Genomic DNA, 93,140 nt, shown 5'->3' with positions numbered 1-93,140 from the left:
GTTGGGTTTCGTCCCTCAACCCAACCTACAATTATTAGAATTTTCTCAAAACTGACAATTAAAATATTTAACATTTTCGAGCATCAGTTGGGTTTCGTCCCTCAACCCAACCTACAATTATTAGAATTTTCTCAAAACTGACAATTAAAATATTTAACATTTTCGAGCATCAGTTGGGTTTCGTCCCTCAACCCAACCTACAATTATTAGAATCATCCCAAAACTGACAATTAAAATATTTAACATTTCCTGGCAGCAGACACATTGTAATCGTGCATATCTGCATCCCAAATACTGATGTAAATAACATCACAATCTTGGCGGACAATCATGCCTTTTAAGGAGCCTTGAGTAAAACGATAAGAACTCAAGCGACGCTGTTGCACTTTTTGCAGTCCATCCTTAATGTAATTGTCGGCTCCACCTTTTAATAATCCATCCAAAGTAGTCTGCATTACTTGAGGATCGACCGATTGAGCAAAGGATGCTTCGGTTTGGCGAAGACGACCAGAATTCCGATCGAATAAGTAGCCGAGATCGATCTGATTTGGCACTAAGTTATAGATGACAGCGCGGGTTCTCCAAGCGCCACTGACATCTGTGTCTGGGTTGCCGAGGGATGCTTGTATAGCGCTTCTTGATGTACCGACGGGAAATGCGGGAACGCTTGAAACTGGACGATTTGGATTCGGGTTATTGTTTTCGGGGATGGGTACGGCGGGAGTTCGTGCAGGTTCGGGAGTTCGTGCGGGTTCGGGTGTCGCAGATTGAACGGGTGCGGGTTCGGGAGTTTGCGCTGGTTCGGGTTCTGGCGATGTTCCAAGGGGACGATCCCTTTCAGGCGATCGCTCCGATCTTGGGCTAGGAGAGGCGGCAATAGGCGGCGGCGTCGCTTCATCCTGTCTAGTCGTTGAATTTTCAGGTGATGGAGAGGGCGATGTCTCCAGAGGACGATTTCTTTCAGGGGTTCGTTCTGTTTCTCTGGTGGTTGGTGCTGATGTTGATGCGGGAGAGGAGGCGACGGTAGGCGATGATTCCGGTGATTTGCTTAAAAGTCGGCTAAGACCGACAATAGCACCGACCAAGGTCAATCCACCCACAATGCCTATCAGCAAAGGATTCCATCGCCGTCCTTGACCGACTACTACAGGCGGAGGGTTAACTTGAGGGGTACGCGGGGAATTAATGGGCGCAGGCGAAACGTTCCTCCCACCACCTGGAGACACGGCAACGGTTGCCATATTAGAAACTCCAGCACCCCCAGCCGAAGCCACCGTTGGAGTTGCACCCGATTGCAAGGCATCGAGCATTTCTCTGGCAGTAGAATAGCGATCGCGCGGATGCGACTGAATCGCCTTATCCAAAACAGCGACAAAGCTAGGACTAATATTCGCTGCGGATTGATGCCACAAAATCTCCCCCGTTCGCGGATCGGTTGGTAAATCTTGCGGTAGTTTCCCGGTTAGTAGATAAATCGCCGTCAGCGCCAAACTATATACGTCGCTGGCGAAGACGGGTTGCCCGACTCCCTGTTCCGGAGGCATAAATCCCGGCGTGCCAATTACAATCGAGGCGGGAGAATTACCTGGATTCACCGCCGCGTTCATACTTTCCTTGACGGCACCGAAATCAATCAATACCGGCTTCCCATCCCGTTGCCGGATAATAATATTGTCCGGTTTGATATCCCGGTGAATTATGCCCTTGCTGTGGATATAATCCAAAACGGGCAGCAGACTGACAAGTATTTCCTTAACCTGATTTTCAGGCACTAACCCCTGAGTTTGCACCTTTTTCGTCAGAGTTTGCCCCTCAATGAATTCCTGCACCAGGTGAAACTGCCCAGCTTCCGAAAAGTAGGCGTACAACTTGGGAATTTGATCGCTAGCTTCACCCAACGCCTCTAAAATAGCCGCTTCCCGTTGGAAGCGATCTTGAGCCATCTGGAACATCTGGGGATTGTTTGCCATCGGCTTCAGCTGTTTAATTACGCAGCGACGCCCTGACGGCATATGAGTATCTTCTGCCAGAAAGGTGTTGCCAAATCCACCACTTCCCAGCGTCTGGATAATGCGATAGCGATTGTTCAACAGGTGTGGATTCATGGGATGTCAGGGCGATCGGGGTTGCTTGGTGCAAGGGTAATATGGGTGTTATAGAAGCGAAGCATTTGTGCAGAAATCAGCAACTAGGTCAAATTAACATAGAACCTCTCCCCTAACCCCTCCCCTCGTAGGGGAGGGGAATTTGCCCCCTTCGCTACGAGGGAAGGGGGTTGGGGGGTTAGGTTTTTGTTTATATTTATACCCATTTACTTACCAAGATGATGACCTAGAAATGTCTGCACAAATGCTTCGTCCTTACTTCAGGTCAAGTAAGCCACTTTCTTTTAATTTTGGATTAAAACGGAGTTCTTCTTGAACTCCACGGGATTTGAGCTGCTGAAAAATTTCTTCTTCAACGCGCCGTGCTACATTTTTTAACAGCTTCCCTTGCCCGACTTCATCCATCGCTGGACTTGTAAACTTAGTTTGTTCCTCAGCCGTCATTGCTAGTTTGGCATCAATCGGCTCGTTCCATGCGGCTTGTTCGGAACCATTGCCAGCGGGTACGGCACCATTTTCTTCAATCCAGGCATTGCGAATGCTTTCTAGAAGGGTACGGTTTGGGCGATCGCTAGTGTGGGCTTTTAGCCAATAGCAGCGTTCGTGTTGACGTACCAAATGTTGCTTGAGGCTGAGATTGATATCGCGGGAATAGTTGATCAGTTGCAGCACTTTCTCTCGATCAAAAATTGCGTATACGCCAATTTTTCCCTGCAATTTCTCCGGTAAATGCCCGGTTTCGTCAAGGTAAGGGATATATTCTAGGCTGGCAAGAGATGGAATGTCGTCAGAAGTCATCGGTAGTTTTTGATTTTTTTATTTGACTTTTTGATAATCTCACAGAGGTGACTAGAATGAATTTAGGAAAAAATATTGATAATGAATTTATTCCTAAATTCGGATTCAGGCTTAAATTCAGATGTTCTTCCTTTGGGTGTCATCTTACTGCCAGGAAAGCGCTAAAAAATAATTATCCTTGTCTCTACGCTTCTTAGCTCACGCTTCACCAGCCTAGTCAAGGATAATGCACCTTAACTATCTTAAAGCGTCTGGGGCGGCGAACGTTGCCGAGCTGCCAATAATTGAATGATTAAGATATAATATCAATTTTTTTAATCTGAATGAATCCTGATGCCAATGGGGATGACACAGTGGCTCTGTCTGGCAGAAGATTGTAATTATTAGAATAAATAGTAAGTATGGCTACCAGGGAGATTGGGAGAATTGAATACGCAAGGCAAATGGATCTGTGATGGTGTACCGAAAAACAATCAACAGTACCCAAGCAATCAAGCCCATCCACCCCAGGAAAATCACGGGCCAGACTGTATTGTTTGTGGCTTGCCTAGAGAGGCAATGACTCCTCAGAAAAGCCAGAAAACGGTCATTTCTAAACCGCCCGGTTCTAAGCCTTCACTTGTGCTGCCAATCCTGATTTTGGTTGGGATTCTGGCGGCACTGGCGGGGGGATTTGGCTTGTATAAACTGACACAGGGGAATAAACAACCGGCAATCGTTGCGTCTCCTGAGACTCAATCTCCCACGTCTAGCGACAATGCACCAACGACAACTGCCGATCCGCAAGCGATCGCCAGCGATACCGCTGACAATGCCGAGTTGATCAGTCAAGGCGAGAAAATCCTGTTAAAGGATGCCACAAATTCCCAAAAAACAGCCGCAGCAGTAGCGTTTGCCCAGAAAAATTGGGAGGATGCGATCGCCCAATATCAACAAGCGGTTAGCGTCAACCCCAACGATCCCGAAAGCAAAATTTACCTAAACAACGCTAAAGCCAAAAAAGCCGGGAATCCCCTGACAATGGCAGTGGTGGTTCCCATCACCCCCAGTCCAGACACGGCGAAGGAAGTTCTCCGGGGTGTGGGACAAGCGCAAGACGAGTTTAACCAATCTCCGGCGACACCCGGACGCTTGTTAGAAGTCGTGATTGCCAACGATATTGACCCGGTAAAAGCAGTTTCCCTGGCGCAAGACCTCACCAAGTCACCGAATATTTTAGGCGTTTTGGGACATGGGATAGATAAGGGTTCTCAGCAAGCGATCGCCATGTACGAACAAGCTGGGTTAACCGTCCTTTCTCCCATCAGCACTAGCATTACTCCCGGTTCTGGCGGTCAGTCTACCTTGCAAACCATCCCTCTCGCCAAGAAAGCCAACGAGTTGCTGGGTACTTATCTGCAAACCGTCGGCACCACCTTAGCAAAATACGCCGCTACAAAGTCCTCAGCGCCGTCTGTGGTGGTTTTTTACAACGCCGATAGTCCTTACAGTCAGCAATTAAAGCAGCAGTTTACCACTGCCCTGTCTAAAGTTAACGGCAAAGTCGTTAAAGAAGTAGATGTCACTGGTGCCAACTTCAATGCTGCTGCTGAGATTCAGAATGCAACTGGGGCGGGGGCGAAAATTGGTTTCTTGGCACTGAGTAAGAATAAAGTAGATCGAGCGATCGCTATTGCCAAAGCCAATCCCACTGGGGCGCAAGGGTTACAGTTAATTGGCGGAGATGAACTGTATAATCCAACTATCCTCACCTCTGGCGGCGACGCGATTAAAGGCATTGTGCTGGCAGTTCCCTGGAGTTCTCAACCCAACGATCCCTTCGCCAACCAAGCTGCCACGATTTGGAAAGGACGTGTCAGCTGGCGCACTGCTACCGCTTATGATGCGACGAAAGCCTTAACGTCTGCTTTTAGTCAAAATCCCTCTCGTTCGGGCGTATCTCAGCTGCTGAATCAGGGAGTTGCAATCGGCGGCACTGCTACCGATTTTAATGTTCTCAATGAAGTGCCGCTTGTGCAAGCTGTGCCTGGTTCTAATGGGCCACCGGGATCTAAGTATGAATTTAATCCGATTTAGAAGAGAACGAACCGCCTTAGCGTTCGCGTAGCGGCGCGGATGCGCTTAGCCATGCGCGTTAGCGCTTTAGACGCAGAGGACGCAGAGGGAAGAGAGGAGAGGAAGGAAATATTTTTGCTTTAAGTGGAGTCCGGAGTGGGCAGTTAAAGGACTGTAGTGTATAGTTTGTTTTTGCTTGTCATGAGTTGTTGTTGTTAATGACTCATGACTCATGACCAATTTACAACAGGGTTCTAAGTGAGTCGTTCTCGTCGCGGTTTGTGGTTGTATCCGTTATTCCAGATTCCGTTGATGTTGCTGGGAGCGTGTATAGTCGTGACGGCACTCATCTGGCTGTTAGGATTAGGTAGACCGCCAGTAGCAGTTGCGATCGCTCTCGATCTGAGCAGCAGCACTTACAGTACGGAATTTAACGCCCCTGGTACAGTAGTGTACCAAGAAGTAGCAGCGGTGCGGTCGTATTTGCAACAAAACGCCCAACAGTTGAGAAACAAGAACCAGATACAGGTTTTGGGATTTGGGGGAGTTGTGCGATCGCTTACGGGTGATTTTAAAACAGACAGTCAACAAGTGGACGCTGAATTAACCCAAGCATTGGCAAATCCCGATTTACCTCAACTGTTAGCAAACAATACGACAGATATTAACTTAGCGATTCAAAAAGGCACGGAAGCACTTAGCGCTATTCCACAAAAACGCTGCCGCGAATTACTTTTAGTCACCGATGGCGGTGCTAACGTATCACCAGCCATTATCACCAATGCCGTGAATCGCAAAGTTAGAATCAATACAGTCGTGGTAGGGGCAGAATCTCTAGAATTGCGAGGTGCAGCCTTGGCTACTGGCGGTATTTACCTGTCTGGCAAACAAAATAATCTAGAAATGCTCTTCATCGACACGTTTTTTACCCGTTTCAACAGTAACCTCAAATGGCTTATCCTTAGTCTAGGTGCAACTTGGATTGCCCTGATGTGGACGCTAATTTTACCCCTAGATCGGTGGCTGTTTCAAGGTTTAATCGGTCTCGATCGCTCGCTTTCTGGTCAATTATCCTTAAGCCATGCCCTATTTTGGAGCGTTTTGACACCTTTGATTGTTTGGCAGCTATTTAATTTATTGGATATCGTTGTTAGATGTTAGTTGTTAGAGGGTTTATGAAGTTCCTGGCAAATAGAATTCGCGGCTATACAAACCAAGTCCGCCTGCGCGGACTTAAGACGGATACTATATTCTAAAACCTGCTCTCGTCAGGTTTTGTTTGTGTAGCTGCAAATTGTATTCGCCCGGTTTTAAAAGAGAGCTAAATAGGAGAAAAACATTATGGCAGTAGAAGAGAAAAGCATGGTTCCCACTGTATTAGTGGGTATCGGTGGCACCGGACATGAAGTATTATCACGAGTGCGTCGCTTAGTAGAAGAAACTTATGGCAGTCTGCAAAATTTCCCCCTGATTAGCTTTTTAATTATTGATACAGATAGAGAGTACAAAGTCAATAATCCTGCCGCCGCCGGTTCTCCTTTTAAAGACAATGAAAAATATTGGGCAAGTGTTGCTGGCAGTGAAGTTAAAAAAATTATGTCGGACATGGGAAACTATCCCTGGATTGAGAGTTGGTTTCCTACAGAATTAGAGCGGAATATTGGGGCAATTGAAGTCGGTGCCGGACAAATTCGCAGTTATGGGCGATTTGCTTTTTATTGCAATTATCACAAACTTCAAAGACGTTTTAATGAGGCTGCTGATGCCGTTAAAGGACACGAAACCTTTATGCGCGATCGCTATGGCATTAAGGTAGATACAACGGGTTTAAATGTCTTTGTGACGGGTTCTCTATCGGGTGGGACTGGTAGCGGAATGCTGATTGATATCGGCTATTGCGTCCGCCATTGGTTGCGGGGACAAGCGAGTCCGATGGTGACGGCAATTGTGCCAATGCCGACGGCTTTCGCTAGTATTAATGTAGGCGATCGCGTTCTCGCTAACGGTTACGCTGCTTTGATGGAATTGAGCTATTTTTCTGACTATAGAACTGAATATATTGCCCAATTTAGCAGTGGTTTGGTAGACGAAATTCGCAGTAAATCTGCGCCTTTTGACTTTACTTATCTGGTAGGAACAAAAAACGGCGAAAGTGAATTTACTCTCGATCAAATTCGGGAGATGATTTCCCAAAATATCTTCCTTGATTTAACTTCTGATTTTGCACCTTATAAACGTTCGATTCGAGATAATATTAAAGGATCTTGGGCGCAGGCAGATCCCGGTGGACGCGGTTATCCTAAGAATTTTATGAGTTTTGGGTTATCTACGGTAGAAATTCCGATAGCTCAAATTCGCACTTCTTTATCAGATAGACTTGCCGCTGATTTTATTCGCTGGTGGCTAAATGAATCGGTACAGTTGCCGCCAAATGTATTAGAAATGGTGCAAAATGACCTAAAACGGATGCGCCTGACAGAAGCGGAACTGATTGCAGATTTATCGGCGGCTGGTGACAGGTCATATATAACCGAAATCTCCGCTTGGGTAAACTCTATCCGCAATGAAATTGCTACGGATAATAAGTTGCAATGTACCCAGCAAGGCGTAAATATTGTTGGTGCAGAAAAGGGTAAGATTCTGCAATTTTTAGACTATCTCCAGCCAAAAGTTGAAGAATATAAAGCCAATCATTTGCGGAAATTAAGCCCGGATGAGCGATTGCACGGGGACTTCTTGCAAAAGATGTACGATAACCGCAACCGCATCGTGCAACAAGGACGAAAAGCGTTAGAGGAAGAGTTTTATCGGATTATTGAGGATCGCACGAGAGGGTCAAAATTTGCCGATGCTTTCGTGACGGCGGTGCGTCAAATTTTTGAAAATGCCGCCGAAAAGTTCCGCCGCGAATCAGAAAAAGTTTGGCAACCAAAGGAAACCGAACGACAGCGAGATTACGAAAAGGCGCTGCAAGATATTACTGAATTTAAAAATAAGTTTGCCCTTACCAAGCACGCAGATATGGAAAAATCCTGCGAGTTAGCGCTAACGGGTTTAGAAGGTAGCTTGGTGGCGACAATTCAAACTCAAGCTAGATATTTAGGTTTAGAAGTTATTACCAGAATGCTAGAGCATCTGGATGAATTAAACCGCAGTTTGGCACGCTTAAATCAAAAATTGAAGCAAACCCGCGATGATTTTCAGCAAAAAGCCGATCGACAAGCGGATAGTGCTGATGCTTTGATTGTGAATGGCATTAAGCTTTATAACCGCGAAGAACTCAATGAATTATATCGAGATTTAATTGAGCAACAAGCAGGTGCCAGCGAAGGTTCTAAGAGTCGCTACGAGTTGGGAATTGATGGGATTTGTAGCAATTTGTCAGTTCAAGTTCTCGCACAAGCAAGTCCGCTGTGGAAGCGCAACCGTGCGGCGGGTGAGGTAATGCGGCTATTTGATGTGCCGAATTTGGCGGATGTGCAGGAGAATGACTTTAAAGAAATTATTGGCGATCGCGCTAAATTAGTCGTGATGAGTGCGCCGGAAAGCAGCCGATTGAAGCGGGAATTGGCAGCTTGCGATCGCTTATTCAAAGTCTTCAACAACGACGAAGCCGAAATTCGCAACCGCATTGGCACTGCCTACAGCAAATCGAAGCCGTTGATTTTACTTTCTGATGCCGTTCTCAAGCGCCAAGACGCAGGCTTTACCCCCGCACTCAATGCCAAAATTGCCCTAGTTGGCGGACGCAACAGCAGCGATCCAGCGGCAATTAAGCTCATCCCCATTCTGCGGGAGAGAGTTGGTAGCAACGAAGGCATTACACCTCTGGGAGAAGCTGAACGTCACCGGATTGTCTTTGTACAAGAAATTGGTGGTTTTTCCCTGCGCTGCATTGAGGGAATGCCGGAGTTACAGCAATCTTATCAAGATTGGAAAGGACAATCCATTCAGGCAAAACGGGCGCAACTTAAAGGCGAAAGCAAAGAACCTCCGATTCCCGTTCACATTCAAAAAGAGCCGCCGTTTTGGGATATCTTTCCCGAAAATCCAGAGATTTTCCGCCTCGTTGTACAAGCAAGGGCGTTACAAGTTTTGCGAATAGAAGAAAATCGCCTAACCAAAGAAAAAGTAATTCGTTACACCCGACAAACAGTGATTGGTTCAGAAAATGTCGATATCGCCTCTAGTTGGGAAGAAGCGGTGCAAGTGCTGCAAGTGTTAGCGTGTCGCCCCGATAAAGAAGAAATTCAGCGTCAGGTGACGGCAAAATTAACCCAAGTTGACACGGTGCAGAAAAAACAAGCGCTGTATCACCAACTTAAAGCATATCTGGATCGGCGTGCCGTCGAACTAGAAAAAGAAGGCGCAACCGATAGCCTGAATTACAAGCGCGAAGCAAGAGTCATTCAGGAGATGATTGAAGCTTATAAACTTTATTCACCGGGTACTCAACTTGTTGATTCTCTTGCAACTCAGCCGATTGCGATAGCTTCAAATCATTCTCCGACTCCAGAGACTCGCACTCACGTTTTCTGCACCAACTGTGGAAATCAGAACCCAGCGAACTCAAAGTTCTGTTCCAAGTGCGGCACTAAATTGGTGCAATTGAGCTAACATCAATTCTCATTCCCTGGCTTTGTCTGGGAATGAGAATTGATTTCTTAAACAAGACAGGACTTACGCAAAGCTTATACATATAGCGTTATTGTCGGTTCAATCCCCCTGTGGTTGCCCTCAGATGTGGTGATGTGCGGCGAGTCCTGACAAGAGTTTCAATCTATCTCCATGAGTAATGTTTAATCCTGCTAGCAGCTACGCTGGGGAAGGGTAACTTCAGTGTTAGCTAAGCTTTATTAACCCTTGTTGCAACTATTATTTCAGGCAAGTTGTTACTGCATCTTTCTATAAATGGCACAAAGACGAGTCGGTTTAAATATTTTTGCTTTGAACATAAAGTTCGGCGGCACGTTGATAATAATATGCTCGTCAGATTCTTTATATTTTTCAAATTCTGCTGGCATTCCTTTGGGAGTTGCAGTGCTGTAAGGAACGGGTTGAAAAAGTAATTCTGTGAACTCAACCGCTTTCCAGTTTGCCTGCTCGGTAATTTGCGTGAGAAAAGCTTCACCTGTTAATAAACTGAACAGAGCTTCTTTCGCTTCTGGAGCAAGCGCAAAACTACTATCAAAGTTCTCGACAATTTTAAGACCCATTTTACAAATACACGCTAATTAATCAACAACGGTCAACGCGCTGCTATTGGAAGACAAACTATGTAGACCTAAGATATTTTACCCATAGATGGAGAGTAGATGGAACGCGATCGCCCGTTGATTGATCCAAGGGATGCTTCTAGACAAACGCCGCGCTCTCTTTCTTGGCTCTGGGCGATATCCTGCTTTGGTTCTATGCATCCCTTAAGATGTTCCCAATCATTTTCACTCATGGATACTGCCATCGGGCATAATTGCCTGAGTCAGGATGGCTCCGCTCAAGTCAACATCCAACAAATCGGCTCCTCTCAGATTGGCTCGACTCAAATTAGCTGCATACAGCTTCACTCCATTCAAGTTAGCTCCGCCCAAAAAAGCTTCACTTAAATTGGCATAACTAAGGTTAGTGCCACTGAGGTCAGCTTTCCACAAGTTCGCGCCAGTTAAATTGGCTTTACTGAGGTCTGCTCGCTTTAAGTCGATTGCAGCCAAATCGGCTTGACTTAGGTTAGCTCCAATTAGGACAATTCCGCTTAGACAAGCAGTTCTTAGATTAGCTCCCATCAAGTTGAACGTAGAAATGCACAGCTTGCCTGCCTGCATTGTTACCTTGCTAAAGGTTCTTTGTCCGGTTGCGTATCGTTTGAGAAGTTCGTCGGCTTTTTTTTGAACCAACTCTGACTGTGGATTCGCTGACGATTTAGTTTTCTTAGAGATAACTTCCATATTAATACTCTGCTAGTTTAAATTGAATATATTCTTATCATCCTCCTTTAGGCATAAAACTAAGCATTGAAAATGATAAAGAATCTATAAAAATTCAGTGAAGTTTTCCATCTCTTAGAGTTAAAGGAATAATAAAAAAGTTCCTAAAAAATAAACTTATACTGCGATTTCTTAATATTGCTCTATACACCTGATTATATATATCTGTATGTAAAAAATAGATTAAGTTCAGTATTTTTTAGGAGAAAACTACAAGAAGCATTTTCAAAATTAAGTAAGACTACGTAATGTGCAATGCTAAATGTGCAATGCTAATACATTTTGTTTTTTGTTTGCAGCATATAGACTTCTTAGCCCTCCAATTTATCGGGGAGCTAGGGAGGAGCTGACAAAATTTGGGTAACCGAACGAACGAAAGACCGTAAAATCAAGGCATGATCTATCAACGCCCTCGCCCCGAAATTCCCGATTGCACTTGGAGCCGTCCCATTGGTCTCGGCTGGGACAAACCCTACACAGTTCGCTACGCTAGTAATCTCGACGATGGCCCCTGGCACGGGATGCCCTTGGGCGGCTTTGGATCTGGGTGCATCGGTCGTTCCTCGCGTGGCGACTTTAACTTGTGGCATTTGGATGGCGGAGAACACGTCTTCCGGAGTCTGCCTGCTTGCCAGTTCAGCGTCTTCGAGCAGCCAGAAGACTCACCCGCGCAAGCTTACGCGCTTTGTACAGAACCGCCTGAGGATGGGACTTTATCCCGGTGGTTGTGGTATCCGAGTCAATCAAAAAGTGCAGAGAAATCGGACTCAGCAGGCAGCACTGGAACCTATCATGCGCTGTATCCCCGCAGCTGGTTTGTCTATGAAGGGGTGTTTCAGTCTCAGTTGACGTGCGAGCAATTCTCCCCCATTTGGGCGGGTAACTATCAAGAAAGCTCTTATCCGACAGCGATCTTTCACTGGACTGCCCACAATCCTACCGATAAGCCGATCGTGATTAGTATCATGCTGACGTGGCAGAATGTCGTGGGTTGGTTTACGAATGCGATTCAATCTCCGGAAGTGCGGGTGCGGGATGATGGCAGTCCGGTTTACGAATACCAGCCGCGATGGGGGGACAGTACCGGAAATTTAAATCAGTGGATTGTGGACTTCCACCGAGTGGGGTGTCTGCTAGATCGGGTGAGGCTGCACGATGAAGTCGGAGAGGGGGAAGGACAGTGGGCGATCGCAACTGTCACTAATCCTAGTTTAGAAGTCTTCTATCACGGTCGTTGGAATCCGATTGGGGATGGCTCAGATATTTGGGATTTATTCGCTTGTAATGGTTCGTTGCCAGATCGAGAAGATGAAACTCCGGCATCACCGGGAGAACAAATCAGTTGCGCGATCGCTGTCCGGTTTACTCTGAAACCTGGGAGAACTCGCCAAATTCCCTTCATCGTCTGCTGGGATTTTCCAGTTATGGAATTCCCACAGAGTGCGGAGAAACCAAATTCTCTGGGCACTCAATACTACCGCCGCTACACCGATTTCTTTGGTCGAAACGGCAAAAATGCCTGGTCGATGGTTCGCACCGCACTCAAGCAAGATGATATGTGGAAGGATGCGATTCGGGAGTGGCAACAGCCGATTTTGCAGCGTCAAGACTTGCCCAATTGGTTCAAAATGGCGCTGTTTAATGAGCTGTACTTACTTTGCGACGGCGGCACCCTCTGGACAGCAGCTTCGGAAGATGACCCCGTGGGGCAATTTGGCGTCCTAGAGTGCTTGGACTATCGCTGGTACGAAAGTCTGGACGTGCGACTTTACGGCTCATTTGCTTTGATGATGCTCTGGCCTAAACTGGACAAAGCGGTGCTAGAAGCTTATGCACGGGCGATTTCCACCCACGACGAGACGCCCCGCATTATCGGCTATAACCAAGCCGCAGCGATTCGCAAAGCCGCCGATGCGACGCCCCACGATTTGGGTGCCCCCAACGAGCATCCGTGGGAGAAAACGAACTACACTAGCTATCAAGATTGCAACCTCTGGAAAGATTTACCCTGTGACTTTGTGTTGCAGGTTTATCGAGATTTTGTCTTAACAGGTTCCACAGATATCGAATTTTTGCGCGAGTGCTGGTTGCCGATTGTGAAGACGCTTGCCTATGTCAAGCAATTTGATATCGATGGGGATGGAATTCCCGAAAATTCGGGTGCGCCCGATCAAACGTTTGATGATTGGCAGTTGCGGGGGGTTAGCGCCTACTGCGGCGGCTTGTGGATTGCGGCATTGGAGGCAGCGATCGCCATTGGTGAAATCTTACACAAGTCTGAGTTCAATTCCGAAGAAAATACCCCTGATTATCAATTACCGATTACCAATTACCAAACCTGGCTAAAACAATCCCGACAGGTGTATCAAGAACAACTCTGGAACGGTCAATACTACCGGCTCGATAGCGAAAGCGGCTCTGATATCGTGATGGCAGATCAGCTATGCGGTCAGTTCTACGCTCGTTTATTAAAATTACCCGATCTCGTGCCGTTTGAGTGTGCCCAATCTGCTTTAAAAACTGTCTATAATTCCTGCTTCTTGAATTTCAATCGGCACCTCCCAACTTCCCAACCTGCAACCATTATCGGTGCCGTTAATGGCGTCAAACCCGATGGGACACCGGCAAATCCCGACGCAACTCATCCGCTGGAAGTTTGGACTGGCATTAACTTTGGGCTGGCGGCATTCATGATCCAGATGGGAATGAAAGAGGAAGCCTTCCAGATGACGGAAGCTGTGGTGCAGCAAATTTATGACAATGGGTTGCAATTCCGAACCCCGGAAGCTATCACCGCAGCCGGTACTTTTCGCGCCAGTCATTACCTGCGAGCAATGGCAATTTGGGCAATCTACGGGGTGATGACGCACTTTTAACGGCAGTATCCTAATACTTTTCGTTATCCCAATTTCCCTAGGTGATGCTACACATTTGATTCCCCCAACCGCCCGCTCAATTGGGGGGCGAAGAGAAGCTTAAGTGTAGCGGTAAAAATATGAAATGGGATCGTTTTTTACCACAAATCGCTACAATCTTTATTCATCCAGCTTTTCAGCTTATTTCGTCGCCCCTTCAGCCTACATTTACTAGAAAGTTATAACCAATAACTCCAGCTACGCTTTTTAACTATCCAAAATAGCTCTCACCTTCACCCTCGATTTGACTTAAAGATGAATTGAAAGCAGAGGTTTTTTTAGGTGAGGGATCGGCTGTAAATTCTGCAAAGGCATCAGCATCGGTAGTCACTTTACTACTTGTCGTAAATATCTCAGTCAAAGCCTCAGTAAAAGCCTCAACCTCCACAGGCGTGTGACTAAATTTATTCAGTTCTACTGTTGCCTCAGACTTGGCTAGAGTTGCAGCCCAACCAGGCGCAGCAACGAATGCAAAACCAGCCATCAAAGGCGTTGCGAACAGCAAGAAGCGTAGGCTGGGACGTTGTTTGGTTATCATAAAAACCTTATTTTCCTATGTCGCTACAATTTTTGAAATGAGAATTTTGACCTGCTTAAAGTTGCAGATCGAAGCAATGAACTAACAAAAGAACAATTTAATCTAGACTGTTTTTAATAACGATAAACAGTCTGTTTGTTAAATGGAGACATCCATTTAACAAGCATTTGGGTTACGCTGAAAAGACTGGCGAAAAAAGTTTTTACTGCACTCTAGCCGAAAACACAGATAGAAACTTTGTACGTAAGTATCGTAATTCCAGTTTTCTTAATTTAGTGTAAAGTTCCAGTAAATCTACTGAAATAGTTTTTAAAGATTTGATGAAGTAGAAATTGTCATCGGATGTTGGACAAAATGAAAAAATTGCCGTTCTATCTATTTGTTCTACAAGGAGTGCTGTTAGGGATAGAGCTACAGGTAGCAGCGCAGCCCCTGGTGCCTCTAAAAGCGGTGGAAAGGTTAGGCGATCGCCAACAGATGCAATCGCCCAAAGCTGCTGTTACCAAGAGTCAGCAGCTATCAGGAAGCCAGAAGTCAGACCATTTTACGAATAAATTGCCACAGATTCCTCTTGATAAGAGGAAATCAAATACGTTACCTCAAAAAAGTGAATGGGTATCAGCATCAGAAATTCCTGCTGCTGATTTCACGTCTCCGTATTCTTACGTATGGGTCATCAAAAACAGCCAAAATCAGCCAGAACAACAGCCTTTTGCCTGGATGGTCAAAGATGCCAAAAAACAGTATGGGGAAGGCAGTACGGTGCCGCTACAACCGATACTGGGGTTGCTGAAAGATACCAACCAGGCAGCGCTTCAGATGGCAGAGGCGGGTAAAGTAACTAAAAAGTCTGGGTTTGATGAAATCGTTAAAAATACGGAGAAGGTGGAAGGGTTGTTTACCCTCTACCGCAACAAGAAGACAGGCAAAATATATCTGGAAATCAAGCCAGAACAGCTAAATAAAAACTTTCTCGGCACCGTGACGATGGAATCGGGGATTGGAGAACGCGGTATTTACAGCGGAGTTCCCCTGAGTGATTTCCTGTTTTATTTTCGTCGCGTGAACGAAAATTTACACTTTGTGGTTCGCAATGTTAACTTTCGCACGCGCTCTGGTGAGCCGCAAGAGCGATCGCTCAACCGGGCGTTTAGCGATTCCGTCCTCTACTCGCTAGACATCAAAGCGACTCATCCGCAACGCAAAACCCTACTTATCGATATGGGTGACTTGCTACTCACCGATTTGCCTGGGTTAACTTCAATGTTAAAAACGTTTTTGGATACTTCCTACCGCCTCGACAGCAGCAAGTCGTATTTCGACACTGCCAAAGCCTTCCCCTTCAATATAGAAATTTCCTCAATTTACGGCTTCTCGTCTACGAGTAGCCAGGACGCAAATTTAGCGACTTTACCTGATAGCAGGGCACTCAGCTTGAAGGTACATTACAGTTTATCCCAGCTACCGGAAAACAACGGCTATATTCCGCGTCTCGCTGACGACCGCATTGGCTACTTTATCACCGCCTACAAGGACTTCTCTAGCGACAACCGCAGAGAACCTTTTGTTCGTTATATTCATCGCTGGCACTTAGAAAAACAAGATCCGAAAGCATCCCTATCACCACCCAAGAAACCAATTGTCTTCTGGATTGAGAATTCTGTCCCGGTTGAATACCGCGACGCCATCCGCGAAGGCGTTCTGATGTGGAACAAAGCCTTTGAGAAGGCGGGATTTAAGGACGCCATTGAAGTGCGGCAAATGCCGGATAATGCCACCTGGAGTCCCGCAGATGTTCGCTACAACACGATTCGCTGGATCAATTCTTTAGATGGATATTCTGCTAGAGGGCCATCGCGAGTCAATCCGCTGACTGGCGAAATCTTAGACGCCGACATCATTGTAGATGCCAACATGGTGCGATCGCTCAAGCAGAGATATCGCACCCTCGTCGAGTCAAGCGAGTCGTCGGGAACCGGGTTATTTTCCCAAATTGCGGAGAATCGCAATCTCTGCAACGGATTGGGGAGAGGAACAGAGGGACCTCAATCATCTACCCCAGATTTCTCGCAACTCCTACAAGACCACGATCTCTGCTACGGCATGGAAGCTGCCACTCAATCAGCGATGGGCGCGATCGCATTATCGCTGGTTCACAATGTCTTGCCTAGCAGCAACGAAATGAAAGAATTTGTGCATCAATATATCCGCCACCTGATTGCCCACGAAATTGGACATACTTTAGGGTTGCGACACAACTTCCACGGTAGCACTCTCCTAAAGCCGGAAGAATTGAACAACACCGACATCACGCGCCTCAAAGGAATGGTGAGTTCGGTGATGGATTACGTTCCCGTCAACTTGGCACCCCAAGGCGTGAAGCAAGGAGACTATTATCCAGCCATTGTTGGCCCTTACGACAAATGGGCGATTGAGTACGGTTATAAACCGAGTGAGGCAACGAATTCTGTGACCGAGAAGCGATTTTTAGAGCAAATTGCCTCCAAATCGCCTCAATCAGAATACGCCTATGCCACGGATGAAGACATCTTGGATCTCGATCCGGGTGCCAGTCTTTGGGATTTGAGTGGGGATGTGCTGCGCTACTCGCAGTCGCAGATGGACAACGCCCGAATGATGTGGGGGCGTTTGGATAAGCGTTACCCGTTGCAAGGTGATAGCTATGAAGAAATGCGCCTGTTGTTTAACACGATACTAAGTTACTACTTCAGTAATGCTAATTTGATGAGCCAATACATTGGTGGACAGTCATTTAGCCGCAACCACGCCGGAGATCCCAATGGGCGTTTGCCGTTTGAACCCGTGCCCCTGGAAAAACAGCGCGACGCATTGACAAAACTAGAAAAGTATGTTTTTGCAGCAGACGCTTTTGATTTTCCGCCGCAATTGCTGAATCAGTTAGCACCGTCGCGCTGGAGACACTGGGGAAATCCGATCCCGATTTTCCGACTAGATTATCCGATTCATGAAAACCTACTGTTGCAGCAAAGTCGCATATTGCGATCGCTTCTATCAGAAGATCGCCTAAATCGTCTGCGCGACATTGAACTGAAGACGAAACCAGGGGAAGCGCTGACGCTACCGGAACTCTTCGACACTCTGCAAAATAGCATCTGGACAGAGGTGCAGCAATCTGATCGCAAACCCGCGAATATTTCCAGCCTCCGCCGTTCCTTGCAACGCGAACATCTGGAAATCATGCTGGGAATGGTGTTGCGGACTGAATCGGTACCGGAAGATGCCCGAACCCTAGCATGGTACGAACTGCGCCAACTGCGGAAATCGTTGGATAGTGCGTCGAAGCAGAAGAACCTCGACACCTACACCAAAGCGCACCTTCTCGAAACACGCGATCGCATTAACAAAGCCTTAAACGCCCAGATGGAATCGAAATGAATCCACGATCAACTATAAATGGTGCAACTTTAAAGAGAAAACCTAACCCCCTTCCCCCTTCCCGATTCCGGGAAGGGGGAGAAATTTACCCCTCTCCTTGCAAGCTACGGTGTACACACATCTTTGGTTAAGTGGCAAAACGTTGATTGATCCCCCCTACCCCCCTTAAAAAGGGGGGAAATAAAGTCAAAGTCCCCCTTTTTAAGGGGGATGCAAGGGGGATCAAAACGGGACTTGCAAGTTTAAGAAGACTTGTGTGTACACCGTAGCCTTGTAGGGGAGGGTTAGGGAGAGGTCAAATCCAGGTGAAACAGCCATCCGCTATTAAATATAAACTTTTTTGGTTTTTTGGCTGGCGCATAGTATTTTTAGACTGCAAAGCGGGAATCTTAAACAGGGAGACGCTACTGCACTCAACGATGGCGTTGAAGACGATGCTCAACTTTAGCGTGCAAAATAGCTCTCTAGGTTTTGTTGAAGAGAAACCAAAGGATTTATGTGCTATCTTCAGTCCCTTTTAGATGATGTTTATAAAGTACCTGGTGAAGAGACATCAAAAGATTACAAATCGTTCGTGCCAAAGCAGATTCGGAAAATCCGGAATTTTGAAATTTGCGTGGGTAGGTTTTTTGTATATCTGGTACAGACTTTTTGCCACCATGAACAAGCTTTAGAGATGCGAAATTCGGCATTTCTACTTCCCAAACCATCATAGTTTCAACTTGAATCAGTAACCGTCAATCAGTTTAATAACAATATGAAAAGATCGCCATTTTACGTGTGTTTTCTCCTGGGACTATTGCTCGGAAATGTTTCTTCAGCTAAAGCCGCCATCACGAACGCTGAAAAACCAGTCGTAAATTCTCAGGTTTTAGCTAAAGATACAAATATAGAAAATTCAGATTTTCAATCCTTCGACGAGACGGTTAAAGACACTCAAAAACTGGAGGGATTATTTACCCTCTACCGCAATAAACAGACCGGCAAAATATATCTAGAAATTAAACCAGAACAGCTCAATAAAAACTACCTTGCCACCATAACCTTAGAATCAGGGATTGGCGAACGCGGTCTTTACAGTGGAATGCCGCTGCAAGATATGCTTTTCTACTTTCGCCGGGTTAACAACAATTTGCATTTCGCCGTCCGCAACGTCAACTTCCGCACCAGTTCCGGCAATCCAGAACAGCGATCGCTAGAACGAGCCTTTTCTGACTCCGTTCTCAGTTCCCTGAAAATTATCAGCATTCATCCGCAACGTCAAACCATTCTCGTCGATCTAGGGAACCTGCTGCTAAGCGATTTACCTGGATTAAGTTCGTATTTAAAAACTGCTTTGGAGGTTTCCTACCAGCTAGAAGAAGACAAAACCTATTTCGGCGCTGCCAAAGCTTTTCCCCTAAACATGGAGATTGAATCGATTTACGGGTTCTCCAACCCTAGTGGAGAGGACGGGGTGTACCTGCCGACGCTGCCTGACAGTCGCGCGCTTTCCCTCAAGGTACATTACAGTCTCTCCCAGCTACCGGAAAACAACGGCTATATTCCGCGCCTTGCCGACGAACGGGTTGGCTACTTCACAACGGTTTACAAGGATTTTTCCAGCAAGAGTGGCAAAGATCCGTTTGTGCGCTACATCCAGCGCTGGAATCTAGAAAAGCAAGATCCCACAGCTTCCCTGTCGCCAGCCAAAAAACCAATTGTTTTCTGGATTGAAAATACTGTCCCGGTTGAGTACCGTGACGCCATCCGCGAGGGCGTTTTGATGTGGAACGCGGCGTTTGAGAAGGCGGGATTCAAGGATGCGATTGAAGTGCAGCAGATGCCAGATAATCCCACTTGGGACCCGGCTGATGTGCGCTACAACACGATTCGCTGGTTCAATTCTTTGGATGCCGCATTTGCATTAGGACCGTCGCGGGTCAACCCATTGACTGGGGAAATCTTGGATGCTGACATTATCGTGGACGCTGACTTTGTGAATTCGTTCAAGCAGGAATATCGCAACCTGATCGAACCAAACCAGAAGGGTAACAGCAGTTTTTGTAACCGTGGCTTCTTGCCTTCTCACTCGTCTAAACAAGGTGTAGAGGCGCGTAGTGGTGCCAACGGACAGCCAAAATCTTCGTTATTAGAACAGGATGGTCACAACCATCGGTGCGAGGGAATGCAATTTGCCAATCAGATGGCAGTTGGGTCGCTGTCGCTGTCACTATTGCAGAATGTCAGTCCTAGAAGCGATCGCATGAAAGAGTATATTCATCAATTTGTGCGATCGCTGATTGCTCACGAAGTCGGACACACTCTAGGCTTAAGACACAACTTTCGTGGCAGTACCCTCCTAACACCAGAGGAATTAAATAACACCGACATCACCCGCGCCAAGGGGATGGTCAGTTCCGTCATGGACTATCTGCCACCCAACTTGGCACCCCAAGGCGTCAAGCAAGGAGATTACTATACCAGCAAAGTTGGTGCTTATGATGAGTGGGCGATTGAGTATGGCTACAAACCCAGCGGCGGGGTAATTCCCATCGCCGAACAGCGGTTTCTCGATGAGATTGCCAAAAAATCGAGTCAGCCGGAATTAGCTTATGCCTCTGATGAGGACAGCTTTGACCTCGATCCCACCGTGAACCAATATGACATGAGTCGCGATCCGCTTGGTTACTCGCGATCGCAACTAGATATCGACCGCCAGCTATGGGATCGTCTCAATAAAGGTTATCCCGGCACCGGAGAAAGTTACAGCGAAGTCAGCGATCGGTTTAATACCGCGTTCATGCACTATTTGCAAAACGTGTTCTTGATTACTAAATATATTGGCGGACAATCGTTCTACCGCGATCGCCCCGGAAACCGCAACGGACGCTTACCCTTTGAACCTGTGCCAGTCGCCAAGCAGCGCGAAGCGTTAGCAGCATTACAAAAGTATGTCTTTGCTGAAGACGCTTTTAATTTCCCTCCGGATCTACTCAATAAGTTAGCACCCTCGCGCTGGATGGATTGGAGCAACGATATTGCAATTAATCGCCTTGATTTTCCCGTTCACGATAGTATTTTCTTCCCGCAAAGCATTGTTTTGAGAGAAGTGCTATCTGGCGATCGCCTCAACCGTCTGCGCGACCTGGAACTGAAGAGTCAGCCAAATCAAGCCCTAACATTACCAGAACTATTTAACACCTTGCAGAGTGACATTTGGAGTGAGTTGCAGCCAGCAGACAACAAATCGGTGAAAATATCCAGCTTTCGTCGCGCTTTGCAGCGAGAACACTTGCAGATACTGATCGGCATGGTATTACGGACTGAGGACGTGCCAGAAGACGCTCGGACGCTTGCCTGGTCGAAATTGCGCCAATTGCGCGAAGACATCAACAACAGCCTCAGACACCGGAGTGGGAACTTGGACGAATACACCAAAGCGCACCTCCAAGAAACACGCGATCGCATCTCTAAAGCCTTAGATGCTCAGATGCAATCAAAGTGAAACAAATAAGTCGCGATCGCGACTTCAAAGATACACTCATCACACCCGTTGGGGTGTTTGAAGTGATGCAGGCGATCGCCAAAACCGAAGGTAGTCTGTCACACCCTGAAACCGTTTAGTTCTTCGACAATATGAAGCAAGAAAAGCGCTTCACGAGCGATGTTTGAGGTGTGCAGTTGCACTTCAAGCCATCAAACAGGTGCAAAAAGACAACTAGCCCAAAGCTGAACGATGGCTCAATCGGTTACATCAGTCGGAGGATGGTCAAGCATCGGTTAAACAGGTGGTGCAACCGTTGCGCTTCTATAACTTGGGATTGCAAGCTTTAACCAAAGGAGTCAGGAGCTACGAATCAAAATCCAGACATTTCCTGACTCCTAAATTCTGCTAGAAGATGTAGTTAGTTGGTGCATTCCCCTATAGTCATCTTGTAAAAAAGTAGTAAACTTGTACCATATACTTGCACGCTTCGGTTATAATAATATATATTTCCATAAAAATGCTACAATTAAAAGTTTGTCCCGTTTTACGGGTCTGAGCTATGATCGATTGTCTCAATGCGGCTCGCTATTTCATTGTGAGAGCTTACGAGGACGGTATAGAAGCTGAAATGACCAACATGAAGGTTCAAAAGCTTCTGTATTATTCACAAAGCGTACATTTGGCATTGTACGATGAGCCATTGTTTGATGAAGTAATCCAAGCATGGCGATATGGCCCTGTATGCCCTCCTGCTTACAATTTTTACAGTGAATTTGAAGCTAAGCAATTACCTATCCCAGGCAAAGCATTCTTGTTGCAGATTCCTAATGAGAAGAAAAAACTTTTAGAAGAGATGTGGGGATATTTTGGTGGGTACCATGCCTATCGACTTAGTGAGATGACACATTTGGAGTTTCCTTGGAAGAAAGCTCGAAAGGGTTTGCACAGTCAAGCAAGTTCAACTGAACCGATTCTTATTGAGGATATGAAAGCGTTAGGTTATCAGAAGCTTGATGTGATAGAGCGTGACAACCCCGCGTATGAATCTGTGATGTCCAAGATATTAGAGGATGCTTGTAACTCGGAATCCTCAACTCGCATTAACCAAGGAGAAGTGCGTGACTGGCTCAACTCCCTTCTCGATTGAAGAATCCGAAAATTTCAGGCGTTCTTTCAAAAAACTTGCAAAAGCTTATGGGGCTGATTTTATTGAGCTTGTCGCGGATACCTTGGAAGATTTAACTGAAGACCAGTATCCCATGAATTCCCGTAGTGAACCTTTACCTGGGAAAATTCAGTTACCTGAAGGATGGACGTTTCATAAGCTGGAGTTAAGGGTTTCCAAGGGCGCTTCAGGACAAATCAGATTGATGTATTTAGTCAGTACCACTGTATGCGTAATCAAACCTATATGGATTTATAGCCACGAGCAGTTTGAGAAACGCCCTGCTGACAAAGAGCTGAAGAGTGTTATCAAAGGAATTTTAGACTGTTAGCTTTCACTTTAACCAAACAGGAGTGTAGCGAAACATATTACGGACTCTTGCGATCGCACTTTTTTCCTAACCTGTATTTAGATGCGATCGCTTCTCATGGCTTTACGCTTTGTATCGTCAGTTGGTAAATTAAGCTAAACAAAGATGGAACCTACAAACCAGCAAACTCAGGGACTTTATAAACTTTGTTATCGACTTACTAACGTTATTTACCTGGGATGGCTGTATAAAAGCATTGAACTTGTCCGGTTAGATGAGCGTACTGGCAATTTATACGTACTAGCTGGAGAGAATTTGGACTTTGAGATAAAGCCAACTGGAGGATACGAGCCATGACAGCAGCTAACTACAATGCTATGAGCCTTGATGAGTTACGTCGATATGTTTTGACTCATCGAGAAGATGTTGATGCCTTTAACGTATACATCGATCGCTCAAAAGCTGCGGGACGCACGATCGGTATAGACTTAAATGACGCTCATTGGGAAGAAAATTTAACTAAGCAAATTCAACAAATGACACCTGTTGAGGGTGAATCAGATCAACGGTAGTCTTGCCTAACAAATCGTTAATTTAGCTTGTTATTAATCAACACCGTTTCAAACAAACAAGAGTGCAGCGAGAGATATTACAGAAGGAGCGATCGCTCATCTACAGTAATTTAAGATGATGAGCGATCGCTCGTAGCTAACAGAGAGCTAGGGCGATTGTTCAGAGGAGAAAATCCGGTGAGTCTGCATTCGCTTCATTATCTGAATATTGCTTCTGACTCCTGATTTTGTTCTTCTAAACTCAGCACTAACTATTTTTTGATGCCCCTGGAATTGTAATATCCACCGACGTAACATTAGGCGTGATGCTGGTTAGCGGCGGCTGAATCGCAGCAGCATTTCCGACCACCAGCGTGACAATGTTTTCTGGCTGGAGATATTTTTCGGCAACCCGTTGAATATCCTCAATCGTGGTTGCTTCCACCTCCCGGCGGTAACGGAAGATAAAATCCTTCGGGTAGCCATAATATTCATATCGCATCAACCGCGATAGAGTTTGGCTGGGATCTTGGAACTTAAAGACAAAAGAATTGAGTTCCGATTCTTTGGCGTAAGAAAGTTCTGCTGGCGTCACCGAACTTGTGCGGATGCGCTCGATTTCCGATAAGACGCCTTTAATGAAGGGTACGGTCGCATCTGAACGAGTTTGTCCCCCAGCGAGGAATACGCCTGGGTAGTCATATTGAGCGCCCCAATAACCGTACACCGTGTAAGCGAGACCTTGGCGCGATCGCACTTCGTTAAACAACCGTCCGCCAAAACCGTTTAACACTCCATTTAATACTGACAGAGCCGCAAAGTCAGGACTGTTCAATTGACCGCCCAGATGACCCATGACAATATTACTCTGCGTCAGCTGCGGCTGATTCACCAGAAACACGCCTCCCTGCTTTGCCTGTTCCGCCCCTGGTATCGGCGGGTTTTGCAGTTTGCCTTCTGGCTTCCAGTTCCCAAACTTTTCCTGAATCATCTGACGCATCGTCTTACTGTCAAAATCCCCCACGATGCCCAGAATCATATTCTGAGGATGAAAATATTTCTGGTAGAAACCAATTAAGTCATCGCGGGAAATATTGTCTAACGTTGCATATTCTACGGTGCGAGCATAGGGGCTATTGTTGCCGTAGACTAATTTCTCAAATTCGCGGGAAGCAATGTCACCAGGATCGTCATTCCGACGGGCAATTTCACCGCGCTGTTGCGTCTTGGCTAAATCTAGCTTTTCGGGTGCAAAAATCGGCTCTTCGATCACCTCAGCAAACAAACTAAATACGTCCTTCAAGTCTTCAGTGAGAGTAGTAAAGTCAGCAGTACCGACAGTGCTAACAATACTGCTCTCTACCGAAGCAGCTCGTTGTTCCAACAATTGGTTCAGTTCATCGCTTGAGTGCTTCGCGGTTCCGCCAGTCCGCATCACTTCCCCAACCAACGTAGCCAAACCTACCTCGTTTTCCGGTTCCAGACGACCGCCAGTGCGAATCATCGCCGTGCCACTCACGAGGGGAAGTTCGTGATTTTCCATCAGATACACAATCATGCCATTGTCCATCTGATAGCGCGTGTACGGGGGTACCTGAATTTCCGGCAACGGCGGAAACTTCAACTCCGTATAATGCCGCGCTGTATCCGCTACCGCTGGCATCAAAAACGTCAAAAGTAAAAAGGAGAAAGTCAAAAGAAACAGAAAATAATTTTTCTTTTGTTTTCCTTTGCCCTTCTTCCTCAAATTCTGCCTAAACCACTGCATACTCATTCCTCTTCCTTCTTCCTCTTCCTCTCAGACCTCAGACCTCAGCCCTCAGACCTCAGACCTCAGCCCTCAGACCTCAGCCCTCAGTCCTCAGTCCTTAAACCTCAGTCCTCAGTCCTCTTCCCTCAGCCCTCTTTCGGGAGAATTCGCCCAATTGTCCGGTTTTGTGGCTGGAAAGTTTCTTTCGCTACGCGCTGAATATCTGCGGGTGTCACCGTAGCGATCGCATCTAGTTGCTTAAACAGGTTCCGCCACGAGCCAGTTTTCACTTCATAGTCCACCAGCGACATCGCCATGCCCATATTAGAATCGAGCGATCGCAATAAATCAGCTCTTGCTTGGGTCTTCACGCGATCCAAATCTAGCGCCGCTACGGGTTCCGTCTTCAGCCGCTCTATTTCCTTGCTCAAAGACGCTGCCACTTCATCCACTGTATGACCGGGAGCTGTCAGCGCATAGAACAGCATCAAATTCGGATACTTATCTCCCGGAAAGCCACTAAAACCTTCCGCATTCAGAGCCACTTGCTGCTCTTCTACTAAAGACTTGTAGAGGCGAGAAGTCCGACCATCGCTCAACAATCGACCGATCAATTCATAAATCGCATGATCCGGATGATTCATCGCCGGACGGTGATAGCCTTCTAGATACCAAGGTTGGGATTGCAGCCGCAAGGTAACATCCTGCGATTTCGTTTGCCTGGGTTCCGTCGGTAATTGCTCCCGTGCCGCCGTTCTAGCTTTGTAACGTCCAAAATAAACTTGAGCCAGCCGTTTCACTTGGGCTGGGTTAACATCCCCAACGACGGCGATTGTTAGCTTGCTGGGGACGTAGTGAGTGTCAAAAAACTTCTGCACATCTTCGCGGGTAAGATTGCGGATGTCTTGGTCGTAGCCAATCACTGGACGCTTATAGGGATGCACTTGAAAGGCTGCGTCGGTAAAAGCTTCAATCATTTGACCGATGGGTGAGTTATCGGTTCGCAGCCGTCGCTCTTCCAGAATGACTTCCTTTTCTTTGTAAAATTCTCGAAACACCGGATCTAAAAACCGCTCCGACTCCAGCGACATCCACAGCTCTAACTTGTTAGAAGGAAAGCTGTAGAAATAGACCGTGGAATCTGTAGAGGTCGCCGCATTTAGACCGACGCCTCCAGCTTGCTCGACAATCTGACCCAGCTCATTTTGCTTGACATATTTCGCTGCCTCGGCTTCAACCTTGTTAAATTCTGCCTGCAACGTTGTCACTTCTGCCGGTTTCTTTGCCGCTTTTGCTGCCTGAATTTGTTCGGCTAACTCGTCCAAACGGTCTAAAAGCGGCTTTTCTGCCTTGTAGTCCTGCGTGCCAATGCGCGTGGTTCCCTTAAAAGCTAAATGCTCTAGAAAGTGAGCAACGCCCGTTTTGCCATTGGGTTCGTTGGCACCCCCCACATCGGCATAGGTGTAAAACGACACGACCGGCGCTTGGTGCCGTTCCAATACAATAAACTTGAGACCATTATCTAAGCGAAACTCTGTCACCCGCTGAATCACGCGGTCTAAGTAGGGCTGAATCGATTCAGCCGTGGCAGGTTTCACATCCGCCTTTTCAAGGGTCTGGGTACGAGCCAATGCCACATTGGGCTGCATACCCCACGCCAGCAGGATAGCCAGCAGAAAAGCTAAGATGCTTCGCCACTGACGCTGTCTTGACCGCTGAGGGCTGGTCAAATCCCGTAACAGTTGCGCTGTTGTTGGGATTGATACACAAAGGAATCGACAAAACTGACTCATACAATACTAAAGATTAAGCAGCGCTAATTCCAAGATATTGACTGTAGCGTGGATTGTGTGGTGTTAACAATCTGTGAAGGTTTAGGTGATTGATTACTCGCCTATAGCACAATTGGATTAGGGTGTTAGTGGTAATCTATTCATTTATTTCTTAATATGGGAATTTTTAACCGGAAAACAGTAGGGGCAACTAAGCAAGTTGCTCATACAGAAGACGATACCCACACCCGGATTTTACAGGCAGCACAGCGGTTGTTTGCCCGCCACGGATATGAGGGGACAACAACCCGCGATCTTGCCGCGACAGCGGGGGTTGCAGAAGGAACGTTGTTTCGTCATTTTCCTAACAAAAAGGCGATCTTGATTGAGGTGGCGACGCAAGGCTGGGTGGAAATTCTCACGGATTTGTTAACGGAATTGAGCGAAATGGGCAGCTATAAAGCTGTGGCTCAGGTGATGCATCGGCGGATGATGAATCTACGTGAAAATGCGGATATGCTGCGGGTTTGTTTTACAGAAGCGCAGTTTCATCCAGAGTTGCGCGATCGCATCCAAGCTGAAGTAATTGTCAAAATGACGGATGTGGCAGAAGCTTTCTTTCAAACTGCAATGGATAGAGGCACCTATCGCCGCATGAATCCTAGAATTGTCGCCCAAGTTTTCTTAGGGATGTTCACAATCGCCGGTTTTAGCCACGACACGCTATTGGGAGAAAATGCTTCCCCGAAAGCAATGCAAGAAATGGCAGAAGGGTTGGCTGATATTTTCCTAAACGGTGTTTTGGCGAAATAAATTTACTCTGCCAGCCAGCCAGCCAGGGGTTTAAACCCCTGGCTAATAGCTAAAGTCAGTTAAAACTGACTAGCAACCATGTTCTTTAAGTTTGTTGAAACTCACATTTTGCACCATTCTTAACTCGGCGGTTTCAACCGCGTCTACACGAGACTTTACCCGCCTTCACGGGTTTCAAAACCTTTGATTTGTCTTATAGTCCGCGCAGGTGGACTTAGTTTGTGAAGCCGCGATTACGAACATCGCCAGGGCTTATTATAACTTGGAATAAATTCCAAGGCGGCACTGAAGCAAAGCGGTAAACTGATGCAAGTGCGCGATAATTGCTAAGCTAAATCAACAATGGACGCTGAAGAACTTCTAGAAAAATACGCCAAAGGCGAACGAAAATTTCATTCTGTACAACTGAGTGGGGTAAATCTCAAAGGTGCAGACCTTAGTGAAATAAGCCTATTCCAGGGAAATTTGAATGGAGCAGACTTGAGTGATGCAACCCTGACCAAGGCTAATTTGAATAGCGCAAGCCTCAGTAGAGCATCCCTGACAGGTGCAAACTTGAGAGGGGTACAGGGAAATTCACTTAATCTAAGTTGGACAGACCTCAGCGATGCTGACTTGAGTGATGCTGACTTAACTAGCGCAAATCTTACAGGTGCAGATTTGGCTGGAGCAAACTTAACTCAGGCAAACCTAACTAATGTAAACTTGCAAAATGCAAATCTCCAGGGAGCTAAACTCCGGGGAGTAAGTCTGGATAAACTCGATTTGTCAGGCTTGAATCTCGCTGATGCGGATTTAGCTGGAGTATACCTGGGAGAGGCAAACCTTAGAAAAACCTGTTTGCGAGGAGCAAATCTAGAGAGAGCAACACTCCAAAAAGCAGATTTGATAAAGGCTAATCTGGATGGAGCCAACTTGAAGAAAGCAATCTTAACTAATGCCAATATGTATGGAGCGAACATCCAGAATGTGGACTTTAGCGGTGCGATAATGCCTGATGGAGAACGCTACAAACCGGAAGCCTCCGATACAACACCTGCTAAACAAGAAGCATCGTTACCAACACAAATACCCATGACACGCAAAGTAATTCGCACCGAGAACGCACCAGCACCAGTCGGACCGTATAATCAAGCGATCGCTGCCAGCGGTCAGATGATCTTCGTCGCCGGTCAAATTGCCATCGATCCCAGAATCGGCGATATTGTCTACACCGACGATGTAGCTAAGCAAACAGAACAGGTGATGGCTCATCTTGAAGCGATTCTCTCTGCTGCTGGGGCTAAATTTGAAAATGTGGTAAAAACCACCGTTTTTCTCAAAGATATGAATGATTTTGCTGCGGTTAACGCAGTTTATGCTAAATATTTTGACGCAGAGACAGCCCCCGCCCGTGCCTGCGTAGAAGTATCCCGTCTCCCGAAGGATGTGCTGGTAGAAATTGACTGCATTGCGGTGATTTAAGACCGACAGCGCCAAGCGCGATCGCATTGTCGGTAAGCACAGCTCGCTACTCTAACCTACGCCTGTATAGCCTGCAATCGATTGGTAGAAGGGTTTGCCTAAAAAGCACTCCCCGCGAACTGCTATGATAATAGTTATCATTATTAAAATAATCTCGGCATTCTGAGAACCTGCCATGTCATCGGAGATACTGCGCCGCATGGTGCGAATCCATGTCTGCACAGTCGCTCACTTAATCTAGAAAGAGCAATGAACAATCTTACAGCACCTAAACAAAACCTGATTCCGGATATTCCTAAACGGGGAATGCCGGTCACGATCGTTACAGGCTTTTTAGGCAGTGGTAAAACAACGCTGCTTAACCATATTTTGCATAATTGTCAAGACTTAAAGGTAGCAGTTTTAGTTAATGAGTTGGGCGATATTAATATCGATAGCCAGCTATTGATTTCCGTCGAGCAAGATATGATCGAACTAACAAATGGCTGTATTTGTTGCACCATCAACGATGGATTGCTCGATGCAGTTTATCGAGTGATGGAAAGAAGCGATCGCATCGATTACTTAATTGTCGAAACAACCGGAATCGCCGATCCATTACCCATTGCCTTAACGTTTATTAGTACAGATTTGCGCGAGCTAACCAGGCTCGATTCTATCTTGACTTTGGTGGATGTGGAGACATTTACACCAGAGCATTTTGAAAGTGATGCCGCCCTCAATCAGATTTCTTATGGTGACATCATTCTGCTAAACAAAGCAGATTTGGTTCCAGAAGCGCAAGTCAACGAATTGGAAGAATACATCCGCACAATGAAAGTAGGGGCGAGAGTTTTGCGAACCTCCTACGGACAAGTTCCTCTGCCATTAATTTTAGATGTGGGATTTTCCCAAGCGGAATCTTATCTAGCTAAAGAAGAATCCAGCCATCATCACCATCACGATCATTCCCACCACTTAGAAAATGATGGTTTCATGTCATTTTCTTTCCAAAGCGATCGCCCTTTCATTTTAGAGAAATTTCAATATCTTTTAACTGACCAATTGCCAGATGATGTTTTTCGCGCCAAAGGGTTACTCTGGTTTAAGGAGAGCAGTTTGCGTCACATCTTTCAACTGTGTGGCAAACGGATTGAGATGAAAACAGACAAGTGGACTTCTCAGAAAAGCAATCAGCTGGTATTTATTGGGCGTAACTTGAATGTAGCCCAAATTCAACAGCAGTTAAAAAACTGCCTTGAGTAAATAAAATAGGTATTGCGTCTTATGTCAACCTCAACGATTTCTGCACCTACTACTATCGGAATTGGTGGAACCGTTCGGGAATATCTCTGGTCTTGGGAAGGGCAACAATTGCCGATAGTTTATGAAACTCTAGGCAAAGGAGCTCCCATATTACTTTTGCCAGCTTTCAGCACCGTTTCCACACGCTCGGAAATGCGCGGACTGGCAGATTTATTATCATCTCAGTTTCAAGTCGTCGCCCTCGATTGGCCTGGTTTTGGGCGATCGCCTCGTCTACCTTTAAACTACCAACCCACCTTATACCAGCAATTTCTGCAAGATTTTGTCAGAAATGTTTTTGATACGCCAGTAGCCATCGTAGCTGCTGGACACGCTGCTGGTTACGCGATGCAACTAGCGCAGCAACAACCGCCCGTTTTGTCGCGGATTGTTTTAGCGGCTCCCACTTGGCGCGGGCCATTTCCGACAATGATGGGTAAACAGCAAGGGTGGTTTGCAACGCTGAGAAATGTAGTGCGATCGCCCATTTTAGGACAAGCTCTCTACAAGCTAAACACCACCGAATCCTTCATTAGCTTGATGTATCGTCGCCATGTCTATGTTGAACCTGACTCGCTGAGTCCTACCCGACTCGAACAAAAGTTGCAGACAGCACATCAACCAGGAGCGCGTTTTGCTCCCGCCGCCTTCGTCACCGGAGGTTTAGATCCGGTTAATCATCGAGACGATTTTCTCGCCTGGTTTCAGCCTTTACCGTTACCAGTGATGGTAGTCATTGGCGAACAAGCGCCGCCGAAATCAAAGGAAGAAATGGAAGCAATGGCTAATGTCCCAGGAGTGCAGACAGTCAGGCTTCCCGGTTCGTTGGGATTACATGAAGAGTACGCAGATGCTGTAGGCGCTGCTATCTTGCAATTTTTGATGGGTGAATGAGCGCGATCGCCTTGACTCAGCTTCCTATAGATAGAGCGATCGCCAATTTAGTGAGGAGTTAGAACTTTAGAGCGATCGCTTTATCTCATCAAATTGCTCCCAGCGTCAACACCCCTGACGGCATATCTACAATTCACTGCCGAGTTTTTAACCACTGACGACCGAGTAAAATTTCCGGTACTCCATCCCCAACATGGACAGGAATATCAAACTCTTGTCCATCTATCCGCACCTTTCCCACATAGATATCGAAACTTGTATCCCCCTGTGCTGTTCTCATGGTTCGGTTAGTTACATAAGTCCAATCTAGCCCTTCTAAATCCTGGTCATTAATGGCTAACCAAGCTGAGAAACCCGTATCTAACATAGCATCAACTGGTAGTTCTAATCCTTCAGTAGCAATTAAATCAATTTCAAAAAATAGCTCATCATCATCGCCCAAGTTGCCCTGGATCATATCGTTCCAGATACCCCTGTTTCATTAATCCGGAAAAGGTACAGCTTAGCATTCCGGTGCTTTTCTTGCGCCTTCTGCGTAGCAACTTCTTCATCCTTATCAATGAAATAATCTCCACTATCAGGTTCAACCGATATATACCAGTTGTAATGAGTCTCGATCAGCTCAGGCTGAACTCTTTTAAAAATTACCTCGCACCGCTGACGAAATGCTTCTCTTTCAGTTTTCCTGGCTTGCTTCTTTTCTTCTGACCACTGGATTTCCGGAAAGATTCTACCTCGACGCGCTTTTGCAGTAGGCTTTGTTTCAGTCATTGTTTTTTCCTCCTTTATCTGTTTTCTAATTATCGTTAAATTTTAGATAAAAATATATCTTGTTAAGGAAGGCGCGAAATGCTTCACGAGCAATACCGCTTTGCGCCCTCACCCTTCCTCTGGGTTGCCGCTCATAATGTAATAATGATAATCATTATTACAAAACCAGAGGAATTCATCATGGTACAAGCGCCGACAAACACCATTCCCGTCACCGTTCTCACCGGATACCTGGGTGCGGGGAAGACGACGCTCTTAAATCGCATCCTGACTCACGAACACGGGCTGAAGGTGGCGGTGATTGTCAATGAGTTCGGGGAAGTCGGGATTGATAACCAACTGATTGTCAATACCGATGAAGAAATCTTTGAGATGAACAACGGCTGCATCTGCTGTACGGTGCGCGGCGACTTGATTCGGATTATCAGCAACTTGATGAAGCGGCGGAACAAGTTTGACCATTTGGTGATTGAAACTACCGGACTCGCCGATCCTGCGCCGGTGATTCAAACATTTTTTGTGGATGAGGATATGCGCGATCGCGTCCAGTTAGACGCTGTAGTGACAGTTGTAGATGCTCTTCACATCTGGAATCACTGGGAGGCGGATGAAGCGCAGGAACAGATTGCCTTTGCCGATGTGATTTTGCTTAACAAAACTGACTTGGTGACACCAGAACAACTTGATGAGCTTGAAAAGCGGATTCGCTCAATGAATGCGATCGCAAAAATCTATCGCACCCGCAACTCCGAGCTAGATATGGAGGCACTTTTAGGAGTAAAAGCATTTGACTTAAATCGGGCGTTGGAAATTGACCCACAATTTTTAAATGAAGATGCCCACGAACACGATGAAACGGTGTATTCAATTGCTTTGGTTGAATCGAAACCACTTAACTTTGAAAAGCTCAACAATTGGATAAGTTACCTATTGCAAACTCAGGGTCAAGATATCTTTCGGATGAAAGGCATTCTCAATATTGCTGGCGAAGACCGCCGTTATGTATTCCAAGGCGTACATATGCTATTTGAGGGAAACCCTGACCGCGCCTGGAAACCCGACGAAGAACGCAAAAATGAACTCGTTTTCATCGGTCGCAATCTCAACGAATCCCAACTAAAAGAGGACTTTCAAGGATGCCTAGCGTAAAGGAACCACTGCTTAAATTGGCGAAGCAAGGAACCCTCTCCGATTACGTAACAGTTGTTGCTTGGTCGCCCGATGGCACAATAGCAGCAAGTTCCGCCGCTGGAGAAGTGATGCTTTTGCACAGTGAGGAAACCACCCTCTTACAATCAGCTAACGGTAACTCTGTAGACTGTTTAGCTTTTTCTAAAGACGGGCAATTTTTAGCAGCAGGAGGACAAGATGGAGGGGTGAATATTTGGCAATTAAATGCTGGGGAATTAATTGCAAGTTTGAAAAATGCACCCACTTGGGTTGACCAGATGGCTTGGAGTCCCAGCAGTAATTTGTTGGCTTTCAGTTTGGGGCGCTTCGTACAAGTTTGGGATGCCGATCAACGCGAAATTGCCGCAACTCTAGATTTTGCCGAATCTTCCGTTTTAAATATTAATTGGCATCCCAACGGTCAGGGGTTAACAGTTGGCGGCTATCAAGGGGTGAAAATTTGGAATCCCCAAGATTGGGACGACGATCCCTATATGATGTCGATTGATTCTGCTAGTTTAGCGATCGCTTGGTCGCCTGATGGCAAATACCTCGCCTCTGGCAATCTAGATCGCACCATCACCGTCTTAGAGTGGAACAATCCCCACCCCTGGATTATGCGAGGCTTTCCCGGTAAAATTCGCCACCTAGCTTGGTCGCAAGCACTGACAAAAACAGGTGCGCCCCTCTTAGCCAGCGCCAGCGCCGAATGTATTGTCGTCTGGGAAAAGCACCCAGATGTCTCTCGCGCTTGGGAAGGTCGAGTGATAGAAAGGCATACAGAAGTCGTACAAGCCATTACTTTTCAACCAAACACCTTCCTCCTAGCTTCAGCATCGGAAGATGGCTGCGTGTGTCTGTGGCACAGAGCCAAGAGCATAGCCCAAAACCTCTCTGGCGCACCTGACGGCTTTTCCTGCCTTGCATGGCATCCCCAAGGGCATCAACTCGCCGCCGGGGGGAACAACGGCGAAATACTAATTTGGTCGCCAAGCCAACGCGGTCAAGGATTTGGTCGCCGTTGAGCGAAACTTAGCTGACTGTTTATTGGCTATAATGCCATCAAAAACTGTCAGCTTTTAAATTATGAACAAAACTGCTCTGGCAATGCTAGCCTGCCCTGTAATTTTGGCATCAATGTTACTGTTAGCTAATGCAGCACAAGCCGCTGAAGCTTCAAATGCCATGCTGTCTGCACCAACTGCACATGCACAAGTTGTTGTAGCGGATCAACAAGTTCCCGCATCTGTGCAACCGAGTAATCCGATCAAAGACCAAATGGGTTGCAGATGCGCTGCTTGCACAAAGGCTTTGAGTCAAATGCAAGGTCAGTTTACCCTTTAGTCAGGATGCAGAGGCGGCGATGCGCTAACCCCCATCACCGCCTCCACTGTTTCATTTGTCGCAAAATCTTTGTCGAACGATTAGCTGTTCCCGCCTGAGTCAAAATTCCTTGGGAAGGACTAAACAGCAAGGCTAGTAAAAACAATCCAGAGACAACTAACACAATTGCTGGTCCAGATGGGACATTCAAGTAATAGCTAATATACAAACCGCTGACACTAGCAATTACGGCAATTATTGCACCTAATCCCATCATTAGGTGCAATTCTTTTACTAATAAATAGGCAGTAATACCAGGGCCAATTAACAGGGATACGACTAAGACAACTCCCACCGCTTGCATACTAGCAATGATAGTGAGAGTAATCGCCGCCATCAATCCACAATGAATGAAATTACCCGGCAATCCGATAGCCTGAGCGCCTAACGGATCGAAAGTATAAAATAAAAGTTCTTTATAAAAAAGCTTGACTAACAATAAAACAATAATAGTAATAATGAAAGTTCTCAGAGCATCTGCACTGGTTACGCCTAAAATATCTCCGAATAGAAAACTATTCAAATCCAATTTACTTCTCAAAAGAGTAATCAGAGTAACACCCAAAGCAAAGAAACCAGAATAAACCAAACCCAATGCGGCATCAATCTTCACTCGTGATTGAGACTGAATCCAGGCAACCACAAAAGTGCTGATAGTACCTGAAATAAAAGCACCAACGAGAATATCAACACCCAAAAAGAATGCGATCGCTAGTCCCGGTAAAACCGAATGAGCGATCGCATCCCCCAGTAATGCCATACGTTGGACAATCAAATAACTGCCCACCACAGAGCAAAGAACGCCTACCATAACCGCAGTAGCGATCGCCTGACGCATAAACTCAAAACTCAATGGTTCAATTAGCCAGTTAGCCATTAGTTATTAGTCATTGGTTATTAGGAATTCAATCAAAACTCTATTCAAGTAGCAAACCAATTCAAATTGTAGCCATAAGCTTCTTGAATATTAGCAGCAGTAAACACTTTCTGACGCGAACCAGTCGCAATTAACTGTTTATTCAATAACAAAAAATTATCATATTGACTCAAACTTTCACCCAAATCGTGACTAATAACCAAAAGAGTTTTCCCAACCGCCTTCAGTTCCGCAAAAATAGCAAAAATAACTTCTTCCGTCTTCTTATCAATCCCGACAAATGGCTCATCAAAAAAGAATAACTCAGCTTCCTGTGCAAGACTTCGTGCCAAAAATACCCGTTGCTGCTGTCCCCCCGACAACTCCCCAATCTGCTTTTTTCGCAAATCCAGCATCCCTACTCGCCGCAACGCCGCCGCCACAACTTCCTCAGATTGACAAGTGGGTTGGCGAAACCAACCTGTATGACGAGTCCGCGCCATCATCACCACATTCCAAGCCGTAATCGGATAATCCCAGTCTATTTGCGATCGCTGCGGCACATACGCCACCTGCTGCAACTGCTGTTTCAGTGAACGGGCGCGAAACTTCACTACTCCACTCCTTGCCGGAATCAAGCCCAGAATCGCCTTAAGCATCGTACTCTTACCCGCTCCATTCGGCCCAATCACTCCCACCACTTGCCCTGGTTCCAAACGGAAACTGACATTCTCTAACGCGCAAACTCCCCGGTAGTTGACAGCTAAATGCTGAACCTCTAACATGACCTGTTATACTTGATAATGATTATCATTTTTATTAAAACATCAATTCGCTAGGAATGTTACAGAACATGAAATTAAACTTGAAAATTATCGGAGTAGCGATCGTCTTTGGACTAATGGGGTGTAATTCAGCACCAGTTGACCCAATTAGCATACCGACAAATACCAACAAGAATCAGCCGCAAGTCGTAGCAACCACCGATATTCTGTGTGACTTAACACAAGAAATTGCCCAAAACACGATCGATCTCACCTGCTTAATTAATCCTGGCACCGATCCGCACCTGTATCAACCGAAACCAGAAGATCGAAAAGTCATTGAGAACGCCAAACTGATTCTCTACGCAGGCTATGATTTTGAACCAGGTTTAATTAAATTAATCCAAGCAACTAAAAATCCAGCCCTCAAAATTGCCGTGAATGAGATTGCCGTTCCCAACCCCGAACCATTTCAGGAGAATGGCGAAACCGTTCCCGATCCTCACGTTTGGCACGATGCCAAAAATGGCATCCGGATTGTGGAAACCATACGCAGCAACTTGGAAAAATTAGCCCCCAGCAATGCGGTACTTTATAACAGCAACGCCGAAAAAATAACAAGTGAACTTCGGCAGGTAGATAGTTGGATTAAAACTCAAGTTGCCACAATTCCCCCCACTCAACGCAAATTAGTTACAACTCATGATGCCCTAGGTTACTATGTCAAAGCTTACGGCTTGTCTTTTGAAGGGGCTTTGGGTGGACTGAGTACGGAAGAAAAACCCACCGCCGCACGAGTGAAAGCACTCGTTAAAGACATCAAAAACGTTGGTGTCCCCACAATTTTTGCAGAAACAACAACGAACCCCAGACTGATTGAAGCGGTAGCTAAAGAGGCGAATGTCAAAGTTTCAGACAGAGAACTATTTGCCGATAGTCTCGGTGCATCAGGAACCGAAGGCGAAAATTACCAGGGAATGCTGATTGCCAATACGCGCACCCTTGTCGAAGGATTGGGAGGAAAATATACTCCTTTAAAGGCGAAAAATTATAGTCAGCCTTAATAAATAAGGCAGGCAATCACCCTACTTAACGTAGATTTTCAAGCTAACAATTCATCTACCGCTACACTAAATCCTGTGAGTACCAATTGCGTACTTACCACATCACCAGTGTTAAACCCTAATGTCTGACTTTGAGTAATTAACAACACCCGACGACTTTCAGGAAATACCAGCCAAACTTCCTCACAACCCGATTCTAAATACTCGCTTGCTTTAGCAAACAAATCCTCGGCTGAATCGGTTGGAGAAGCGATTTCAGCAATTAGCGGCGGACTTTGTGGTAAGGCTCCTGCCTCACCAAACTGCGCTACCAATTCCGCTGTGAGATAGGATACATCAGGACGACGACCCTGCTTCAAAGTCCGACAGGGAAGTTCTACAACAACCTCTCCTCCTTGTCCAGATTGGGTAATGGAATTTCCCCAGTAAAGAACCAACTTACCCTGAACCCGACTGTGTTTTACCGTCATTCCCGTTTTCTCCACAAGTTGTCCATCTACCCACTCCATGTATTCGGGGGGGTTAGTCATAAAGTCTTCTAGAGAGAAGCTTTCGGTTACAGTAGCGATCGCCATAGTCATCTACTCGCTTTGGTCAGATACTAATATTATGACAGGCTGCACATTGCAGATACCCCCAACTTCCCGATCAAAAGAAGTTGGGGGTATCTATTGTCTAAAAATTACGAAACATTATTAACGAACCCTAACTGTTTCGCACTCCAAACGAGGTGCAGTTAATTGGGATATCATTTCATCTGGAAAATGTTTATCTATAATGTCAGGAATTTCTGTAGCGTCAATCCGAGTGTAGCGGGTTTTGTCTGGCATAACGATATTTGGACCAGCTTTGCAACGCTTCATACAGCCAGTTCCTTTAATCGTAACCTGGTTGTCCAAGCCGCGATCGCGCAAACCTTCTTCCAAAGCCTGACAAACTTTATTAGCCCCCAACTTGCAACAATCTGACTTTTTACACACCAAGATTGTCGCTTTGACGCCGGAAGGTAGAGGTAATTTTTTAGCAGGTGCAGGCGTTTCTTGAATCGCCTCTACTTGTGCAACTTCCTGAAATTGGCTGGGAGGAACACCGGGTTTAACCAGATAAGCTTTTTGTTTGACTTCGCCGCTTTTCAACTTGAGCTTGGTTTCGCCAAAAACCTCAACCCAAGTACCGGGTGTCACTGCTGAGCGAAACAGGGAAATTCGAGCTTCTTTGGCAAGCTTGATCTGACATTCACCCTCTGAAGTTGCGAGTCTCAAATATTTAATTTTATAGCCATCTTCCATGACAAAACCGAGTAACCATCCCTCAAGCCGGAATTCGGAAATGTTGTGTTTAAACTTACTCATACTTTTTTAAAACCTCTTTTAATTTTCTTTTGGATCGTTACTCGTCTGCCAGCAGCGTTCCAGATGGCTCACTAACTCGCCGCGCGGTGCGGTTAACTGCCTGACAACACTCCACAGCTGAATCGCTGCTGTAGTGCTGTAAACCTCAACCAGCAAGGGCTGGTCAACCGCACACCCACAGGCAATTCCTAACTCTCGCAAGCGGTAATAAACTTGCCACCGACACGCTCTATTCACCTCAACAACCTTGCCTGTTTCTGGTTGTGGCTCGATTGGCTCTATTGGATTCATTCGTTCCCACAGACGCGAAAAATTAGCATTGTGTGTGACTTCCCTTAACTAGCTAGCCTTTCCGATAATTCCCTGATGTAGGGAATTTTTCCAATTCCACCCTAGATACTACATATAACTCAAACGACAACAATTCTCAACTAGCTTAACTGAAAATTTAATTGTTTGAGAGAAATAGGCAAAGATACAACCGAATAACCCAGTGCTTGCTGCGGATGCGGGTCAAACTGGCTCAGACTATAGTTAGACGCCAAAATTGGTTTAGCGTGATAAACTTACTCCATTGGCAACAACCGTTGCTTATTGAGAGGAGAACACAACGATGTCCGAAACTCAGAGTGTATTGCGCTCCTTCGGTCAGGTTTATGACAATCCGGTGTTGCTGGATCGCAGTATCACCGCGCCGGTTTGTGAAGGCTTCAACATTGCTCTAGCGAGTTTTCAGGCGCTGTACCTGCAATATCAAAAGCATCATTTTGTGGTCGAAGGTTCGGAATTTTATATGCTGCACGAGTTCTTCAGCGAAAGCTACGAACAGGTGCAGGGACACGTTCATGATATTGGCGAACGTTTGGATGGACTCGGTGGCGTGCCAGTAGCTGGCTTTGCCAAGCTAGCAGAACTGTGCTGCTTCACGCCAGAAGATGAAGGGGTATTTTCTTGCCGCCTGATGGTGGAACACGACTTAGTCGCCGAGCAAGCGATGATTCAGCTAATCCGGCGTCAGGCAGGACAAGCAGAAAGTTTGGGCGATCGCGCTACCCGCTATTTGTACGAAACAATCTTGCTGAAAACCGAAGAGCGGGCTTATCATCTGGCTCACTTCCTCGCTAAAGACAGCTTGACCTTGGGTTTTGTCCAGAGTACGAATAATTAGCTGCCTCTTGAATCCAGTTGAGGTAAGCTAGATGTAGCCAAAATATGCAGGCTGCTAAAATTTTCAGCGCCTAACCTGCGGTTCTTTAAGACAGAGAGTAACACTAACTGAGCAGAGAGAAGATATCTTCTCTCTGCTTGCTTATTATGAAGTTTTAAAGGATCTTATTAAGTTGTAGGGAACAATTTATCTTAAGTTTATTGAAATTAGTTGTCAACTAGCCTAAAAGACAGATTTCTTGGCTTCCATACATCATGAGAGCCGAGGAGTTTCAGAATCTAGGGGCGGGTGTGACCTAATAACGGTAGAGACGCGATCGCCTTGTCTCTACAACCAATAGCCTCACTCAAACCACCCTATCGAGGGTCGTGGGGTTGTACCAACAAGACACTCGCCAGTTGACATAAAAGAAGTTGCACAAACCTTTAGTCATCAAATCTTAGACAAATTAGCAAAAACCACTACCAAGCACAGGGAAGAAAGCCCTTAAAATAATCTGGACTTAAAACAGTCACGCTAGGACAAACAACTATGCCCCGCCGCCAGGACATCCACAAAATTCTGTTATTAGGCTCTGGTCCGATTGTGATTGGACAAGCCTGCGAGTTTGACTATTCAGGCACTCAAGCCTGTAAGGCGCTCCGGGAGGAAGGATATGAAGTAGTGCTGGTGAACTCGAATCCAGCCAGCATTATGACCGACCCGGAAACTGCTGACCGTACCTATATTGAACCGTTGACGCCAGAAATCGTAGAAAAGGTGATCGCCAAAGAACGACCTGACGCCTTATTGCCAACGATGGGAGGTCAGACAGCTCTGAATCTAGCCGTCGCTCTTGCCAAAAATGGAGTATTGGAAAAGTACGGTGTTGAGTTAATCGGAGCCAAATTACCAGCTATTGAGAAAGCCGAAGACCGCCTACTGTTTAAGGAAGCGATGGCGAAAATTGGGGTGCCAGTTTGTCCGTCGGGAATTGCTAATACATTAGAAGAATCGAAGGCGATCGCGTCCCAAATTGGCACCTATCCCTTAATTATCCGCCCTGCTTATACCCTGGGCGGCACCGGCGGCGGTATTTCCTACAACCAGGAAGAATTTGAAGAAATGGCTCAGGGCGGTCTGGATGCCAGCCCGGTGTCGCAAATTCTCATCGAACAGTCGCTGCTGGGTTGGAAAGAGTACGAACTAGAAGTCATGCGCGATTTGGCAGATAACGTCGTGATTATCTGCTCGATTGAGAACCTTGACCCGATGGGCATCCACACCGGCGACTCGATTACCGTAGCACCCGCGCAAACGCTCACCGATAAGGAATACCAGCGGTTGCGGGATGCGTCGATTAAAATTATCCGCGAGATTGGGGTAGAAACCGGCGGCTCGAATATTCAGTTTGCGGTTAATCCCCTCACTGGCGACCTGATTGTAATTGAGATGAACCCCCGCGTTTCCCGCAGTTCTGCCTTGGCTTCTAAGGCGACGGGGTTCCCGATTGCCAAGATAGCGGCGAAGTTGGCGGTAGGCTATACCCTCGACGAAATTCCCAACGATATCACCAAGAAGACCCCGGCATCCTTTGAGCCGACAATTGACTATGTGGTGACGAAAGTACCCCGATTTGCCTTTGAGAAATTTCCCGGTTCTCAGGCCATCCTGACGACGCAGATGAAGTCGGTGGGAGAAGTAATGGCGATTGGGCGGACGTTCTGCGAGTCGTTCCAGAAAGCGTTAAGAGGCTTGGAAACGGGTCGCACTGGTTGGGGATGCGACAAGAGCGAGAAATTGCCGAGTTTGGAGCAAATTCGTTCTGGACTGCGGACGCCTCATCCAGACAGAATTTTTACCGTTCGTCATGCCATGTTGATGGGGATGACGGTAGAGGAAATCTATGAACTGACGGGAATCGATCCGTGGTTCCTAGATAAGATGCAACAACTGTTGGAAACAGAGAAGTTCCTGAAGCGAAGCAAGCTGAAAGACCTGACGAAAGAAAAGCTGTGGGACATCAAGCGGCAAGGTTTTAGCGATCGCCAGATCGCCTACGGCACCAAAACAACAGAAGATGAAGTCCGCACCTACCGGAAGAATTTGGGCGTTGTACCCGTCTACAAAACCGTGGATACCTGTGCGGCGGAATTTGAGGCGCTGACTCCTTATTACTACTCGACTTACGAGGAAGAATCGGAGGTATTGCCTTCTACTAAGCGCAAGGTGATGATTTTAGGCGGTGGTCCGAACCGGATTGGACAGGGGATTGAGTTTGACTACTGTTGTTGTCATGCGGCTTATGCCTTATCCAAAGAAGGGTTTGAGACGATTATGGTCAATTCAAACCCGGAGACAGTTTCCACCGATTATGATACGAGCGATCGCCTCTACTTTGAGCCGCTGACGAAAGAAGATGTCCTCAATATCATCGAGGTGGAACAGCCAGAAGGGATTATTGTCCAGTTTGGGGGTCAGACGCCGCTAAAATTGGCTTTGCCATTGCAGGCATATCTGCAATCCCACCCCGAAATTACCGCTAAAATTTGGGGAACCTCGCCAGATTCGATTGACACCGCCGAAGACCGAGAGCGATTTGAAAAAATCCTGCGGGAACTCGATATCAAGCAGCCAGCGAACGGAATTGCTCGAAGTTATGAAGACGCCTTAGTTGTCGCGCAGCGCATTGGCTACCCCGTCGTGGTGCGTCCTTCTTATGTATTGGGAGGACGGGCGATGGAAATTGTCTACTCTGATGAGGATTTGCAGCGCTACATGATGTATGCGGTGCTGGTGGAACCCGATCATCCCATCTTGATCGACAAGTTTCTGGAAAATGCGATTGAGGTAGATGTGGATGCGATCGCTGACCACACTGGCACGGTCGTGATTGGCGGCATCATGGAGCATATCGAACAAGCAGGCATTCACTCTGGGGATTCTGCCTGTTCCTTGCCCCATACTTCCCTATCGGAAGCGGTCTTGGATACCATTCGTACCTGGACTTTCGATCTCGCCAAATCCCTCAAGGTGATTGGGTTGATGAATATCCAGTTTGCAGTTCAAGGGGAACAAGTTTACATTCTAGAAGCCAACCCCAGAGCTTCGCGCACCATCCCTTATGTCTCCAAAGCGACTGGAGTGCCCCTAGCAGCCCTGGCGTCCCGAATTATGGCAGGTGCCACGCTGGAATCCCTCGGCTTGACAGAGGAGGTGCTGCCGCGTCACGTTGCCGTCAAGGAAGCCGTGCTGCCTTTTGAGAAATTTCCCGGTGCTGACACCCTTCTGGGGCCAGAAATGCGCTCGACGGGAGAAGTGATGGGGATTGACGTGGATTTCGGAAGAGCGTTTGCTAAGGCGGCGTTAGCAGCGGGACAGCGGTTGCCCTTATCTGGCACGGTGTTCGTCTCGATGAACGACCGGGACAAGGCGGCGGCGGTGCCGGTGGTCAGAGATTTGATTGAATTGGGCTTTCATATTGTCGCCACCGTCGGCACGCGCAAAGTGCTGCGGGAACATGGGCTAGAGGTGGATGTGGTGCTGAAACTGCATGAGGGGCGTCCTCACGTTCTGGATGCGATCAAAAATAACAAGATTCAGCTAATTATCACCACACCTTCTGGGGAAGAAGCACAGGCGGATGGACGCTTGATTCGTCGCAGCGCACTCACTTACAAAATACCCATGATCACGACGATTGCAGGTGCCAAAGCCACTGCGGCAGCGATTCGCGCCTTGCAGTCAGCTCCTTTGGAGGTGAAAGCACTGCAAGACTATATCGGCATCGGCAACTAGATGTCAGATGCCCTTAGGGAAATTCGCAATGATTCCTAGGGGATTTTACGCAAGCTTGCTTACACAAACCTGTTTTCTTGAAGAAAACGGGTTTGCGCTCTTTCAAAACTAAGCCGAAAACCGGGCAAATGCGATCGCTTCCTTACTTAAGTCGGGTTTTGAAAGAGCGAAGCATCCGCGTTCTTGCACCCTTTCACGTTCCAAATGTCAAGCTTGTCATCCCAGCAACCTGCAATAATCTGTGGCAATTTATTGGCAAATGTTATGAATTATGGGGGATAGGTATAGATTTATTGCACAAATGCTTCGCCCTCGTAAAGGCAACGGTTCGGAGTAACTTATCTAAGATTTTTTGCCAGTCACAGAAATTACTAATTAATTTAATTGTCACCAAATCATCAGATTCGCCTTCTATCTAGAAGCGTGGATTTCCAACTACTTTTTTAGGCAATTTGGTAGAAACTTGACTGGAAAGGCACATTGCTCAAAGGGAATATCGCATGACTAAGGTATCATAATTTACACGGCAACTTGGCTCGGTGTTTCCCCTAACGCGACCGAGCCGATGCGATCGCCAAATAGCCGAGTCATTGCAGCATACGCTGTGTGCTACGCAACACGATCGCTACATAGGCGATCGCACAAAGTACCTCAGATTGGTTAAAGTTAAACGCTCTTCCTCCGAGTCTGATAGATGAGTGCCCGGAACGATCCCAGCTATTTTTGCAATGCCAACAAATTGAACCTCAGACAAAAACAACCGTAAAGTTTTTTCGAGCGAGTTCCAGCAAGGAATCGATACAGGACTTACGCGCCTATACATATAGCGTTTTTTCGGGTTCAATCCCCCTGTGGTTGCCCTCAGATGTCGCGCAAGTTGCGTAAGTCCGGCGCTACTTAAGTAGAGTTAGTATAAAGAAATATAAGTATTCACTTTTATTTTACTGGTTAAACCTAAAAAATAGTTTCTAGAACCCATGCATCATCAGACATCTGGATGAGGATGAGTTTGTTGGGTTTCCGTAACTTGATGAACCCCCGAATTCACGTAAATTTTTAGTGGAGATTGCACCAGCGATCGCAGTCCAATGTTATTTTTATAATGGGTCTACTTAAGCTAATGATGTTGAGGTAAGAAATGCAATACTCCAATCCTAAAAGATTACACCTAGAGATCCTTGAAGATGAATCAACAGATAATCTAGATAAATCCTTAGAAGCAATTTTGGCTCAGCTAGAGCAAAATAACCAATTTATAACTGAATATCCGGATTTCGAGGAACTGGGGTTGAAGCATATTAGTCGTAACAAGAGGGCAGTAATAGAGAGAATGATTGCCCTCTGCCTATTCAAGTCCAAACTAAAGCCTAATGAAAGCAGGACAGAGTTTGAATGTGCCTAATGAGAAATCTCTCCAGCGACTTAGAGACTTGATCTTGCACGTTGTAGAGGCAGATACAGATAACTTCGTTGAATTAGCAGAAATTGCTGGATTAAATCCCGTTAAAGATTTCGCGGGTGCTAATCTAAGTGGCGTTGACCTACATGGTGCCGACTTGAGCGGTGCTATTTTGCTCGGTACAATGCTGCTGGGTGCCAACCTCATTGGTGCCGATCTCGCGGGTGCCAAGCTGAGTAAAGCCAACTTGAATATGGCTGATTTGAGTGGTGCCAATTTGCTCAGTGCCAATCTTAACAGAGCTGACGCCATCAAAATCTGTTTGATGGGTGCCAACTTGATTGGTGCTAACCTCAACAGTGCCAACTTGCTGTGTGCCCAACTGAATGAGGCTCAAATGATTGGAGCCGACCTTTGTCGTGCCAACTTGGTTGATGCTTCCTTGTGTAATGTCAACCTTAGTGAGGCGAACTTGAGTTATGCTATCCTGCGTCGTGCCGACCTGAGTAGTGGCACGTTGATAGGGGCAAACTTGATGGGTGCCGACTTAAGCGGCGCTGACCTGCGTCGTGCCAATTTGAGCGATGCTGATTTAGCGACTGTAAAAGTGGAAAAGGCTCGATTTGGACAGAACACAGGACTTTCAGAAACGATAAAGCGTGACTTGAAGCGGCGAGGGGCAATCTGGCTTTGATGTTCGCGCTCGTCGTTGCTCCTCCAAAATCGCTTCCCGAATGCGCCACAACTAAGTTTTATAATACTTTTCGGTTAACCTCTCTCCAAAGAGTTTGGTTTGCCTGATAGCTGGCGACTCCGCCAATCCAGAAGCAAGATTGGGCGATCGCTAGTTTACCATTGGGGCGAACGTAGTGAATGCGGAAGCGATCGCATCCCAAACGCCAAAACGCTCAAAAACACCAACCCGATTACCCCCGCCAAAGGATTCTTGTCAACACCAGTAATCCAGTCGGACACCCGACCAGAAAATTGCACCAGATTCCCCACATTAATCATGTAATATCCCCAAACCAAACCAGCGTGCAGACCAATCGAGAGTCCCAGACGCCCCTTGCTTCGGCGCTTCGCCCAAACCAGCGTTAATCCCAGCAGCAACAACCCTGGAAATCCCGGCAAAGTCCGAAAAATCTCCCTAAGCGGCTTCAGAAAATGTAGCAGCGCAAAGATAAAAGCATCTGCCAAAAGAGATACGCGGGGGCGATAATCCCGTTCCAACTCATCTAGCAGCCAGCCTCGGAATACCAATTCCTCTGCAAAACCGATACCCAGAGCGCTCGCCAACCCTTCTAAAATCAGTTTGGGTAATGGAATTGTCGCAGGCTGCCACACCAGCCAACCCAATAGCCCCTCCAGCCCAAATAGACTGAAAGTAATCAATCCGCCAATACCAAGTCCAAAGAAAAGTTCTTTGGCATTTTGCCGCGTTCCTTGTAAACCATAGCTTCGCAGCAGATGGGGTTGCTGATAGACTTTCTGACCCCACCACCGAACAAGCAGGAGAAACGCTGCAAACAACAGCCCCATCGTCAGGATGGTGACTAAGTTGGGATCTTTACTCAAGAGTAAGTAAATTGGTGCAGCTACCGGCAACCAGAGCAAGAGTAAACTCAGCACAAAACAGCCTAGCCGCGCCGGTGCCGGGTACTGGGCTAAACGGACAAAGTTTATTTTTAACAACCTCTTGCCTCTTACTTGTTGCCTGGGCGTATCTTATTCGTCTGGTTCAATGGTGCTGGTCAATCCTTGGTTATTCAAAGTTTCGCTATAGAACTCCGCATGCTCCAAGGCGCAAGTAATCACTAGAGCCAGCCCATTGGTATGAGCTTCCATCATGATACTGACAGCCTGAGGTTGCGTGATCCCAGGCACCGTCGTTATCAAAACCTGCACCACGTACTCCATTGGGTTGAAGTCATCATTATGGAGCAACACACGATAACGAGGCGCGAGTTTACGGACTGTTGAACGCTTTTCTACGGTTTCGACAGACACTGCTCTCCCCTCTTGCTTACTGATCTACGATTGATAAATGCTACTTGAACTCTCCCGTTTTCTGCCCCAGATGCGATGCGAACAGAGCTTGCGTGCTACCCTACGGAAAGCCGCTACGCACCTACGCTACCCCATCTGAGTTGGGTCGCTCAAGGCAAATGTTAAGATTATAGCTGCTTTTTTTATATTGCTCAATACTTATGCATTCTGCGGAGGCGATCGCTCGTCACTTCTGCGTCACTCCAGCATTTCCATCGCGTGTGAATACCTTCCCTAAGCGGATGCAGCGACCAAGCCCCTAGACCGAGCGAGTAAATGTCTAAGGTCATCCAGCCTTCCTGAGAAGCTAAAATAATAGAGTTAACATTACTTAACAATTTTTCCGACCATGCAGGCAACCCCAGCAGCCTCTACCGTCCCCATTCCCGGCACTTATTGGCAATGGCGGGGACAATCCATCTACTATGTACGGGCAGGACAACCGCAACTCGAACGCCCGCCCATATTATTGATTCATGGCTTTGGTGCCTCTACAGACCACTGGCGCAAGAATATTACTCAACTAAGTCAGGATTTTGAAGTTTGGGCGATCGATCTGCTGGGCTTTGGACGTTCAGCCAAGCCGGAGTGGCAGTATGGTGGCGACTTGTGGCGAGACCAACTGTATGATTTCATCACTAACGTGATTCGTCAGCCAGTTGTGTTAGCAGGAAACTCTCTAGGCGGATATTCGGGGCTTTGCGTGGCAGCCCAGCGTCCATCAGCCGCTGCTGGGTTAGTATTGCTCAATAGTGCTGGCCCGTTTACCAATCTTAAAGTGCCGACTCAACCGAACCCCATCCAAAAAGTGATGGGTGAAGTCGTTCAGTCACTTTTTCGGCAACCTTGGGCTAGTTTTCTGTTGTTCCAGTACGCGCGACAACGTTCAGTCATTCGGAATACGCTCCAGAAAGTTTATCTCGACCAGAGTGCGATCACCGATCGGTTGGTGGAAGAAATTTACCGCCCCTCCTGCGATCCGGGTGCTGCTCAAGTGTTTGCTTCTGTCTTCAGAACGCCTCAAGGCGAAAAAGTTGACGTTTTATTGAAGCAGATGCGCTGTCCCTTGTTGCTGTTGTGGGGAGAAGCAGATCCCTGGATGAATGCAAGAGATAGAGCCGAGCAATTTCGCCAATACTATCCTCAACTGACAGAGCATTTTCTGCAAGCAGGTCACTGTCCCCATGATGAGGTGCCAGAACAGGTAAATGTTCTGATGCGCTCGTGGGTATTAAACCATTAAAAATGGCTTACCAAGGATTGCCGATCATGGTGAACGCTGCCCAGTAATAGGGATGAGAGAGTTTCTTATTCCCTAACCCTGCCAATTCTGGAGGCAGCAATATATCTTCTGTGGAAGTATGCATTTTATTTCCCTCAATGCTTACTTCTCCGTTGATCATCGATATCTGTGCCCGCCGCAATGCCTCCGCTTTGATGGGGGCTTTTTTCAATTGCGTATAGAAGCTGGTCATCAGTCCCAGCGTCCCTTCATCGCTGACGTACCACAGACTTCCCATTGCCGATTTTACGCCTGCTTGCACAGCCAATCCAGCAAAGCCCATCTCTGCCTGTTCATTGCCTAACGCCGTGCGACAGGCACTCAGCACTAATAGCTCTACGGGTGGATCGTTCCAGCCCATTTGCTTTAGCTGATTCAATCGGAGCTTGGTGTCCCATAGCTGAATGTAGGATTGGCTAGGAGGGCCTAACTCAAATTCGGCATGGGTTGCTAGGTGGACAATCCCAAAGGGCTGCGAGTAGCGCTGGGACTTGAGATTCTTTAGAGTGAAGGCGTCGTTCAGGAAGGCTTTGCCTTTCCACAGCTGGGGCGTAATCATTGACAACTCCAGCGGCACTGATGGTAACGAGCTTTGTTCGGGAAACTTCTCCGCTCCCATTGCCAGGACGTGGGAATTTTTAATGTCTTTGAAGAGAGTATCAGTCAAACTAAGACTGGGCATCAGACCCGTACTGTATTTCTCCACCAGAAACTTTTGACCATCGTGGAGAGCGGCAATCGGGATGGAGCGTAACCCACTGTCTGCGAGGAAGACCATATTCTGGATGCCTCGCGCTTGTAAATCGGCTTCAACGGGTGCAATCAGCCACTTATAAAGTTTTTGGGCTGGAGCCAGGTAAGCCTGCTGTTTCCGGGGGTTAATCACTTCGGCGCGGAATTGATCGGCAACTTTGATTACTTGCGATCGCGTTGTCCCAGAAATCCGCTTGCGAATTGGTACACCATCAGAAGTCACCACCAATATTTCTAACTGGTCGCTATTGTTATGCCCTCCCCCATTGACCTTACTTAGGGAACTAGATTGCTGCACATTTTCTGGTTGATTGAACGGCTGTAGTGACTTAGTTCCGTTGAAAGCCGTCGTATCCAGTAGGCTCGGATCGAGTGCAATCGTCTGGGGCACAAAAGTTACATAGATGAGTGCCGGTTTCACCCCAGTCGCTTTCTCAATTTTTTGCAGAATATTACGAGCCTGCGCCAATGTTGTAGTCCGAGAAGCAGTGGGTTGCCCCAAATATTGCTCAAATTCACGGGTGAAGGATTCTTCTAGCACTGCAACAGATTCATCTACATTCGCCTGTGAAGACGATTCCGCATTCACCTTTTGTGATGATGAATTTTGCTTGCTCGAAGAGGTAGAAACCCGATCGTCTCCTGAGCCGGATAGGTCATCTCCCTGGCTTGTTCCGTCATCTCCTTGGCTTGCTTGATCGCTGCTAGAGCTGCCGGAGCCTGTGTTTTTGCCCGTGCCACCACCGCCCGTGCTACCGCCGCTGGTGTCACCGCCGCCCGTTTTTCCACCCGTGCCACCACCGTCCGTGCCACTGGAGGAGCCTGTGTTTTTGCCCGTGCCACCGGAAGAGCCTGTGTTTTTACCCGTGCCACCGGAAGAGCCTGTGTTTTTGCCCGTGTTCCCACCACCTGTGCCGGAGCCAGCGTCATTGCCACCCGTTCCGGAGCCGTTACTTCCACCCGTATCGGAGCCAGTGTCATTGCCACCCGTTCCGGAGCCGTCATTGCCACCCGTACCGCTGGAGCCAGCGTCATTGCCACCCGTACCGCTGGAGCCAGCGTCATTGCCACCCGTACCGCTGGAGCCAGTGTCATTGCCACCCGTTCCGGAGCCAGCGTCATTGCCACCCGTTCCGGAGCCAGCGTCATTGCCACCCGTTCCGGAAGCGTCATTGCCACCCGTTCCGGAAGCGTCATTGCCACCCGTTCCGGAAGCGTCATTGCCACCCGTTCCGGAAGCGTCATTGCCACCCGTTCCGGAAGCGTCATTGCCACCCGTTCCGGAAGCGTCATTGCCACCCGTGTCGCTGGAGCCAGTGTCATTGCCCGGAGACGGAGTTGGTGCCGGAGCTGGTGCCGGAGACGGAGCTGGTGCCGGAGACGGAGCTGGTGCCGGAGCTGGTGCTGGTGCCGGAGTAGGGAGGGGATTGGGAGTGGGACTTGGAGTAGGGAGGGGATTGGGAACGGGAGTCGGAGCCGGAGTCGGAGCCGGAGTCGGAGTCGGAGTACCTACGACGATCTTAGATCCCGGCAGATTTATAGGACTTGCGCTACCTGCTGTTAAAGTAATAGTGCCCCAAGTGCCTTGGTTGCCATTGCCATTGCCTGTATGTGTCGCATCTATATCGCCGTATGAAATGCTGCCTTGAGCGGACAACTTTACATTACCAGAATTGCCTTGACCCACAGCCGTTGTTGTGATGCCGCCGGTAGTAATGTTGCCTTGCTGTGCGGTCAAATTTATCTCACCACCATTATTTTTGCCCTTAGCATCTGTTGCGATCTTGCCAGTGTTAATGTTGCCCTGTTGTGCAGTCAGCGTTACACTACCAGCACCGCCAGTGTTGCCCTTCGCAGAAGTATTAATATTTCCAACTGTTACACTTGCTCCTGTAATGGTTAACGCTCTCCCCGAAGCTGTGATGGATTGCGTTTTCTCCATTGAAAAAGACCCGACACCACTGTTATCGGCGTCGGCAGTAAAGGTAATCGACCCACCAGAAGAAAAGTCCAGCGACACACCGTTGTCGATGGTAATATCATTAGTCGCTTGTAGTAAGACGTTACCACTCTGGTTTTCGAGTACGCTCTTGGAGATGGTGAAGTCTACCGCATCCCCCCCATCAGCAGATAAAATTTGGCCTAATAGGTCTCCTGTATTCAGAAGATCGACATTGAGTTGGTCGTCGTTCGCACCACCTGTAGCGACTATTTTGATATTCGTTGGGTCGAGGAGAATGGTGCCGTCTATGCCGTTAGTGGCACCTACATTCACCTCTCCTTTGAATGCTAAGTTTTCCTTGCCGGATACCTCGACGAAGCCGCCATTGCCTTGATTGATGCCGCCACTAGCACCGATCTTGCCATAGAAGCCGGTTACTTTGTCTGCCCAGACGATGACATGACCGCCATCGCCGTTGAGCAAACTGTCAGCATTGATCGTAGAGTCGCTGCTGATGTAGGTATGAGAGGCGTTCGGGATGGTGCCTTTCCCCTGAAAATCACCACCAATCAGTACGGTGCCGCCGCCATTGGTGCCAGAAGCGTTAACATTGGCACTAACCAGCCCCACTTTGTCGCCCAAGACTTGCACGGTGCCGCCAGTCTGACCTGAAACGTTGAGAGTGCCAGAGGCGATCGCTGTCCCTGGATCTGTGGGAATGCTAACCCCAGACCCCGTTAACACTACCTGACCGTTGCTGTTGACTGTTAGCCCAGTGGCACTCCCTGCACCGCCTCCCGTTAACAGTTGTGGTAAGGAAGCAACTGGCAATGTCCAATTTGGCGGCTGGCTACCGGCTGCTATGGGTTTAATTTCTAAGCTCAGTAGGTTCCCTGGTTGACTCAGGCGGACTATGTTCTCGCCCGGTACGGCTGTTAAGGTGATATTACCCCCAGGAGCTGTCAGGGTTCCGGTATTTACTACGCTACCGCCCACGAAAGCAATATCTTTTCCCGCGCCTACACTCAGCTGCCCTGCGTTGATAATTGCACCGGGTTGAGCGTTGGTGAAGGCAAAGGCGTTGGGTTCTCCCCCTAGGTCAGCATAATTATTGTTACCAGATGCATTGAACCAGTTGTTGCCAAAACCAATTCCTGTGGCAGTGGTGGCGGTGAAGCTTCCGTTTACGTTTAAGCTGGCGTTGGCACCCAATACAATGCCAGATGGGTTAATTAGAAACAGATTGGAATTGCCATTCGTAACTTGGAGCAGACCATTAATTATCGATGGGCTGCCGCCAGTGACGCGACCCAATATATTTTTAATATTTTGGTTAGAGAGAAAATTCGCAATTTGGTTGGCGTTGAGACCAAACTCGGAGAAACTGTGAAACAGGTTTGCCCCATTACTGGAGGTTTTGCCCCCAGTGATGTCGAAACTGTTGCCATTGGGATTGACAATGGTGTTCGTGCTGTTGGTGGGGTCCTTATCTGGAACAATTTGTGCCTGCGCGATCGCCCACTCGATGCCCCCTGGAGCGATCGCAGGCAACATCCAAAAAGCGAAGGGGAAAATTAGATATCTTATCCTTTTTCCTTTTTCTCTTTTCACTTTAAAATCTTTTGCCTTCAGCAACAGACTGATTTCACACACAGCGACTTTCATTTGCCTAATTCCTGGAAAGAAACACGTCGCTCGTTGCCACTTCTGGAACTGTCACCCCAACTCGTGTTACAGGTAGCAGGAAGCCAGATACTTGGTAAGAATGCACCGAATTTTATTTTTCTACTCTCAAATAGAAAAGTGGGGGAAGCGGCAAAAAACCAAAATTTAGCTTGACCTGTCCAGCCCCATCTCCAAGTTATCCTCAAAAAGCAGATTTTAGCCATTTTTAATACTTTTATTTTAACAAGATATGCTAACGTACTTTTCTCTCTACAGCTATATAAACTTCATAGGTGAACGCATTCCTTTTAGGAGATGGTGAAATTATTTTATTTTGTAAAATTAATTATCTGTGACGCTGTTTGAGTCTATGCCAATCGGGAATTGCCAATCATCGTCAAGACGGATGATTAGGCAAATTTTGATTTTTCACTTCGAGCAGTTCAGGCGGCAACATATATCCTTCCGGAGTATACCGCTTTGTGCCCTTAAAAGTACCCTCCCTTCAACATTGCCGCGTGCGCCGATGGTAGCCCAGGGCTTTGCTGCACCGATCCGAAAAGTCTGTCATTTATCTGAGAATTGGGCGATCGCTGAAGGACCAAAGACTCACTACCGCTTTTGCTGCCACTACATCCTGAGTTTTAGGATTTCCGCAAGAATTGGCGTTAACTGAAAAGTATTGACTCCAATCTTACTCAAATATTGCCGTTCACTGCGCTTCGCCAATCAGGGTAAATGCCGCCCAGTCTAATGGGTTTGGGTAGGTTTTTAGGGTTGTTAGCATGGCACTTCGCAGCGCAGTAGCTCTGTCTGGATTTCCCTGGAGATTTTGATAAAACTCCGTCATCAGGAATGAAGTAGGGGCATCGGGGATCGCCCACAATGACACGATAACGCTGGGAACTCCAGCGGAAATAAAAGCACGAGACAGTCCGATAACGCCATCGCCTGTAATTCGACCTCTTCCTGTGTCACAAGCACTCAAAACCACCAATTCGGCATACCGTAAAGACGAACTGCTTTGCGGTATGCCGAAAGCGGCTGGCTCTGATCGTGCGTACAGATCCAGTATTTCACCGGCTGTCAGCAAACCACTATCTTTCCCGTCTGATGCCAGGGCGAGCGCACCCGGTATCCCGATTCCCTGAAAATCATCTAATAAATAGTGTTTGCTCTGCTTCGAGAAGGTTGCCAGATTGAAGCAGTGCATCGCCTAAATTACTAAGTGCCTGTCCTTCCCCAGCGCGGTCATGAAGTTCTCGCGCGATCGCTAAATATTGTTGATGGTATTCGGCTGATAAGCGATATTTTTTTAAACCATAGTAAACTAATCCCAAATTGCCTAACGCCCGACCTTCGCCCCCGCGATCTTGAAGTTGTCGCGCTAGGCGCAAATGTTGCTCTTGGTAATTCATTGCTCTGGGATAATCTCCCTGAGCAAAATAAGCAATTCCTAGAACCCATTTGAGATATTTAAGAAGCTGCAAGCCTCTTGATCATGAGTCTGACGAAACAAAGATTGAGCTTGGTCGTGGCATTTGGTAAGGTGCGCTCAAAGTTCTTGACGAGAATTTTACATCGTTCCATCCAAGCATTCGAGCGCTCAATCACCGTTCGGCTGAGCGCTCACGTCGAAGCCACCGCGCCACTGCTGGCACAAATCCAGATTTTCCTTGGGCAGCTTTCTGTTGTTTTGAAGGTTTGGTTGAAAACTCAAACTTAATCTTCCGCATTATCTGGGGATACACCAACTCTTGCTCTTGAGTCAGATGCTCCAGGTGATAGCCATGATCGAGCAAGATTGTGATCTTGGGAATGTTCATCGGTTTTGACTGGAAATAGTCAATGTTGTGCGTCAGCATCTCAATCAGCCCAGCATCGTCCGTCACATTCGCCCTCGTGCAGTGCGTGAAGAACGGGAAGCCCAATGTATCGACAGCGAGATGTCGTTTAATCCCATTGGTTGCTTTTTAGAAGCAGAATCCCTTCGAGTCTACACTTGCATTACAGGTATTTTGCACCGCTTGCGAGTCGATGATGATCAAGGTCTTCCACTTGGCTTTTTTTTTACACCTTCGCGCACTTGTCCATGCAGAACGCCCATCAGTTGCTCAATTGCTCCAGCTTCTCGCCACTGTTTATAGTGCCAATAGACCGTTGAATAAGGTGGTAAGTATGCAGGGCAAATCTTCCCAATTGCAGCCATTCTTGAGTTGATAGAAGATGCCATCTAAGATTTCTCGCTGACTCCAGTTCATCGGAGGCGTGCGTTTCTTCTGCGGTAGTACCTCAACCAATAACGGTTCCAGAATCTCCCATTCTGCGTCGGTGAGGCTACTGGAGTATGGCATGGCATCTGAAGTAAAGTTTGGCAATCACTTTACTTCACCCCAGTAAAAGATGTCAAATGGGTTCTATAAGCTATCAGTTGAATGGCACTGATTTAACGGGAATTGAGTTTTATCGTAGGTTGAACCCTTGCATTAGCGAAACCCAACAAAAACAACGTCGGCGTTGGGTTTCGCTAATGCTGAATGCAAGTACAATCTTCTCTCCCCTTTTTCCCTCAGTCCTCCCTCCTCAGTCCTCAGCCCTCATTCCTCACTCCTCCCTCCTCAGCCCTTTTACCAAGGATTGCCAATCAACGTGAAAGCTGCCCAGTAGAAAGGATGCTCAAGGCTGTTGAATGGCACTGATTTAACGGGAATTGAGTTTTATCGTAGGTTGAACCCTTGCATTAGCGAAACCCAACAAAAACAACGTCGGCGTTGGGTTTCGCTAATGCTGAATGCAAGTACAATCTTCTCTCCCCTTTTTCCCTCAGTCCTCCCTCCTCAGTCCTCCCTCCTCAGTCCTCAGTCCTCCCTCCTCAGTCCTCAGTCCTCCCTCCTCAGTCCTCCCTCCTCAGTCCTCAGCCCTCATTCCTCACTCCTCCCTCCTCAGCCCTTTTACCAAGGATTGCCAATCAACGTGAAAGCTGCCCAGTAGAAAGGATGCTCAAGGCTTCTGTTTCCCAATCCAGCCATAGAGGGTGGTAAAGGGAAGCTGCCATTGAGGGTGCGGAGTTGACCTCCCTCTAAACGCACTTGCCCCTTAAGCATTGCCACCTGTGCCTGACGCACCGCCTCTGCCTTGATGGGGGCTTTTTTCAATTGTTCGTAGAACTCTGTCATCAACCCCAAAGTCCCTTCATCGCTGACGTACCAGAGACTTGCTAGAGATGACTTGACGCCTGCCTGCACTGATAACCCGGCAAAGCCCAACTCTGCCTGCTCATCTCCCAAGGCTGTACGACAGGCACTCAGCACCAGTAATTCTACAGGAGGGTCATTCCAGCCTAACTGCCGCAGCTGATCCAATCTCAGCTTGGTGTCCCACAGTTGAATATAGGAATTGCTCGGTTCCCCTGACTTAAATTCTCCGTGCGTGCCCAAGTGAACAATTCCGAAAGGTTCTTGCTGGCGCTGCGCCTTGAGATTCTTTAGAGTGAAGGCATCGTTGAGGAAAGATTTACCCGACCATAGAGAAGAGGCGATAATAGACAATTCCACTGGCACGGCAGGTAAGGGGTTTTGGTTGGTAAATTTGGCTGCCCCCATTGCTAGGACTTGGGATTTTTTAATATCCCGGTAACGAGTATCGGTAAGGCTAAGACTGGGCATGAGTCCGACACTATATTTTTCCACTAGGAATTTTTGACCATCGTGGAGGGCGGCGACGGGGAGACTTCGCAACCCAGTATCCATGAGGAAAACCAAATTATCAATCTTGCTAGCTTCTAAATCAGCTTTTACGGGTGCTATCAACCACTTATAGAGTTGTTGGGAGGAATTCAGGTAACGGTTTGTTTTGATCGGCTTAGTGATTTCTGAGCGAAATTCCTGGGCGACTTTGAGAACTTGATGGCGTGTTGCCCCTGTGACTCTCCTGCGAATTGGTGGCTTTTTGGCTGTCACGATGACGAGTTCAAGTTGGTCGTTATCTTGTGGGAGAGTATTGTTTGACGATTGAGCTGGAATTTGAGCTAGCTGATTTAGGGCTAATCCCTGAGAGTTGAATTGCCAAAAAATGTCTGATTCTGATGCGGGATAAGGGAATTGGCTTTTGTCTGCCGCCGTCCCTGGTGTAACTGTTTCAGGCAAAAACGCGACATAAATGAGTGCCGGTTTCACTCCAGTTGCTTTCTCAATTTCGTTAAGAATTTCACGCGCCTCATCCAAGGTTTTTAGTGGAATATCGGAACCAAGTCCCAAATATTCCTGGAATTGCCGTGTAAACTCTTGGTCGATTTGAGCAACAACCGGATCGATTTCGACTGAGGCAAGGGTTCTAGTTGCCGCTAGTTGTGTCAGAGGCATCTCCTGCGGTGGTGATAATTCCCTAGAAAGTGGCGCTGGGGACGGTGTTGGGGTGGGGATTGGAGTGGGAATGGGTGTGGGGATGGGTGTGGGGATGGGTGTGGGGATTGGCTGAGCTACATTGATGGTGAGCTGTTGCGGGGCGGAGAAGGAAACGCGATCGCTCGCACTAATTGTAAAGGCATTGAGCAAACCAATCGCGTCCCCTGGCGGTGTGTAAACTAAAACATCGCTCAAAGACAAAATGGTTCCCGGTACGATGACGGTACCATCTTGTTTGGTCAGCGTTCCCCCATTAATTGCGTCAATGCGTATTGAGGTAAAGTCGCTATTGCTATCAGTTATAACTGGATTTAAACTCGCAACAGTGAACGTAATCGACTGATTTTGTTGAGTATTCGTTAGCAGGGTATTTGCGGTCAAATTCGGTGCTTGGTTGATAAAGGTTATCCCAATGCCATCGACACTAGGATTGCCCACCTCGAAGGTATTGTTATTGGGAATTAGGGTATCGATAGATGGAATTGTTTGTGTAGGAGAAAGTAGCTCCCCATTTCCACTACTTCCACCCGTATCAATCTCTCCCGCCGTACCATTTTTACTGGCATCGCCGACGATAAATTGAAAGTTATCTGGTCCCCCATCATGCTGGATGAAAACAGAGCCTCCTTGAGTCACTCCACTGGTGAGGATGGTTGTCAGCCGGACAAGACCTGTAATTGTGTTCTTTCCTTTGACGACTCCTAGAGCAGATATTGTGACATTGCCACCGAAGAGAGAGCCATCTAGTCCATCTCCTGCTTCTTGGATAGCTTGGGTATTAATCGTCTCAAAGGTAATATTGTCATCTGTTGTTAAGCTGACTAATCCACCAGTTGCGTCAAGGATATCACCATAAGTTGCGGGGGGATTAAGAGTAGCAGAGGAATTGATGTTGCCGGTGATTATATCGTCCTTAGCTGTTAAGTTGACCGCACCCCCTGTAGCAACGATGGGGTCAATAGCAGAGGAATCAATGTCGCCGGTTTGAATACTACCTTGTGCATCTAAGGTAACTGAGCCGCCTATAGCATCTAATAAAATGTCACTACCAGCGATGAGAGTAACCACAGCAGAGGAATTAATTGCATCTGTTGTAATATTGCCTCCAGCAGTTATCTTGACGTTACCCCCTGTAGCGCCTGGGTTATCTCCAAGTGAAAATATGTCAGCTTCTGCAAAAGAATTAATTGCGCCTGTGGTGATATTACTTCCAGCTTCTAGAGTAACTGCGCCACCTGTAGATGAATTATTAGAGAAGGTAGAGGTGTCTAGATTGCCCGTAGCGATCGCGCCGTTGTTGCTGTTAAGTTGAATCTGACCACCATCGGTATTGATATTTCCAACAGTGAGACTCGCTCCAGAAATCGTTACTGCGTTTCCAAAAGTCTGGATAGTATCTCCTTGATTCATCGAAAAAGCTCCAACACCATCACCGTCAAAATCGGCAATCAAGGTAATTGATCCGTTAGCGTTCAGAGTGTTGTCAGCTAGGTCTTCAATGGTGATATTGTTAGTCGCCTGTAGAATGATGTCAGCATTCACATTTTCAAATTCTGACTCGAAGATGATCGTCGGCGTGGTGTCAGTGCTAACTACTTGACCTAAAGTGCCAGAAGGGTTGCCAGTAAAGCTATTGTTTAAGCCGTCCGTGTCATCTCCATCGTCAGTGCCATTCCTGATGATGATGTCAGTCGGGTCAAGTAGCAGAGTGCCGACTTTACCTTGTGGCGCACTTGTATCCACCGTGCCTTTGAAAGTTAAGCTTTCCTTGCCCGAAACTTCTACTAATCCGCCATTGCCGGAATTATTGCCGCCACGGGCACTAATATTGCCGTAAAATTCAGTTGCCTTGTCAGACCAAACAATCGCACGACCCCCATTGCCGTCGTTTTTGCTATCGACATTGATCGAAGAATCTGGACTGACATAAGTTCTAGAGGCATTCGGTACCGTCCCTTTACCTTGATAATCGCCGCCAATTAGTACCGTTCCGCCGCCGAGACTGCCGGAAGCGTTGATATTGGCACCCACCAAACCTACTTTGTCCCCCAGAACCTGCACTTTACCGCCAGTCTTCCCGGATGCGTCAAGGTTGCCAGCTACAATCGCAGTGCCTGTATCCGTGGGGATGGCAACACCAGATCCCGTGAGTACCACTTGACCTTTGCTATTAACGGTGAGTTTAGTAGCATTCCCAACTTTCCCGCCAGTCAGCAGCTGCGGTACGGATTGGGGATTAGGGATGGGGGATTGGGGATTAAAATTCTGAGTCGCCACCTCCAAACTAAGTAGGTTTCCAGGTTGGCTAATCCGCACGGATTTTCCGCCGGGAACCGCTGCTACGGTGATATTTCCTTCGAGTGCTGAAAGTTGCCCGGTATTGACGATAGTGCCACCGAGTAAGGTGAGATTTTTTCCCTGTCCTACTGCTAAGTTTCCAGCGTTAACAATGGCACCGGGTTGGGGAGTCGTGAAAGCAAAAGTGCTGGGATTTCCTTCTAAAGCGGCATAATTATTATTGCCAATGGCATTAAACCAATTGTTGCCAAAGCCGATACTGTTGGCGGTGGTGGCAGTGAAAGATGCAGGCACATTCAGACTAGCGTTGTTGCCAAATACAATTCCGGCTGGATTGATCAAAAATAAGTTGGAATTGCCGCCAGTTACTTGAATTAAGCCATTAATGACGGAGACATCTCCACCCACGACTCGACCGAGAATATTCTGAATGGTGGGGGTGGATAGGAAGTTAGCAGTCTCACCTTGATTGAGACCAAATTGGTTAAAGCTGTGGAAGAGATTCTCGCCTTGGCTTGATAGCTTACCGCCAGTGATGTCGAAGCGAACCGAAGGTCCTCCTTTGAGGACATCGCCATTGGTGTTGACAAGGGTGCCAGTACCATCAGCAGCCGGAATGATCGATTGTGCCAAGGCTTGTTCTAAGCTGATGGTTCCGGCAAGAGGCAAGGCTGCCATCAGTAGGCTGACTCTTCTCACTAGGGGTTTCATATTACTCTCGCTTTCAGATATTAAGAAATATTGAACAACCAATCGCAGTTCTGCTTTGTCGAAGTCACTACGTTTTTGTTTACACTGGTTGTGCCTTTTAACCAATCGCTCACTGTCACGTATTTTCCAGACAGTTATTCTACTGCTGTTATAACTTATCTGAAGCAAAATTGTCTTCAGTAATTAAACGCAGCCAAGTCTAAGGAAAAAGTTTCTGTAGAAGAATTTGATGAGACTTATGGATTAATTTAATTTTACCGTAAAAAACTGCTACAAAAGCGTCTATTCCCACTTTGGAATTTTGAAGGTTATTGTCGGCAAAAATAAAATCATAATCGTTAAAAATTATCATGCCGCCAACTTTAACAAGCGCCCAACTTAAAACGGCATCTTCAAGAACATCGCTGGCTATGTGGGAGCCATCAATGTAAACAAAATCATAAAAATCTAAAGGTAAAGAACGCAATATTTGTTGAGATTTACCTACTATTTTCCGTACCTTTTTGACTGTTACTGTCCGACTGATGTTAAAGTCAAACCGCCCCTCTATCAAGCTTATATAGTCAAAATCATATCTTTGATGAACTGCCTAATAACCGTTGTATAAGGTGATAGTAAGGATGCATTGAGAAAGTTTGGTAAACTCTCTAGCGCCCGATCATCCCCATCTAGAATAAATACTTGTTGTACGTTTTCTCTTTTTGCATCAGCCAGAGCCTGTATCAGCGTAGAAGCTGGCCCCCGATGCTCTAGTCGTCTGATTTTGCATCTATTTTTAACAGCAGCCAAATCAGGAAAATTCTTGCTTCCATCATCGTATACAACAATATCAAAATCTCCCTGAATCGAACGGATAGCCCGTTCTAAATATGGGATAGCTGGAATCGTAATATAGAACAATTATCCGTGTCATCGCTTTCAATCAGGACTCGCCGCACATCACCGCATCTGGGGGCAACCACAGGGGGATTGCCCTTACAAAACTCTATATGTATAAGCTTTGCGTAAGTCCTGTCAATTTAAGAATGCAGAACAGCCTTCATCCCAAACCAGTCGCTCAAAATTACCCTAGTCTGATTTAGGATGCTTTCGATGGCAGACTCCAGATAACTTTTGCGGTTATAGCGTCAGGACTCGCCGCACATCACCACATCTGAGGGCTTTTCCCAGGGGGATTGCCCCTAAAAAACGCTATATGTATAAGCTTTGCTTAAGTCCTGAGCGTTTCAAGAGTTGGGTAGAATCTATTGCGGTTCTAACCTTCAGTAGGGGCTTTTTGATTGCCATGCCCCTACTGATCTATTGCACCCAACCCTTGAATTGCTATATCTGTCTTAAGGAGTAGGCAAGTCATTGCTGGCATGGGGAGACTTCAGAGATTGTGAAATTTAATTGTCTCCAATAATACTTTGTTACTTTTGGCAGTAGTCTGGGATCGTTAGCCCAGAGCCTTTGCAGCACTACCGGGATGCTGTAGGCGATCGCGCATCGACAGAGCGATCGCCCCATATCTCCGAGTCTAATTGTTGTAACTAATTGGAAGATTCCGAAAATTCTATCAATTGTGCCAATTTCCGGCTGCTAACCTTTAGCAGTAGGCTCTCTGCCATTATTTCTCTCTTAAGTCTTCTTGCTTGTTTGTTAATATTTTGTTACAAATACGATAGTAACCACTCTCATGGACGCGAAACATTATGTTAGGCGGCCTTACTGGATTCACAAATAATACTGGCACTGATTGGGGAGAACGCGCCCTCAATACAGTCGCCAGCAAGACCATTCGCCACCTGTTTACCCAGAGTGAGTCTGTGGAAGTTGCTGTTCGCTGCTATCCCTCCAGCAAGCTTTTGCAGGGCAGTATTGACAGCTTCAAAATGAGCGGTCGTGGTCTCGTGATTCGCCGCGAGTTTCGCGCCGAGGAAATGTCATTTGAGACAGACGCCGTCTCGATTGACTTCAGTGGTGTCATGCAAGGTCAGATTCGCCTGAAGCAACCCACCCAGGCAGTTGTACAGGTGATGGTATCCCAAGCAGATATTAACCAATCCTTTCAGGCAGAACTGGTGCAGAAGCGCCTGCAAGATATTTCTACACCAGCTTTGACAGATTTATCTGGCGGTCAACCCGTTTCCTTTACCGAAGTAGAAGTGCAGCTGCTGCCCGAAAATCAAGTGCAAATTTTTGCAAAGGCAGATTTGGGGGAAAAAGGAGTGGTGCCGGTCAGCATGAAAGCAACCTTAGTAGTGGAACGGCGGCGTCGCATTCGTTTTAAAGATCCCAAATTTCAACCAGAGGCAGTGCCAGAAGAATCACGGGAGATTTCTCAGACCTTGACATCGGCATTTGCTGAAATTTTAGATAACATGGTCGATTTGGATCGCTTTAATCTCGACGGCGTGACGATACGGATCAATCGCCTGGAAACGCAAGGAGATCAGCTAATTTTCAGTGGGTACGCCCAAATCGAGCGGGTTCCAAATAGTCCTTGATTGTAGTCAGTAGTCATGGGTCATTAGCCAATCAAAGTTGAGAACCGCGCCACAAGGAGCGGAGATTGAACGCAGTTCGTTTATCCTTTATTCGTCAAACTAAGCGATCGCACAACTCACTCTTAACCTCTCAGCCTTACCATAACAGTAGTCTTATCTGGGAGATGTCTCGTGAGTGCGAAAACCTCACCCCCGCAGATGAAACGAGAGTTAGGGGTTTTGGGTGCCACGATGATGGGTCTGGGTTCGATCGTCGGCACGGGAGTGTTTGTCAGCATCGGCATTGCTGCCGGAATCGCAGGACCTGCGGTGATTTTAGCGATCGCTATTGGAGCGATTGTGGCAACTTGCAACGGTCTCAATAGTGCCCAGCTAGCAGCAAATCATGCCGTCAGCGGTGGCAGCTACGAATATGGCTACAAGTATCTCAATCCGAGTCTGGGTTTTACCGCAGGCTGGATGTTTCTTTTGGCAAAGACTGCCTCAGCAGCAACGGCAGCTTTGGGTTTTGCTGGCTACTTGCTGAATGCGACGGGTTTGTACGGACGGGGATTTCTGATTCCCACGGCGCTGGCTGCGGCGATTTTGATGACTCTGATTGTTTTAAGCGGGATTCGGCGCTCTAATCGTGCCAATATTGTCATCGTCTCGGTGACGCTGCTATCTTTAATTTTCTTTGTCCTTGTCTGTCTACCCCGCGCCACAGAGGTTGGCCAAGAAAATCTCACGCCGTTTTTTACAGGTTCTCCGGCGACAGTACTCCAAGCCAGTGCGTTGATGTTTGTGGCTTACACGGGTTATGGTCGGATTGCCACACTGGGCGAGGAAGCACGGGAACCCCGGAAGACGATTCCCCAAGCAATCATTATCAGCCTGGTGGTGACAATGCTGCTTTACATGGCAGTGGCAACGGTTGGCATTGGGGCGGTCGGGACAGAAATTTTGGGCAAAGCAGCCCAGGCACAGGCTGCACCCCTGGAGGTGGCAGTCCGCAGCGTTGCCGGTTCAAGGGGTGCGACGATTTTATCGATTGGTGCGATCGCGGCGATGCTGGGCGTACTATTAAACTTGATTTTGGGTTTGTCCCGCGTGCTGCTGGCGATGGGACGACGCCGGGATATGCCCAGAATTTTGGCACGGCTGAATCGGCAAGGAACGACACCAGATTTAGCGGTGGTAGTGGTAGGAATTGCGATCGCTCTTTTGGTTCTGCTTGGCAATATCAAAACAACTTGGTCGTTCAGTGCCTTTAACGTCTTGATTTACTACGCCATTACTAACCTGGCAGCATTAAAACTGCCAGAGTCAGAACGGCTCTATCCCAAATGGATAGCCTGGACAGGTCTAGGATCTTGTCTGTTCCTGGCTTTCTGGGTAGAGCCGCAAATCTGGCAAATTGGTCTGGGATTAATTGTCGCTGGACTAATCTGGCACAAAGTCAGGCAAAGAGTCAGGAAGTGAGTGAGTTTTGAGTTAATAACTCAAAACTCAAAACTTTTTTCCTATCGCCCAACGCCGATGTATTGGAAACCGGCGCTTTCAAGTTCCTTCCGGTTGAGGAAGTTACGACCATCAATCATCACCGGGTTGTTCATCAGCTTAGACATTTTGCTGTAGTCCAGGGTCTGGAATTGCTGCCAGTCTGTCACCAACACGAGGGCGTCACAGCCATCAGCCAGCCGTTCGGGATCGGTTTCTACCATCACGCCGGTTAACCCATGACGCATCCCAGTTGAAGAAACAATTGGATCGTAGGCTTTCACTTTCGCCCCCAGTCGGTTTAGTTGCTCGATGAGATTGAGTGCTGGAGCATCGCGCATATCATCGGTATCGGGTTTGAAAGTTAGACCCAGCAATCCCACAGTTTTGCCTTTGAGGATTTTTAGCGCCTGTTGCAGTTTTTCTATGGCAATCACGCGCTGGCGTTGGTTGACACTCACCGCAGCTTTCATCAACTGGGCATCGTAGCCGTAGTCGTCAGCGGTATGAATCAAAGCGGAGACATCTTTCGGGAAGCAGGAACCGCCCCAACCAATCCCAGCTTGCAAAAACTTGTTGCCAATCCGGGAATCCAAACCGATGCCCTTAGAGACCTGGGTAACGTCAGCACCAACGCGATCGCAAATATTGGCAACTTCGTTGATAAAGCTAATTTTGGTTGCTAGGAAGGCATTAGCGGCGTACTTAATCATCTCAGCGGAGTTGATGTCTGTCACCACGACGGGCACTGGCGGTAAGGATTTGTCTTCTGCCACCTGGCGCTCGACAATGGGAGCATAGAGTTCTTGCATCATGGCGATCGCTTTCGGATTGGTGCTACCCAGCACAATCCGATCTGGGTTAAAGGTGTCGTAAACCGCCGAACCTTCGCGCAAAAATTCTGGATTGCTAACCACATCAAACTGAGGGGTTGTTTCTAGTGTCAGCTCCTCGGTAGCAACGCCACCAGCTCCCACTAGGGACTTTCGGCGCTCCAGAACGCCATCGAGTACAATCATCCGCACCCAGTCCCCAGAACCAATTGGCACTGTGGATTTATTCACAATGACTTTGTAACCACCGTCAAGATGAGCGCCAATTCCACGGGCAACGGCTTCAACGTACCTGGTATCGCTTTCACCATTTGCCAAAGCGGGCGTCCCGACTGCGATGAACAAAATTTCTCCATGACCCACTCCAGCACCCAAATCTGTGGTGAACTCAAGATGCCCTGACTGGGAAGCAGATTGCATAATTTCTGACAGTCCTGGCTCATAAATAGGGGACTGTCCCGCCTTCATCAACTTGACTTTTTCTTCGTTATTGTCCACGCAGATGACATGATGCCCAATATGGGCAAGACTGGCACCCGTGACCAAGCCAACGTATCCAGTGCCAATTACGCAAACACGCATAGGGGTAAATCCTCAAAAAAATTGGAATGACAATTCTGGGGGTATCCGCTGTTGGGTAGTCCTTTGTTAAAAGTCATTGATGATTAACTTTTGACAAAGGACTCTAATTCACGAATCGCGGTGGATGCGATTCTCCGGCAGAGAAGCTAAGCTTAGCGATCGCGAAAATCTTCTATAGTCAGTTTTAACCCTTCTTGCAAGGGTATTGTCGGCTCCCAATCCAGCCAAGTCTTTGCCCGCGTGATATCCGGACGCCGACGGCGAGGATCGTCTTCTGGCAGTGGCTCAAGCTTAATCTTCGAGTCTGGATTCACCATCTTTTGTACAGCCTCAGCCAGCTCTAAAATCGTATATTCATCGGGATTCCCCAAATTAATCGGTCCCTTATGCTCGCCATTCATCAGCCGCATCAGCCCTTCCACTAGGTCAGAAACATAGCAGAAACTTCGGGTTTGCGAACCATCACCATAAACCGTTAGCGGGGAACCTCGCAGAGCTTGCACCACAAAGTTGCTAACCACTCGACCGTCATTTTCTAACATTCGAGGGCCGTAGGTGTTGAAAATTCGCGCAACTCGAATGTCCACATGATTCTGGCGATGATAGTCAAACGCCAGTGTTTCTGCAATTCGCTTGCCTTCGTCGTAGCATGAGCGAATTCCTATCGGATTGACATTACCGCGATATTCTTCTGTCTGGGGATGGATTTCAGGATCGCCGTACACTTCTGAGGTGGAAGCCAAGAGGAATCTTGCCTTCACCCGCTTTGCCAGTCCCAGCATATTCAGCGTACCCAAGACATTCGTTTTCACGGTCTTTACTGGGTTGAACTGGTAGTGTACTGGAGAGGCGGGGCAAGCTAGGTGATAAATTTGCTCCACTTCCAAGCGAATCGGTTCGGTGATGTCGTGACGGATGAGTTCAAAATATGGATGATCCAGCCACTTCAGGATGTTGCGCTTGTGTCCGGTATAGAAGTTATCCAGGCAAATGACTTCATGCCCTTGCGTCATCAGCCGGTCGATCAGATGGGAACCGATAAAACCAGCACCACCTGTGACTAAGATTCTCATTTGGCAATTGAGTTTTTTAAGAGTTGGAATCCATCTTAGACTAACCTTGCCATGCAACGGTGTCCAGATGTACCTGCATTTTGAAGAAATCTATGAAGATATCGATGAAGATATAGTAAAGATTAGCGATCGCTACCTGGCATTCATTTCTTCGCCTCAAGTTTTTTCGTTTCCTACTCTCAGCCTGGAAAATGCCCCGTGTGAGACCCCAAGCTAAGACACGCTGGATGCCCAAGCTCAGCTTGGGCATCCAGCGTGTCTCAATCAAAGCGCTACTCTTGATCCAAGCGCAACACCGCCATGAAAGCTGATTGCGGTACATCAACCGTACCAATCGACTTCATGCGCTTCTTACCTTTAGCCTGCTTCTGCAACAACTTTTTCTTCCGGGAAATATCACCGCCATAGCACTTGGCAAGCACATCTTTTCTCAAGGCAGGGATATGTTCGCTGGCGACGATTTTACTACCAATCGCAGCTTGAATCGGAATCTTGAACTGATGCCTGGGAATCAGTTCCTTCAACTTTTCTGTCAACCCACGTCCTACGTGGTAAGCCTTATCCCGATGCACAATCATCGCCAAGGCGTCAACGGCGTCATTGTTGATTAAAATATCCAGCTTGACCAAGGGATTTTCCTGATAGCCAATCAAATGATATTCCATACTGGCATAGCCGCGAGTTCTGGACTTCATTTGGTCAAAAAAGTCCGTTACCACTTCCGCCAGCGGTAACTCATAAGTCAGCGTGGTTCGCCCTTGTGTCAAATACTTCATATCTTTGAAGACACCACGCCGGTTTTGACATAACTCCATCAGAGTCCCCACGTAGACTTCTGGTGTAATCATGTCTACCTTGACATAAGGCTCCTCAATTTTTTCCCGCTCGTTCGGCGGCGGTAGGCGGCTGGGATTATCAATGTAAATTTCCTCTCCCTTATTGGTCGTCACACGATAGACCACCGAAGGAGCGGTGATAATTAAATCTAAATCGTATTCCCGCTCTAGACGCTCTTGGACAATCTCCATGTGCAGCAAGCCCAAGAAGCCGCAGCGGAAGCCAAACCCCATCGCGCTGGATGTCTCCGGTTCGTAGTACAACGCCGCATCATTTAATTTCAGTTTTTCCAGAGCTTCCCGCAAGTCTGGGTATTGGTCAGCATCGGTGGGGAACAAGCCGCAAAAGACCATCGGCTTAGCCTCGGTGTAACCGGGCAATGCCTCAGCAGCGGGGGCATTCGCTAGGGTAAGGGTGTCTCCCACGCGAGCATCTTCCACAGCTTTAATCGCCGCTGCTAGGTAGCCCACTTCACCGGCGTGCAGTTCGTTCACCTGCTTCTGAGTCGGGGAAAGGATGCCTAATTCGTCAATTTCATATTCTTTGCCAGTCGCCATCAGATGGACGCGATCGCCTTTTTTGACCGTACCATCCATCACCCGGAAGTATACAATTACACCCCTATAGCTGTCGTAGTAACTATCAAAAATTAACGCCCTCAGCGGTTGTGACACCGTATCTACCGGCGGCGGGATTAGCTCAACGATAGACTCCAGGATCTCGTCAATCCCAAGCCCTTCTTTCGCAGAAGCGAGAATTGCACCGCTACAATCTAAGCCGATAATTTCTTCAATTTCTCCCTTTACCCGCGCTGGCTCAGCTCCGGGGAGATCGATTTTATTTAAAACTGGGATAATTTCCAGATTATTCTCTAGAGCGAGATAAACATTGGCAAGCGTTTGCGCTTCCACCCCTTGGGATGCATCCACTACCAAGAGTGCGCCTTCGCAAGCGGCGAGGGAACGCGACACCTCGTAGGAAAAATCTACGTGACCGGGTGTATCAATTAGATTTAGAACGTACTGCTGACCATCCTTGGCGGTATAGTTCATTCGGGCAGCTTGCAGCTTAATCGTAATGCCGCGCTCCCGTTCTAAATCCATATTGTCCAGGAACTGTTCCTTCATCTGCCGATCTTGCACCGTGCCCGTAAACTGCAAGAGGCGATCCGCCAGAGTGGATTTTCCGTGGTCAATATGGGCAATGATGGAGAAATTCCGAATGCGAGAAACAGGTACGTCAGTCATAGCCAAACAAAAAGGCACGAACGGCAATTGAAAAGTTCAGCGGACTTCAAATATTGTAATGTTTCCGATGCCCAGGCAGTTGGGACAGCAGATATGTCCCGTCCGTCAGCCTGAGACAATTCTTTAACTTCGAGTAGGGGACTTACCGCCTTCGATGACTATACAGTAGAAAATCTGCGCTGTTTACCTAAATCAGAGACGGTATAGAAGAAAACGAGGGCTGAGGACTGAGGACTGAGGGCTGAGGACTGAGGGCTGAGGGCTGAGGAGAGAGGACTGAGGACTGAGGACTGAGGACTGAGGAGAGAGGACTGAGTAATTAGGGTACAAGCCCGTGTTTTCAAATAGGCGTAGCCCGAACAAACTCTCGCGTTCTTATTTCAAGCCGCGACTTTTAAGTCTGGGGTATATAGTCAGTCCTCAGCACTCGTTACACAGTCAGTCAGTCAAGCGAAGCGATGACAATCTAATTAATTTGACACGGGAGGGTGATGAGAACACAGCTAGAGGTATTCTTAATCTAAAGACTTAAAAACAACTCTTGTGTATTCAAGTAGAGTAGGGCACATTGAATTAAAGCCATGCAAAAACTGCCCTGATGAAAATCCTTTTAAAAAAAGGTAATTTTCTGAGGAGAGAACGACTTGTCTACGGAAAAGTGGCAACGCTTCAGGACTAGCCGCCCTCACCTCACCAGAAAACAGAGCGCTATACCAACTAGTAGTTAGCGCCCGGAGAATGTCAGAATGCATAGTAGGGATCGGAATTGCAAAATTTTGTTGCCCATTAGGATAAGAGCCGCATTCTACTCACTGCGTTGCTTGCATCAGCAGTTAGCATGGAAAGACGGCGCATCCTCTTTTGCGTTGGATTTGCTTGGAAATGTCATCACTGCACTGATATGAACGATCGGGCCATATATTCTCAGGGGTCAGCCGAAAAGGTGGAAATTTCTATACACCTTGATTCTGAACTGTTAGCGCAAATTAAGCACCTGACCAACGATCCGAGTAAGGTCATTGAGACGGCAATTCGGCAGTGGCTTAGAGGTGAACGAGATCGGGATGATGAACTGACTCGGAGCCTTGAGAGAAATCCGCCCGTGCCTCCGAGAGGGGAATGGAACGATTAATGCAAAATAAGGAACGCTCCAGTTTTAGATTTTAGCCGCAGGGCAAGATGATGTTTGAGGTTGCATCTATCACAGAAAACGGCTGGTAATGATTAGCTTCTTCTCCTTTTGCAGTTTACAGGTATACTCTGATGGCGGCTCCTGTTAATGTCTCACTGCCAACTTTCGAGTCAACTGTGTCAAGTCCAGATCAGTACCAAAAACTGCTGAGTCAGATTGCTAGGAATATCCGTCGCACGCTGGATCTGGATACCATTTGGCAGCAAACGGTTAGAGGACTGGGAGAAGCACTCAACGTCAGTCGCTGTATCATCTGCAATTACGAAAGTTCTAAGCCCAAAGTGCAAGTGGTGGCGGAGTATTGCCAGGAGACGTTTCGGTCGATGTTGGGGCAACAGCTACAGCTTTCCGAGCAGCCCTACCTAAGGCAAGCATTGGAGACGCAAGGTGAGCCAGTTGTGGTAGAACAGGCTGGGGTGAATGCGTTCGGGCAACAGTCGGTATTAGTCGTTTCCACCTGCTATCAAAACCAGCCAAATGGCGTCATCGCCTTACAGCAGTGCGATCGCACTCGGCGATGGAACGATGCCGAAGTTGAGTTAGTCAGAGAACTGGCAGATCAGGTGGGGACAGCGATCGCTCACGCCACCCTGTACAAAGAATTAGAGGAAGCCCGCGAACAAGCAGAAGAAGCTTCCCGCCTCAAGTCAGAGTTTTTGGCAAATACTTCCCACGAACTCCGTACACCGCTAAACGGCATGATTGGCTCCCTGAAGCTGATACTAGATGGTACGGTAGACGAGCCAGAAGAGCAACTGGATTTTATCCAAGATGCTTACCGTTCAGCTTTACATCTCCTAAACCTGATCAACGACATTCTCGATGTCGCCAAAATTGAAGCAGGCAAAATGGAGCTGGAATTGGGACAGGTGAAGCTGGAAGAGCTATTCGGTGATGTCGAGGAATTTACCCAGAATCAGGCGCAGCAGAAGAACCTGAGCTTATGCATTCAAATGCCATCTACCTACGATGAAATTATCCTGTATGGCAACTACCAGCGGCTGCTCCAGGTGATGTTAAACCTGATCGGGAATGCGATCAAATTTACCCACGAAGGCGGCGTCACAGTCAGTGCCGAGGTCAGTAAAAAGAAAATTAAGTTTGGGGGACAGGAATGTCCAGGCGTCGTGAAAGTCCAAGTCGCCGATACCGGGATTGGCGTCTCCCTCGACAAGCAAGACAAACTATTTCAATCTTTTAGCCAGGTGGATGGCTCTCGCACCCGACAGTACGGTGGTACCGGATTGGGATTGGCAATATCCCAAAGACTTGTAGAAGCAATGGGTGGGATCGTAAACTTCTACAGCATGGGCGAAGGACTGGGTTCAACAGTTACGTTCACCGTGCCTCTGTATCAAGAGCCGGTAATGATTTCAACGCAACAGACGGGTTCGATGGATTGTTAATGTAGGTGCTACTTTCGTGGATTGATGAAATTGGGTTGAGTTGGAGCTACCATTTGAAAGCACAAAAGGGCTGCTTGCTGGTAGTTTCAGGCTCATGTGCGATGAAATGTCGAGAAACTAAGCACGCCAACATAGCCTGCGAGGTCAAGAGGATTCTATGACTGAGCAAATTTCCGAGCAGTACCAAAAACTGTTGAACAAAATTTCTAGGAGTATCCATCGCACACTCGATCTAGAAACGATTGAAAAGCAAACGGTTGAGAGTTTGGGAAAAGCACTGGACGTAAGCCGGTGCTTTATTTGTCATAAAATTTCTACTTCCATGCAGGTAGTGGCAGAATATTCTCAAGAGCCATCGAGTTCTCTGCTGGGTCAAGAAATACAGATTGCCGATCGTCCTTACTTGAGTCAGGCGCTAGCGAGTCTAGAGCCGATTGTGGTGGAGAACATCGATCGAGAATTTCAGCGACAGTCAATCTTGGTGGTTGCCAGTAGGTATCAAGATCAACCGAACGGTCTAATTATTCTCCAGCAGTGCGTTGGCGCGTTAGCGTCTTTGGAGGAGATTTGCCCGCGTCAATGGAGCGTCCCCGAAATCGAGCTAGTGGGCGAACTTGCCGAGCAAATTGGCACAGCGATCGCTCGCGTCAACCTTTATCAACAATTGCAGCAGGCGCGCCAACTCGCAGAAACCGCTTCTTGTCTAAAAACAGAGTTTCTCTCTACTATCTCTCACGAACTTCGCACTCCCCTGAATGGGATTATCTGTAGCCTCAAGCTAATCTTAGACGACCTAGCGGAAGACCGAGCCGAGCAGCAAGAATTTATGAATGATGCTCACAGCTCAGCCCTACGTCTCATGAAGAGCGTTAATGACATTTTAGCGATCGCCAAATTTGAAGCCGATCAAAACATAAATCTGACGCTGGATGCAGTTAATTTAAACGAACTCCTGAGTGAAGTAGAACGCTTAAGAAATCCCCTAGCGCTCCAAAAGCACTTAAACTTACAAATTGAAAAACCGCAAACCTTAGATGAAATTATCCTGTACGCTAACTACCGAGGATTACTCCAAATCCTTTTAAATTTAGTTGATAATGCGATTAAATTTACTCGTGAAGGCGAGATTACGATTAATACTCAAGTCATTCAAAAAACGGTGAGGTTTGATAATCAGGAACTCCCTGGGATGGTGGTAGTCACCGTGGCTGACACGGGGATTGGGGTTCCTGAGGATAAACTAGACAGACTATTTCAATTGTTCGGTAAAGTTAATGGCTCTCACACAACCCCCTATGCAGGTACGGGACTGGGACTAACGATCTCTCAAAAGCTCGTCGAAGCAATGGGTGGGAATATTCATTTTCACAGTTACGGCGAAGGACTCGGCTCAACAGTCATGTTCACTGTACACCTGTATCAAGCTCCAGTCATGATTACCACGCCACAGATGGGTTCAATAGAGCTATTAATCTAGATGGGAGAAGCGACGCTATCGGATTTCTCTTCCAACGCCGGTTTTCAGCGAATTGTGTCGCCAGGACGTGTTAATATTCGGCAAAGATTTTTACACTAAGAAAGAAGTTGTTGAAGTAAGAATCTATGACTGAGCAAGCAAATGCTCGTGACTTGTTTCGGGCTGCCTACGAAAACCGCTACACCTGGGATGCCAATTTTCCCGGATATAGTGCTGATGTAGAACTCAAGCAAGGTGATGAAGTCTACAAAGGCAAAATTCGCATCAACAGCGACATGACTGTTGAAGTTACCGGCATCGAAGACGAAACGGTGCAAGAGAGCATCTATACTCAGCTCAGGGATATTGTTACCCACCGCAAGCGGGGGTCTTTTGACAAAGCTCACGGCAAGAACGAATTTAACCTGGGGGAAACGGACGCCACTGGCGCTACGGAAATTCTGGTTAAAGGCGATGCGATGGGGTCTAACTACAAAATCCGAGGCACTGAAATTTGCCAGGTAAGTCGGGTAATGGGTCGAATGGCCTTTGTCATTGATACCGCTGAAAGTTTAGACACCAAAGAAGGCTACGCCGCCAGTCGCTACGATGTTGTCTTCCGGAATCCTCAGACGGGTGAATTGATCAAAGAACTGCAATTTGAGGATACCTTCGAGAAAGTCGGCGATTACTACGTGATGACCAAGCAGGTAGTTCACGCGAATGAGCAAGGTCAGAAAACGACCACCGAGTTTAACTACGCGAACGTCAAGTTACTGGAACCAGCAGCGGTATAGGCTGGAGGCGTTGCGATATGCCCTCAGCGGTTCCCAGTGTCCTCGATTCTCGCGATGAGTTTTTATCTCTGCGTGAACTAGGATCAACATAGCTGCAATAGAAAAAAAGATTCGATAAGGTAAACTAACCATGTCACAAACACTGGCACTGACTTCAGAAAACGTCGAACAAGTTTTGGATGAACTGCGCCCTTACTTAATGTCCGATGGTGGTAACGTTGAGCTGGTAGACATCGACGGTCCAGTTGTGAAGCTACGCCTCCAAGGAGCCTGCGGATCTTGCCCCAGCTCGGCAATGACGCTGAGAATGGGAATTGAGCGCCGCCTACGCGAATTTATCCCCGAAATTGCCGAAGTTGAGCAAGTCCTTTAAAGGCAAAAGGTAAAAGGTAAAGGAAAAAGATTTTTTCTGATTTCTTTTGCCTTTTTAGAGGATGTTTGAAAAGTTATCTATGTGACGCTGAAATCTTGGAGATCCCCCCTAGCCCCCCTTAAAAAGGGGGGGGAATCTTCAAAGTTCCCCAATTTATCGGGGGATGCAAGGGGGATCTCTAAGCCATAGCGTTTGAAAAAGCACTTTTCAAACATCCTCTTAGTTTAGTTGAACCAGTTTTTCCAAGCCAAAGGCAAAAGAAATAGAACAGATATTTCTTTTGCCTTTTTACTTTTTACTATTTACTTTTCCTATGCCCCATCCTCTCTATATCTCTTTCATCTGGCATCAACATCAGCCTCTGTATAAAAGCCGCACAGTCAATCAGTATCGTTTGCCTTGGGTGCGGCTGCATGGGACGAAAGATTACCTAGATTTGGTGCTGCTGCTGGCTCGTTATCCGAAGCTGCATCAAACTGTTAATCTCGTGCCGTCTTTGATTTTGCAGTTAGAGGATTATGTCGCTGGCACGGCGATGGACCCATACCTAGCAGCAGCTTTGACGCCGGAACAGCAACTGAGTGATGAACAAAAAAGATTTATTATTGAGCATTTTTTTGATGCCAATCACCATACTTTAATTGACCCTCATCCTCGCTACGGAGAACTTTATCAGCAACGTCAAGAAAAGGGGGAAGAATGGTGTTGGACAAATTGGAATCCGCAAGATTACAGCGATTTGCTAGCTTGGCATAATCTGGCGTGGATTGACCCTTTGTTTTGGGACGATCCAGATATTGAGGGGTGGTTGAAGCAGGGAAGAAACTTTACCTTAAGCGATCGCCAGCGAATTTTCTCTAAACAGCGAGAAATCTTGAGTCGCATCATTCCGCAGCATCGGCAAATGCAGGAAGCGGGGCAACTGGAAGTATCGACAACGCCCTACACGCACCCGATTTTGCCCTTACTGAACGATACCAACTCTGGTCGGGTGGCGGTGCCCAAGATGACCTTGCCGAAGCAGCGCTTCCAGTGGTCAGAAGATATTCCCAGGCATTTACAAAAAGCTTGGGATATGTATAAAGATCGGTTTGGGCAAGAACCGCGTGGTTTGTGGCCTTCAGAACAATCGATTAGTCCCGAAATTTTGCCTTATATCGCCAAGCAGGGATATAAGTGGATCTGCTCGGATGAAGCCGTCTTGGGTTGGTCAATCAAGCAATTTTTCCATCGGGACGGCGCGGGGAATGTCTACGAACCAGAATTACTGTATCAACCTTATCGGCTGCAAACCGAGTCCGGCGACTTGGCGATTGTGTTTCGGGATCACCGATTATCAGATTTAATTGGCTTTACTTATGGAACGATGGAACCGCGCCGCGCCGCCGCCGACTTAGTGGGGCATTTGGAAGCGATCGCACGCACCCTGAAACACCGCCAGCAAGGGGGCGGTACAGCCCTAGAACAACCGTGGCTGGTCAACATTGCCCTTGATGGCGAAAATTGCTGGGAACACTACCATCTGGATGGTAAACCCTTCTTAGAAGCTCTTTATCAGACGCTTAGCGACCACCCAGAGCTGAAACTGGTCACGGTTTCGGAATTCCTAGACCAATTCCCTCCCAAGGCAACCATCCCCGCCGAGCAGATGCACAGCGGCTCTTGGGTCGATGGCAGCTTCACTACTTGGATTGGCGATACCGCCAAAAATCGCGCCTGGGATCTCCTAGAGGAGGCGCGGCAAGTCTTGGCTAGCCATCCAGAAGCAACCGAGGAAAACAACCCAGAAGTTTGGGAAGCTTTGTACGCCGCAGAAGGTTCCGATTGGTTCTGGTGGTTTGGCGAAGGTCATTCCTCGAACCAAGATGCCATGTTCGACCAGCTGTTCCGAGAACACCTGTGTGCGATTTATCAGGCTTTAAATGAGCCGATACCGCCGAACTTGCGCCAACCCGTAGAAGCCCACGAAGCGCGGGGAGACCACCGACCCGAAGGCTTTATTCATCCCACCATTGATGGACTGGGTGACGAACAGGACTGGGATCGCGCCGGTCGTATTGATGTGGGAGGATCGCGGGGTACAATGCACAAGAGCAGTGCCGTTCAGCGTCTTTGGTACGGGGTGGATCACCTTAACTTCTATCTGCGGTTGGACTTTCAGACCGGCATTGAACCCGGTAAAGGCTGTCCGCCAGAGTTGCATTTGCTGTGGTTTTATGCCAACAAAACGATGCACAATAGCCCAATTCCGCTGGAGAATTTACCCGATGAAGCGCCGTTGAACTATCTGTTCCACCACCATTTAGGGATTAATTTACTGACTCACACGATTGAGTTTGAGGAGGCTGGGGAAAATCTTCAGTGGCATCCTCGGTTCAGCCGCGCTCAAGTGGGTTTAAATAAGTGTTTGGAGGTGGCGGTTCCTTGGGCAGATTTGCAAATCGGACCAGATTATCCGCTGCGGATGATAGCGGTTTTGGCGGATGGCGAACGGTTCAGTAGCTATGTGCCTGAAAATGCCTTGATTCCGATTGATGTTCCTTAAGAATTAAATCGCAAAAATCCCCGACAAGCGCCGGGGATTTTTGTAAAATCTCTAATTTTTCTAACATTCAGGACTTACGCACTGAAAGCTTGAAACCTAGATCCCTCCTAACCCCCCTTAAAAAAGGGGGAACCGGAAAAGTCCCCCTTTTTAAGGGGGATTTAGGAGGATCTCTGCGTAAGTCCTAACTTTGATACCGCATCACTGTCCAAACATTTCCACTAATTAGGGTATCTAGTTGGAAAATGTGAAAACTTGACTTGAGGGGCTGTGAGATTTCTCGCCAAGGAACAATCGTAAAGCCAAGTTGGGAATAAAATCGTACCAATTTAGGCTTACATACTAAATAGAGGGGTTGGGTCGCTTCTTGAACAAGACGCTTCACTAGATACGAACCCAGGTGCTGACTGCGCCAGACAGGTTTCACAAATAAGTAATACAGCATGGAGTGCGTACTGTAGCAGTTTATTTCACCGCAAGCTATTAAACGTCCATTACATTCAATGACCCAGAACCGCGACCAATTGACGAGAGCGTAGGTAAAAATAGATAAGAAAAACAGAATAAAGGAAGCTGCCAAACAAAGAGTAACAATAAAAATACCCGAAAGGATAACAAATAAAATAATTGCGAACGGGAGATTAGAAGCAAAAAAATTTATGATTTGCGCGATCGCTAGCATGAAAAAAGTCAAGGAAATCAAAATTACGAAGTTGAAAAATAAAACTCTCAAGTTAAATTTTAAGGCTTCAGATTTGGTAAATTCCAATAATAATTGCTGAATTAACCATTTTTCCTCCGCACGGGCTGGTCGGAGAACACACCCTGGTAGCAATGAAGGAGGTAGCTCAGCCATTGGTCAATTTTGTGGCGGCAGTGAAAATCAAAGTCTGCGGCGATGAGGGCAATATTACCAGCATGGGAGCCGTTGTCATGTTTAAATTAACTGAAAATTTAGGAGCGATCGCCTAAATATCATTCATCTGTCAGTGTTGGGTGCGACACTCACCCGACGATCGACTTGATCGATCGTTATCGATGCTAACCCAAACTGCTGAATCACCCACGAATTGGTCGTCAGGTGGGTACTAATCTCCGCCACTCGGTACTGACTCATTGAGTCAGCTAAAGCCGCTGGCAACAGCAACTGATCCCCCAGGTGTACATCAACGGGTGCGCCAGTGTGATGAAAATCCAGCAACTCCTGACAAGCCATATCAGCAACTTTATCTGCTGGCAGTCCCACACGTCCCAAGGCACCAAAGCCAGCTAAGCTGTTCTCGTACTCAGCGGTGAGGAAAATTCCCGCCCCCGGTGCGACGCCCCTTTCCCGCAGAGGCTGTACAGTGGCTTTGAGATCCGCCTCATGCAACACATTCTCGGCACGGCTAGCCATTCGTTGGGGAATGTGGGAAGGGAGTTCCGTCACCACAGCAATCCCCCGCACCTGCTGCAATTGTCCGGGTTCCAGAAGGTTTATACCCCGTAAAAATTGGGTTTCCCCGCCCCTACCGCTAACGCGGAGTTCCACTTCCCCTCCGCCTTGGGGATACCACCCCCAACCGCGTAACCTCACCTCAGCTTGCACTCCCATCTGACGTAGGAGAGGCAGGTAGACTTGCTCAATGTAAGTGTAAGCAGGGCTATAGGCGACATGGGTGCCGCCACGCAGTGTCACCTGCGATTCTCCCTGCGCGATCGCTAAGGGCAGCAAAATCGTCTGCAAAACCAAAGTGACAGCACCCGCCGAACCGCCTTGCCGTGCTTCGGTGACATCAAACGTGTATTTTCCAGGTTGAATTGAATCACCAGGAATAAACTCTAAATCCGTCGATCCCAACGTATCCCCCTGTACTTTCGCCTCGCAGATAGCAGCAGCGGCACGCACAGCCGTTAGGTGTTGGGCAGCGAGTCCGGGCTTTTTGCGTCCCGCCCGAATCCGCCCAATCCGGATGGGATGACCTGTAATAGTCGCAAGGCTGAGGGAAGTGCGTAAAACCTGTCCGCCGCCTTCTCCGTAGGAGCCGTCGATGTAAATCATGAGTAAAAGGATGCTTCAAACGTATTATGAAGGAAGTGACCAGATTTTAACGGCGCGGCATGGGAACAGTTTGGGAATTAGATTTTTATTCGCGTCCAATTTTGGACGAACAACAGAAAAAGGTTTGGGAGTTATTGGTGTGCGAGAGTCCATTGGATATCCGCACCAAACCTGAGTCCCTGTTTCGTTACGCCGAGTTTTGCCCCAATAGCACGGTGAATTCGATCTGGCTGCGAACGACTTTGGAGGAAGCGATCGCTAGGGCACCTCAACCTCCTCAAAAAATCCGCTTCTTCCGCCGCCCGATGACCAAAATGATTGTGAAAGCCTGCGATGAGTTGGGCATTTCCGCTCAGCTGAGCCGCCGAACTTTTACATTGTATCGGTGGCTGCAAGATCGGATGCAGGAAGTTTATCCCCAGCAACCGGGCTACCAAGCGGTTGCCCCGAATCCCTCTGTCCAATACCAACCCCAACCGCCCCAACCTTTACCGGATGCGCTGGTTGGGCAAAAGTGGGCATTTGTAACCTTGTCAGCAGCAGCCTTTGAGGAAATGCACGAGTGGGATATTGGCTTTGGGGAAGCTTTCCCACCGATTGGATTAGGAGATTCCGCGCCTTTGCCGCCGGAGACGCCGATTCCAGGGGTGGTAATTTTCTCTTTGAGAGCAGTGCCAATGGCTGGCTGGATGTCTGGGATTGAACCGGCGTTCCTGAAATTTAATCGAGACTCACCGCCTAGATTGCTCTTAGAGACGGGTGAGAGTAATAGCTGGATTTTGGCGAATCTCAAAGATGCAAAAACTTCTGAGGAAGCAGAATCCTTTGAGGACGCCAAGCAAAAAGCGGGGATGTTGCATTTTCTAGCGATTCAGTCCGATCCGCAAGCAGAATCCTTTGCGGGTTTTTGGCTAATGCAAGAATTGCCTCTTAGTTAAATTGATCCCAAAGGAAATCTTTCGGTTTCGCAACCAGACTGGGAGAATAGAATACAAAGACACAAAAAAAGGCTCTCAGACAAGCATAAAAGTCGGAGTAAAAGCGCGGCTGTTGAGACTGTGCGACAGAAATTAGCACTTTTTACTTTTACTTTTGAGGGCGTCTTGGCGGTTCCATCAATAAATTCCACGGTTAGAATATGGGTTTTAACGATTTACCACAAGAGACGCTAGCAGAGCAGCTATTGGAGTTAGCCACTCGTTCTGGAGCCGAGGAGGCGGAGGTTTATCAAGCGCGATCGCTCTCTCGCCCGGTTTTTTTTGAAGCCAACCGACTCAAACAACTGGAAATTGCCCAATCAGAAGGGACGGCGTTACGACTGTGGAAAGAAGGGCGTCCGGGTTTAGCCGTTGCTTATGGTCCCGTGGAACCGCAGGCGCTGGTGGATCGGGCGATCGCTTTGTCGGCACTCAACGGAGTGGAAACTGTGGAATTGACTTCTGGGCGGGCATCTAAGTATCCCGATTTGGGCAAGTTTGTGCCCGTCGAGGAGCTGATATTAATGGGCAAAGAAGCGATCGCTCTCGTCCGAGATGCCTACCCAGAAGTCCTCTGCATGGCTCAATGGGAATGCGATGCAGAAACGACGCGCCTTGTCAACTCCAAAGGACTAGATTGTCGCTATACCGATACTACTCTCAGCTGTTATCTGGCAGCAGAATGGGTGCGGGGGGATGATTTCTTGAGCGTTGCCGATGGACAAACCCAGCGGGATAGCCTCGATACCACCGCGCTGGCAAACCAAATTTTGCAGCGGTTGGCTTGGGCAAAAGAAAACATTTCACCACCCATCGGTCGCGTGCCCGTGCTATTTACCGCCAAAGCAGCGGATATGCTTTGGGGAACCCTCTCAGCCGCGCTGAATGGCAAACGAACGATCGAGGGGGCTTCTCCGTGGAGCGATCGCTTGGGTGAACCCGTGACCTCAAACGCCCTCACTATTACCCAAAACCCAGATTCTGGGCCGTTTAGCTGTCCTTTTGATGATGAAGGCACGGTCACGCGGAATCTGGTATTTATCAAAGACGGCATTTTGCAGCTGTTTTATACCGACCGCACCACAGGACGCCAGCTAGGCAGTGGCACTACCGGCAACGGGTTTCGCCCCGGTTTGGGCAGCTACCCGACACCGGGTCTATTTAATTTGCTGATCGATCCAGGAACTGGGGATCTGCTGAGCTTAATGCAGGAAATGGGTGATGGACTGGTGGTAGACCAGATGCTGGGAGGGGGATCTGGGATTTCTGGGGACTTCTCGATTAACGTTGACCTGGGCTACCGGATCAAGAACGGTCAGGTGGTTGGTAGGGTAAAAGATACGATGGTGGCAGGTAACGTATACGCAGCCCTCAAGCAGCTAGTAGCATTGGGAGGCGACGCTGAGTGGAATGGTTCGGTCTATACCCCGTCTCTGATTGTAGAAGGGCTGTCTGTCACTGGCAAAGTGCTGAGTTAATATTAATTGCGAATGGCTCGCTCGAAGACTGGTTAATTGACTGATGACCAGTCTTCGATTCCCGATTAGCCATGAAGTGAGTTGAGGGCAAAATGTTGAATAACTTATGAATTATTTGAGAGTGTTAAGTTCTCAAGTTTTGTCTTTTCACTCAAAACTCAAATTTCCCAACTCCAAACTCAAAGCTTTCTTTCAACCCAGACGGCGTTTAGCGATCGCTGAAGCTTGTCTGATTGGGCTAGTATCGGGACTCGCCGCAGTTCTGTTCAAAGTAGCAGTCGGTGCTTTGGGAGCATGGCGAGTTCATGCCTCCCACTTTCTCCCCGCATGGTTCGTATTACCCGCCATTGGTTTATCCTTTGGACTCCTCTCCGGCTGCCTGGTAGAACGTCTGGCACCGGAAGCAGCAGGAAGCGGCATTCCTTTTGTCAAAGCTGCCCTTGCTCAGTTCCCCATCCCCCTGAATTTACGAGTTGCCCTCGTGAAGTTAGCCAGCAGCATTATTGCTCTGGGTTCCGGACTCACCTTGGGGCGTCAAGGACCAACCGTGCATATCGGTGCAGCCGTTGCTGCTCAACTCAGTCACTGGGTTCCCACCTCGCCCGACCATCGCCGCCAGATGATTGCCGCTGGTGCGGGTGCTGGGTTAGCCGCCGGTTTCAATGCGCCGATTGCCGGTGTGCTGTTTATTGTCGAAGAACTCCTCCAAGATTTATCCGACCTCACCTTGGGTACAGCCATTCTCGCATCCTTCATCGGTGCGGTTGTGTCGCGGCTGCTGGGGGGTCGTAGCCTTGATCTCAACCTCAACATTACCCAATCTCAGACCAGCTTTTTTGCCCAAGAGATTCCTTTTTACCTATTGTTAGGAGCTTTGGCTGGGTTGCTGGGAGCAATGTTTGGGAAAGGAATTTTCACTTCACTCGCCTTATATCGCCGCCTCAAACTTTCTTTACCGCTGCGAATCGGGCTGGCTGGATTAATTTCTGGTATCGTTACCTCCTTTCTACCCACAACATTTCGAGACAACACCGGGCTGCGAGAGTCCCTGCTGGCAGGTGGAGTGAGCTGGGAAATGGCAGCGATCGCTTTTGTGGCTCAGTACATACTCACGCTGGTCGCTTGCGGTTCTGGTGCCCCTGGCGGTTTATTCGCGCCTTCCCTGATCCTGGGGTCTGGGCTTGGCTATCTGGTCGGGTTCGTCCAGCAGGCAACCCTTAACGTGGGTTCGCCTACCACCTACGCCCTCGCTGGCATGGGGGCATTTTTCAGCGCCGTCGCCAAAGCGCCCATTACCGCCATTGTGATCGTCTTTGAAATGACAATGGACTTCAATCTGGTTCTGCCGCTGATGATTGGGTCTGTTGTTGCTTACTTGGTGTCGGAAAAAATAGTCAGGGGATCGCTCCACGATCGCCTGTTGGTTTGGAATGGGATTGAACTGGAGAAGAAGCCAACCACCGATGGACTCTTATCGACGCTAAAGGCAGCAGAGGTGATGCAGCGGCGGGTGGAAACCTTAACCAGCAATATGACCCTTGATGAAGCCGTTCAAGCCTTCTCTCGCTCCCATCATCGCGGCTTTCCGGTTGTGTACAAGGAGAAACTGGTGGGGATTGTCACCCAAACTGATCTTGCCGGAATTGTCCAACGGGGATTGCCGGGAAATGCCCCTTTGAGTAAAATCATGACGCCGAAGCCGATGACGGTAAACCCTACCGACTCCTTGGGTGATGTTCTCTATTTACTCAATCGCTATCAACTCAGTCGGTTGCCAGTGACGGAAGGGCGCAAGCTGATTGGGATTATTACCCGTGCTGATATTATTCGGGCGCAAGCAGATAAGCTGAACGGTGAATCGGTGAATATCGGCCCGCGTCCGGAGCCTTCCTACTGTGTTTATCAAACTCGTTCCCCGGCAGTGGGAAGCGGACGAATGCTCGTTACCATCGCCAACCCGCAAACCGCACCCGCATTATTGCAGATGGCAGCTGCAATTGCCCGCGATCGCAACTACGAAATCGAATGTCTTCAGGTGATCTCGGTTCCCCGCAGCAGCGCCCCAACTCAAACGCCCGTCAGCACCACGAAAAGTCGTCGGTTGCTCCGTCATGCCGAAAAACTAGGGCAAGATTGGCAAATTCCCGTCCACACTCAGATCCGGGTGTCTCATGATGTTGCTCCAGCGATTCTGGAAACCATTAAGGAGCGTCACATTAATTTGCTGTTGATGGGCTGGAAAGGCACCAGCATCACACCCGGTCGAGTTTTTGGCGATGTGGTGGACACGATCATCCGGCAGGCTCCCTGCGAGGTAGTGTTGGTGAAAATGGGCGACGAGAGTCTAGGAGTCAGGGAGAATATCGCTGCCAATTCCCCCCGGCACCCCGGCACCCTGGCACCCCGGCATCGCATCGGGACACACTCACCCACTCTGTCCCTATGCTTCAATCGCTGGCTGGTTCCGATTGCTGGTGGTCCCAACGCCCAGCAAGCTTTGCAACTCTTACCGGCTTTGATATCTCTGAGTAAGGCACCCGCAATTGAGCTAGCCCAGGTTTTCCATCCTTCCACCCTCTTGCCTGACACCGCCGTGTTAGAAAAATCAGCCCTGTTTCTCAGCCGCCAACTGAGTGCAAGTGTGACGGCGATTCCGCTTCGTTCCAGTTCTGTCTCGGATGCCGTGATCGATCTGGCGCAAGCTGACGCCTGCGATGTCGTGATATTGGGTGCTAGTCGGGAAGGGCTATTGCAGCAGGTGATGAAAGGGAATATCCCCGAAGCGATCGCGCGGGGGGTCAAAAGCACCGTGATTCTAGTCAGAAGCGCCCAGTAGGAAATTAAACAAAAAAATTGTTAATTTCTCATTTTTAATTGCCCCTCACGGATTTGCACCACAGGTCTATTCGCCATCCGCAATAAGCGTTCGTCATGCGTTGTCACCATCACTGTGGCACCGAAGGCGTTGAGTTTCTGGAGAATTCTCAGCACCGATGCCGAATTATCAGCATCAAGGTTTCCGGTGGGTTCATCTGCCAGTAGCAGCGGCGGTGTTCCGACAATTGCACGGGCAAGACTGACGCGCTGTTGCTCTCCACCAGAGAGTTCTTCAGGAAAACAGTCAGCTTTATGCTGCAACCCGACTAATTTCAGAGTTGGAGGGAGGCGGCGCTCAATTTCCTTGCGCGTGAAGCCTTGCGCCCACAGCACAAAAGCAATATTTTCCGTGACTGTCCGGCGGGGGATGAGTTTGTAGTCTTGAAAGACGACGCCGATGCGCCGCCGCAGCAAAGACAGGCGATGACCCCGCAACTGCGCGACGTTGCAGCTATCGACCATTACCTCGCCATCCGTAGGGCGTTCTTCCCCATACAGCAGCTTTAAGAGCGTTGATTTACCAGAACCAGAAGGTCCGGTGACAAACAAGAAGTCTCCTCGCTTGACTTCCAGATTCACATCCAATAACCCACGGCTGCCATTGGAATAAATTTTTGTCACTTCCCGCAATTTCACCATGACCGGCGAGGAGGCTGAGTAATTGGCGTCCCGTGCGTCACTCCGGTGATTTTTGCCAATGCCGGGATGAGCAGAAGCTGTGGTCATATATAAAGTTATCAGTGCGTATTGCTAATGGAAGACTGGCTAATCGCTCATCGTTCATGGCAACTTCCATGAACAATTAACAATTCAAAACTCATAACTTTTTACCACAGCTCGTAAGGCAAATTGTGGTAAAGCCATCATTCTTCGCCAGCGCCAGGGTTCTTGATACAGACGATAAAGCCATTCCAGGTGATTATCCCGCAACCAAGCGGGTGCCCTAGATTTAATTCCAGCCCAAATATCGAAGCTACCGCCGACACCAATCCAAATCGATTCGGGACACAGGTGCCGGTTTTGGGCAATCCATAATTCCTGACGGGGAACGCCTAAACCCACAAATATCAGACGGGGTTGGAGAGTTTGCAGGGTTGTCTTAAATTCTGGTTCTGCTTCGGGTAAGAGGTAGCCGTGTTGACTCCCAGCGATCGCAATTCCTGGCACTCGTTCCTCCCAAACCGCAGCTGCTGCTTGCGCGACTCCCGGTGCCCCACCATAGAAAAAAATTGGGCAAAGCTTTCCCATTTGCCCAGCTTCCTGTAAGAGTGACTCTGCCAACTCAATTCCCGGACAGCGCCTCAGGCGTCTACCCTTTAGCCGCAGATAAAGTACAACCCCAGCTCCATCCGGAATCACCAGTTCAGCCTGCTGGATGATCCCAGCCAGCTTGGGGTTTTGTTCTGCCTGCATCGCCATTTCGGCATTTAGCGTGACTACATGACCACCTACTTTCTCATGTAGGCACGAGATTAGCCACTTAGAATAGTCATCTAACAGATGAACTGGCACTCCCAGGACGGGAAAATGTTCGGGTTTCTCCAATAGCATCGAATTTTGATAAGGCTTCACACCAGCCATAGCAGCTCTGTCGTTTCAAGACTATGAACGCTAACTTATTCGCTGTATTGTAGAGTATTCCCGAACTCAGGTACAGAATTAGGAAACAGAAATTTTTTATATTTGCAGTGCGGATTTTTTCTTCAGCTCGTTCGCTTAAGCAAACCATCTGTGTATAACTCCAGCGGCACCAGTTCGGTTTTTCCGTTTACGTTAACCTTTGAGTAGACAATTCTCACAAAAGGAGCTTGATTTTGGTTGTAGCGATAAGACATATTAAACCGCTTCGTGAAGCTTGACTTTATTTTTTTTGGTTTCTTTTTTTTTCAATGCCTTCTCTTTAGACCTACTTCTTTTCTACACCAAGTCATCTAAAGATATAGAAGTATAGTAAATTTATTGATGAAAATTTTGCAAAAGTTTTAACTCGTCAGAATTACGGCTGTATAGTCTAAAGCCATCTAAATTAAGATTAAATCTACGGATATTGCCTGTCATTAACCCTAGGACTCAAGTCTGTAAATACACGGAAATCAGATTACTTTAAGTGAATATAGCAATCCTATTTGAGTATGAGATGCCAGCGGTTCAGATCCCCGACTTCGTAAGAGTTGTCCTAGGATCTTGCCTTCACGAATCATTTAAGACTGCTATACTTCTCGCGCATCAAGGATAGAGAAAGCCGCCGAATCATCGCAGCATCCGCGACGCCATCAATTTGTAGCACATCCAAATGGTCAGAATGTAACCAACCCCAAAAAACGATTTCCAGGCTTTACTTCAGCGATGCTAGCCAGTAAAAGAACCAGATTCCGATTAGGTTGGCAGCGAGATCGGACAAGGTTGAGGAACGAAGAGGTGAGAGGGCTTGCAGACTCTCATCTAATAGGGCAAAGATACTAATCAGAATCGGTGCCAGTGGTAAACTTATGCAATGAGACCAAATATTAATTATCCGGTTTCCTAAAGCTTTCTGACCTAAGTAACTGGCAAACCCTAATAAAATGAAATGTCCGATTGTGTCATAAAAAGGAATGGCGGAAATTTTGACGGGGACAATTCCCAAATAAGCAAAAACAATAATTGTCAGTAAAATCACGAAGTAAAGAATAAAACCCAGAATCCAGCGCCAGTTTGATTTCATGCCCATTTCTTCAGAATATTCTAGAAAGATCCACACGACACAAAAAGAGCGTTCCGGAGGTGGAAACGCTCTTTTTGTGTTAAATCAACCGACAGATTCATTTAGCCATCGCCGGTAGGGACAGAAGGTCAAATTAGATATGAGAATTTACCCGCGTAGAGATGCGATTAATCGCGTCTCTACAACCCATCAATTTTGGCTGATAAGTTAGTGCATTGAACAGCGTTAAGCGTGACGGTTGACTTCTTGTTGAAGCCAGGGATCGACCGGCTGTCCATCTTTGCGGCGCAACTCAATATGAATAGCGATCGCTTCTTTGGCTCCCGGCGACGCGGGTTTCTGATGGAAGAGAATATCATATTCGGCTGGATCGTGATTGCGCTCTCGCAGCCAATCCTGCACCTTCACTGGGGCAAAGATAGATTGCCCCTCTTGGAACATCCGGGTAATCTGCATCTGTAGCGTGTAAGGATTTAAGCGACCCATAAAGTTTTGCCTTTCTAAACAGTGATATTTATAAACTTCTAGCTCACACTAGCAGTTTTTCCGTTTTTCTGCCGATGAGTAGATAAGTCGTCATTTCTCCCTTCCCTTTCACCTGGATCGCACCCCGCTCTTTCCATTGATACTTTTCTTGTAAAAGCTGGTAAGTGGCGGCGGTAACTTGAATAGAACCGGCTACTCCGTGGGATTCCATGCGACTGGCGGTATTAACCGTATCTCCCCATAAATCGTAGATAAACTTTTTTAAACCAATAACTCCAGCGACAACAGGGCCAGTGTTAATGCCAATCCGGATGTTGAACTCTTCGCCATTTACTACATTGAATCGGTCAATTTCCTTTTGCATATCTAGCGCCATTTCGGCAATGGCTTCTGCATGATCCGTGCGAGGTATGGGTAAACCGCCAACCACCATATAGGCGTCCCCAATTGTCTTGATTTTTTCCAACCCATGTTGTTCAGCTAGTTGGTCAAAAGCTGAGAATATTTTGTTGAGCAAGTTGACCAGTTCTACAGGGGATGTATAAGCAGCCAGTTGAGTAAAACCAACGATATCGGCAAATAGAACCGTGACTTCGGCAAAGTTATCAGCAATGATAGTATGCTGTTCTTTTTTTAAACGCTCGGCGATCGCTTGGGGTAAAATGTTGTGCAGCAATCTTTCCGCTTTCTTTTGCTCTGCTTTTAGTTCTTTTAAAGATGACTCTAAAGTTTCTAACATCCAGTTAATTGTACGAGCCAGGAGCGACAATTCATCTCTGCCAGCAATTAATACGCGCATTGACAGATCGCCTTTAGTGCCAATGCTCCGAACCTCCGTACTGAGATAAGCTAGCCGAGACAGAACCAATTTTTCTAAGAGAAATAAAGTTGCCCCGGTGAACGCGATTCCCACGACCAAAGTTGATATACCCAGCGACACCACCAGATAAGTCAAGAGAAATTGGCTTTGTTGATAAAATTCTTTGGGCATATCAACTCGTAACAGCAACACGGGTTTCCCATCAATATCCCGCAGTAGGGTATATCCCACCACCCCGCCATTGCTGAGCGATCGCACTAGAATCGAAGAAGAATTATCGGACATTTTGGACAAAGCCGGACGCACCGATTTGAAGTCGGGAGGTAGCTGCGGATCGCTTGCCAAGTAAGCAGTGATAGGCAAATGGGTCAACTCGCTCAAATCCTGGATTTTTTCGGCATTCAGGTAGCGTCCTAAGATCAGCGTCCCGCGACTAGGTCCTTGTCCTTGGCTAGTCAGAATTGGCCCCGCTGCGATCGCCATTGACCCTTGTGGCAATAGAACGATGCCAACATAGTGGTTCAGTCGTTCGGGGTTCTGTAGCAGGCTTGTGTTAGCCGCTAAGTATGCCTGGATGTCCTTAGACATCGGTATTGCTTTGCGCTGCTTCAGGTTGAAGCTTTGACCAAAAACCAACTGACCGGAGGAATTGATAAATAGGATTAAGTTGGATCTGAGCGATCGCAAGGAAATATCATTGAGATTGCGATCGATATAGCGGGGGTTGCCATCCTTGATGAAGTCATAGGTGTCATCCCACATCGCCCATTGGTCGTTCAGAACGCTGAACTCACTCAGGTAGTTAGAGAAGGCATCCCGAACTCGTTGAACGTTCCGGTAAGCCTCCCGTTCCTGCAATTTGGCGAAGCCGTTCAGCAGGATGGTTGACGAGGTGACATACAAAACCCCTATCAAACTTACGACGGTAACGCCAATCGTCAGCAGTGTTTTCTCGCGTAGTTTCATGCCCCTGAATGAGCGGTCAGCGATGCAGGTACTGACACGCTACACCTAAAAGTAACTCAAACCAGAGAAAATTTGTAAGCTAAGACTGGCTCAAGGCTGAGTGTAACTAAGGCTTGAGAGTTTTCAAAGGTTTTTGGATTGTTGCGATCGCGTCCGCCATCTGGCGCTAGAAGTGCTTGTGGGAAGGCGGATGTTTGTGTTGCTTCAGTCATGAATTTCAGACTTAGAAAATAAACCGCGAAGACACACTAGCGGAGCCATGCGCGTTAGCGCTATAGAGCGCGAAGAAAAAACAAGAAGAAAAGATTTTGCAGGGTGGGCAATCCCCACCCTACGGGACTTATTGCAAACCTTCAAGAAGCTGAGTTCTAGCACTTAAGAGAGCTTCTTTCAGCTTACTGGAATCGCGTCCACCCGCTTGCGCTAAGTTCGGGCGTCCGCCGCCGCCGCCGCCGCAGATTTTGGCGATCGCGCCGATAAATTTCCCAGCTTGTAAACCTTTCTTATTGACTTCTGGGCTAAAATGTGCCACAAAACTTACTTTATCTGGTTCGGGAATTGATGCCAAGACTACGGCACCATTACCCAGTTTTTGCAGTAATCTTTCAGCGGCATTTTTTAGAGATTCTGCGTCAACATCTCCCAATTCGGCAACTAGAATTTTGAAATCTCCCACTATTTCAGCTGTGCTGAGTAATTGGTCAGATTTCGCAAAGGCGAGTTCTGCCTTTAATGCTTCTAGCTGCTTTTGGGATGCTTTTAGTTCGTTCTGGATGTTAGTAATTCTGTCGGGTAGTTCTTCGGGTTTGACTTTAAAGCGATCGCTCAATTCTTTAACCACTTTATCCCGTACATTCAAGTATTCCAAAACTGCTGGCCCTGCAACCGCTTCAATCCGTCGCACTCCAGAAGCAACACCTGCCTCTGAGACTATCTTAAATAGCCCAATTTCAGCAGTATTGTGAACGTGAGTACCGCCGCACAATTCCATCGAAACGCCGGAGACATCCAGTACTCGCACTTCATCGCCGTATTTTTCGCCAAACATGGCGATCGCGCCTTTCGCTTTGGCTTCCGCGATTGCCAGGATCTCGGTTTCGGCGGGATGCGCTTCGGCGATCCAAGTATTAATTTGATCTTCGATTTGTTGTACTTCTTCGGATGTCACGGGACGAGGACAATTGAAGTCAAATCGCAATCTATCAAAAGATACTAAAGAACCAGCTTGAGTAATCGATTCATCGACAATTTTCTTCAATGCCGCTTGCAGCAGGTGCGTTGCTGTATGATGCGCTTGAACGCGACGGCGACAAGACAAGTCAATTTGTGCAGTTACAGCATCTTCTACCCGTAGCGTACCGCGTTCGATGCGACCGAAATGGACGAAGAAATCGGATTCTTTCTTAACGTCTTCAACTCGCACCAAAACGGAATCGCCGGAGATGTAGCCGCGATCGCCGATTTGTCCGCCCGATTCTGCGTAGAATGGCGTCTTATTCAGGACAATCTGCACTTGTGTTCCTGCTTCCGCCGCTTCGACAGATTTGCCTTCTACGAGGATGACTTCTACTTGCGATTGGCTGGAGGGTTGGGTGTAACCCAGAAACTCGGTGCTGTGAATGTGTTCGGCTAGCTTATCTAGGGAACCTTGTACGGTGAGATCGATGGTTTCGTGGGCGGATTGCGATCGCGTTTGCTGTTCCTCCATCGCCGCATTGAAGCTTGACTCGTCTACGGTTAGCCCTTCTTCTTCTGCAACTTCCTGAGTGAGTTCTAGGGGGAAGCCGTAGGTGTCATAGAGAGTAAAGGCGTCTCGCCCGTCAATGTGAGTTTTACCTTCTTGCTTCACCCGCTGAATCATTTCTTCCAACAGTTTCTCGCCTCGTTCCAGTGTCTTGAGGAAGCGAGATTCTTCCCGTTGCAGTTCCGCTTTGATTTGTGCTTCTCGCACCCGGACTATAGGATAAGCGGATTCGGAAAGCGCGATCGCAGTCTCTGCCACTTTCGTTGTAAACTCACCTTCAATGCCAATCAGTCGTCCGTGACGCACCACGCGCCGAATCAAGCGCCGCAGCACATAACCGCGTCCGATATTCGATGCGCGGATTTCATCGGCAATCATGTGGACGACGGAACGGACGTGATCCCCAATCACTTTCAGAGAAACTTTTGTCTTCTCGTCGCTACTGGCGTAATCGATCCCAGCAATTTCTGCCGCAGTTTTGATAATCGGGAAAATTAAGTCTGTTTCGTAATTGTTCGGGACTTTCTGGAGGATTTGCGCCATCCGTTCCAGTCCCATACCCGTGTCGATATTCTGATTTTGCAGCGGCGTTAGGTTGCCTTCTGCATCCCGGTTGTACTGCATGAACACCAGGTTATAAAACTCGATGAACCGGGTGTCATCTTCTAAATCAATCTTGTCATCACCGCGTTCTGGGTGGAAATCATAGTAAATTTCCGAACAAGGACCGCAAGGGCCAGTTGGGCCAGATACCCAGAAGTTATCCGCTTCTCCCATGCGTTGGATTCTGGCTTCGGGAACGCCTATTTTATCCCGCCAGATCGCAAAAGCTTCGTCATCATCCTCAAAAACACTGACTACAAGCTTTTCTGGGGGTAAGCCAAAGACTTGTGTTGACAGTTCCCAACCCCAGGCGATCGCTTGTTCTTTGAAATAATCCCCAAAGCTGAAATTACCCAGCATCTCAAAAAACGTGTGGTGTCGGGCAGTCCGTCCCACATTCTCTATATCATTGGTGCGGATACATTTTTGAGAAGTCGTGGCCCGCTTGAACTGGGGCGATCGCTGTCCTAAAAATATCGGCTTAAAGGGCAGCATCCCGGCGATCGTTAGCAGTACGGTGGGATCTTCTGGCACTAAGGAAGCACTCGGCAAAATTTGATGTCCTCGCTGGGCATAGAAGTCGAGGAATTTTTGCCGAATTTCGCTACCGCTAAGGAACTGGGAGGAAGAAGACATGGGAATTTACAAGGGCTTGGTATCGGTCAACTTTATCTATTTTTACATTTGTTTATGCGTTGTTGTAGCCCTTCTCGTTCAGGGATTGCAAGGCAGGGGAATTGTTTCACTTTGCTAACGCTTATTTACCATATTTAAAGACTTGTCAAGTTTGGTAAAGTCTGGCGTTTTGCCGGTAAATGCGATGTTAATTTAATAGTGGACACCAAGAAGTTTAGAAACACAAGGAGGCTGATGAAAAACCGAATGGGAAACATAGACGCGGTGTCCCCGGTCTGTTACCCAAGTGCAGCAAGAACCAACCAAGCATAGACTGTAGTGGCACGCCCAACTGGTGCAAAGCCAAACCAAGGTCTGGGAAGACTTGACTATGCTAGAACAATAAAGGTAAAGGTGAAGCTGCCAAACTTGTCCACCCTAGTTGTTAAAGTTCGTTTTTTGATAAAACCAATCCTTTCGTTCTAACGGGCTTAGTCGCACTCGACTAAGTCCAAAACTGTTTTTAGGGGACTTTTTATCGAGGATGCGATCGCGATCGCGCCAGAATGCCGAATCCGCTTATCGCTCAGGAGGCTGATTTATCCGGCACTGTCACAACGGTAAAATGAAGGCTTCTCCAATCGCACTTAGCAAACTTAATTGACTTGAATTGAATTTATGGCACTCCAACTAAAAGTTCCGAGTATCGCCTGTAATGGCTGTGCAGAAACAATTACCGACACCATCCATACGATGGAACCCGATGCCAAGGTGGACGTGGATGTACAAGCCAAGACGGTGACAGTGGAAGCTCAGGCTTCTGAAGAGACAATCAAACAAGCAATAGTGGCGGCGGGTCACACGATTGAAGGTTATCAATAACCATTACTCCGCATTATTAGGGTTAATTTTGAGCCAGTTGGATGACGATCTAGCTGGCTTTTATGAAATGCGATCGCCTGCATCTTCTCATGTCACGCAGTGTACCCAGGCTAGGGAAAGCTGCACTGCATTAAACAGCCGCCGATCTGCTGTCCAGAATTCACATTTCAATTGCTGTGCTAAAGCTAAATAATGGGCATCATAGCTAGCTGGCAATCGCAATTGTGCGGCTAAATTCAAAGCTTGGGGAGTGTAAATTAGCATCACCATAAAGCGCGATCGCTCTGTTCTCGACCAGTGGGGATGCGATCGCGTTGCGGTAGCGCTGAAAGCGCATCGCTCACTTCACCACTGGTAACAAATAGCGATTATCTGCCAGCATAAAGAGGAATCTGCTCGCAGGTCATTCAAGCAGCTGGGTAGCAGGGCTATTTCATTCTAAAGATTGACTTCAAGTGGTTCAAGCTGAACCCACAACGACGCTGAGCTTGAGCCATGTTGTCAAAGCCTAAATCACGATACAGGTTGAGAGCTAGATTGCGGGCGACTG

At 47.6% G+C, this 93,140-nt stretch carries 79 protein-coding genes and 3 pseudogenes; 41 read left to right on the top strand and 41 right to left on the bottom strand.

The features are described 5' to 3' along the window. Positions 1-239: 239 nt before the first annotated feature. Together AC2VDX_RS18470 and AC2VDX_RS18465 are read right to left on the bottom strand one after the other, a co-directional pair. Positions 240-2,105, bottom strand: coding sequence for a protein kinase domain-containing protein (locus AC2VDX_RS18470; RefSeq protein ID WP_378184368.1), 1,866 nt, complete (start codon positions 2,103-2,105; stop codon positions 240-242). A 255-nt stretch (positions 2,106-2,360) separates the two neighbouring features. Beyond that, a complete protein-coding gene (locus AC2VDX_RS18465) occupies positions 2,361-2,903 on the bottom strand; it encodes a GIY-YIG nuclease family protein (protein WP_378184367.1) in 543 nt (180 codons plus the stop codon). Between the two features lie 426 nt (positions 2,904-3,329). On the opposite strand from AC2VDX_RS18465, the gene AC2VDX_RS18460 reads away from it, so the two are divergent. The 3 genes from AC2VDX_RS18460 to AC2VDX_RS18450 all read left to right on the top strand — a co-directional run bounded on the left by AC2VDX_RS18460 (position 3,330) and on the right by AC2VDX_RS18450 (position 9,575). Further along, positions 3,330-4,979 carry an ABC transporter substrate-binding protein gene (locus tag AC2VDX_RS18460; RefSeq protein WP_378184366.1) on the top strand — a complete coding sequence of 550 codons (1,650 nt, stop codon included), beginning with the start codon at positions 3,330-3,332 and terminating at the stop codon, positions 4,977-4,979. Between the two features lie 237 nt (positions 4,980-5,216). Beyond that, positions 5,217-6,119 (top strand): vWA domain-containing protein, encoded by a 903-nt coding sequence (locus tag AC2VDX_RS18455; RefSeq protein WP_378184365.1) that lies wholly within the window; start codon positions 5,217-5,219, stop codon positions 6,117-6,119. Positions 6,120-6,299: 180 nt separating this feature from the next. Further along, positions 6,300-9,575 (top strand): tubulin-like doman-containing protein, encoded by a 3,276-nt coding sequence (locus AC2VDX_RS18450; RefSeq protein WP_378184364.1) that lies wholly within the window; start codon positions 6,300-6,302, stop codon positions 9,573-9,575. 275 nt (positions 9,576-9,850) lie between these two features. Here the strand turns inward: AC2VDX_RS18450 and AC2VDX_RS18445 are convergent, their stop codons facing one another. Together AC2VDX_RS18445 and AC2VDX_RS18440 are read right to left on the bottom strand one after the other, a co-directional pair. Then, positions 9,851-10,174 (bottom strand): hypothetical protein, encoded by a 324-nt coding sequence (locus AC2VDX_RS18445; protein WP_378184363.1) that lies wholly within the window; start codon positions 10,172-10,174, stop codon positions 9,851-9,853. A 225-nt stretch (positions 10,175-10,399) separates the two neighbouring features. Continuing rightward, positions 10,400-10,900 (bottom strand): pentapeptide repeat-containing protein, encoded by a 501-nt coding sequence (locus AC2VDX_RS18440; RefSeq protein WP_378184361.1) that lies wholly within the window; start codon positions 10,898-10,900, stop codon positions 10,400-10,402. 434 nt (positions 10,901-11,334) lie between these two features. On the opposite strand from AC2VDX_RS18440, the gene AC2VDX_RS18435 reads away from it, so the two are divergent. Further along, complete coding sequence (locus AC2VDX_RS18435) at positions 11,335-13,815, top strand: GH116 family glycosyl hydrolase (RefSeq protein WP_378184360.1); 2,481 nt, start codon at positions 11,335-11,337, stop codon at positions 13,813-13,815. 250 nt (positions 13,816-14,065) lie between these two features. On the opposite strand, the gene AC2VDX_RS18430 is transcribed toward AC2VDX_RS18435, so the two are convergent. Next, on the bottom strand, positions 14,066-14,392 hold the full coding sequence (locus tag AC2VDX_RS18430) for a hypothetical protein (RefSeq protein WP_378184359.1): 327 nt from the start codon (positions 14,390-14,392) through the stop codon (positions 14,066-14,068). Positions 14,393-14,746: 354 nt separating this feature from the next. On the opposite strand from AC2VDX_RS18430, the gene AC2VDX_RS18425 reads away from it, so the two are divergent. Next, positions 14,747-17,809, top strand: a complete 3,063-nt coding sequence (locus tag AC2VDX_RS18425; RefSeq protein WP_378184358.1) for a zinc-dependent metalloprotease — start codon at positions 14,747-14,749, stop codon at positions 17,807-17,809. A 494-nt stretch (positions 17,810-18,303) separates the two neighbouring features. On the opposite strand, the gene AC2VDX_RS18420 is transcribed toward AC2VDX_RS18425, so the two are convergent. After that, positions 18,304-18,522, bottom strand: coding sequence for a hypothetical protein (locus AC2VDX_RS18420; RefSeq protein WP_486928219.1), 219 nt, complete (start codon positions 18,520-18,522; stop codon positions 18,304-18,306). A 44-nt stretch (positions 18,523-18,566) separates the two neighbouring features. Here AC2VDX_RS18420 and AC2VDX_RS18415 point away from each other — a divergent pair, with 44 nt between their 5' ends. The 6 genes from AC2VDX_RS18415 to AC2VDX_RS18390 all read left to right on the top strand — a co-directional run bounded on the left by AC2VDX_RS18415 (position 18,567) and on the right by AC2VDX_RS18390 (position 23,325). After that, the gene (locus tag AC2VDX_RS18415) at positions 18,567-21,296 is read left to right on the top strand and encodes a zinc-dependent metalloprotease (protein WP_378184357.1); all 2,730 of its coding nucleotides are present in this window, start codon (positions 18,567-18,569) and stop codon (positions 21,294-21,296) included. After that, positions 21,293-21,415 (top strand): hypothetical protein, encoded by a 123-nt coding sequence (locus AC2VDX_RS18410; RefSeq protein WP_378184356.1) that lies wholly within the window; start codon positions 21,293-21,295, stop codon positions 21,413-21,415. The genes AC2VDX_RS18415 and AC2VDX_RS18410 overlap by 4 nt, the downstream gene beginning before the upstream one ends. 422 nt (positions 21,416-21,837) lie before the next feature. Further along, on the top strand, positions 21,838-22,425 hold the full coding sequence (locus AC2VDX_RS18405; protein ID WP_378184355.1) for a Panacea domain-containing protein: 588 nt from the start codon (positions 21,838-21,840) through the stop codon (positions 22,423-22,425). Further along, entirely contained in the window at positions 22,397-22,774 is a 378-nt protein-coding gene (locus tag AC2VDX_RS18400) for a hypothetical protein (RefSeq protein ID WP_378184354.1), read from the top strand. Before AC2VDX_RS18405 ends, AC2VDX_RS18400 begins: the two co-directional genes overlap by 29 nt. 144 nt (positions 22,775-22,918) lie before the next feature. Continuing rightward, on the top strand, positions 22,919-23,110 hold the full coding sequence (locus tag AC2VDX_RS18395) for a DUF6888 family protein (RefSeq protein ID WP_378184353.1): 192 nt from the start codon (positions 22,919-22,921) through the stop codon (positions 23,108-23,110). Continuing rightward, on the top strand, positions 23,107-23,325 hold the full coding sequence (locus tag AC2VDX_RS18390) for a DUF6887 family protein (protein WP_378184351.1): 219 nt from the start codon (positions 23,107-23,109) through the stop codon (positions 23,323-23,325). Before AC2VDX_RS18395 ends, AC2VDX_RS18390 begins: the two co-directional genes overlap by 4 nt. Before the next feature lie 247 nt (positions 23,326-23,572). Here AC2VDX_RS18390 and AC2VDX_RS18385 read toward each other — a convergent pair whose 3' ends face one another. Both AC2VDX_RS18385 and AC2VDX_RS18380 read right to left on the bottom strand, forming a co-directional pair. Then, on the bottom strand, positions 23,573-25,078 hold the full coding sequence (locus AC2VDX_RS18385) for a M16 family metallopeptidase (RefSeq protein WP_378184349.1): 1,506 nt from the start codon (positions 25,076-25,078) through the stop codon (positions 23,573-23,575). 122 nt (positions 25,079-25,200) lie between these two features. Next, positions 25,201-26,847 (bottom strand): M16 family metallopeptidase, encoded by a 1,647-nt coding sequence (locus AC2VDX_RS18380; protein WP_378184347.1) that lies wholly within the window; start codon positions 26,845-26,847, stop codon positions 25,201-25,203. Positions 26,848-27,003: 156 nt separating this feature from the next. On the opposite strand from AC2VDX_RS18380, the gene AC2VDX_RS18375 reads away from it, so the two are divergent. From AC2VDX_RS18375 to AC2VDX_RS18360, 4 genes are all read left to right on the top strand, one after another. Next, positions 27,004-27,639, top strand: coding sequence for a TetR/AcrR family transcriptional regulator (locus AC2VDX_RS18375; RefSeq protein ID WP_378184345.1), 636 nt, complete (start codon positions 27,004-27,006; stop codon positions 27,637-27,639). A 342-nt stretch (positions 27,640-27,981) separates the two neighbouring features. Continuing rightward, positions 27,982-29,103, top strand: a complete 1,122-nt coding sequence (locus tag AC2VDX_RS18370) for a Rid family detoxifying hydrolase (protein WP_378184343.1) — start codon at positions 27,982-27,984, stop codon at positions 29,101-29,103. A 249-nt stretch (positions 29,104-29,352) separates the two neighbouring features. Next, positions 29,353-30,348, top strand: coding sequence for a CobW family GTP-binding protein (locus AC2VDX_RS18365; RefSeq protein ID WP_378184341.1), 996 nt, complete (start codon positions 29,353-29,355; stop codon positions 30,346-30,348). 21 nt (positions 30,349-30,369) lie between these two features. Next, entirely contained in the window at positions 30,370-31,281 is a 912-nt protein-coding gene (locus tag AC2VDX_RS18360; RefSeq protein WP_378184339.1) for an alpha/beta fold hydrolase, read from the top strand. A gap of 133 nt (positions 31,282-31,414) precedes the next feature. Here AC2VDX_RS18360 and AC2VDX_RS18355 read toward each other — a convergent pair whose 3' ends face one another. Together AC2VDX_RS18355 and AC2VDX_RS18350 are read right to left on the bottom strand one after the other, a co-directional pair. Continuing rightward, a complete protein-coding gene (locus tag AC2VDX_RS18355; protein WP_378184337.1) occupies positions 31,415-31,738 on the bottom strand; it encodes an aspartyl protease in 324 nt (107 codons plus the stop codon). Beyond that, entirely contained in the window at positions 31,735-32,052 is a 318-nt protein-coding gene (locus AC2VDX_RS18350) for a hypothetical protein (protein ID WP_378184335.1), read from the bottom strand. Before AC2VDX_RS18350 ends, AC2VDX_RS18355 begins: the two co-directional genes overlap by 4 nt. A gap of 180 nt (positions 32,053-32,232) precedes the next feature. Between AC2VDX_RS18350 and AC2VDX_RS18345 the strand changes: the two genes are divergently transcribed. From AC2VDX_RS18345 to AC2VDX_RS18335, 3 genes are all read left to right on the top strand, one after another. Beyond that, on the top strand, positions 32,233-33,201 hold the full coding sequence (locus AC2VDX_RS18345; RefSeq protein WP_378184372.1) for a CobW family GTP-binding protein: 969 nt from the start codon (positions 32,233-32,235) through the stop codon (positions 33,199-33,201). Continuing rightward, the gene (locus AC2VDX_RS18340; protein WP_378184333.1) at positions 33,189-34,247 is read left to right on the top strand and encodes a WD40 repeat domain-containing protein; all 1,059 of its coding nucleotides are present in this window, start codon (positions 33,189-33,191) and stop codon (positions 34,245-34,247) included. The genes AC2VDX_RS18345 and AC2VDX_RS18340 overlap by 13 nt, the downstream gene beginning before the upstream one ends. A 61-nt stretch (positions 34,248-34,308) precedes the next feature. Beyond that, on the top strand, positions 34,309-34,566 hold the full coding sequence (locus AC2VDX_RS18335) for a hypothetical protein (protein WP_378184331.1): 258 nt from the start codon (positions 34,309-34,311) through the stop codon (positions 34,564-34,566). A 34-nt stretch (positions 34,567-34,600) separates the two neighbouring features. On the opposite strand, the gene AC2VDX_RS18330 is transcribed toward AC2VDX_RS18335, so the two are convergent. Beyond that, positions 34,601-35,482 (bottom strand): metal ABC transporter permease, encoded by an 882-nt coding sequence (locus AC2VDX_RS18330; RefSeq protein WP_378184329.1) that lies wholly within the window; start codon positions 35,480-35,482, stop codon positions 34,601-34,603. Between the two features lie 44 nt (positions 35,483-35,526). Continuing rightward, positions 35,527-36,246 (bottom strand): metal ABC transporter ATP-binding protein, encoded by a 720-nt coding sequence (locus tag AC2VDX_RS18325; RefSeq protein ID WP_378184327.1) that lies wholly within the window; start codon positions 36,244-36,246, stop codon positions 35,527-35,529. 68 nt (positions 36,247-36,314) lie between these two features. On the opposite strand from AC2VDX_RS18325, the gene AC2VDX_RS18320 reads away from it, so the two are divergent. Continuing rightward, positions 36,315-37,289, top strand: a complete 975-nt coding sequence (locus tag AC2VDX_RS18320; protein WP_378184325.1) for a metal ABC transporter solute-binding protein, Zn/Mn family — start codon at positions 36,315-36,317, stop codon at positions 37,287-37,289. Positions 37,290-37,327: 38 nt separating this feature from the next. Here the strand turns inward: AC2VDX_RS18320 and AC2VDX_RS18315 are convergent, their stop codons facing one another. The 3 genes from AC2VDX_RS18315 to AC2VDX_RS18305 form a co-directional block, all read right to left on the bottom strand. Further along, positions 37,328-37,864 (bottom strand): Uma2 family endonuclease, encoded by a 537-nt coding sequence (locus AC2VDX_RS18315; RefSeq protein WP_378184323.1) that lies wholly within the window; start codon positions 37,862-37,864, stop codon positions 37,328-37,330. A 120-nt stretch (positions 37,865-37,984) separates the two neighbouring features. Further along, complete coding sequence (locus AC2VDX_RS18310; RefSeq protein WP_378184321.1) at positions 37,985-38,641, bottom strand: (2Fe-2S) ferredoxin domain-containing protein; 657 nt, start codon at positions 38,639-38,641, stop codon at positions 37,985-37,987. Positions 38,642-38,659: 18 nt separating this feature from the next. Continuing rightward, positions 38,660-38,932: an Asr1405/Asl0597 family protein gene (locus AC2VDX_RS18305; RefSeq protein ID WP_378184319.1), complete on the bottom strand. Its 273-nt coding sequence runs from the start codon at positions 38,930-38,932 to the stop codon at positions 38,660-38,662. Positions 38,933-39,254: 322 nt separating this feature from the next. Here AC2VDX_RS18305 and dpsA point away from each other — a divergent pair, with 322 nt between their 5' ends. The 6 genes from dpsA (at position 39,255) to AC2VDX_RS18275 (ending at position 45,679) form a co-directional block, all read left to right on the top strand. Continuing rightward, positions 39,255-39,809: a DNA starvation/stress protection protein DpsA gene (gene dpsA, locus AC2VDX_RS18300; RefSeq protein WP_378184317.1), complete on the top strand. Its 555-nt coding sequence runs from the start codon at positions 39,255-39,257 to the stop codon at positions 39,807-39,809. Positions 39,810-40,340: 531 nt separating this feature from the next. After that, positions 40,341-43,586 carry a carbamoyl-phosphate synthase large subunit gene (gene carB, locus AC2VDX_RS18295; RefSeq protein ID WP_378184315.1) on the top strand — a complete coding sequence of 1,082 codons (3,246 nt, stop codon included), beginning with the start codon at positions 40,341-40,343 and terminating at the stop codon, positions 43,584-43,586. Positions 43,587-43,678: 92 nt separating this feature from the next. Beyond that, the gene (locus tag AC2VDX_RS18290; RefSeq protein ID WP_378184313.1) at positions 43,679-44,005 is read left to right on the top strand and encodes a hypothetical protein; all 327 of its coding nucleotides are present in this window, start codon (positions 43,679-43,681) and stop codon (positions 44,003-44,005) included. 120 nt (positions 44,006-44,125) lie between these two features. Beyond that, positions 44,126-44,284: a hypothetical protein gene (locus AC2VDX_RS18285; RefSeq protein ID WP_378184311.1), complete on the top strand. Its 159-nt coding sequence runs from the start codon at positions 44,126-44,128 to the stop codon at positions 44,282-44,284. 440 nt (positions 44,285-44,724) lie between these two features. Continuing rightward, the gene (locus AC2VDX_RS18280) at positions 44,725-44,988 is read left to right on the top strand and encodes a hypothetical protein (protein WP_378184309.1); all 264 of its coding nucleotides are present in this window, start codon (positions 44,725-44,727) and stop codon (positions 44,986-44,988) included. Beyond that, entirely contained in the window at positions 44,957-45,679 is a 723-nt protein-coding gene (locus AC2VDX_RS18275) for a pentapeptide repeat-containing protein (protein WP_378184307.1), read from the top strand. The genes AC2VDX_RS18280 and AC2VDX_RS18275 overlap by 32 nt, the downstream gene beginning before the upstream one ends. Before the next feature lie 155 nt (positions 45,680-45,834). Here the strand turns inward: AC2VDX_RS18275 and AC2VDX_RS18270 are convergent, their stop codons facing one another. From AC2VDX_RS18270 to AC2VDX_RS18260, 3 genes are all read right to left on the bottom strand, one after another. Next, positions 45,835-46,671, bottom strand: a complete 837-nt coding sequence (locus AC2VDX_RS18270) for a CPBP family intramembrane glutamic endopeptidase (RefSeq protein ID WP_378184371.1) — start codon at positions 46,669-46,671, stop codon at positions 45,835-45,837. 42 nt (positions 46,672-46,713) lie between these two features. Continuing rightward, positions 46,714-46,995: an ATP-dependent Clp protease adapter ClpS gene (gene clpS / locus AC2VDX_RS18265; protein WP_378184305.1), complete on the bottom strand. Its 282-nt coding sequence runs from the start codon at positions 46,993-46,995 to the stop codon at positions 46,714-46,716. A gap of 191 nt (positions 46,996-47,186) precedes the next feature. Further along, the gene (locus tag AC2VDX_RS18260; RefSeq protein ID WP_378184303.1) at positions 47,187-47,324 is read right to left on the bottom strand and encodes a hypothetical protein; all 138 of its coding nucleotides are present in this window, start codon (positions 47,322-47,324) and stop codon (positions 47,187-47,189) included. A 59-nt stretch (positions 47,325-47,383) separates the two neighbouring features. Here AC2VDX_RS18260 and AC2VDX_RS18255 point away from each other — a divergent pair, with 59 nt between their 5' ends. Further along, a complete protein-coding gene (locus tag AC2VDX_RS18255) occupies positions 47,384-48,277 on the top strand; it encodes an alpha/beta fold hydrolase (protein ID WP_378184301.1) in 894 nt (297 codons plus the stop codon). Between the two features lie 7 nt (positions 48,278-48,284). Here AC2VDX_RS18255 and AC2VDX_RS18250 read toward each other — a convergent pair whose 3' ends face one another. From AC2VDX_RS18250 to AC2VDX_RS18230, 5 genes and pseudogenes are all read right to left on the bottom strand, one after another. Beyond that, complete coding sequence (locus tag AC2VDX_RS18250) at positions 48,285-52,676, bottom strand: CHAT domain-containing protein (protein ID WP_486928218.1); 4,392 nt, start codon at positions 52,674-52,676, stop codon at positions 48,285-48,287. Positions 52,677-53,388: 712 nt separating this feature from the next. Then, positions 53,389-53,847 (bottom strand): annotated as a pseudogene (locus AC2VDX_RS18245) (CHAT domain-containing protein); the annotation flags it as partial. Then, complete coding sequence (locus AC2VDX_RS18240) at positions 53,831-54,166, bottom strand: tetratricopeptide repeat protein (RefSeq protein ID WP_378184297.1); 336 nt, start codon at positions 54,164-54,166, stop codon at positions 53,831-53,833. The pseudogene AC2VDX_RS18245 and the gene AC2VDX_RS18240, both read right to left, overlap by 17 nt. Then, positions 54,153-54,634: pseudogene (locus tag AC2VDX_RS18235) on the bottom strand (transposase). Before AC2VDX_RS18235 ends, AC2VDX_RS18240 begins: the two are co-directional and overlap by 14 nt. Positions 54,635-54,817: 183 nt before the next feature. After that, the gene (locus AC2VDX_RS18230; RefSeq protein ID WP_378184295.1) at positions 54,818-55,030 is read right to left on the bottom strand and encodes a transposase; all 213 of its coding nucleotides are present in this window, start codon (positions 55,028-55,030) and stop codon (positions 54,818-54,820) included. Positions 55,031-55,086: 56 nt separating this feature from the next. Here AC2VDX_RS18230 and AC2VDX_RS18225 point away from each other — a divergent pair, with 56 nt between their 5' ends. Together AC2VDX_RS18225 and AC2VDX_RS18220 are read left to right on the top strand one after the other, a co-directional pair. Then, positions 55,087-55,329 carry a hypothetical protein gene (locus AC2VDX_RS18225; protein ID WP_486928217.1) on the top strand — a complete coding sequence of 81 codons (243 nt, stop codon included), beginning with the start codon at positions 55,087-55,089 and terminating at the stop codon, positions 55,327-55,329. A gap of 32 nt (positions 55,330-55,361) precedes the next feature. Then, entirely contained in the window at positions 55,362-55,667 is a 306-nt protein-coding gene (locus AC2VDX_RS18220) for a hypothetical protein (protein WP_486928216.1), read from the top strand. Here the strand turns inward: AC2VDX_RS18220 and AC2VDX_RS18215 are convergent. The 3 genes from AC2VDX_RS18215 to AC2VDX_RS18205 form a co-directional block, all read right to left on the bottom strand. Beyond that, on the bottom strand, positions 55,628-60,088 hold the full coding sequence (locus AC2VDX_RS18215; RefSeq protein ID WP_378184291.1) for a CHAT domain-containing protein: 4,461 nt from the start codon (positions 60,086-60,088) through the stop codon (positions 55,628-55,630). The genes AC2VDX_RS18220 and AC2VDX_RS18215 overlap by 40 nt on opposite strands. Before the next feature lie 199 nt (positions 60,089-60,287). Further along, the gene (locus AC2VDX_RS18210) at positions 60,288-60,641 is read right to left on the bottom strand and encodes a class I SAM-dependent methyltransferase (protein WP_378184289.1); all 354 of its coding nucleotides are present in this window, start codon (positions 60,639-60,641) and stop codon (positions 60,288-60,290) included. Positions 60,642-60,643: 2 nt separating this feature from the next. Then, positions 60,644-60,988 carry a glycosyltransferase gene (locus tag AC2VDX_RS18205; RefSeq protein WP_378184287.1) on the bottom strand — a complete coding sequence of 115 codons (345 nt, stop codon included), beginning with the start codon at positions 60,986-60,988 and terminating at the stop codon, positions 60,644-60,646. 794 nt (positions 60,989-61,782) lie between these two features. Here AC2VDX_RS18205 and AC2VDX_RS18200 point away from each other — a divergent pair. Together AC2VDX_RS18200 and AC2VDX_RS18195 are read left to right on the top strand one after the other, a co-directional pair. Beyond that, positions 61,783-62,577 carry an LmeA family phospholipid-binding protein gene (locus AC2VDX_RS18200; RefSeq protein WP_378184285.1) on the top strand — a complete coding sequence of 265 codons (795 nt, stop codon included), beginning with the start codon at positions 61,783-61,785 and terminating at the stop codon, positions 62,575-62,577. Positions 62,578-62,748: 171 nt separating this feature from the next. Next, on the top strand, positions 62,749-64,038 hold the full coding sequence (locus tag AC2VDX_RS18195) for an APC family permease (RefSeq protein WP_378184283.1): 1,290 nt from the start codon (positions 62,749-62,751) through the stop codon (positions 64,036-64,038). Between the two features lie 41 nt (positions 64,039-64,079). Here AC2VDX_RS18195 and AC2VDX_RS18190 read toward each other — a convergent pair whose 3' ends face one another. The 5 genes from AC2VDX_RS18190 to AC2VDX_RS18170 form a co-directional block, all read right to left on the bottom strand. Beyond that, positions 64,080-65,471 carry a UDP-glucose dehydrogenase family protein gene (locus AC2VDX_RS18190; protein WP_378184281.1) on the bottom strand — a complete coding sequence of 464 codons (1,392 nt, stop codon included), beginning with the start codon at positions 65,469-65,471 and terminating at the stop codon, positions 64,080-64,082. Between the two features lie 152 nt (positions 65,472-65,623). Beyond that, positions 65,624-66,544, bottom strand: coding sequence for a UDP-glucuronic acid decarboxylase family protein (locus AC2VDX_RS18185; protein WP_378184279.1), 921 nt, complete (start codon positions 66,542-66,544; stop codon positions 65,624-65,626). Positions 66,545-66,584: 40 nt separating this feature from the next. Beyond that, entirely contained in the window at positions 66,585-66,794 is a 210-nt protein-coding gene (locus AC2VDX_RS18180) for a hypothetical protein (RefSeq protein ID WP_378184277.1), read from the bottom strand. A 22-nt stretch (positions 66,795-66,816) separates the two neighbouring features. Beyond that, a complete protein-coding gene (gene lepA / locus AC2VDX_RS18175) occupies positions 66,817-68,628 on the bottom strand; it encodes a translation elongation factor 4 (protein ID WP_378184275.1) in 1,812 nt (603 codons plus the stop codon). Between the two features lie 158 nt (positions 68,629-68,786). Continuing rightward, complete coding sequence (locus AC2VDX_RS18170; RefSeq protein ID WP_378184273.1) at positions 68,787-68,972, bottom strand: hypothetical protein; 186 nt, start codon at positions 68,970-68,972, stop codon at positions 68,787-68,789. Between the two features lie 557 nt (positions 68,973-69,529). On the opposite strand from AC2VDX_RS18170, the gene AC2VDX_RS18165 reads away from it, so the two are divergent. From AC2VDX_RS18165 to AC2VDX_RS18140, 6 genes and pseudogenes are all read left to right on the top strand, one after another. Beyond that, positions 69,530-69,760, top strand: coding sequence for a hypothetical protein (locus AC2VDX_RS18165; protein ID WP_378184271.1), 231 nt, complete (start codon positions 69,530-69,532; stop codon positions 69,758-69,760). 182 nt (positions 69,761-69,942) lie between these two features. Further along, a pseudogene (locus AC2VDX_RS18160) lies at positions 69,943-71,226 on the top strand (ATP-binding protein); the annotation flags it as partial. Between the two features lie 157 nt (positions 71,227-71,383). Continuing rightward, positions 71,384-72,703 (top strand): sensor histidine kinase, encoded by a 1,320-nt coding sequence (locus AC2VDX_RS18155; protein ID WP_378184269.1) that lies wholly within the window; start codon positions 71,384-71,386, stop codon positions 72,701-72,703. A 125-nt stretch (positions 72,704-72,828) separates the two neighbouring features. Continuing rightward, positions 72,829-73,479, top strand: coding sequence for a DUF3386 domain-containing protein (locus tag AC2VDX_RS18150; RefSeq protein WP_378184267.1), 651 nt, complete (start codon positions 72,829-72,831; stop codon positions 73,477-73,479). A 130-nt stretch (positions 73,480-73,609) separates the two neighbouring features. Further along, positions 73,610-73,852 carry a NifU family protein gene (locus AC2VDX_RS18145; protein WP_190411328.1) on the top strand — a complete coding sequence of 81 codons (243 nt, stop codon included), beginning with the start codon at positions 73,610-73,612 and terminating at the stop codon, positions 73,850-73,852. Between the two features lie 313 nt (positions 73,853-74,165). Beyond that, positions 74,166-76,397: a glycoside hydrolase family 57 protein gene (locus tag AC2VDX_RS18140; RefSeq protein WP_378184264.1), complete on the top strand. Its 2,232-nt coding sequence runs from the start codon at positions 74,166-74,168 to the stop codon at positions 76,395-76,397. Positions 76,398-76,581: 184 nt separating this feature from the next. Here the strand turns inward: AC2VDX_RS18140 and AC2VDX_RS18135 are convergent, their stop codons facing one another. Further along, positions 76,582-77,079: a GNAT family N-acetyltransferase gene (locus AC2VDX_RS18135; protein WP_378184370.1), complete on the bottom strand. Its 498-nt coding sequence runs from the start codon at positions 77,077-77,079 to the stop codon at positions 76,582-76,584. 152 nt (positions 77,080-77,231) lie between these two features. Here AC2VDX_RS18135 and AC2VDX_RS18130 point away from each other — a divergent pair, with 152 nt between their 5' ends. Beyond that, the gene (locus tag AC2VDX_RS18130; RefSeq protein ID WP_378184262.1) at positions 77,232-77,369 is read left to right on the top strand and encodes a hypothetical protein; all 138 of its coding nucleotides are present in this window, start codon (positions 77,232-77,234) and stop codon (positions 77,367-77,369) included. A 7-nt stretch (positions 77,370-77,376) separates the two neighbouring features. Here the strand turns inward: AC2VDX_RS18130 and rtcA are convergent, their stop codons facing one another. Then, positions 77,377-78,438 carry an RNA 3'-terminal phosphate cyclase gene (gene rtcA, locus AC2VDX_RS18125; RefSeq protein ID WP_378184260.1) on the bottom strand — a complete coding sequence of 354 codons (1,062 nt, stop codon included), beginning with the start codon at positions 78,436-78,438 and terminating at the stop codon, positions 77,377-77,379. A 59-nt stretch (positions 78,439-78,497) separates the two neighbouring features. On the opposite strand from rtcA, the gene AC2VDX_RS18120 reads away from it, so the two are divergent. The 3 genes from AC2VDX_RS18120 to AC2VDX_RS18110 all read left to right on the top strand — a co-directional run bounded on the left by AC2VDX_RS18120 (position 78,498) and on the right by AC2VDX_RS18110 (position 83,729). Further along, positions 78,498-79,376: a Tab2/Atab2 family RNA-binding protein gene (locus AC2VDX_RS18120; RefSeq protein WP_378184258.1), complete on the top strand. Its 879-nt coding sequence runs from the start codon at positions 78,498-78,500 to the stop codon at positions 79,374-79,376. A 200-nt stretch (positions 79,377-79,576) separates the two neighbouring features. Continuing rightward, the gene (locus tag AC2VDX_RS18115) at positions 79,577-80,893 is read left to right on the top strand and encodes a TldD/PmbA family protein (protein WP_378184256.1); all 1,317 of its coding nucleotides are present in this window, start codon (positions 79,577-79,579) and stop codon (positions 80,891-80,893) included. A gap of 106 nt (positions 80,894-80,999) precedes the next feature. Then, the gene (locus AC2VDX_RS18110; RefSeq protein WP_378184254.1) at positions 81,000-83,729 is read left to right on the top strand and encodes a chloride channel protein; all 2,730 of its coding nucleotides are present in this window, start codon (positions 81,000-81,002) and stop codon (positions 83,727-83,729) included. 20 nt (positions 83,730-83,749) lie between these two features. Here AC2VDX_RS18110 and ftsE read toward each other — a convergent pair whose 3' ends face one another. From ftsE to alaS, 7 genes are all read right to left on the bottom strand, one after another. Continuing rightward, positions 83,750-84,409, bottom strand: a complete 660-nt coding sequence (gene ftsE, locus AC2VDX_RS18105; RefSeq protein WP_378184369.1) for a cell division ATP-binding protein FtsE — start codon at positions 84,407-84,409, stop codon at positions 83,750-83,752. A 171-nt stretch (positions 84,410-84,580) separates the two neighbouring features. Further along, on the bottom strand, positions 84,581-85,351 hold the full coding sequence (locus AC2VDX_RS18100; RefSeq protein ID WP_378184252.1) for a WecB/TagA/CpsF family glycosyltransferase: 771 nt from the start codon (positions 85,349-85,351) through the stop codon (positions 84,581-84,583). 754 nt (positions 85,352-86,105) lie between these two features. After that, entirely contained in the window at positions 86,106-86,474 is a 369-nt protein-coding gene (locus AC2VDX_RS18095; RefSeq protein ID WP_378184250.1) for a VanZ family protein, read from the bottom strand. 225 nt (positions 86,475-86,699) lie between these two features. After that, a complete protein-coding gene (locus tag AC2VDX_RS18090) occupies positions 86,700-86,960 on the bottom strand; it encodes a hypothetical protein (protein WP_378184248.1) in 261 nt (86 codons plus the stop codon). 43 nt (positions 86,961-87,003) lie between these two features. Continuing rightward, a complete protein-coding gene (locus AC2VDX_RS18085) occupies positions 87,004-88,746 on the bottom strand; it encodes an adenylate/guanylate cyclase domain-containing protein (protein ID WP_378184246.1) in 1,743 nt (580 codons plus the stop codon). Between the two features lie 56 nt (positions 88,747-88,802). Beyond that, positions 88,803-88,958: a hypothetical protein gene (locus tag AC2VDX_RS18080; RefSeq protein ID WP_378184244.1), complete on the bottom strand. Its 156-nt coding sequence runs from the start codon at positions 88,956-88,958 to the stop codon at positions 88,803-88,805. A gap of 128 nt (positions 88,959-89,086) precedes the next feature. Continuing rightward, positions 89,087-91,729, bottom strand: coding sequence for an alanine--tRNA ligase (alaS, locus tag AC2VDX_RS18075; RefSeq protein ID WP_378184242.1), 2,643 nt, complete (start codon positions 91,727-91,729; stop codon positions 89,087-89,089). A gap of 657 nt (positions 91,730-92,386) precedes the next feature. On the opposite strand from alaS, the gene AC2VDX_RS18070 reads away from it, so the two are divergent. Then, on the top strand, positions 92,387-92,590 hold the full coding sequence (locus AC2VDX_RS18070; protein ID WP_378184240.1) for a heavy-metal-associated domain-containing protein: 204 nt from the start codon (positions 92,387-92,389) through the stop codon (positions 92,588-92,590). Positions 92,591-92,795: 205 nt separating this feature from the next. Here the strand turns inward: AC2VDX_RS18070 and AC2VDX_RS18065 are convergent, their stop codons facing one another. Beyond that, positions 92,796-92,927 (bottom strand): hypothetical protein, encoded by a 132-nt coding sequence (locus AC2VDX_RS18065; protein WP_378184238.1) that lies wholly within the window; start codon positions 92,925-92,927, stop codon positions 92,796-92,798. Positions 92,928-93,140 lie beyond the last annotated feature (213 nt).

Source organism: Coleofasciculus sp. H7-1 (genome assembly GCF_057473865.1).
Note: the sequence above shows the minus strand (reverse complement) of the source record. Positions and strands in the feature narration are given on the sequence as shown.

What these genes read in the sequence shown, in the direction of transcription:
- AC2VDX_RS18180 (WP_378184277.1), bottom strand. Translation starts at nt 66,794, where the DNA reads ATGCCCAAGCTGAGCTTGGGCATCCAGCGTGTCTTAGCTTGGGGTCTC.
- AC2VDX_RS18070 (WP_378184240.1), top strand. Translation starts at nt 92,387, where the DNA reads ATGGCACTCCAACTAAAAGTTCCGAGTATCGCCTGTAATGGCTGTGCA.
- AC2VDX_RS18225 (WP_486928217.1), top strand. Translation starts at nt 55,087, where the DNA reads ATGGGTTCTATAAGCTATCAGTTGAATGGCACTGATTTAACGGGAATT.
- AC2VDX_RS18465 (WP_378184367.1), bottom strand. Translation starts at nt 2,903, where the DNA reads ATGACTTCTGACGACATTCCATCTCTTGCCAGCCTAGAATATATCCCT.
- AC2VDX_RS18110 (WP_378184254.1), top strand. Translation starts at nt 81,000, where the DNA reads ATGAATTATTTGAGAGTGTTAAGTTCTCAAGTTTTGTCTTTTCACTCA.
- AC2VDX_RS18130 (WP_378184262.1), top strand. Translation starts at nt 77,232, where the DNA reads ATGAAGGAGGTAGCTCAGCCATTGGTCAATTTTGTGGCGGCAGTGAAA.
- AC2VDX_RS18440 (WP_378184361.1), bottom strand. Translation starts at nt 10,900, where the DNA reads ATGGAAGTTATCTCTAAGAAAACTAAATCGTCAGCGAATCCACAGTCA.
- AC2VDX_RS18365 (WP_378184341.1), top strand. Translation starts at nt 29,353, where the DNA reads ATGAACAATCTTACAGCACCTAAACAAAACCTGATTCCGGATATTCCT.
- AC2VDX_RS18370 (WP_378184343.1), top strand. Translation starts at nt 27,982, where the DNA reads ATGGACGCTGAAGAACTTCTAGAAAAATACGCCAAAGGCGAACGAAAA.
- AC2VDX_RS18090 (WP_378184248.1), bottom strand. Translation starts at nt 86,960, where the DNA reads ATGGGTCGCTTAAATCCTTACACGCTACAGATGCAGATTACCCGGATG.
- AC2VDX_RS18375 (WP_378184345.1), top strand. Translation starts at nt 27,004, where the DNA reads ATGGGAATTTTTAACCGGAAAACAGTAGGGGCAACTAAGCAAGTTGCT.
- AC2VDX_RS18315 (WP_378184323.1), bottom strand. Translation starts at nt 37,864, where the DNA reads ATGGCGATCGCTACTGTAACCGAAAGCTTCTCTCTAGAAGACTTTATG.
- AC2VDX_RS18230 (WP_378184295.1), bottom strand. Translation starts at nt 55,030, where the DNA reads ATGCCATACTCCAGTAGCCTCACCGACGCAGAATGGGAGATTCTGGAA.
- AC2VDX_RS18420 (WP_486928219.1), bottom strand. Translation starts at nt 18,522, where the DNA reads ATGATGGTTTGGGAAGTAGAAATGCCGAATTTCGCATCTCTAAAGCTT.
- AC2VDX_RS18215 (WP_378184291.1), bottom strand. Translation starts at nt 60,088, where the DNA reads ATGAAACCCCTAGTGAGAAGAGTCAGCCTACTGATGGCAGCCTTGCCT.
- AC2VDX_RS18135 (WP_378184370.1), bottom strand. Translation starts at nt 77,079, where the DNA reads ATGCTAGCGATCGCGCAAATCATAAATTTTTTTGCTTCTAATCTCCCG.
- AC2VDX_RS18350 (WP_378184335.1), bottom strand. Translation starts at nt 32,052, where the DNA reads ATGACTGAAACAAAGCCTACTGCAAAAGCGCGTCGAGGTAGAATCTTT.
- AC2VDX_RS18325 (WP_378184327.1), bottom strand. Translation starts at nt 36,246, where the DNA reads ATGTTAGAGGTTCAGCATTTAGCTGTCAACTACCGGGGAGTTTGCGCG.
- AC2VDX_RS18140 (WP_378184264.1), top strand. Translation starts at nt 74,166, where the DNA reads ATGCCCCATCCTCTCTATATCTCTTTCATCTGGCATCAACATCAGCCT.
- AC2VDX_RS18305 (WP_378184319.1), bottom strand. Translation starts at nt 38,932, where the DNA reads ATGAATCCAATAGAGCCAATCGAGCCACAACCAGAAACAGGCAAGGTT.
- AC2VDX_RS18065 (WP_378184238.1), bottom strand. Translation starts at nt 92,927, where the DNA reads ATGCGCTTTCAGCGCTACCGCAACGCGATCGCATCCCCACTGGTCGAG.
- AC2VDX_RS18145 (WP_190411328.1), top strand. Translation starts at nt 73,610, where the DNA reads ATGTCACAAACACTGGCACTGACTTCAGAAAACGTCGAACAAGTTTTG.
- AC2VDX_RS18250 (WP_486928218.1), bottom strand. Translation starts at nt 52,676, where the DNA reads ATGAAAGTCGCTGTGTGTGAAATCAGTCTGTTGCTGAAGGCAAAAGAT.
- lepA (WP_378184275.1), bottom strand. Translation starts at nt 68,628, where the DNA reads ATGACTGACGTACCTGTTTCTCGCATTCGGAATTTCTCCATCATTGCC.
- AC2VDX_RS18115 (WP_378184256.1), top strand. Translation starts at nt 79,577, where the DNA reads ATGGGTTTTAACGATTTACCACAAGAGACGCTAGCAGAGCAGCTATTG.
- AC2VDX_RS18095 (WP_378184250.1), bottom strand. Translation starts at nt 86,474, where the DNA reads ATGAAATCAAACTGGCGCTGGATTCTGGGTTTTATTCTTTACTTCGTG.
- AC2VDX_RS18340 (WP_378184333.1), top strand. Translation starts at nt 33,189, where the DNA reads ATGCCTAGCGTAAAGGAACCACTGCTTAAATTGGCGAAGCAAGGAACC.
- AC2VDX_RS18360 (WP_378184339.1), top strand. Translation starts at nt 30,370, where the DNA reads ATGTCAACCTCAACGATTTCTGCACCTACTACTATCGGAATTGGTGGA.
- AC2VDX_RS18415 (WP_378184357.1), top strand. Translation starts at nt 18,567, where the DNA reads ATGAAAAGATCGCCATTTTACGTGTGTTTTCTCCTGGGACTATTGCTC.
- AC2VDX_RS18275 (WP_378184307.1), top strand. Translation starts at nt 44,957, where the DNA reads ATGAAAGCAGGACAGAGTTTGAATGTGCCTAATGAGAAATCTCTCCAG.
- AC2VDX_RS18330 (WP_378184329.1), bottom strand. Translation starts at nt 35,482, where the DNA reads ATGGCTAACTGGCTAATTGAACCATTGAGTTTTGAGTTTATGCGTCAG.
- AC2VDX_RS18310 (WP_378184321.1), bottom strand. Translation starts at nt 38,641, where the DNA reads ATGAGTAAGTTTAAACACAACATTTCCGAATTCCGGCTTGAGGGATGG.
- AC2VDX_RS18405 (WP_378184355.1), top strand. Translation starts at nt 21,838, where the DNA reads ATGATCGATTGTCTCAATGCGGCTCGCTATTTCATTGTGAGAGCTTAC.
- rtcA (WP_378184260.1), bottom strand. Translation starts at nt 78,438, where the DNA reads ATGATTTACATCGACGGCTCCTACGGAGAAGGCGGCGGACAGGTTTTA.
- AC2VDX_RS18185 (WP_378184279.1), bottom strand. Translation starts at nt 66,544, where the DNA reads ATGAGAATCTTAGTCACAGGTGGTGCTGGTTTTATCGGTTCCCATCTG.
- AC2VDX_RS18435 (WP_378184360.1), top strand. Translation starts at nt 11,335, where the DNA reads ATGATCTATCAACGCCCTCGCCCCGAAATTCCCGATTGCACTTGGAGC.
- AC2VDX_RS18260 (WP_378184303.1), bottom strand. Translation starts at nt 47,324, where the DNA reads ATGACCTTAGACATTTACTCGCTCGGTCTAGGGGCTTGGTCGCTGCAT.
- carB (WP_378184315.1), top strand. Translation starts at nt 40,341, where the DNA reads ATGCCCCGCCGCCAGGACATCCACAAAATTCTGTTATTAGGCTCTGGT.
- dpsA (WP_378184317.1), top strand. Translation starts at nt 39,255, where the DNA reads ATGTCCGAAACTCAGAGTGTATTGCGCTCCTTCGGTCAGGTTTATGAC.
- AC2VDX_RS18150 (WP_378184267.1), top strand. Translation starts at nt 72,829, where the DNA reads ATGACTGAGCAAGCAAATGCTCGTGACTTGTTTCGGGCTGCCTACGAA.
- AC2VDX_RS18345 (WP_378184372.1), top strand. Translation starts at nt 32,233, where the DNA reads ATGGTACAAGCGCCGACAAACACCATTCCCGTCACCGTTCTCACCGGA.
- AC2VDX_RS18395 (WP_378184353.1), top strand. Translation starts at nt 22,919, where the DNA reads ATGGAACCTACAAACCAGCAAACTCAGGGACTTTATAAACTTTGTTAT.
- AC2VDX_RS18450 (WP_378184364.1), top strand. Translation starts at nt 6,300, where the DNA reads ATGGCAGTAGAAGAGAAAAGCATGGTTCCCACTGTATTAGTGGGTATC.
- AC2VDX_RS18190 (WP_378184281.1), bottom strand. Translation starts at nt 65,471, where the DNA reads ATGCGTGTTTGCGTAATTGGCACTGGATACGTTGGCTTGGTCACGGGT.
- AC2VDX_RS18085 (WP_378184246.1), bottom strand. Translation starts at nt 88,746, where the DNA reads ATGAAACTACGCGAGAAAACACTGCTGACGATTGGCGTTACCGTCGTA.
- AC2VDX_RS18200 (WP_378184285.1), top strand. Translation starts at nt 61,783, where the DNA reads ATGTTAGGCGGCCTTACTGGATTCACAAATAATACTGGCACTGATTGG.
- ftsE (WP_378184369.1), bottom strand. Translation starts at nt 84,409, where the DNA reads ATGGTGAAATTGCGGGAAGTGACAAAAATTTATTCCAATGGCAGCCGT.
- AC2VDX_RS18445 (WP_378184363.1), bottom strand. Translation starts at nt 10,174, where the DNA reads ATGGGTCTTAAAATTGTCGAGAACTTTGATAGTAGTTTTGCGCTTGCT.
- AC2VDX_RS18385 (WP_378184349.1), bottom strand. Translation starts at nt 25,078, where the DNA reads ATGAGTATGCAGTGGTTTAGGCAGAATTTGAGGAAGAAGGGCAAAGGA.
- AC2VDX_RS18165 (WP_378184271.1), top strand. Translation starts at nt 69,530, where the DNA reads ATGAACGATCGGGCCATATATTCTCAGGGGTCAGCCGAAAAGGTGGAA.
- AC2VDX_RS18470 (WP_378184368.1), bottom strand. Translation starts at nt 2,105, where the DNA reads ATGAATCCACACCTGTTGAACAATCGCTATCGCATTATCCAGACGCTG.
- AC2VDX_RS18425 (WP_378184358.1), top strand. Translation starts at nt 14,747, where the DNA reads ATGAAAAAATTGCCGTTCTATCTATTTGTTCTACAAGGAGTGCTGTTA.
- AC2VDX_RS18390 (WP_378184351.1), top strand. Translation starts at nt 23,107, where the DNA reads ATGACAGCAGCTAACTACAATGCTATGAGCCTTGATGAGTTACGTCGA.
- AC2VDX_RS18080 (WP_378184244.1), bottom strand. Translation starts at nt 88,958, where the DNA reads ATGACTGAAGCAACACAAACATCCGCCTTCCCACAAGCACTTCTAGCG.
- AC2VDX_RS18120 (WP_378184258.1), top strand. Translation starts at nt 78,498, where the DNA reads ATGGGAACAGTTTGGGAATTAGATTTTTATTCGCGTCCAATTTTGGAC.
- AC2VDX_RS18255 (WP_378184301.1), top strand. Translation starts at nt 47,384, where the DNA reads ATGCAGGCAACCCCAGCAGCCTCTACCGTCCCCATTCCCGGCACTTAT.
- AC2VDX_RS18280 (WP_378184309.1), top strand. Translation starts at nt 44,725, where the DNA reads ATGCAATACTCCAATCCTAAAAGATTACACCTAGAGATCCTTGAAGAT.
- AC2VDX_RS18320 (WP_378184325.1), top strand. Translation starts at nt 36,315, where the DNA reads ATGAAATTAAACTTGAAAATTATCGGAGTAGCGATCGTCTTTGGACTA.
- alaS (WP_378184242.1), bottom strand. Translation starts at nt 91,729, where the DNA reads ATGTCTTCTTCCTCCCAGTTCCTTAGCGGTAGCGAAATTCGGCAAAAA.
- AC2VDX_RS18155 (WP_378184269.1), top strand. Translation starts at nt 71,384, where the DNA reads ATGACTGAGCAAATTTCCGAGCAGTACCAAAAACTGTTGAACAAAATT.
- AC2VDX_RS18430 (WP_378184359.1), bottom strand. Translation starts at nt 14,392, where the DNA reads ATGATAACCAAACAACGTCCCAGCCTACGCTTCTTGCTGTTCGCAACG.
- AC2VDX_RS18380 (WP_378184347.1), bottom strand. Translation starts at nt 26,847, where the DNA reads ATGAGTCAGTTTTGTCGATTCCTTTGTGTATCAATCCCAACAACAGCG.
- AC2VDX_RS18355 (WP_378184337.1), bottom strand. Translation starts at nt 31,738, where the DNA reads ATGATCCAGGGCAACTTGGGCGATGATGATGAGCTATTTTTTGAAATT.
- AC2VDX_RS18335 (WP_378184331.1), top strand. Translation starts at nt 34,309, where the DNA reads ATGAACAAAACTGCTCTGGCAATGCTAGCCTGCCCTGTAATTTTGGCA.
- AC2VDX_RS18100 (WP_378184252.1), bottom strand. Translation starts at nt 85,351, where the DNA reads ATGGCTGGTGTGAAGCCTTATCAAAATTCGATGCTATTGGAGAAACCC.